The organism is Streptomyces sp. NBC_01497 (assembly GCF_036250695.1).
Classification (GTDB): Bacteria; Actinomycetota; Actinomycetes; order Streptomycetales; family Streptomycetaceae; genus Streptomyces.
In genome coordinates, this window is the sequence record NZ_CP109427.1 from 1723793 (window position 1) to 1839135 (window position 115343).

The window sequence follows — 115343 nt, forward strand, 5'->3', positions numbered from 1 at the left end:
TCCGGCGTGGGCAGTTGGAGCGACGGCGGTGCGGCGAGCGACGCACTGACGCCATCTCCGTCCCCGTTACCGTCCCCGAACCAGCCGACGACCCGCCCTGGATCCAACGCCACGACCAACAGCCCGACCGCGAGCAGGAGTCCGGCCACGTACCACGCCTTCACCCGTCTGCGCCGGGGCGGTTGGTGAGTCCGCCATCCGCCGGGAGGACCGGTCTCCTCCCGCAGCCGCCGGCCGGCCATCCGGGCCCGCGCCGACGGCTCCTGGGGCGCGCCCTGCGTCCCGGCCTCGGCCTCCCGCAGGAAACGCTCCCACTCCTCGTCCGGTATGGACGCCTCGTCCTTGCCCATGACGTTCTCCCACCCCTTGTGCGCGACCGGGTCTCCCCAGAACCGTTCGCGATCCTCATATCATCAGCCAGCCGATCAGCGCGAACCCACGCCCCCGTCGCCAGGCGCGCAGGGCACCACGCGGGCCACGACAGAGGCGAGCACCGACAGCCAGGCCTGTGGAATCCGGGGCGTCCCCCGGCACGCCGGGCGACCGCCGTCGGCTCCGTCGCCGTGACGGAGCGCCAGCGACTCGGAAGGGACACCTGATTCCGGCGATCCCCGATCCCCGATCCCTGGAGGCAGCGATCCCCGGGGGGCGTGTCGCACACGCGGGGAGAGCGGGGCGCGCCGCAGGGCTCGACGCCCGCCACGCCACCGAGGGGTGGGAGGACGTCCTGGACGACCGCGGGCCTACGGGTTCGCCGGCCGCCCCGAGCCGGCTCCGCCCCCGGGGCGCAGGACGCAGAACTCGTTGCCGTCGGGGTCGGTCATCACCACCCGGCCGGACCCGTCCCGGGCCGCGTCGGTCGAGGCGGTGCCGGTGCCGCCGGGGCCGGTCCGCGCCGCACCGAGGGAGACGAGACGGTCGATCTCCCTCTCCTGATCGGCGCCGGCCGCCGGGATGACCTCGAAACGCAGCCGGTCCCTCCCTGCCCTCGGCATCAGCGGCGGACCACCCCACGTGACCTTCGAACCGCCGTGCGGCGAGCGGATCGCGGTCTCCTGGTCCTGGTCCCAGACCAGCGGCCAGCCCAGGGCCTCACTCCAGAAGTACCCGACCTCCTGCGAGCCGTCGCACGCGAGCGCGCCGACGGATCCGCAGCCGGCAAGGAAGGCGTTGCCGGGCTCGATGACGCAGAACTCATTGCCTTCCGGGTCGGCGAGCACCACATGGCCGTCTTCCGGGCGTTGACCGACGTCGACGGAGCGGGCGCCGAGTCCGAGCGACCTTTCCACGGTCCCCCGCTGGTCGTCGAGGGACGTGCTCGTCAGGTCGAAGTGCATCCGGTTGCGGTCGGTCTTCCGCTCCCGCGTCGGGGTGAAGCGGATCCGCAATCCGGAGTGATCGCTCGGCAGGAGGACGACGCCGTCAAGCGGATCGTCGGCGTACTCCCAGCCCAGGACGCCGCCCCAGAAGCGCGCCAGGACAAGCGGGTCGTTCGCATCGAGCGAAAGCGCGAGGAGGTGGGAAGTCATGGCGTTCCAAGTCTCCGATCCGGCGGCCCACGACCGGGGCGGGGGCACACTCTTCGCGCCCGGAGGGAACGTACGACGCGGGGCGCGGCGCCGCAACGCCAATAAGGAGAGGGCGCGACGCCGGGAGTTCGGCACGGCCGCGCGTCGCGCGACCAGCGCCCGCCCGGTGCCGTACGCCGTGCACCGTGAACGCGCCGGGCCGACCCACCGGATGCTGTCACGCCCGGACAAGTACTCTCTCCTCGCGACGAGTTGACGTCTCGCGCCGATGGCCTGCTCCGTCGGGATGGACCCGGCCGTCCCGGCGACGAGGATCGGCAGTGTGAAGGACACACCGGACCCGACAGCCGGCAGGCGTACCACCGTGGCGACGAGCGCACCCGTGGAGTCACCGGCGAGCCGGGCCTGCGGCAGCGCACCGGCGGGCATGAGGCCGAGGTCCGCCGTCGCCGGCGCCCGCCCTCGCTCTCGCCCTCGCCCTCGCCCTCAGCCGAGTGCGGCCCGGATGATGTCCCGGGTCGGGGGATAAAGGTCCAGCTCCGCGCGGATCTCCGCGAGCGTCCGAGCGGCCAGGGCGTCACGCCATGCCTGCTCCGCACCGCGCATGGCCTTGTTGACCGGGCACATACCGGTAGGGGGCGGCGAGAGCTCCCCGATCGTGCCGCAGCAGCGGATCTCGGCGCACTGGAAGGTCTGCGTGTCGCCCTCGATGGCCTCGACCACGTCGAGGAGGGTGATGTCGGCGAGGGGCTTCGCCAGGCTGAATCCTCCCCGCGGGCCGGGCGTGGAGGTGAGGAGCCCTGCGCGGGAGAGCTGCTGCAACTGCTTGTTCAGATACGGGGCCGGCAGCCCGTGGGCCCGGGCGAGCTGACCGCTTCCCACGGGTCCGCCACCGACCATGTCCAGGTTGAGCAGTGTGTGGAGGGCCCACTCGACCCCCTTGGCCATTCGCATAATACGGACATTACATGTCCTGGAACCCGATGTGCGGAGCCGGCCGGAACCTTCCGCCGCCCCGGCGCCCGCGCCCCGCACCCACCGCCCGCCTGCCCTCTCCCTCGGACCTCCGCCGGGCCTTGGTCGGACCTCCGATGGGCCGCCGGTGCGACTCGGTGCGACTCGGATAAATCTTGACACTGGATATCCAGGATATGTAATGTCCAGAATCGCGGCCGCAGGAGTCCGACGCGTGACATTCCTGCCGCAGAGCGGAGAGCCGGGGCGCCGCGAGCATGCCTCGCCCCGGCCGCGACGGCCGCACGTACCGTCAACAGAGGGAGAAAAAATGAAGGACATCCTGGTTATCGGCGGCGGTTTCGCCGGCGTGTGGAGCGCCGCCGGAGCGGTGCGCGCGGCCCGCGCGGCCGGCCATGGCGGCGAGGAGCTGCGGGTGACCCTCGTCAGCGGCGGCGACGACCTGGTCATCCGTCCCCGTCTGTACGAGGACGACCCGGAGACCATGCGTGTGCCGTTGGACCGCGTCCTCGGCCCGATCGGTGTCCGCCGCCACACGGCTACCGTGACCGGCATCGACACCGAAGCCCGTACGGTCCGCGCCGTCGGCCGCGAAGGAGTGGAGCTGACCATCTCCTACGACAAGCTCGTACTGGCCGCGGGCAGCCGGCTGGTACGCCCCGTCTTCCCCGGCGCGGAGGACGTCTTCGACATCGACACACTGTCCGCGGCGGCCGCTCTCGACCACCACCTGCGGCGGCTGCCCCGGCGCGAGCCCACCGGCGGCAGGTACACGGCCGTCGTCGTGGGTGCCGGCTTCACCGGTCTGGAGATCGCCACCGTCATGGGGGAACGGCTGCGCGCGATCGCCGAGGCGGGGGGCGCCGCCGAGGACGTGCGGGTCGTCCTCGTCGACCGCGCCGACGTTCTCGGTCCTGAGCTCGGCCCTGGGCCCCGCGCGCAGATCGACAGCGCCGTCGACGAGCTCAAGATCGAACGGCGCCTGGGCCTCACGGTGGCATCCGCGAGCCCGGAGCAGGTCGTCCTCTCGGACGGCGAGATCATCCCGACGGCCACCGTCATCTGGACCGCCGGCATGGCCGCGAGTCCCCTCACCGCCCAGATCCCCGGGGAGCACGACCGGCTGGGGCGGCTGAACGTCGACGCGCACATGCGCGTGATCGGGGTCCCGGACGTGTACGCGGCCGGCGACACCGCGGTGGGACCGGCGGAAGAGGGGCACCGGACGATCCAGAGCTGCCAGCACGCGCAGCCGATGGGCAAGTGCGCCGGACACAACGTGGCGGCCGAACTCCTGGGCACCGCCCCCCTGGCGTTCGTCTCCGACCCCTACAGCAATGCCCTGGACCTCGGAACCGCCGGCGCCGTCCTCACCACCGGGTGGGAGCGCACCGTCGTGGCCACCGGAGCCGAGGCCAAGACCATGAAGCAGAACATCAACACGATGTGGATCTACCCCGCGGTCGACGACCCCGAGCAGATCCTCGCCCAGGCGGGCCGCCTCCTCAACAGCTGACCCCCGGGCCGTCAGCCTCCCCCTTCACCCGGGCTGCCGATACGCGTCGGCGCCCGGACCCCGGCCGCCGGCACCCTCACGATCCCCCGCCGTGGGCTGGGGTTGCCGGTGCCGGCGCCGGCTGCCGGCTGTCGTGGTCGGTCGGGGCGTTCGGCTCCCGGTTCGCTCCCGACCGTGCGGTGTGCGGCCTCGGAACACCGGCGGACATGTTGCCGGCCTCCCGGGACACATCAACCGGGGGGCCGCGATGGTGCCGCGTCCGATGACCCCGTCCACTCCCTCGGCAGGAGCGGGTCACCCGGTGCGCGTTTCTTATAAGTCAGCTGCTTGACTTGGGCGGGGCCCCCGCATTCACTGAACAGCGACCTCGGGGGCCGAAGGGAGAGCGCGATGCGCCGGAGCGACCACGTCGAGCCGATGGCCTGCCGGCCGCCGGGGGCCGGTGCGCCGGAGCGGCGCGCGCGCCGGGCCGGACTCTTCGAGGCGGATCGCGGGCCCGGGATCCGCCGTCACGTCAGCGTGGCCGTCGAACCCGAATCCAGACCCCGGGCCGTACGGCCCGGGCGGACGACGGTGGCGTGCGGCACGGCGCGACTGCGCGAAGTCCCGGTGCGGCGGTGAACGCGGCGGGCAGGGCTCCGACCGAGCGGGCCGGCGGGACGGCGGACGTGATCCTCACCGTGGCCGAGAGGCTCTTCGCGGAACACGGTGTGTTCGCCGTGTCGAACCGCCGGATCAGCGAAGCGGCTGGACAGGGCAACAACGCCGCGGTCGGCTACCACTTCGGTACGAAGACGGACCTGCTGCGGGCCATCGTCCGCAAGCACGGCGAACGGATCGACGCGCTGCGCGAGGACATGCTGGCGCGGACCGGCGGCTCCGACTCCGTACGGGACTGGGTGGCGTGCCTCGTGCGCCCGGGCGCCGAGCATCTGGCCGAGTTGGGCAGCCCCACCTGGTACGCGCGCTTCGGCGCCCAGTTGATGACCGACCCCGTCCTGCGCGAACTCATGATCGACGAGGCGTTCGGGCCGTCGATCCAGCGGACACTGGACGGGCTCAACCGGTGTCTGCCCGATCTGCCGCCGGCCGTGCGGATGGAGCGCGCCGACATGGCCCGGCATCTGATGGTGCACACGATCGCCGAACGCGAGCGGGCCCTGGCCGAGGGCACCCGCACCGCAAGGACCGGCTGGCACGCGTACGCGAGCGGACTCGTCGACGCGATCACCGGCCTCTGGCTCGCGCCCGTGACATCCGACGGGTGACCGGGCCGCCGTCCGGAGCCCCTCGTCCCGAAGAGCGGCACGCCCGGTTCCGCCGGCTCAGGAGGCGGGGCCCGGGGACCCCGGGACGGGCGTCGAGGCGTCCTCGTCGGCCCGTCCGTCGCGGTCGCTGCGGCGCAGCGCGGGGAGCATCAGCAGCCCGAGGAGCACGCTCGGCGCCCCGCCCACGACAAGGGACCAGCGGCTGCCGAACTCCTGCCCCACCCAGCCGACCAGCGGGCCGCCGATCACCGTCGTGCCGCCCCAGGCCATCGACCACAGCGCCATCACCCTGCCCCGCATCGACGGGAGGGAGGCCAGTTGCATGGCCGTCTTGGACAGCGAGTTGAAGGCGATGGCGCCGTAGCCGACGAAGGGCAGCACCGCGAGTTCCCAGGCCAGGGACGGGGCGAGGGCTGCGGCAAGGATGGCGACACCCCACCCGATGCCCGCCACGGCCAGCGCCCCGGAACGCTGCCGGTTGCCACGCCCCGCGATGGACAGGCCCCCGACGACCGCGCCCAGGGCCATCATCGCCGCCATGGCCCCGTACGTCCCGGCTCCGCCGTGCAGGGCGCCGCGCGCCACCAGCGGCAGTGTGACGGGGAACTCGTAGGCGAGCATGCCGGTGACGGTCAGCATCACCAGTGGCAGCAGCAGTGCGGGCGTCCGGCGCACGTAGCGCAGCCCGGCCCGGACCTGGCCCTTCTGCCGCGGCGGCCGGTCGACCGTGTTCATCTCGGCTGTCCGCATCATCGCCAGGCTGACGATCACCGCGACGAACGACACCGCGTTCAGGGCGAAGCAGGCCGTCAGCCCCACCGCGGCGACGAGGCCGCCGCCGACCGCGGAGCCCAGGACGCGCGCCATGTTCACGGACACGGAGTTGAGCGTCACGGCGTTGGTCATCCGCTCGCGCGGGACCAGCTCCGGGATGAGGCTCTGCCGCGCCGGGTTGTCGAAGACCGTCAGCATCCCGAGCGCCAGGGAGAGCACGATCACCAGGGGGACGTCGATGGCGTGCAGGGCGGTCAGGACGGCGAAGAGGACGGCGATCCCGGCCGAGGACGACTGGGTGAGGTACAGCAGCCGGCGCTTGTCGTAGCGGTCGGCGACGAGCCCCGCGAAGGGCCCCACCACCACGAACGGCAGGAACCGGGCCCCGGTGGCGATACCCAGGTCGCTGCCACTGCCGCTGAGCCGCAGCACCAGCAGGGCCAGCGCGAGGGTCTGCATCCAGGTCCCCACGACCGAGATGGAGTAACCCCAGAAGTACAGGCGGTAGTTGCGCACCGAGAGCGAGGACAGCATCCGGTCGAGCCGTCCGCCCTCCGGCGCCGTACGACCCGGTGTCGTCGGTGCCGTCATGAGATGCCCCGGACGGCGGGGCCCGCTTCCGCTTCGGTTGCCGCCGTCTCCGGTTCGCCTTCCGCCTCCGCCTCACGACCGGCGCCGACGGCCCGTTCGAAGTCGGCGACGCGCTCCATGAGCTCGCCGGCGGCGAACAGGAGGCGCCGTTCGTCCTCGTCGAGGAGCGTCTCCATCGCGCGGCCGAGCCAGGTGTCCCGCTCGCTGTGGACGTGGGCCACCACGGAGCGGCCGAGGTCGGTGACGAGCACCGACACCCGGCGGGCGTCGGTGGAGTCCTTGCGCCGCACGACGTATCCGGCCGCCTCCAGCTCGCGCAGCGCGGCGGCGACGTTCGAGCTGGTCATCTGGAGCTCGTCGGCGATCCGGCGGGGTCCCGTGGCTCCGCGCAGCCGGACGACGGCTGCGATGACCTGGGACGCCGTCCTGGACACGCCGTACACCGGGCGCGCTTCGCTGCGCAGTCGCCGCTGGAGGAGCTTCATCTGCGTGCGGAACCGGCGCACCTCGTGATCGTCCACATCAGCTATGTTACATAGCTATCCGGCATAGGAGAATGGCGGCAGCGGGTGAAAGGACGGCCGGGGGCGGCGGCCCCGACCGCCCGCGGTGCGTGGCACAGTGGCGGCGGCCCGCAGTCCCCCGCCCGCCGAGGAGCCGCCACCCATGAAGGACGAGCACGAGTTCTACGACGCGTCGACGCTCGACTGGTCCCCCGCCGAAGGCTCCCCCGGCGTCACCGAACGGATGCTGTCCGACGGGGAAAGCGGCGCGGAGCTGACCCGGCTCGCGCGCTGGGCGCCCGGACTCGACACCACGGCGGCAGGCGTCATCCGGCACGCGTACTACGAGGAGGTGTACCTGCTGGAGGGCGAGTTGGAGGACCTGACACTCGGACGGACCTTCGGCGCGGGTCACTTCGCCTCCCGGCCGCCCGGCATGCCGCACGGTCCTTACCGCACACGCACCGGCTGCGTCATGCTGGAGACCCGCTACCCGCCCCGCTGACGCCGGGGTTACTCCTCGCCACCCGGCTCCGAGGCGAGCAGCACCGCGCGCGTGGCCTCCAGATGCGCGTGGATCGCCTCGGCCACGGCGTCGGGCCGCCCCGCGTCGAGCGCGTCGGCGATCGCACGGTGCTCCTTCATGACCGACTCCTGCCGCCCGGAGGTCCGGAAGACGGCCGTGATGCCGCAGCGCACCTGACGGGCGCGCAGCCCCTCGTACGTCCTGGTCAGCATGGAGTCGCCGGCCGTGCGGACGAGGGCCATGCGGAAGTGGTGGTCCCGTTCGATGAAACGGGCGGCCTGGCCCGGGCCGCCGACCCGCGCCTGCTCCTCGACGAGCCGCCGCATCTCCGCGAGGGGCGCCCTGCCCTCCCCCAGGACCACGCGGGCCGCGTGCGACTCCAGCAGCGAGCGCAGATCCATCAGTTCGGAGACCTCGCGCCCCGACAGCGGGGCCACATAGGCCCCCTTCTTGGGGATGTGCTGGACGGGATCCTCGGCGGCGAGCAGGAGCAGGGCCTCCCTGATGGGCGTGCGGGAGACGCCGATACGGTCCGCGACCGCCTGCTCGTTGACGAGACGGCCGAGCATGGCGGGGTCGGCGACCACCGTGTCCCTGAGGTACGCGTACGCCTTCTCGCGGCGCGCGGCTGACCCGGAGCCGGCCCGGGCGGCCGCCGAGCCCGCCCGAACCCGCCCGCGGTCGGCCCGCGGCCGGCGGACCCGGCTCCCGGCCCCTGCCCCTGCCCCTGCCCCTGCCCCTGCCCAGGAGCCACCCCGCCCGTCAGGCCGTGGCGTCCAGCACGACGCGGAAGCGCGCCTTGCCCGACAGCATGCGCTCGTAGGCGGCCGGGGCCTCGGACAGCGGTACGACCTCGTTCATCGAGCGGACCCCGCGGCGCAGGCTGAAGCGCAGGTTGTCCTCGTTGTCGGCGGACGTACCGGTCAGCCGTCCCCTGACGGTACGGGCCCCGAAGATCAGGTCGGTGGCCTGGACGAGGACCGGGTCCTGGGCCGCCCCCAGCACCATGAGCGTGCCGTGCTGCTTGAGCCCCGGCACGAGCGGCGACATGGAGGCGCCGGTGGTCGCCGTGGCGATCACCCCCGCCGCGCCCCCCAGCGCGGCGAGCGCCCGGCCGGGGTCCTCACTCTCGCTGTCGATGTAGTGGTCGGCGCCGAGCTTGCGTGCCAGCTCCTCCTTCCCGGTGCCGCGCGCGATGGCCGCGACCTCGTAGCCGAGCCTGCTCGCGTACTGCAGCGCCAGGTGGCCGAGGCCTCCGATGCCCTGCACCGCGACCAGTTCGCCGGGCGCGGCCTTGATGCCGCTCAGGCCCATGAAGGTGGTGAGGCCCGCGCACAGCAGCGGAGCCGCCTCGACGGCGGAGATGCCGTCGGGGATCCGTACCAGGCCGGCGGCCTTGGCGATCATGGATTCGGCGTAACCGCCGTCGATGTCGCTGCCGGTCTGCGGCTGGTAGAGGCAGTTGACGAAGTCCCCGCGCCGGCAGCGCTCGCACTCCCCGCAGTGGCCGTACAGAAAACCGACCCCGACCCGCTCGCCGATCTCCCAGGCGTGCACGCCAGGGCCGACCGCGTCGATGACGCCGACGACCTCGTGGCCCGGCACGACCGGGGCCGACGGGTCGGCGCGCAGCCCCTCGACGCCCAGGACGTCGGTGTGGCACACACCGCACGCCTCGACCCTGATCCGTACGTGGCCGAAGCCCGGCTCCCGCAGTTCGCGCTCCACCAGCCGGAAGTTCCGCGCTCCGCTCACCTGGACCGCTCGGTAGCCGTCGGCCATGGGACGCCCCTCTCGTCTGTGCGCCCACGGGTCCGCGGACGCGCTCTGTGTGCGCCCGTCCGGTAGCAGCGCCGCGCTCATAATGACCGGTCGTCTTAAAAGCCGTCAAGCGCATCCGCTGTACGCCATGTCACTGGTCTCTTCGGATATCCTCGGCCGGAGCAGACGATTGGTCGTCTTGTTCACATCACCGTCAGGACCGGGAGGTCACCACATGGCCAGGCGAGGTCTGCGCGAGGAACTGGTGGTGGCCGCGGTCCAGCAGTTCCACACGTACGGGTACAACGGCGCGGGGGTGAAGGACATCACCGACGCCGCCGGGGCGCCCAAGGGATCGTTCTACAACCACTTCCCCTCAAAAGAGGCGCTCGCGGTCGTGGCACTGGAGCGCTACGGCACGGGCCGCGGCCTCGACGCCCTGACCGACGCGTCGGTGGACCCCCTGGTGCGACTGCGGGAGCACTTCGAGTTCCTGCGCGACGAACACCTCGACCTGGGGTTCTCCCGCGGCTGCCTGATCGGGACGTTCGCCACGGACATCGCCGACCACAGCGACACGATCAGGGAAGCCGTCCGTGTCAGTCTGGAACGCTGGTCCGAGGCGCTCACCACGGCCCTCGCGCAGGCGCGGGCCGCGGGCCTTCTCGACGTGGCGCTCGACCCGGCGACGACCGCGCGGTTCCTGCTGAACGCGTGGGAGGGGACGCTGATCTCGTCCCGTACGGAGCGCTCCGCCAAGGCCTTCAGGCCGTTCTTCGACCTGGTCTTCGGCGTCCTGCTGCGCTGACTGCGCCGGGAACTCCCGCCGGACTCCGCGCGGCACGGAGCCGGCGCGGTACGGAGGCGGCGCCGTACGGAAGCGGCGCCGTACGGAGACGGCGCGGTACGGAGCCGGCGCGGTACGAGATCACCACCGTTCGGAATCCGGGCGGTTCGGGATCAGGGGAGTACGGGCCACGGCGCATCGGGGTCAGGGCGGATCGGGTCAGGGCAGTACGGGATCAGGGCAGTACGGCGAAGCCGTCGAGCTCCACGAGCGCCTGCTCGTCCCAGAGCCTGACGACGCCGATCACCGCCATCGCCGGGTAGTCACGGCCCGCGAGCCGCCGCCAGACCCGGCCGAGCTCGGCCGACCTGACGCGGTAGTCCGCCACGTCGGTCGCGTACACGGTGACGCGTGCGAGGTCGGCAGGGGCACCGCCCGCTGCGGCCAGCGCGTCGAGGAGGTTGGTCAGGGCCGTCTCGAACTGCTCCGTCAGCGTCGCGCCGACGATCGCGCCGCCGGCGTCCAGGGCGGTCTGCCCCGCGAGGAAGACCAGCGTGCCGCCCTTCGCCGTCACGGCGTGCGAGAAGCCGGTGGCCGGGGAGAGGGCCTCGGGATTGATCCGCTCCAGGCTCATGCGTACAACTCCTTGGCGATGACGGTGCGCTGGACCTCGCTCGCACCCTCATAGATGCGGGGCGCGCGCACCTCACGGTAGAGGTGTTCGAGCAGATGCCCGCGCCGGAGCGCGCGGGCGCCGTGCAGTTGTACCGCCGCGTCGACGACGTACTGCGCGGTCTCGGTGGCGAACAGCTTCGCCATGGCCGAGGTCCGCGGCACGTGCGGCGAACCCGCGTCGTACGCGGACGCCGCCGCGTAGACCATCAGCCGGGCCGCCTCGGTGCGGGTGGCCATCTCGGCGACCTGGTGGGACACGGCCTGCAGATCCTTCAGGGGCCCGCCGAACGCGGTGCGCTTCGCGGTGTGGGCGAGCGTGGCGTCCAGCGCGGCGCTCGCCATGCCGACGGCGAAGGCGCCGACGCTCGGACGGAAGAGGTTGAGCGCGTTCATGGCGACGCGGAAGCCGCCGCCGACCTCGCCGAGCACATCGTCGCGGGTGACGGGGACACCCTCGAAGGCGAGCGCGCCGATGGGGTGGGGCGACAGCATCTCGATGTGTTCCCCGGTCAGTCCCGGCCGCCCCGCGGGGACGAGGAAGGCCGTGATGCCCCGTGCGCCGCGCTCCTGCCCGGTGCGGGCGAAGACCGTGTAGAAGTCCGCCTCCGGCGCGTTGGAGATCCACTGCTTCTCTCCGGTGAGGCGCCAGGCGCCGTGATCGCCCGGGTCGGAGTCCGCCGTGAGCGCGAGCGCGGCGGCATCGGAACCGGCGCCCGGCTCGCTCAGCGCGAAGGCCGCGACCGCGCGGCCCGCCGCGACCTCGGGCAGCCACCGCTCGCGCTGCCGCTCGGTGCCGGCCTGGGCGATCGCCGCCGCACCGAGCCCCTGCAGGGCGAGGGCGGTCTCCGCCTCCGTACAGGCGTACGCGAGCGATTCGCGCAGCAGGCACAGGTCGAGCGCGCTCGCGCCGAAGACCTGGCCCAGCAGGCCGAGCGCTCCGAGTTCGGCGACCAGCGGCCGGTTGACGTGGCCGGGAGTGCCGCGTTCGGCGAGAGGACCGAGCCGGTCGGCGGCCAGCGCGCGCACCTCCTCGCACCGCGCCCTCTGTACCGGATCGAGCGAGAATACGGACATCCGGACCCCACTTCCCGCGCATATATCGCGGACCGTTGACTGTCGTCATCTTCACGATACGCTCGGTGGGCTACCCCACGACCACGAGGGGTGAACCATGCCGCTGACTCCCTCCGCGCACACCGACACCTTCACCCGTGACGGGCTGCCGCCCGCCGACCAGTGGCCCGAACTGCTCCTCGCCGCGCCCGATGCGACGGCCCCGGACCGAGCCGCTCCGCCCGGGCCCGCGCGGCTCAACTGCGGAGCGGAACTGCTGGACCGGACAGCGCGGCGACTCGGCCCGGACCGGCCCGCGTTCCGCTCCGGGACCGGCGAGGTCTGGTCGTACGGACGGCTGCGCGAGCACGTCGACGCGCTCGCGCACACGCTGACCGACCGCCTCGGCGTCGTCCCCGGCAACCGGGTACTGCTGCGCGGCCCCACCAGCCCCGAACTCGCGGCCTGCTGGCTCGCCGTCATGAAGGCGGGCGCGGTGGCCGTGACCGTGCTCCCCCAGCACCGGGCCGGGGAGCTGGCGACGCTCTGCGGGATCGCACGCGTCTCGCACGCCCTGTGCGACGTCCGGTGCCTGGACGCGCTGGCCGAGGCCGCCGTGCCGGGGCTGCGGATCACCCCGTACGGCGGTGCCGGGCCCGAGGACCTGATGACGCTGGCCGCCGCCGCGCCGGCCGAGCCCTACGCGGCGGTGGACACGGCCGCCGACGATGTCGCGCTGATCGCCTTCACCTCCGGCACCACCGGCCACCCCAAGGGCTGCATGCACTTCCACCGGGACGTCCTCGCGATCGCCGACACCTTCTCGCGCCACGTGCTGCGCCCGGAGCCGGACGACGTCTTCGCGGGCAGTCCCCCGCTCGGCTTCACCTTCGGGCTGGGCGGCCTGGTGGTCTTCCCGCTGCGGGCGGGCGCGTCCTCCCTGCTGCTGGAGGAGGCGCATCCCCGCCAGTTGCTCGCCGCCGTCACACGGCACCGGGTGTCGGTGCTGTTCACCGCGCCGACCGCGTACCGGGCGATGCTCGACGAACTGGCGGCACACCCCGACGCGTACGACATCGGCTCGCTGCGCCGCTGCGTCTCGGCCGGCGAGAACCTGCCCGCCGCGACCTGGCACGCCTGGCACGAGAGGACCGGGCTGCGGATCGTCAACGGCATCGGCGCGACAGAACTGCTGCACATCTTCCTGTCGGCGGCCGACGACGCGGCACGTCCCGGCACCACGGGGCTGCCGGTGCCCGGCTGGCAGGCGCGCGTCGTGGACGCCGCCGGGGCGCAGGTGCCGGACGGCGAGCCGGGGCTGCTCGCGGTGCGCGGCCCGGTGGGCTGCCGCTACCTCGCGGATCCCCGGCAGCGGGAGTACGTACGCGGCGGCTGGAATCTCACCGGGGACACCTACGTGCGTGAGGCCGACGGCTACTTCCGGTACGTGGCACGCGCCGACGACATGATCATCTCGGCGGGTTACAACGTTCCGGGACCCGAGGTCGAGGACGCGCTGCTCGCCCACCCCGACGTCACCGAGGCCGCGGTGGTGGGCCGCGCCGACGAGCGGCGCGGCGAGATCGTCACCGCGTACGTCGTCCTGCGGGCGGGTGTCGCGCGGGACGAGGGGACAGCGGACGCGCTCCGCGCCTTCGTCCGGGCCCGGCTCGTGCCGTACAAGACGCCCCGGGCGGTCCTCTTCCTGGACGCCCTCCCCCGCACCCCCACCGGCAAACTCCAGCGCTTCCGGCTGCGCGAGGGGCAGTGAGCGCGGCTCAGCTCCGCGCGCGGGCGCCGCGGGGAACCGGTGGCGCGGGCCGCGCCCCGCCGGCGGCCCGCAGCGGACCGAGGCGCGGCCTCGGCTCGCTCTCCCGCCCGCCCGGTGGCCTGCGGCTGCCCGCCGCGTACGGCGCGGGCCAGGGTGCCCCGGGCCCCGCGTACCCCTGTTCGGCGGCGGCGTGCAGCGTCCAGTGCGGGTCGTACAGGTGGGGCCTGGCCAGTGCGCACAGGTCGGCCCGGCCCGCCAGCAGCAGGGAGTTGACGTCGTCCCAGGAGGAGATCGCACCGACGGTGATCACCGGGACGTCCAGGGTGTTACGGATCAGGTCGGCGTACGGGGTCTGGTACGAGCGGCCGAACTCCGGCTTCTCGTCGGCGACGACCTGGCCGGTGGACACGTCGATCGCGGCGGCGCCGTGTTCGGCGAAGGCCCCGGCGATCGCTACGGCGTCCTCGGCTCCCGTGCCGCCGGGTGCCCAGTCGGTCGCGGAGACGCGGACGGTCAGCGGGCGGTCGGCGGGCCAGGCGGCGCGCACGGCGTCGAAGACCTCCAGCGGATAGCACAGCCGGCCGTCGAGGCCACCGCCGTAGCGGTCGGTGCGCCGGTTGGTGAGCGGGGACAGGAAGCCCGACAGCAGGTAGCCGTGCGCGCAGTGGAGTTCGAGGACGTCGAACCCGGCGTCGGCCGCGCGGCGCGCGGCGTCCGCGAACCGGTCCCGGAGGGTGGCGAGCCCGTCCTCGTCCAGCTCGGCCGGGACCTGGCTGACACCGGGCCGGTAGGGGAGGGGGGAAGCGGCGGCCAGCGGCCAGTTGCCGGCCGGCAGCGGCTCGTCCATGCCCTCCCACATGAGCCGGGTCGAGCCCTTGCGGCCCGCGTGGCCGAGCTGGACGCCGAGTGCGGTGCCCGGCGACTCGGCGTGCACGAAGTCGGTGATCCGGCGCCAGGCCCCGGCCTGCTCGTCGGTGTAGAGGCCGGTGCAGCCGGGGGTGATACGGCCCTCGGGGCTCACGCACACCATCTCGGTCATCACGAGCCCGGCGCCGCCGAGTGCGCGGGCACCGAGGTGCACGAGGTGGAAGTCGCCGGGGACACCGTCCCGCGCGCGGTACATGTCCATGGCGGAGACCACGACGCGGTTGCGCAGTTCGATGCCGCCGAGCCGGAACGGGGTGAACATCGGCGGCGTGCCCGGCGGGCAGCCGAACTCGTCCTCGACGGTGTGCACGAATCCCGGATCGCGCAGCCGGAGGTTGTCGTGGGTGACGCGGCGGCTGCGGGTGAGCAGGCCGAACGCGAAGCGGCGCGGGGGCTGGGCGGTGTACGTGGCGAGCTGCTCGAACCAGCGCAGGCTGGCCGCCGCCGCACGCTGCGTCGAGGCGACGACGGGCCGGCGCTCCGCCTCGTAGGCGGCGAGCGCGGCGGGCAGGTCCCGCTGCTCCTCGACACAGGCGGCGAGGGCGAGCGCGTCCTCGACGGCGAGTTTCGTGCCGGAGCCGATGGAGAAGTGCGCGGTGTGGGCGGCGTCGCCCAGCAGGACGATCCGGCCGTTGCTCCAGCGCTCGTTGACGACCGTACGAAACGCGGTCCACGCGGACGCGTTGGAGCGCAGCGGCCGGCCGCCCAGGGCACCGGTGAACACCTTCGCGCACCGCTCGGCCGACTCCCGTTCGCCGAGGCGGTCGAACCCGGCGGCCCGCCAGACCTCCTCGCGCATCTCCACGATGACGGTGCTGGCCCCCGCCGGGCCGCCGGGGCCGGCGCTCTCCTCACGGGGGCGGGCGTACGGGTAGCCGTGCAGCTGCATCACGCCGTACTCGGTCTCGGCGATGTCGAACCGGAACGCGTCGAACGCGAAGTCGGCGGCGAGCCAGATGTAGCGGTTGCGGTGCGGGGTGACCTGCGGCCCGAACACGTCCGCGTGGGCGGCCCGGGTGGCGCTGCCCGCCCCGTCCGCCGCGATCACCAGGTCGTACTCCGAGGCCAGTTCGGCGGCGGGGGGCGCGGTCGTACGGAACCGGAGCCTCACCCCGAGATCCGCGCAGCGCTCCTGGAGGATCGCCAGCAGCCGGCGCCGGTCGAGGGCCGCGAAGCCGTGCCCGCCGGAGGTGAGGGTGGCGCCCCGGTGCGTGATGTCGATGTCGTCCCAGCGTACGAAGGCGTCGCTGAGCGCGGCGTACACGACGGGGTCCGCGTGCTCGATCCCGCCGAGCGTCTCGTCGGAGAGCACGACGCCGAAACCGAAGGTGGCGTCGGGCGCCCCCCGCTCCCAGACCGTGATCTCGCGGGTGGGGTCGAGGCGGGCGAGCAGGGCGGCGGCGTAGAGGCCGCCGGGGCCGCCGCCGATCACGGCGACGCGTCGGGCGGAGGCGGAACCGGGTCCCGGGCCCGAGTTGCCGTTGCCGGCCGGAACCGCCACGCGCGGACCTGAGCCGACGTCGGCTGCGTGGGGGGCCGCGGTTGCGGAGCCGGGGCCCGGGGCGACGGTCCCGGCGCCGGAGTCGGGAGCGGGGTCCGGGGCGACCGTTCCGGCCTCGGTCCCGGAGTGGCGGGCGCGAGGGGCGGTGGCCGTCATCGGGGCACCCCTCCCGGTGCCGTCAGCGTGCCCATGCCGTCACCGCCCCTGCCAGTCGGCGTCGCGGCGGCCGGTGAAGGCGGCGTGGAACTCCGCGTAGTCCGCGCTGTTCATCAGGAGTGCCTGGGTGCTCGCGTCCATTTCGACGGCCGCGGCGAGCGGCATGTCGAGTTCGGCGGTGAGCAGCGCCTTCGTCTGCGCGTAGGCGAGGGCCGGTCCCTCGGCGAGGTGGCGGGCGAGGGCGGCGGCGCGCTCGTCGGCGTACCCCTCGTCCGTCAGTTCGCTGATCAGCCCGATGCGTTCGGCCTCGGCGGCCCGTACCGGCTCCCCCAGCATCAGCAGCCGGGTGGCGTGGCCGAGGCCGACGACGCGCGGCAGCAGGTAGGCGGCACCCATGTCGCCGCCGGAGAGACCGACACGGGTGAAGAGGAAGGAGAAGCGGGCCGAGGGGTCCGCGATCCGGAAGTCGGCGGCGAGCGCGAGGACCGCGCCCGCGCCGGCGGCCACGCCGTGCACGGCGGCCACGACCGGGAAGGGGCATTCGCGCAGGGCCCGGACGACCTGTCCCGTCATCCGGTTGAAGTCGAGCAGCTCGGCGGTGTCGAGAGCGAGCGTCGCGCCGATGATCTCGTCGACGTCACCGCCCGAGCAGAAGCCCCGGCCCTCCCCCGCCAGCACCAGCGCGCGCACGGAACGCTCCCGGGACAGCTCGGCGAGCAGGTCGCGCAGGTCGGCGTAGGCGCCGAAGGTGAGGGCGTTGAGCTTCTCGGGCCGGGCGAGGGTGACGGTCGCGACGCCGTCCTGCCGGGTCAGCCGCAGATGGCGCCAGGTCTCGGTGCGGGGCGTGGAGCCGGTGAACGGGCTCATGGAGCCTCCTTCGGCGGATACCGTGCACGGTATCACCGGTTCGTGACCTCCGTCACGAGTACGCGATACGCGATCCGCGTTACGCGATCCGCGTTACGCGACAGCGACGGGGACGGGGACGCGCCGACGTGCCGTGGCGCGCGCAAGCACTTCCGGTGGCGGGACGCACACAGCTCCACTCCTCGGGGCGGTGGCGGCCACCGGACGAGTCGCGGCCGGGCCGCGAGCCCAAACTATGTTGATATCAAGTATCTTGACATCAAGACGAAAGGGCGACACCCTGGCTCCCCGCGGGCCGCCGGGGCGGCGGAGCGACAACCAGGGGGAGGTCGGTGCTGCGGTGAGAGACCGGAACAGCGGACTGCGAGCGCGATGGAGCGAGCCACCGGGCGGACGCGACGCGCGGATCATGCTGACAGCCATCGGTGCGGACCGAGCCGGTTCGGGACTGTGGACGTCGTCCTCGGTCCTCTACTTCACATTCGTGGCCCATCTCAGCACCCCGCAGGTCGGCCTCCTCCTGGGAGTCGGCGGCGTCGCGGGCATCGCCGGCTCGCCTCTCGCCGGCATGGCGGCCGCCCGGCTCCCCGTACGCTCCCTGCTGATCGGCTGCCACCTGCTCCGCCTGGCGACCCTCACGCTCGTGCTGCTGTGCACCGGTTTTGACGCGCTGCTCCCGGTGGTCGCCGTCACCTGCCTGGGCGACCGGTCCGCGAAGACGCTGGAGATGCTGTTCGCGACCCGGGCCGCCGGTGAACGGCGCTCCACCTACCAGGCCTTGGCCCGCAGCGCGGGCAACGCCGGGTTCGGGCTCGGCGCGGGTGTCGCGGCCGTCGGCCTCGCCGTGGGATCGCATGGCGCCTATCAGGCCCTGATCTGCGGCGACGCACTCTCGTTCGCCATCGCCGCCGCACTGGTGTCACGCACGCACAGACGGGGTGCGGCGGGCGTCGTGGCGAGCCGGTCCCGCCCGGAGACGGGCAGGCCGGCCTCCCCTCGCGAGAATCCGCCGGGCGTTCGGCACACGAGCCCGTGGCGGGACCGCGGCTACCTGCTGTTCGTGCTGCTCGACATCCCGATGAACCTGGACGACAGCGTCATCGGCGTGGGGCTGCCCTTGTGGCTCGTGAACCGGACGACGGCACCGCATGCTCTCGTTCCCGCGTTCCTGATCATGAACACCGCGATGGTCGTCCTCCTGCAGATGAACGTGTCCGCGAGATACGCGGGCCCGCGCGGAGCCACCCGAGCGGTACTGGCGTACGGATGCACGACGTTCGGATGCTGCGTCGTCGTGGCGGCGGCTCCCGGGGGCGGAAACCTGGTGGCCGGCGCGGCGCTGCTGGCCGCGGCGTTCCTTGCCACCGCCGCGGAACTGATGCGTTCGGTCAGCTCGTGGGAACTGGCGGTGCTGCTCGCCCCCGAGGACGCCCGCGCCGAGTACCTGGGGGTCGCGGGGATGTCCCAGTCCATTCAGAAGTCCGTCGGTCCGCCCCTGCTGACCAGCGTGGTGATGGTCGCGGGACCGGCCGGATGGGTCGCCATGGGAACGGCGGTCGCGGGACTCGCGCTCCTCCAGCGCACCGCCTGCGCACGCCGGCTGCGGACGCTCCGCCGGCCTCCGCACGACGACCGGCCGGGAGACGACGCCCTGCCGGCGTCCGGGCCGAGGCGCTTCGGCCGAACCGGCCGCGGCCTCGTCCCACCGCGTCCACCGGGGGGCCTGCGGGTGCGAAGCCATGACCGTGCCACGCGTGGGACCCACCGGACGGATGGGCGATAGGGGATGGGCGACAGGGGACAAGGGCGCGGCGCGAACAGCCGCGCCCGAGGAGAACGGCAAGCGCCGAAGGAGTGCGTCAGAGCGGGCGCGGCAGGCACCGGGTGCGCGCCGCCCCGACTCCCGACGTCGGATGCGTATGTGTACATCTGTTCTTACGGCTTGTACATTTGTACGCATGACGCGCATCGACCCGCAGGCGGACCCTCCTCCCGAAGGCGAAACGGCCGGGGAAACGGTCGGCACGGGGAGCCGGGCCTCCGCCGCGACGGACGGCGGGCCGCGCAGGACCCGTCGCCACGACCCCGGCCGCAAGACGCACATCCTGGACGCCACCCTCGATGTGATCGTGGAGCACGGGGTGGCCGGGACGACCCATCGGCACATCGCCGCCCGGGCCGGTGTCCCACTCGGGTCGATCACCTACCACTTCACCGGCCTGACCGATCTCCTGGCGCAGGCGTTCGCCCGGCACGTCGAGCTGCAGTCCGCGGCGTTCAAGGACCTGTTCCACGACGTGGGAACGCAGGAGCAGTTCGTCGAGACCCTGGTCGGCCTCGTCGACACGGGCCCCTCCCGGCACCGCGGTGCGGTCCTCGGCTTCGAGCTGCACCTGGCGGCGCTCCGCAGCCCCCGGCTGCGAGCCCTTACGCGGGCGTGGACGCAGGACAGCCGCGCCGTTCTGGCACGTTTCACCGGCCCGGACCGCGCCGCCGACCTGGATGCCCTGCTCGAAGGAATGATCATGCACGCCCTGCTCACGACCGTGCCGGAGTCGCGCGAGACGACGCGGGACACCCTCGTCCGGATGCTCGGGCCGACCGGCCGTCCTGGAACGTGAACGCGGCTCCCACCACCGTCAGATCGCGCCGCCACCCCACGAGGTGACGGCCGGATCAGTGCGAGCGCCGGGCCCGACGAGGCCCTCTTGTGCCGCCGACCGGGTGAGCGCCGCCACCTCGATCGGATACCGCGGCTTCGTCGGCGGACCGCCGCTCATCGGGTGCCTGGGCGAGAGGACCCCCATCGGGCACGCCCTCCGTGCCGTCGCGATCCTCATGGCCCGGTGCGCTGCGATCGCCGACGTCGACCGCCGCGCCCCCGGCCGACGCACGCACACCGGATCCGCGCCTCAGCACGCAGCCCCGCCATGCGAGAACCGAAGGCCTGGAGATTCCCATGACCCACCACACGCCCATGATCGCCGTCAGTGACGACGAGGTGAACGAGCTGCGCTCACGACTGCTCGCCACACGCTGGCCGACCCCCTGGCCAACCTCCGGACGAGAGGCCGGCACCGACCCGGGCGAGCTGCGGCGTCTCATCGCCTACTGGGCCTCGGGCTACGACTGGCGTGCACAGGAAGCGGGCATCAACGCCCTGCCCTCCTACCTCGCGGACATCGACGGAACCCCCGTCCACTACCTCCGCTTCGACGGCGAACACCCCGGCGCCCTGCCGATCGTCCTGACCAACGGGTGGCCCAGCTCCTTCCTCGAACTGACCACCCTCGCCCGCCGGCTCGCCACACCCTCGCGCTACGGGGGCGACGCCGCGGACGCGTTCACCGTCATCGTCCCCTCGCTGCCCGGATTCGCCTTCTCACCTCAGCGGCCCTCCCTCACGCGGCCACCGCAGACCCATGAGATCTGGCACCGCCTCATGCGCGACGAACTCGGCTTCGAGCGCTACGCCGCGCACGGGGGCGACCTGGGCGCCGGCATCACCTCCCGGCTCGCGGAGACCCATCCGGAGGCCGTGGTGGCCATCCACCTGATGGCCGTCGCGAGCCCGGTCGCCTACGACGAGGCCGGCGTCACCCCCGAGGAGCGGACGTACCTCGACTCCGTCGCTCGGTGGTCCGCGCAAGAGGGCGCGTACCTGCACCAGCAGAGCACCCGACCCCTGACACTGAGCTACGCCCTGGCCGACTCCCCCACCGGGCTGCTCGCCTGGATCGTCGAGAAGTACCGCGCGTGGAGCGACTGCGGGGGCGCGCTGTCCTCCCGGTTCAGCGACGACTTCCTCCTCACGCAGGCCTCGCTCTACTGGTTCACCGACACCATCTCGACCTCCTTCCGGCCCTACTACGAGTACGCCCAGGGACTGACGAGGAAGGTCGAGCGGGTCGATGTGCCCACCGCCCTGGCCCTGTTCCCCGCCGACCTCGCTCAGCCGCCCCGCAGCTGGGCCGAGCGCACGTACCACCTCACGAGGTACACCCGCATGCCCCGCGGCGGACACTTCGCGGCCCACGAGGAACCCGGACTCCTCGCACACGACCTCACCGAATTCTTCCGCGCACACCGGTGAACAGCGGCGGCCCCAGCAGGGCGTCCGGCGGCTTCAACCGGTGTGCCGCGGTCGTGACCTAGGCGTTGTCCGCCGTGCCGTGGCACAACCCGTCACACAGGATCGTGGCGACGCGTACCGCGTCGTCCTGCCAGCCCTGTGCGCGCATCCCGCAGATGCCACCGAGTGCGCGCAGGACGACGCGCCCACCGACGTCCCCGCGGACCACGCCGGCCGCGACACCCGCGGCCAGCAGTTCGTCCAGGGCGCGGGCCATCTCGTCGCGCGTGTCCTCGAAGACCGGCGAATCGGTCGCCGTGATGCTCTCCAGCGCCTCACCCATTCCCCTGCTCACGGCGGCGTGCTCCACGAGCAGCAGCAGGAAGGTGCGCAGGGCTTCGTCCGGGGCGTGCTCCGCGAGCAGGCGGCCGGGGGTCGCACAGAGCTCGGCGACCTCCTGGCGGTACACCTCAGCGACGAGCGCTTCGCGCGTCTCGAAGTGCCGGTACAGGGTGCCGACCGCGACGCCCGCTCGACGGGCGATCTCCTCCACGTGGGCGTCGTCGTCGGCGAGGAACGCTTCACGGGCCGCGACCAGGAGCGCTTCGCGGTTGCGGCGCGCGTCGGCGCGCAGCGGACGGGGTGACGGCACGGTACCTCCATAAGGTGAATCAGACTCCGCTTGTGTACAGTTTCCGGAGTCAGATTCACCTTACTGAAGGAGTACGACCGTGACGATCGAGGACGAGGGACTCGACGGCCTGCGAGTGCTGGTGACCGGTGGCAGCCGCGGGCTGGGAGAGGCGACGGCCCGTCGCTTCGCCGCAGCCGGCGCCACCGTGCTGACGGCCTCACGCACCGCGCCCCCGGAAGACCTGCCCGCCACGTTCGTTCCCGCCGACCTCCGTTCCGCGCGGGGAGCGGCGGAACTCGGGCGGCGCGTGCTGGACAGCGTGGGAGGCATCGACGTCCTGGTCAACAACGCCGGGGCCGCGACCGCACCGACGCCGACCCTGCAACGTTCCGACGCCTCCTGGCTCGCCGACCTGGAGATGAACCTGCTCAGCGCGGTCCGTCTCGACCGGGTCCTGGTTCCCGGGATGGTCGAGCGCGGCTCAGGCGTCGTGGTGCACGTCTCCTCCATAGCCAGCCGCCTCCCCCAGCCCGCCGAGGCGTCGTACGCGGCGGCGAAGGCGGCACTCAACACCTACAGCCGCGAACTGGCGACGGCGGTCGGCGAGCACGGCGTACGCGTGGTGTGCGTTCTGCCCGGCTTCGTCGTCACCGAGGGAGCCGTCGGCCATCTCCAGCAGATGGCCGACGGTCAGGGCGTCGGCCTCGACGAGATCAAGCGGCAGATCGTGGACCATCTGAAGGTGCCGATGGGGCGCCCCGGCGAACCCGAGGACGTCGCGGAGATGATCGCGTTCCTCGCCTCGGGCCGCGCCAAATGGCTCACCGGGGCTCAGTTCCGCGTCGACGGCGGCATCATTCCGGCGGTCTGAGCCGCACCGCCGCACGGTGAGGGGCGCGGGGCCGCCAGGGGCCGCATGGATACGCGATGCGAGCGGCCGTCCGTCTTGACCTCAAGCGCCCCTTGTGTGCCACACTGACCCACGCATACAAGACCAACCCATCGCGACTGCGGTGCACGGATCCGTGCGACGACCGGGCACCAGGATGCGACCAGAATTCGACCCAGTGGACGACAGCACGTACGCGCCCCTGCCCCGACCGGGCACATCCCTCGTCGGACGCCTTGCTCCCGCACGAAGGCGAAAGGGGCGGACCGCCCTGCCTCTGCTCTGTGGAGAAAAGCCGGTCCCGTACGTCTCACCGTCCTCGAACGGATTTCTCCCGTGCCCGACACTCCGCACCTCTCCCCCTGGCGCATCGCGCTGCCGCACACCGCGGCCGCGGTGCCCATGGCGCGCGCACTGGTACGGGCCGCGCTGGCGAACCTGGAGCGGGGAGCCGACGCCGACACGGCGGAACTGCTGACGGCCGAACTGGTGGCCAACGCGGTCGAGCACACCCGTGGAGACGAACCGATACGACTGGTCGTTGCTCTACTGCCGACAGGCTGCTGCCATGTCGAGGTGCACGACGCGGACCCGGCGCCGCCGCGTGCCCTGACCAGGCCCGGTCCCGCCACGATGCCCGATCCGTGGCAGGAGGACGGCAGGGGTCTGCTGCTGCTCCGCACACTGAGCGCGGAGTGCGGCCACCGTCCGACCGACGGCGGCGGCAAGGCGGTGTGGTTCACACTGCCGGAGCCGCACGCCCCGGTGCCGGGCCCCCGCCGCAGCCGCCCTGTCCCCGAGGCGGGCGAGGCGACGGGACACCCGGAACACGGAACCGCCGGGCGTGCCCACCCGCCGGAACGCGGGGAGAACGGGCTGCCAGGACCGACGGTGCCCCGGCAGGCATCGCGATGGCCGCGCGTCAAAGGCGCGTGAACGTGAACGACGTACGGCCGTGAACGACGTACGGCCGTGATCCCCGGGCCGCCTACGCGTCGGCCATGCTCGCGACGAGAATGGCCTTGATCGTGTGCAGGCGGTTCTCCGCCTCGTCGAAGACGACCGAGTGCTCCGACTCGAAGACCTCGTCCGTCACTTCCAGCTCCCGCAGGCCGTAGCGCTCGTGGATCTCCCTGCCGACCTCGGTTCCCAGGTCGTGGAAGGCGGGCAGGCAGTGCAGGAACCGGACGTCCGGATTGCCGGTGGCACGCAGCACGTCCATCGTCACCGTGTACGGCGCGAGGGCCGCGATCCGCACGTCCCAGACTTCCTTGGGCTCGCCCATCGACACCCAGACGTCGGTGACGACGAAGTCGACGCCCGCGACACCCTCCGCCACGTCCTCGGTCAGGTGCAGCCGCGCGCCACTGACCTCCGCGGCCTTGCGCGCGGCGGCCACGACCTCGTCGGAGGGCCAGAACGCGCGGGGGGCGACGATCCGGACGTCCATTCCGAGCAGCGCCGCCGTGACCAGGTAGGAGTTGCCCATGTTGAACCGTGCGTCACCGAGGTAGGCGAAGCTGATCCCGGTGAGCGGCTTGGCGCAGTGCTCGGTCATGGTGAGCACGTCGGCGAGCATCTGGGTGGGGTGCCAGTCGTCGGTGAGGCCGTTGAAGACGGGGACCCCGGCGTACGCGGCGAGTTCCTCGACCGTCGCCTGGGCCTCGCCGCGGTACTGGATGCCGTCGAACATCCGGCCGAGGACCCGGGCGGTGTCCTTCGCGGACTCCTTCGACCCGATGTGCGAACCCGAGGGATCGATGTAGGTGGTGGCCGCACCCTGGTCGGCGGCGGCCACCTCGAAGGAGCAGCGGGTGCGGGTGGAGGCCTTCTCGAAGATCAGCGCGATGTTCCGGCCGCGCAGCCGCTGCACCTCGGAGCCCGCCTTCTTGGCGGCCTTGAGCTCGGCGGCCAGGTCGACCAGGCCGCGGAACTCCTCGGCCGTGAAGTCGAGCTCCTTGAGGAAGTGGCGGCCGGGGAGATGTATCGCCATGGGGGCTGCTCCTGTAGGGATCGGCTGCGGGCGGACGGCGCACATCCCGTCACGACGGGACGATGTGCACCGTAACTGTATACGACAACCCGTATGGATATACAGGGTGCCCGGTAGCCTCCGACCGGCCCCGCGCCGAGCCGTCCCCGGCCGTCCGGCACCCACGGCTCACCTCCCTCGACATCAGTCGGCCGAACGTTCCACCGGGCAGCTCATGCAGCGCGGGCCGCCCCTGCCCCTGCCGAGCTCGCTGCCCCGGATCTCGATCACCTCGAAGCCCTGCTTGCGCAGATGGGCGTTGGTGGTGGAGTTGCGCTCGTACGCGACGACGACACCGGGTTCCACGGCCAGCACGTTGCACCCGTCGTCCCACTGCTCCCGCGCCGCCGAATGCACGTCCTGGGTGGGGGTGAGCACCCGGACGGAAGCCAGGCCGAGCGCCGCGGCGATCGCGCGGTGCATGTGCTCCGGCGGATGGTCGGTGACCTTCAGCTCGTTGCCGCCGTCGCCCGGCTCGATCGTGTACGAGCGGAGCATGCCGAGCCCCTCGTACTGGGTGAAGGTGTCCTCGTCGATCATCGTCATCACCGTGTCGAGGTGCATGAACGCCCGCCTCTTCGGCATGTCCAGCGCGACGATCGTGGTGGCCGAGCCGGCGGCGAACACGCCCCGCGCCAGCATCTCCACGGCCTGCGGCGTGGTGCGTTCACTCATGCCGATCAGCACCGCGCCCTTCCCGATGACCAGCACGTCCCCGCCCTCGATCGTGGACGGATGGTCGTCCTGGCCCTGGGACCAGTAACGGAAGGGGCCCGCACTGTCCGTGGCGAACAGCGGGTGGTGGCGGTAGATCGCCTCGAAGTGCACGGTCTCCCGGCGCCGGGCCGGCCGGCTCATCGCGTTGATGGAGACACCGTCGTAGATCCACGCGGACGTGTCACGGGTGAACAGGTGGTTGGGCAGCGGGTCGAGCAGGAAGTCGTCCTGCTCCATCACATGGAACCGGACCGACGTGGGCTCCGCGTGGTCCGCCAGGTACTCCCGCTTGGTCACCCCGCCGACCAGCGACTCGGCCAGATCGGCCGAACCCAGTTCGTCGAAGACGGCCCTGAGGTGGTCCGTGGCGAGCGGACCGTACTCCTTCTCGTCGAAGACCCGGTCCAGGACCAGGGCCCTGGCCTGCGGGACGTCCAGCACCTCCCGCAGCAGGTCACCGAAGAGATGCACCTCGACACCGCGCTCCCGCAGGACCTCGGCGAAGCCGTCGTGCTCCTCCTGCGCGCGCCGCACCCACAACACGTCGTCGAACAGCAGGGTGTCCGCGTTCTGCGGGGTCAGCCGCTTCAGTTCGAGTCCGGGGCGGTGCAGGATGACCCGGCGCAGCCGTCCGGTCTCCGAGTCGACGTGGAAGCTCATGCCTCCATCCTGACCGCGTGACCCGTCGTTCACCCCCCGGGAGCCCCGGCAATCCGCGCCGGTGGCCGCTTCCGCGCACGGTGGACGGGACGGGGTGGCCGGGGCAGGCGCCGGGGCCGGTCCCCGGGGCGCGGAACCGGGCGGACGAACCGCGCGGCCGGGCCGGGGGGAGGTGGCCGGGGCGGGCGAGGCGGGCGAGGCGGAGGAACCGGGCCAGGCGGCCGGGGCGGCGTCTTCTCGCCCCGGCCGCAGCCACCCGCGGCCGGCCGGCGGCTCGCACCCGGCCGCCCCTCGACCGGCGCTACAGCCTGGGGTCGACCGGCTCGGACTCCAGGGCGAGCACCGCGAAGACCGCCTCGTGCACGCGCCACAGCGGCTCCCCGTCGGCGAGCCGGTCCAGCGCCTCAAGGCCCAGCGCGTACTCGCGCAGCGCGAGGGAGCGCTTGTGCCCGAGATACCGGCCGCGCAGCCGCCGCAGGTTCTCCGGACGCGTGTACTCCGGGCCGTAGATGATCCGCAGGTACTCCCGGCCGCGCACCTTCAGGCCCGGCTGGAGCAGCCGGCCCTTCCCGTCCACCGCGAGGCCCGCGAGCGGCTTGACGACCATGCCCTCACCGCCACGCCCGGTCATCTCCAGCCACCAGTCGACCCCGGAGCGCACCGACTCCTCGTCCCCGGTGTCCACCACCAGGCGCCGGGTCGTCCGCAGCAGCCCGCTCGCGTCGTGCTCCACGAGCCGGTCCATCCAGGCGAGCTGCTGGTCGTGCGGTACGGCGGCGAGGTTGCGCCCCTCGACGGCCAGCAGCTGGAACGGCGCGAGCCGTACCCCCTCCAGGCCGTCCGTCGGCCAGCAGTAGCGGCGGTACGCCTCCGTGAACGCGGCCGCGTCCGCGGCGCGCTCGCGCTGCGTGTCCGCCAGCGCCCGCACGTCCACGCCCCGGGCGGCAGCGGCCTTGACGGCGGACGCCACCGCGGGGAAGGCCGCTCCCGCCGCGGCACCGACGGCCGCGTACTGCGAACGCAGCAAACCGGAGGCCTTCAGCGACCACGGCATCAACTCGGCGTCCAGCAGCAGCCAGCCCGTGCCGAACTCCTCCCACAGTCCGGCGGCGATGACCGCGTCCCGCAGCCGGCCGAGCACCTCCTCCGTCACGGCCGGGTCATCGAAGAACGGCCGTCCGGTCCTCGTGTACACCGCGCCCGTCGGCCCGTCCGCGCCGAACCGCTCCCGCACCGCGTCCGCGTCCCGGCCGACGAGCGCCACCGCGCGCGAACCCATGTGCTTCTCCTCGCACACCACCCGGGCCACACCCTCGTCGCGGTACTGCGCGAACGCCTCCACCGGGTGCTCCAGCCAGCCCTCGGCGCCCGACGTCGGGGCCGGCGCCATGGTCGGCGGCAGGTACATCAGCAGCTGCGGGTCGATCGCGAAGCGGCTCATCACTTCGAGCGCCGCCGCCGCGTTCTCCTCACGCACGGCGAGCCGCGCCATGCGGCGCGTCTCCACCACGCGCCGCCCGCTCACGTCGCCGAGGTCGAGCGGCCTGCCTTCCCGTCCGCCCGGTGCCTCGGTGGCCAGCGGCTTCACCGGCTCGTACCAGACACGCTCCGCCGGTACGTCGACGATCTCGCGCTCCGGCCAGCGCAGCGCGGTCAGCTTCCCGCCGAACACCGCGCCGGTGTCCAGGCAGAGGGTGTTGTTGATCCACGAGGTGTTCGGCACCGGGGTGTGCCCGTAGACCACGGCGGCACGGCCCCGGTAGTCCTCGGCCCACGGATAGCGCACGGGAAGGCCGAACTCGTCGGTCTCGCCGGTGGTGTCCCCGTACAGGGCGTGCGAGCGGACCCGGCCCGACGTACGGCCGTGGTACTTCTCCGGCAGCCCCGCGTGGCTGACGACCAGGTTGCCGCCGTCCAGGACGTAGTGACTGACGAGCCCCTGGAGGAAGGCGCGCACCTCGGCGCGGAACGCGTCGTCCTCCTTCTCCAGCTGTTCGATCGTCTCCGCGAGACCGTGGGTGTGCCGCACGTTGGCGCCCTTGAACCAGCGGCCCAGTTTGTTCTCGTGGTTGCCCGGCACACACAGCGCGGTACCGCCCGCCACCATGCCCATGACGCGGCGCAGCACTCCGGGTGTGTCGGGGCCCCGGTCCACGAGGTCGCCGACGAACACCGCGGTGCGGCCCGCGGGGTGCACACCGTCCTCGTAGCCGAGGATGGCGAGCAGCGACTCCAGCTCGGCGGAGCAGCCGTGCACGTCACCGATGATGTCGAACGGACCGCTCAGGTGGGTCAGGTCGTTGTACCTGCGCTCCACCACGATCTCGGCCGCGTCGATCTCCGCCGTACCGCGCAGGATGTGCACCTTGCGGAACCCCTCGCGCTCCAGCCCGCGCAGCGAGCGGTGCAGTTCGCGCCGGTGCCGCTGGATCACCCGGCGGGGCATACCGACCCGGTCGGGACGCTCCGCGTTGCGCCGCGCGCAGACCTCTTCCGGCACGTCGAGGACGATGGCGATGGGCAGGACGTCGTACTCCCGGGCGAGCGCGACAAGTTGTCTGCGCGCCTCGGGCTGCACACTCGTGGCGTCCACGACGGTGCGCCGGCCGGCGGCGAGCCGCTTGCCCGCGATGTAGTGCAGCACCTCGAAGGCGTCCTTCGTCGCCGACTGGTCGTTCTCGTCGTCCGCGACGAGCCCCCGGCAGAAGTCGGAGGCGATGACCTCGGTGGGCTTGAAGTGACGGCGTGCGAACGTCGACTTGCCCGACCCGCTGGCCCCGACGAGGACGACGAGGGACAGGTCGGTGACAGCGAGCCGCCGCCGGGCGCCGACGGCCGAAGCACTCTCCGGTGTGCTCTGCGTGCTCTGCGGGCCGTCCGTGCTCTGCGGGCCGTCCGTGCTCTCCGTGTTGCTCATGCCGTTTCCTTCGCGTCCTTCGCGTCCTTCGCGTCCTTCGCCGTCATGGTGAACACCGCCATCTGGGTCGGGGCCCCGACCTCGGGGTCCTCGGGCCCCACGGACGTGAACGCCACGTCGTACCCGTGCCGGAGCGCCACCCGCTCCGCCCACTCCCGGAACTCGCTCCTGCGCCACTCGAACCGGTGGTCCGCGTGGCGTACGTGTCCGGCCGGCAGGGTCTCCCACCGCACGTTGTACTCGGCGTTCGGAGTGGTCACGACGACCGTCCGGGGCCGGGCCGCACCGAACACCGCGTACTCCAGCGCCGGGAGCCGTGGCAGGTCGAGGTGCTCGATCACCTCGCTGAGCACCGCAGCGTCCCTGCCGGCGAGCCGCTTGTCGGTGTACGTCAGCGCGCCCTGCGTCAGCGTCACCCGTGCCGCCTGGCGCTCGCTCATGCGGTCGACTTTCAGCTTGCGGGCGGCGATGGCCAGAGCGCGCACCGACACATCGACGCCGGTGACGTGCGTGATGCCCGGAACCTTCAACAGGACTTGCACCAAGCGTCCTTCCCCGCATCCGAGGTCCAGTACGGTCGCCGCCCGCGCGCTCTCCAGCGCCCCGAGGATCGCGTCGCGCCGCTGCCGCGCCAACGAGGGCTCCCGTCCCCCGGCCTCTGCCTCTGCCTCTGCCGTACCGGGTGTCGCCGGCTCCCCGGGGGTCCCGGAAACCTTCACCCCGGCGGTGTCCAAGCCGCCGGCGCCCGGGCCTGTGTCCATATCTGTCGCCCTGTCCGGCTGCGCGTGCGCGTCCGTGCCGCTTTCCGTGTCGAGCCGGTCGGCCTCCGGCGTCTCCTCGACGGCGTTGTCCAGGGACTCCACCTCGATGTCGTCCGCGTCGGCCAGCCGCACGAGTTCGAGTCGCTCGGTGGCCTGCTGGGTGAGCCGCATGCGGCGCGACAGATAGCGCAGCGCGATCAGTCCCCGCTCGGGGTGGTCCGCGAGCCAGCCCTCGCCCGCGCGCAGCAGCTTGTCCACCTCGTCGGGTGCCACCCAGTAGTGCTTGGCGCCGTCCAGCACCGGAAGCAGTACGTACAACTGGCGCAGGGCGTCCGACAGGCGCACCTCGCCCTCCAGCGTGAGCTGGACGTACCGCGAGTCGCCCCACTCGGGGAACTGCTCGTCCAGTACGACGGGTTCGGCGGTCACCGCTGTCCAGCCGAGCGGCTCGAACAGCCGCTTCACCAGCTCCGCACCGCCACGCGCGGACACCGCGGGCACCTCGATCCGCAGCGGCAGCGGGCTCGCGGCCCGCTCCGGCATCGTCCGGCAGTCGCCGCGCAGCGCGGTCCTGAACACCGAGCTCAGAGCCACCGCGAGAAGTGAGGAGGCCGCGTAGGGGCGGTCGTTGACGTAGTGCGCGAGCGCCACGTCCGGCGAGGAGTCGCGGCCCTTGGCCCGCCCGCGCTTCAGGAGTGCGGCCGGATCCACCTGGAGCAGCAGCGCCGCGGTGCACCGCTCAGCGGTCGCCTCGGGGTAGAACACGTGGGCCGTGCCGTGGGTCGTGGAGAACGTCTGCGCGCGGTCGGGATGCTTGTGCAGCAGAAAGCTCAGGTCCGTCGCGGGACGCTCAGAAGTGCCGGTGGTCGAGATCGTCAGAAACACTTGATCGAGTGTGCCCTCCGTGTTCGCCCTTGCCCAGTTCTTTTCGTGGCGGTGTTTTCAGCGGTGAACCCCCTGACTCCGGCAGCGGATTCGGGGCTCCGGCGGGACGTTTCCCACGGTGCCCGTACCGACGCCGCCCGTACCGGGACCGCCGCACCACCCGGTCCGGAGTCGCCCGGTGCTGACCGGCTCCGGTCGAAACCGCTGCCGGCGACGGCAACGGCCGCCTCATCGCTCCGAGGTGCCCGGTGCCGCGCCGAGAGCGGCGATGGTGTCCGGCCCGACCCGGCAGCAGCCGCCCACCAGACGGGCCCCCGCCGCCCGCCACCCGCGGGCCCTGGGCGCGTCGAACGTGGCGGGCCCCCGGTACCCATCCGCCACCGCGTCCCACCTTTCGCCGCTGTTGGGATACACGACGACCGGCTTGCCGGTGACCTCGGCCGCCGTCACGACGGCGAGGTCCGCCTCATCGGGCTCACAGCAGTTCACGCCGACGGCGATCACCTGATCGTCCCCGGCAACCAGCGCGAACGCCTCGGCGAGTGACTGCCCGGCCCGTGTCCGGCCACCCGCCACGGTGTACGAGAGCCACACCGGCACCCCGGTGCCCCGCGCGGCGGCGAGCAGCGCCTCCGCCTCGTCGACATCCGCGACGGTCTCCAGCGCGAGGACGTCGGGCCGGGCCGCGACGAGCGCCTCGATCCTCGGCCGGTGGAACCGGGTCAGCTCCCCGACCGTCAGCCCGTACCGCCCCCGGTACTCGGCGCCGTCCGCGAGCATGGCGCCGTAGGGTCCGACGGAGGCCGCCACCCATACCTCGTCCCCCACGGTTTCGGCCGCCGCTCGCGCCAGCTCCACGCTGCGGCCCAGCAGTCGCGCCGTCCGCGCCCGCCCGAGGCCGCGCCGCGCGAACCCCTCGAAGGTGGCCTGGTAGCTGGCGGTGATCAGCACTCGTGCGCCCGCGCGCACATAGGCCGTGTGCGCCTCGGTGATCAGGCCGGGGTCGTCGGCGAGCAGTCGCGCGGACCACAACTCGCCTGACAGGTCCGCCCCTTGGGCAGCCAGCTGGTTCGACAGCCCGCCGTCCAGGACGACGGTGCCTTCGGCGAGGGCGGTGGACAGCGGTCGGACGGGCCGCACGGGATGCCTCCTTCGATCGGGCCGGACGGTGACCCCGGCCACCGGACGCTCCGCCCGGTCAAGGCCACCGGGAGGCGGTCCTGACCGGACACCGGCCGGGCCCGCGCGCGCCCACGGCCCCGTCCGACGCGCCCGTGCTCAGTCGAGCTGGGGCGCGACCTGCGACGCGATCAGTTCCAGATGGTCCAGGTCGGTCATGTCCATCGCCTGGAGGTAGAACCGGCTCGACCCGACGGCCGCGTACCGGCCGATCTTGTCGACGACCTCGGCGGGCGAGCCGGCGAGGCCGTTCTCCTTGAGCTCGGCCACCTCCCTGCCGAGGAACGCGGCCCGGCGGGCCACCTCCGCGTCGTCCCTGCCCACACAGATCACGAGTGCGTTGGAGTAGACAAGGTCGTCGGCGGCCCGGTCGGCCTTCCGGGCCGCCGCGCGTACCCGGCCGAACTGCTCCTCGGTCTGCTTGATCGAGGCGAACGGCATGTTGAACTCGTCCGCGTACCGGGCGGCGAGTCGCGGGGTGCGCTTCGCCCCGTGTCCGCCGATGATCACCGGCGGCTTGGGCTGGGTGGGCTTGGGCAGCGCGGGCGAGTCGGTCAGCCGGAAGTGCTCGCCCTCGTACGAGAACGTCTTGCCCGCCTCGGTGGCCCACAGCCCGGTCACCACGTCCAGTTGCTCCTCCAGCCGGGCGAACCGGTCGTCGGGGAACGGAATGCCGTACGCCGCGTGCTCCTCTTCGAACCAGCCCGCGCCGATTCCCAGTTCGACCCGGCCGCCGGACATCTGGTCGACCTGCGCGACCTGGATGGCGAGGACGCCCGGCAGCCGGAACGTCGCCGCCGTCACCAGCGTGCCGAGCCGGATCCGCCGGGTCTCCCGCGCGAGGCCGGCGAGGGTGATCCAGGCGTCCGTGGGCCCCGGGAGCCCGTCGACATCGCCCATGCGCAGGTAGTGGTCCGAGCGGAAGAAGGCGTCGAAGCCGAGGTCCTCGGTGGCCTTGGCGATACGCAGGACGGTGTCGTAGGTGGCGCCCTGCTGGGGTTCGGTGAAGATACGAAGATCCATGCTCTCCATCCTGCACCTTCCGGCGCCCCGCCCCGCCCGGCCCGCGCTCACGCACCGCCGCGCCGCCCGCACCAGGCCCCGACCGTCCGTGGTCAGCAGGCCCCCGGCGGCCGGCCCGGCGGACCCGGGCCGTCCCGCTCCCGGGTCCCGAGCAGCCGCAGCAGCTCCGCCGCCCGCTCGCCCGAGTCGGCGGCCGCGTCGATCGCCTCCATGCACTGCCAGTACACCCACGCGTCGTCCGCGACCGTGGCGAGCAGGACGAGCGCGGCACCGATCTCCTCCAGCAGCGTTCCGAGCACCGTCAGCGCGGCGCACGCGTCCATCGGGCCGGAAAGCGCGGCGGCCCTGATCCCGCCCGCGGCGCGCAGGGCGGGATGGTCGGCGGGGCCGCGCCCCCGCTCCCCCGCCTCCGCGAGCTGACGCGCCGCCGAGCACGCCGGACGCGGCAGACCGGTCGCCAGCCGGTCCCCGATCGCCTGTGCCAGTGCGTGTGCCTGCCACGCCTCAGCGACCACCTCGGCCGTGCTGCCGCTCACCGCGAGCGCGTCGCGGCCCGCCTCCGCGATCCGTACCGCGTCCATGTGCCCCGCCCCTCGTCGTACGCCCCCACCGGGCGCCGACCGCCCGCGTTCCCCGCATCACCCAGAGTGAGGGAATGCGGAGTTGGACACCAGGGGGAATCCGCGAATTGTGGACAGGATCCGCATTGTGGACAACTCCGCCACTCCGAAGAGTGACAGGCTGGGTCCGCTTCCACGTAACACCGGCCCCAAATCGCCCCAGCGCCCCACCGGACCGAGCCACCCGCCCCACCGCCCCACCGGACCGAGCCGACCCACCGGCCCGAGCTGACCGCTGGTGCGACTGCCGGGGACCTCAAGGGGAGCGCCCCGGGGACCGGACACCTCACAAGCCGGCGGGCGGCTCCGCACCCCTCACCTGTGCCCACGAGTGCCGGGGCAGCAGCAGGCGGCGCTCGGCACCGGCCGGATCAAGGCGCCGTGGGCGGGAACCGTGTCTCATTGCGCTCGATCTTCGCGGCGAGCGCCGCCAGCGGGTCGATCCCCAGCACCACACAGAACTGGAGCAGGTACGCGAGCACGTCGGCGACCTCGTCCTCCACGCTGTGTGCGGCCCGGGGGTCCGACATGATCGCGGCCGACTGTTCCGGCGTCAGCCACTGGAAGATCTCCAGCAGTTCGGATGCCTCCACGCTCAGCGCGGCGACGAGATTCTTCGGCGTGTGGTACTGCTCCCAGCCGCGCGCGGCGGCGAACTCCGTCAACCGGCGCTGCAGCTCCGGCACATCGAGGCCGTCCGGCCCCGTCCCCCGCGTCGTCCCCGTGCCCCCGTCCGTACTCCCGTCCATCACGTGCCGGGCACCGCCGCGGCGGGCGTCCCCTCGACCTCCGTGCCGACGGGCGCCAGCAGGAAGACGTTCCGGTCCACCCGGTGCATCCCGCAGCCCAGTCCGAACACGACGCCGCTGCTGAAGTCCAGGATCCGCTTCGCGACGTCCGTGTCGGCCGCCGTCAGGTCGAGGAGCACGGGGATCTGCGCCATCAGGTGCTCGGCGACCTCCCGCGCGTCCGCGAAGATCTGTACCCGCAGCACCACGAAGCGGCGGTGTTCCTCCGTCACTTCCTGGGATGCGGTGCGGTGGTCGACCCGCGAAGGCCACATGTCGCGGTTGCGCAGCGGTACGACCTGGGCCAGGCCCTGCCACTGCTCGTCGGTCACGTCGTACTCGTCGTACCTGTTCACGGAATCACCCCGCCCGTGTGCTGTGTATGCATCCGGCCATCTTCTCCCGCCTCACCCGTTCAGCCCATCAGCGACACGGTCTCGCCCGGTACGGAGATGGTCGGCTCCCGACCTGACCGCCCAGACGAAGACCGCGAGCGACAGCACGGCGACCGTCGCCGAGTCGTAGGGAGCGGGCAGCGCGTCCGTGCCACCGAAGGAACCGAGCCAGGAGAGCAGGGTCAGCGCGGCGAGGTGAAAGACCAGCCAGGCGCCGTGGCGCAGTTCGATCCTCCGGGGGAGGGCGTCGGGGGCCCGGCGCAGCAGCAGGAACATCGGCAGGCCCGCCAGGACGAGCGGCAGCGCGACGCGCAGGCTGTGCCACCCCGACCAGAAGACGAACTCGCTGGCGACCGCGAAACTGACGGGTGCGATCCAGCGCATCCCGCGCATCCGGCCGGGCGCGGGCCCGGCGCCGCGCTCCCGGTCGTGCGCGCGGAAGGCGGCGACCGCGACGGCCGAGGCCGCGTAGATCAGCAGGTACATGTCGCCCATCACGCTCACGATGCTCTGCCAGCCGCCGAACGGCAGCAGGAAGACGACAATCACCCCGAGGTTCAGCACCAGGGCCCTGCGTGCCGAACCTGAGCGCGGGTTGATCCGCATGAAGAAGCGGGGCAGCAGGCCGTTCTTCGCCAGTGCGTACGTGTGCCGGGCGTCGATGGCCACGCCGACGTACGCGGAGCCGCCGGGCGAGATCACGGCGTCCGCGTACAGCAGCGTCGCCAGCCATTGCAGGTTCAGCAGCAGGGCGAGCTGCCCGAACGGCGAGTCGAAGCTGACGCCGCGCCAGCCGTGCGCGAGGGTCGCGTCGGGCACGGTGAAGAGGAACGCGAGCTGCAGCAGGAGGTAGACCACGACGGCCAGGCCGATGCCGGTCAGCACGGCGGCCGGCACCGTACGGCGTGGCTTGCGCGCCTCGCCGGAGAAGTCCAGCGGGGCCTGGAAACCGTTGACGGAGTAGACGATGCCGCCGCCGGCGAGGGCGGTGAGGCAGGCCGCGTACCCGTACGGGGCGAAGCCGCCGTGGGCCCCGTCGGTGAGGCGGCCCGCGTGCGTGCCGGACAGGAACAGCGCGACCACCGTGACGAGCGGGATGATGACCTTGAGCAGCGACACCAGGTTGTTGAGGCGGGCGAACATCCGCACCGCGAACCAGTTCAGGGCGGTGAGCAGCATGCTCAGTCCGGTCGCCAGCGCGAGTCCGGGCCAGGTCAGTGAGCCGCTGCGGAAGATCCCCGGCACGTAGTGCGCCGCGTACTGCATGATCGCGCTGATCTCCGCCGCAGTGCCGCCCACCGACAGCAGCACCGACCAGCCGATCATCGTGCCGACGAGCCGTCCGCTCGCGTACAGCGGCCAGCGCACGGTGCCGCCGCCCTCGGGGCGCGTCGCCCCGAGTTCGACCATCACGAGCGCGACGAGCGCGCTCAGCGCTCCGGCCGCGATCCAGGACAGGAGCGACGCGGGTCCGGCGGTCTGGGCCGCGAACATGGCGGCGAACAGCCAGCCGGAGCCGAGGATGTTGGAGAAACCGATCGCCGTCAGGCCCCAGAACCCGAGGTCGCGCTTGAGCCGGCGCTCCTGGGACAACGCGAGCGGTACGCCGGACGCGTCCGGCCCCTGCCCGGGGGGGTTCGCAGGTGGCGATGGCGGTGGCTTCCGCGGCACGTGCCGGTCCCCTCGTACGGTGGTCCGTCCCGGCGCGGGCGCTCGGGGCGGTGGCTGACGGGTGCTTCAGGAACAGAGCGTGCCCAGCCTGGCACGGTCGACGCGTACGGCCGGCGGGAGACGCGTCACCCACGGCGGCCGATGGGTACGCCGGGCCCGATATCGCCCCGTACACGGGATGGCATGCGCGCTCCGACGTCGCCGCACACGGGCAGGATCGAGGCGGCCTCGGCCTCGGGAACCCGTCACGTCCGTGTGTATTTCCGCCGCCGCCGTCAACGCACGGCGCGATGCGGTCCGCCGGGTGTGGAGGGGATGGTTCCCGTTCGCGTGCGGCGGGCTGATCTCCCGGCCGCGCGAGCCGCGTTCACCGATGGCTCCTCGCGCGTCGGCGGTCGGCGGGCGTCCGCGCGGACGGTCGACGTCGGCTGATCCCCTCAGGGCCTCGGCTGATCCCTCAGTGTCTCGGCTGATCCCCCTCAAGGGCCTCGGACGTGGAGCGGGGGCGGTCGTCGGCGCCCCGCGGGGTGAAGGACCGGGCTCACCGGTCGTTCCGGGTCCCGCCCCCACCGCGGGATCACCCGGGGTCGGCGGCGCTGTCGTACGTGGTCTGGTGGCGGCGGATCTCCGCCTGCCGGTCCGCTGACCAGGCCGCCAGTTCCAGCACGGTGGACAGCAGCGAGGTGCCGAGTGCGGTCAGGGAGTACTCGACGCGCGGCGGCACCTCCGCGTACGCGGTGCGGTCGACCAGCCCGCTGCGGCGGAGCTGCTTCAGGGTGAGGGTCAACATCCGCTGGGAGATCCCGGGAATGGCGTACGCGAGGTCGGAGTAGCGCACGGGACCGTCGGAGAGGGTGCCGATGATCAGCACACTCCACTTGTCGCCGACCAGGTCGAGGATCTCGCGGATGAAGTCGGCGTCGCTGTCGGCCCAGCGCGCGCACGGCCCGGGGGTCCGCCGCACGTTCCCCCGTACGTTCGTGCGCCCCTGTCGGAGCTCGGTGTCGGCGCTCACGTCTCCTGCCCTTCTCGCATGATCCACGCACATGAATGTGCCTTTTGTAGCGCTTGCCACTCTAATGCACAGTGTGGCTACGAACAGATAGTGAGTTTCGTACGTCGCACCGGAAAGAGAGCCACACCCATGTCGTACCTGCTGCGCATCGACTCCTCCGCCTCCGGCGGGTCCTCCTTCTCCCGCCTGGTCGCCGACTCCTTCACCGACGCGTGGAGGGGCGACATCGTCCGCCGCGACCTCGCACTGGACCCCGTCGGTCACCTGGACGCTGCCGCCATCACCGCCCGCACCACCGCCCCCGACGAGCACACCCCCGAACAGAAGGCCTCCGCCCGGCTGCAGGACGAGCTGGTCGAGGAGTTCCTCGGCGCCGACGCCTATCTCTTCGCCGTGCCGCTGTACAACTACTCGATCCCCTCGGTCTTCAAGGCGTGGCTGGATCACGTCATGGTCATCGGCAGGACCATCGGCCTGGGCGGTGCCGTGCCCAGCGCCGGCCGCCCCGCCGTCATCGTCTCGGCCCGTGGCGGCGGATACGGCCCGGGCACACCCCAGCACGGCAAGGACTTCCTGGTCCCCGCCCTGGAAACCATCTTCAGCGATCCGAACCTCATGGCCCTCGACGTCCGGACGATCACGCCCGAGCTGACCTTCGCACCGGTCATGGAGCCTCTGCGGCACCTGCTGCCGCAGCACCGGTCCTCCCTGCGGGAGTCGCACGCCGAGGCGCGCCGGCAGGCCGAGGACGTCGCCCGCGTCACGGCAGCCCGGGCGACGGCCTGATACTCCGATTCCCCGGTGTCCGCATTCCGGGGATCGCCTGGTCCGCCACCACCGCGCCGCCGCGGTGGTGGCGGACCCCGTTCCGTGAGACGTTCCCAGCACCTCGACGTTGTCCGTTTGGGGGTGTTTGGGCGCGCTCCGCGCGGGCAGTCGGACGCCGTCCTTCCCCGTCTTCTCCCCCGTCCCCCGTGTTCCCCCCGCACGCCCCTCATCACCCGTTCCAGGAGGCATGGTGACCGCTGACGCGACGACTCCCGCTCGCCCCGCGCCGCAGCAGGACGACGACCGGGACACCCGCGCCCCGGCCGCGCTCCGGCGGACGGTGGCGGACCGCTTCGTCGCGCTGACCGCGGCGCGCGGCCCGGCCGCCGCGGACGGCCGGCTGCTCGCCGATGTACCGCTGCCCGGCTCCGGCCGCACCGCCGAGCGATTCCTCGCCCTGCACGCGCTGGGCCGCGAGGATTTGTGCGTGGCCCGGCTGGTGGAAGGCCATCTGGACGCCGTGGCCATCCTCGACGAGATCGCCGGTATCCGCGTCGAGCCCGGTGAACGGTGGGGGGTGTGGGCCGCGCAACCCCCGGGCCCCGCACTCTGCGCCCGTCGCACCGGCGGCCGGTGGGTGCTGGACGGCCCGAAACCGTACTGCTCGGGTGCGCACAGCGTCACGCACGCGCTGGTCACCGCCGACACCGAGGACGGCCGGCGGCTGTTCGCCGTGCGGGTCGCGCAGGCCGGCGTGCGGCCGGTACCCGGCAGCTGGCAGGCCATCGGGATGGCCGGCAGCGACACCCCTGACGTGGAATTCACCGAGGTCGAGGGCACACCGGTCGGCGAAGTCGACGCATATCTCGACCGACCCGGTTTCCAGCACGGCGGGATCGGGGTGGCGGCCTGCTGGCTGGGCGGTGCGCGGGCGGTGGCCGAGACGCTCTACGCCTCGGCGCGCCGGCGTACGCACGACGCCATCGCCGCCGCGCACCTGGGGGCCGTGGACATGCTCCTCTCGTCCGCCGCGACGGTGCTGGAACGCGCGGCCGACGACATCGACGCGGACCCGCTCGACGTCCTGGGCGGTGCGCGCATGCGCAGCCTGCGGGTGCGGGCCCTGGCGGACCTGGTCTGCACCCAGGTCCTCGACCACGTGGGACGCGCCACCGGCGCCGGGCCGCTGTGCCACGACCCGCGGCACGCGCGGGCCGCCGCCGATCTGAGCGTGTACGTGCGCCAGCACCACGCGGAACGCGATCTGGCGGAGTTGGGGCGTGTGTTCGGCGTACGCGACGAGGACGGCAGGGAGACCGACCGATGACCGGCACAGCACCGAACGCGGCACCCGACCCGCTACCGGGGACCGCACCCGACTCCCCGTCCCCCGCGGTACCGGGGACCGCGCCCGGCCTCCTGAGCGGCCCGGTGCCGGACCGGGCGGCACGGCCCGCCCCGGTTGCGCGCCCCGGGCCCCCGCCCCGGAGCGCGCCGGAGGTGCGGGAGACGGCGAGCCTGGAGGCGGGCGCCGCGGGCACCGCGTGCCGGCGGGCCGCGGCCTACGCGATCGACGCGGACGGCACGCCCGAGTCCCACTGGGCCGCCTGGGACGGGCTCGGCGCCCTGCCGGTGGCGCTGCTTCCGCCGGGCCCCGTGCTCGTGGTGGCGGCGCACCCCGACGACGAGGTGCTCGGCTTCGGCGGGACGATGGCGGCACTGGCGGCCGCCGAGACGCCCGTACACCTGCTGTCGGTGACCGACGGGGAGGCGTCGCATCCCCGCTCCACCCGTCCGGCCGCCCGCCGGCTGGCGCAACTCCGCCGGGCCGAGCTGGACGCGGCCCTCGGGGAGCTGGGCCTCGCACGGGTCCGCACGACGCGGCTCGCGGTCCCGGACACCGCCGTCGACCGGCATGAGGACCGGGTACGCGACGCCGTCGCCGAGCTGCTGCGGGAGACCGGCGCCCGGTTGTGCGTGGCGCCGTGGACCGGCGATCTGCACAGCGACCACGAGGCGGCGGGCCGGGCGACCGCCACGGCATGTGCCGCGGCGGGGGTACCGCTGTGGTGCTACCCGGTGTGGCTGTGGCACTGGTCCTTCCCCGGTGACCCGCGGGTGCCGTGGGGAAGTGCCGCACGGCTGCCGCTGGACGAGGGGTCCGCCGCGGCGAAACGGCGTGCCGTGCGGCGGTTCGTCACCCAGACCGAGCCGATCGGCGCGGGCCCGGAGGATGGCGCGATCCTGCCGCCCGCCGAACTGGCCCATCACACCAGGGGGTTCGAGGTGGTCTTCCGATGAGCACCCCCGCCGGCTATTTCGACGCCATGTACGCGTCGGACAGGGACCCGTGGGATCTGGCGGGCCGCTGGTACGAGCGCCGGAAGTACGCGCTGACGATGGCGTCCCTGCCGCGTGCGCGCTACCGCAGCGCGTTCGAGCCCGGCTGCTCCGTCGGTGTGCTCACCGCGCTGCTGGCCGAGCGGTGCGACCGGCTGCTCGCGGCCGACCGCGTGGAGTCGGCGGTCGCCACGACCGCGGACCGGATGGGCGGCGTGCCCCACGTCACGGTGGCCAGGATGACGGTGCCCGGCGAGTGGCCCGACGGCACGTTCGACCTGATCGTGCTCTCCGAGCTGCTGTACTACTTCGACGACGCGACCCGTGAGGCGCTGCTCGCACGGGCGGTCCGGAGTCTGGAGCCGGACGGCACACTCGTCACGGTCCACTGGGACCACCCCGTCCCCGAGCACCACCGCACCGGTTCCCAGCTGGCGCGGCCAGTCGCCGCGACGCCCGGCCTGGCCCCGCTGACGGACGTACGGGACGCCGACTTCCGGCTGCAGGTCTTCACCCGCACCGGCGGCGCGACCGGTGCGCGCTCCCCCGCACAGGCGGAGGGGCTGGTGTGAACGCCGCCCCGTCGGCCTGCGCGGTGATCGTGCCGGCCCATGACGAGGCCGCCTCGCTGTCCGCGACTCTGCACTCGGTACGGGCCGCGGCCCGCCATCCCGAGGTCGCGGGGGTGCCGGTCGTGGTCGTGGTGGTCGCCGACGCCTGTACGGACGGCACGGTGGCGGTGGCCGAGGCAGAGGGCGCGCTGGTGGTGCGCGCGTCGTTCCGCAATGTCGGCCGGGCGCGGGCCGCCGGCGCGGATGCCGCGCTGCGCCTGCTCGCCTCGTACGGGGACGGGCTCTGGCTCGCCACCACCGACGCGGACACGGTGGTCCCGCCGCGCTGGCTGGCTCACCAGCTGCGTCACGCCCGGCAGGGCTGGGAGTGCGTGGTGGGCACGGTACGGCTGGCACCGCACCCTCTGCTCAGTGCCACCACCGCCGCCCGCCACGACGCGCACTACTTCGCCCAGCGCCCGCCGGGGCCCGGCGCGTGGCAGCATCCGCACGTGCACGGCGCCAACCTCGGTGTGGCGGCAGGCCCTTACCTGGCAGCCGGCGGGTTCCCCCCGCTGGCGCACAGCGAGGACAGGTCGCTGGTGGCCGCCCTGGAGCGGGCGGGCCGGCGGATCCTGCGGACGGACGTGTGCCCTGTCCTGACGTCGGGGCGCGTCGACTCGCGGGCCCCGCACGGATTCGGCGCGTTCCTCACCTCGCTCGCGAACACCTGACGGGCCCCGGTCCCCCTCTCCGGCCTGTCCGGAGCCGGAGCCGGACTCGGCACGGGCCAGGCCCCCGCATGCCCGGCTCGCCCGGCCACCCCGCATGCCCCTCACAACCGCACGTCCCGCATCCACACCGCGCGTACCGGCACGGCCCGCACGCCCGCGACCCCGCCGGCCCGTGCGACCGCCCCTCAGGGCAGACGTACGGACCGACGGGGCCGTGGTTCCTCACCGTGTCGCGCGGGCCGTCCTGGCCGGCCCGCCCCGCTCAACTCGCCGTGGCCGTACCGGCGAGCGGCGCCCTGCCGCTGCCTTCGGTGGCCGTGTCCGCCAGGATGGCGACGGCGGTCTCCTCGTCGGGCGAGACGAACACCGGGTCGCCGTGGGAGAGTCCGACCTTCTCCTTGTAGATGCGGGCACGCAGCAGGGTGTCGCCGACCCGCACGTGGTAGTCCCAGCAGTCGCCGTGGAAGATGCTGAACTCCACGGTGCCCTTCCAGCCGCGCCCGGTCGTGTCCTTGCGGGACAGCGACAGGCTCTCGGGCCGGATGAACACGTTGACCTGGTGTCCTTCCGCCAGTTCGCCCGCCGCGACGCACCGCAGCGTGCCGTGCGGCAGGTCGATGTCCACCAGGTCCTCGCTGCACGCGGTGACCGTGCCCGGCAGGCTGTTGGAGATGCCCATGAAGCGGGCGGTGAACTCGCTGCGCGGGCGGGCGTAGATCTGCTGGGCCGGACCGCGCTCCACGATCTGCCCGAACTCCATGAGGATGACCTCGTCGGAGACGGCCAGTGCCTCGTCCTGGTCGTGGGTGACGAACACGGTGGTGATGCCGAGTCGTTGCTGCACCGCGCGGATCTCGTCCCGGACGCGGTCGCGCAGCCCCTTGTCGAGGTTGGACAGCGGCTCGTCGAGCAGCAGCACCTCGGGCTCCCTGGTCAGCGCGCGGGCGAGCGAGATGCGCTGCTGCTGGCCGCCGGAGAGCGCGGGCGCCGGGCGATCGGCCAGGTCGGCGAGGCCCACCAGGTCGAGGGCCTCCATGGCCTTGCGGCGCGCCTCGGGCACGGGGAGTTTCTTCTGCCCGGAGCGCAGCGGGAACATCACGTTCTGGATGGCGGTCATGTGCGGCCACACCGCGTACGACTGGAACACCACGCCGATGGGGCGCTGGTGCACACTCACGTACACGTTGTCGTCGGACGAGTAGACGACCTTCCCGCCGATGCGGATCTCTCCCGCGTCGGGCCGTTCAAGACCCGCGATGAGGCGCAGGGTGGTGGTCTTGCCGCAGCCACTGGGGCCGAGCAGGGTGACCAGTTTCCCTTCCGGCACCATCAGGTCGATGTTGTCGACGGCGTTGCGGGTGACCGCCTTGCCTTCGAATCGCTTGATCAGTCCGCGTATTTCGATCACGAGACTCTCCTTCGAGCGCTCAGTGGCGGTTCCGGTTCAGCCCGGTCTTCCTGGTGACGAGGCTGACAAGGCCGACGATGACGGCCAGGAAGACGACGATGAAGACTCCGAGTGCGGCCACGATGGGGTAACTGCCGTTCGCCCACTCGGTGTAGATGGTCACCGACACCACCTGGGTGTTCTCGGTGTAGAGGAAGATGGCGGCCGAGATCTCACGGAACGCGACGATGACCGTGTAGAGGAACGCGGCCAGCAGCGAGGGCGCGAGCAGGGGCACGTAGATGCGCCGGAAGGTGCGTATCCAGGAGGCGCCGCTGACGGCGGCCGCCTCCTCCAGTTCGTCCTTGATCTGGGCGATGCCCGGCACGATGTAGCGCAGGCCGTACGGCAGGCCGATGGTGACGAACGCGATGACGAGGATGGCGAGGGTGCCGTACAGGTGGAACGGCAGGGGCGCCGTCAGGTACCAGTACAGGATGCCGACGCCCATCACGACGCTGGGCACCGCGATCGGCACGGTCGCGAGGCCGTCGAGGAGGCCCCGGCCGCGCGCCTTGGTCTTGACGGTGATGTAGGCGACCAGCGAGCTGAGCACGGTGACGATGGCGCCCGCGAGCACCGCCGTGATCAGGCTGTTGGTCACGGACTTGGTCAGCGCGGGGGTGTGCAGGACCGCGCTGTAGTTGGAGAGGGTGAGCCGGTGCAGGGCCGACAGCGACGGGGGTTCGTACCCCGGCAGCAGCGACGACCAGACCAGCATCAGCAGGGGCAGTGCCACGGCCACGACGAAGAACACCACGAACGCCGCGAGGCCGAGCCACTTCCAGCGGCCGAGGTCGATGGAGGTGGGCCGGAAGCCCTTGCCGGTGATGGTCTGCGCCTCCACGCCCGAGCCGCCGAGCTTGCGGGAGAAGTACAGGCCGACGCTCGCCACGACGAGGATGAAGATGCCGATGACACCGACCGTGCCGTAGTCGGTGGGGAACTGCTGGAGCGCGTTGTAGATGCGGCTGACGAAGACGAAGGTGTGTCCGGGGACGCCGATGAGCTGCGGCACCTCGAAGGTGGAGATCGTCTGGACGAACATCAGCAGGGCCGCCGACATCACGGCGGGCCGGATCAGCCGGGCCGTGATGGTGCGGAAGACCCGCCACGGTGGCGCGCCCGAGCTGAGGGCCGCCTCCTCCAGCGAGGAGTCCATGTTGCCGAAGGCCGCGGTCCCCATCAGGAAGGCGACCGGGGTGACGTGCATGGACTGGACGAGGACCATGCCGGCGAGTGAGTAGATGTCGAAGGCCGGCAGGTGCACGTCGCGCAGCAGCACGTTGAGCGCACCGGTGCGCGGAGCGAACAGCAGTGCCCACGCGACGGTGTTGAGGATGCCGGGAATGATCAGTGGCACCAGCGCGGCGATCTGCGCGAAGAACTTCGCCGGTGTGTTGGTGCGGGAGACGAGGTAGGCCAGTCCGAACCCGATGACCGTGCACACGACGGCGGTCGCGGCGGCGTAGGCGAAGGAGTTGCCGACCAGGACCCAGAAGTCGGAACTGCCGAGCGTCTCGCTGTAGTGCCGCAGCGTCCAGGTGGTCTTGTCCGCGGAGAGGAAGGAGCCCTGGAGGCTGGCGATGACCATCGTGCCCGCCGGGACGACGGCCAGGTAGGCGACGACGAGGGCGACGACGGCGAGCAGGATGTTCCGCGGGTTGCGGAACCAGGCCAGGATGCGGGACGTGGCTGTGCCTGCGGGGCGGAATGCTCCGCGGTTCTCAGGTGGCGCGGGGCGCGACCGACTGATGAGGCTCATTGCTTGGCCGTCCTCGGGGTGGGAGGGGCGGTGGCCTGTGCGGTCACGCCCTGGGGTGAGGTCAGGGGCACACGGTCGGGGGTCGTGGGCACGTGAACAAGAAGACGCGGGAGCAGGTGAAGCGGTGAGCGGTGGCTCCGGGGCCGAAGACCGGTACCGCGGGGCCCGGGGTCCGGTGCGGATCACGGGTCGGCGGGGGAAAGCGGGTTCGGTGGGGAGCACGGGTTCAACGGATCACGGATTCGAAGGGGTACGGAAGGGTTCGGTACGTGGAAATGAGCGGTATGCGAGGGGTACTGGGGGTGTGTGAGGAGTACGGAGCGGGCGGCGCACACCGCCTGGCGGAGCCGGTGCCGTCCGCGTCGGCCGCGTACCCGCCACCGGGACCCCCCTGAGCTGCGCGGGGGTCAGATGGCGTGCAGGGCCTTCTGGTATTCCTGCAGCAGGATGTCGTACTTGTCGGGCTCGATCACCGGTGTGGACCACGCCGGCTTCCACTTCTTCTCGTTCCACACCGAGGGGTCGTCGTGTGCCAGGTCGCTCAGCGAGACGTGGTTCGTGATGGAGACGACCTGCTTCTGCCCCTCCTTCGACATGATCCAGTCGATGAAGAGCTTCGCGGCGGCCGGGTGGGGCGCCTTCTTGGCCAGTTCCTCCAGCACGGCGGCGGAGGGCAGTGGGTCCGGGTTGGAGAAGGCGAGGCGCGTCGGTGTCTTCTTCTTCAGTGCGGCCGCCTTGTAGCCGTACGCGTTGGCGACGGCGGCCGGCTCTCCGCCCTGCACCTCGGTGAGCGACTGGGTGTGGCTCTCCACCAGGCGGGGCTGGTTGGCGCCGAGCTTCTTGACGAGGGCGAGCGCCTTGTCGTGGCCCATGGCCGAGATGAGCCCCTCGTACCAGTTGATGGCCTTGGGGTCGATGGAGAACTTGCCCTTCCAGGCGGGCTTGGTGAGGTCCTCCAGCTGCGTCGGCACCGGCAGGTGCTGCGACTTGACCGCTTGCGGGTTGTAGGCGATGGCACTGGTGTTGATGTACACGACATTGCGGTAGCCGTCCGGGAGGTTCTGCAACTCCTTGGGCAGCGCGGGAATTTCAGGAACACGGTACGGGGCGAGCGTGCCGACCTTGATCAGCTGGTACACGGGTTCGGAGTCTGCCGAGATGACGTCGGCGTTGAACTTGCCGCCGCGTTGCTCGGTGACGAGCCGGGAGGGCAGTTTGTCGGCGCTCAGCCGCAGCGCCTCCACCTTCACTCCGGGGTACGTCTTCTGGAATGCCGAGATCATGTCGTCGACATCGTCGTCCGCGAATGTCGTGTACCAGAGCAGCTTTCCCTCTTTCTTCGCCTGGGCGAGGAGTTGGCCCGGCTGCTGGGCGGGGGCGACCTTGGTGACGGCGCCGCCGCCGGTGGTTCCTCCGCAGGCGGTCAGGGCGCCGGCGAGCAGGAGTGCGCCCGACATCCGCACAGGGGAACGCAGTGTTGTCATCACGGCTCGTGGTGCGTGCGGTGCGCGTCGTCCGCGCATTTCCGCCACCTCCAGTCGAGGGCCCCGTGGAACCCGACCGGTGGGTGTCTTTCGTGGGGCCTCGCCGAAAAACAAGTGACATTCTGGGCTGACGGTATGACCATTGCAATAGTCGCGCAGGCTTTTCTTGCGAGATGCGCAACCGTGTCCGTCGCGTGACGACAACGCCCCGCTCACCCGGAACGCGCGCTTCAGTAGGCCTGCGACAGAACCGAGTTGGACCATGGGAGACTTGACCCGTCCGACCGTGAAAGAATCGTCGGCCACGACCGCGGGCGGTCCCCCGGACCGCACGGCCCACGAGCGTGACCGACGGGACCCGCTCGACGCGGGCCACCGGCACGGCGACCGAGGAGAGCGACCGGAGCGGGCCCGCGTCACCGCGTCAGGGGTTACGGTGGGCTGTTCGGGCCACAGGGATCATTGGTCATACCCTATTCCGGTAGACTAGGACGGTCAATGCATGACGAAAGGACTCTCCATGCCGGCGCGCCGAGCGAGTGCGAAGGACGACGGCCGGCAGGCCGGGCTTCTCACTCCCGTGAACGACCGCCGCATCTCCGCGTTGATCGTGGACCAGGTGCGGACCCTCATCCACGAGGGCAAGCTCACCGCCGGGGACCGGCTGCCCCCCGAGAGGGAGATGTGCGAGCGGTTCGGCGTCAGCCGCGTCACCGTACGCGAGGCCCTGCGGGTGCTGGAGGCCAGCGGCCTCGTGGAGATCCGGGTGGGCGCGCACGGCGGCGCCTTCGTCACCAAGCCGACCAGTGACCGGGTGGGCGCGAGCATCGTCGACCTGCTGACCCTGTCGTCGGTGACGGCCACCGAGGTCACCGCGGTCCGCATGGTGCTGGAGGTCGGCATCATCCCGCTGCTGTCCGAGAGCGTGGACGACGAGGACATCGCCGAGCTGAACGCCATCTGCGACCGGCAGGAAGAAGCGCTCGACACCGGCGACTACCACGTGGAGCTGTCCGCCGAATTCCACACCCGCCTGGCGGCCGCGACGCACAACACCGCGTTCGAGATGCTGATCCAGTCCTTCCACGGCCCGCTGCTGATGTCGCTGGCCAAGGCCAAGAGCACGGCGCCGGAGATGGGCCGCCGCGGCCTGGACGAGCACCGCGCCATCGTCGAGGCGGTACGGACCGGCGACGTGGCGACGGGCGAGCGGATCATGCGCGAGCACCTGACGCGCACCGCCGACCGGCTCTGCCTGGACGAGGAACCCGCCAAGAACGCGTGAGCGAGCCGCGGGCCGGATACTCCCGGCCCCGCGGCCCCGCCCCGCGCTCCCCGGCGGGGTGGGCGGCAGACCCCGCCGGCCCCCGCGGGGACCGTGCTCAGTAGCCCTGAGGCCGTAGCACGAGACAGCACCCGAGCGAGATCAGCACGGCGACGAACAGCACTCCGAAACCGGCCGTGTACGAACCCGTCGCGGTGAGCAGGGTGCCCATGAGCGCGGGCAGTACGGCGCCGACCAGGTTCGTCAGCGACGAGAACACACTGCTGGAGTACTCGGTCTGCCGTGTCGGCATCAGACTGTGCAGCAGCGACCAGTTGGTCACCACGCACCACGCGTTGCCCGCGAGGCCCAGGAAGATGAAGAAACTGTCCACGCCCGCGTTGGTGAACAGGGCGGTGCCGGCGATCCCGACGCCCTCCACGGCGAAGCCCCAGGCCGCCCAGCCCGCGCGTTTGACCTTGCGGTCGGAGGCCCGGCCCACCAGCACCATGACCACGATGGACAGCACGTTGGCGACCGTCAGCACGATGCCGATGTTGCCGAGGGTGACGTGGCGGGCCTGCTGGAGGTAGAGCGGCACCCAGGTGACCAGCCCGTAGAACGGGGCGTTGGTGCCGATGTACATCAGCATGGTCAGCCAGTAGCGGTAGTTGCGAAACGGCGACTCCGGCCCGAGCTTGGGCACCGTGGTCGTGTTCTCGAAGCGGTCCGCCTCGATGTGCTGGACCTCTTCCTCGCTCATCCCGTCCGCGTTCTCGGGCCGGTCCTGGAGGAAGATCAGCACGATCAGGAAGGCGAACACGGCCGCGACGACGGCCTGGGTGAGGAAGGTGACCCGCCATCCCGTACCGCTGATCATCACCGTCGTCAGCGAGCTGCCGATCGCGGATCCGACGAAGATCCCGGAGAGCCAGGACGCGTTGGCGCGCCCCCGTTCCTGCATCGGGAACCAGCGTGCGGTCAGGGTGTGCGCGACGGGGTAGAAGCACGCCTCACCGATGGCGAGCAGGATGCGCGTCCCGTACAGCTCGTTCAGGCTGTTCACGAACGGTGGCAGTGCCAGGGCGAGCACCCAGATCGCGGTGCCGATGAGCATCGACTTGCGTGGTCCGAGCCGTTTCAGCACGAACCCCCAGCCGAACAGCGCGATGCCGTAGGCGTAGAGGAAGAGGCTGGTCAGCCACCCCACGGAGCCGGGGTGCTTGTCCAGACCGAACTGGTGGCTGAAGGCGTGGTCGGTGACGATGACGCCGATGGAGGACTTGCTCAACTGCGCCACTGAGAAGGCGATCAGCAGCGGCAGACTGACGTGGAGCCATCTCTGTGCGTGCCGGCCGCGCAGGGCGGTCCGGCGGCGGGGTGGGGATTCGGCCCTCAGTTCTGTCTCGGGTGTCACGTGCTTGCGTCCTTGCATGTACGTACGAGTGAGCACGCGGCCCTGCGGTGCCGGGCGCGCGTGCTCAAGGGGTGCGCGGCAGTGCGCGGTGTCTTTTCTTGACGGTGTGCGGGCCCTGGCGGGCCGCCCGACGGTTCTCCCGCCCGACGGCGTTCGGGCCCGGTGGTCTCCCGGGGTGTGCCGGGTGTCCTTCGGTGCCCGGCCCGCGCGTCGCGCAGCGCACAGGATGCGCGACGCAGGGCCGGGGCGGTGGATCAGGCCGGTGGGCGGCGGCCCACGAACAGGCAGGTGTAGAACGCCTTCCAGGCGACGTCCACCTCGCTCAGACCCGCGGCACGATACCCGTCGAGGTGGTCGTCCACCGCGGTGAGCGGGTAGTGGTGATGGTGTGCCGGTGCGGGCTTGCGCGGGGCCCAGTACTTCTTGCGCACCGACCGGTAGCGCCGGTCCCACACGTCCTCGGGACCGATGTGGTCCAGATTGACCAGCCAGCCGTCCGGGGCCAGCAGCCCCGCCGCCTCCTGGTAGAAGGCGTGCAGTTCCGCCCGGTCGAGGTGGTGGCTGGCCCGCGAGCTCGCGATGACGTCCGCGCCCTCGGGGATCCCCGCCGCGCGCAGCGCCTGCATGTCGCCGACCTGGAAGGTGACCCGGTCGCCGAAGCCGGCCAGGTCCTTCCTCGCCTGCTGGAGCATGGTCTCGGAGACGTCCGACCAGACGCCCCTGGCCTTCGGGAACGCGGTGAGCAGGACGGAGAGGAACTTCCCCGCGCCACTCGCGATGTCCACGATGAGCGTGGGCTCCGGTTTGTCCTCCGCCACCATTTGCGCCGCGATCGTGCGGGGCAGTTCGAGCAGGTCCCGCGTGCCGTTCGGGTCGCCGCCCAGCCACGCCGTGGCGAAGGCCGGGTCGGACCACACCTGGGCCGCGGTCGGGCCCTCTTGTCGCATCTCGTCTCCTCGTCGGCTCCGCGCGGGACGGGAGCGCCCCACGTCATCGCGAAAACGGACCGGACCGCGTCAGGAGCGGGCTCCCGCGGGACCGTCGTACTCCGGGGCGTTCTCCAGGAACACGGTGTTCTGGTACCCGAGCTCCTTGAACTGGCGGTTCTGCGCGGAGATCAGCTTCAGGGGCGACCCGTCGGCGGCGAAGTGCTGGGCGACGGTGTTGTGCGGTACGTAGACCGTGTCGCCCTCCTTGAAGTCGTGGCGCGTGGGCTCGTTGGCGATGCGGGCGTAGTACTTCTCCGCGATCTCGGCCTCGACCTCCCAGTGAAGGCTGTAGCCGGATCCCTCACGCACGTACAGGACCTCGTCGGCCATCGTCCAGCGCTTGCCGGAACGGCTGCCCGCCGGGACCTCCAGGACGTACGTGTCCACACTGAAGGTGCGGACGTCGTCGCCGGGCTGCGACATGGTGCGGACCTTGCCCAGCGGCGTGGACTCCCAGGGGGTGTCGGCCGACTTGACGACCTTGCGCATCTTCTCGACGTTCGGCGTCCACAGCTGCGACCAGTCGACGCGCTCGCCGAACTTGTCGGGGCTGTCGATGGGGCCGCTGCGGCCCTGCTGGATGAGGCCGAGGTACATCCACAGCGACTTGGCCTTGAAGATGAGGCACTTCGCCGTCTGGTCGTACGGGTTGAAGTGCCGGTGCACCGAGTCGGTGTGGACGATCACGAGGTCGTCCTTCTCCCACTCGTAACGCTGGTCGTCGTGGATCTCGTAGCCCGCGCCCTCCAGGATGTAGAAGGCGGCCTCGTTCTGGTGGCCGTGGCCGTGGTTCGAGGACTGCGGGGGCAGTTCGACGAAGTGGACCTGGAGGCTCTGGGTGAGGAACGGGTCGTCGCCGGGGCCGATCCGCCACCAGGTACGGGACTTCTCCGAGTCGCCGCTGTGGCCGACCTTCGCGTCGTCGACGACGATCGAGTCGTCGCGGACACGGGGGGCGTCCAGCTGGCTGCGGCGGAACTCCTTGAGGCCGTAGGTCTCCGACGTGATCCCCCGCAGGAAGACCCGCCCCTTCTTCTCGCTCATAGACTTCTCCTCGTGATGTCGGACCGGGGCGCGGCGGCGTCCACCGGTCCGTGCGGCGGTCTTGTCCCCGGCGCCCGCCGGGGAGAGACAGATTCAGATACGCGGCCATGCAGGCCACAACGAACGGGCACTGCTGGGGAGTTATGAGTCCGTCCGGCCTCAGACCACTGACTCGGCCGTGATTGATTCGGGCATTCAGCCTGACTTCATTGGCCTAACCTTTATATCAACGGGCCGGAGAGCGAGTCAACGATTCGGGCACGTGACCGCACAGTCACAGGCGCCGCACCGGTACGGCTTCCGCCCGATGGTTCAATGGTATTACATTAAGAACATCGAGCATCGACTGAGAGGGGTTCCCGATGCCACGCAAGGACGGCGAAGGCCGCGCGACGAGTGACGGCACACTGATCGTCGGCGCCAGCCAGGCCGGGCTCCAACTGGCCGTCTCGCTGCGGCAGCTGGGCGACACCCGGCCGATCACCCTGGTCGGCGAGGAGCCCCACGCGCCCTACCAGCGGCCACCCCTGTCGAAGGAGTTCCTGGCGGGCACGGCGGAGCTCGACTCGCTGGCCTTCCGGACGCCGTCCTTCTACCCGGACCACGACATCGACCTGGTGTGCGGCGAGCGGATCACCAGCCTGCGGCCCGGCCGCGCGCTGACCGCGTCCGGCCGTGAACTGCCCTACGCGCGGCTCGCCCTGACCACCGGGGCGGGCCCCAGGCGGCTGTCCGTGCCCGGCGCTGAGCTGGCCGGAGTGTGTTACCTCCGCGATCACGACGATGCGGCCGGCCTGCGCCGCGCACTCGCCTCCGCCTCGCGCGCGGTGGTGGTGGGCGGCGGCTTCATCGGCCTGGAAGCCGCGTCCGCCGCGCGCGCGGCAGGGTTGTCGGTGACCGTCGTCGAGGCGGCGGGACGGCTGCTGGGCCGGGCCGTGGCACCGGTCGTCTCCGACTTCTACGCGCGGGCGCACCGGCGCAGGGGCGTTCAGGTGCTGCTCTCGACCGGGGTGACGGCCTTCGAGCCGGACGCCGACGGCCGCCGGGTGTCCGGCGTGGTCCTCGCGGACGGCACGGTCCTCCCCACCGACCTGGTCCTGGTCGGCGTCGGAGCGGTACCGAGGACGGAACTTGCCGAGCAGCTCGGCCTGGTGTGCGAGGGCGGCATCGTGGTCGACGCGTCCGCCAGGACGAGCGACCCGTCCGTGGTCGCGGCGGGCGACTGCACGGTGCAGCCGCACCCGCTGACCGGCGAGGGCCGAGTGCGGATCGAGTCGGTGCAGAACGCCGTGGCGCAGGCGCAGATCGCGGCCGCCACACTGCTCGGGCGCACCGCACCGGCGAAGGCCGTGCCGTGGTTCTGGTCGTACCAGGGGGACCTGCGCCTGCAGATCGCGGGACTGTCGCTCGGGCACGACACGACCGTGGTGCGCGGCACGGTCGACGACGAGCACTTCTCGGTCCTCTACTACCGCGACGGCCGGCTCCTCGCGGTGGACGCCGTCAACCGCCCGGCGGACTACATGGCGGTCCGCAAGGCGCTGACCCAGGGGGCGACCATCCCGGCGGGCGCCGCGGCCGATGCCGAGGCCCCGCTGAAGTCGCTGATCACCGGGGTGGAGAGCGCGGCGCCCGCCGCGTGAGAGCCGCCGGTAGGGGCGTACGGAAGGTCAGGAGGGGCGGACCGCCACGGCGGTCCGCCCCTCCTGTCACCGGCCCCCGGGATCCCGCGCGCCACGACGGCGCACCGAGTGGCGAGGGGCCGCGCGGCCGGCACGGGCCGCGCGGCCCCGGGGTCAGGCCCCGGCGCGCGGGTCCTCACTGAAGATCAGGGACTTGATGGTCACGGGGACCGTGTGGGACGGGAAGCGCTGCCGGCCGATGTCGATGTAGTCGAAGTCCCGCAGGCTGACCCCGTCGATCACGAGGATCTCCCCCGGCACCTCCAACTCGTCCCGCAGCAGCCGCCCCAGGGTCATCGCGACATCGCCGTCCAGCATCACGTACACCGGTCGTCCCAGCGCGGTGCGCTCGGCGAGTCCGTCGCGGATGCCGGTGGCCAGCGCCACCACCCGTTCGTAGCTCGGCAGACCCTGCCAGCCCATCGCGAGGGCCACGTCCGCGTCCGGCACCACGTCGAGCGCGACCAGCTGGCGGCGGACCGCCGCGGCGATCTCCGTCGCGTCCACGCTCTCAGCCAACTCGTAGGCAGGTTTGGCCACTTGCAGGTTGCGGCGGGGCAGCAGTGCCTCCGGGGAGGTGATGAAACCGGTGTTGCCGCTGAGCTGGACGCTGTACTCGCTCGCGCCGAGCGCGGTCGCCCGGATGCACTCCCCCGCCGGCAGCAGCGGGTAGGGCAGCGCACCGGTGTCGAGCCGGCGGCGCAGGGCGTGGCCGAGGGGCATGCCGAGGTCGCCGAAGCGTCGCGTCTCCCGTTCGTAGACGTATTCGGCGACTCCGCCGGAGACCATCAGGCCGTCGATCCGGCCGAGCGCGCCGAGCGGCTCCGTGAGGTACAGATCGGCCACGTCGGCGGGCGGCACCTCCGCCGTGAGGGCGGTGATCAGGGTGTCGGCCATCGTCTCCGCGACCTTCCCGATCTCCTCGGGCGTCGCCGCGTCACCCCGCTCCCAGGCGTATCCGGCACGGGCCGCGTGGGTCCGGCCCGCCGGGTCGAGCCGCACGATGCTGCCCGCCTCGTCGGTGACCTGGAGCCGGCCGCCGATGTGGACGGCGGCGGTGCGCAGCACCCGGCCGTCCTCGACGAGGGCGAGCTTCGTGGTGCCGCCGCCGATGTCGACGTTGAGGATGCGCTGCCGCCGCTCGTACGAGGCCTGCGCGGCGCCCGACCCGTAGGCGGCGAGCATGGCCTCCATGTGGTGCCCGGCGGTCGCCGTCACGAGTTCGCCCCCGCGCTCGGCGAGCACACCCGCGATGGCCGCCGCGTTCTGCCGCCGCAGCGCCTCACCGGTGAGGATGACGACGCCCGTGTCCACCTGGTCCGGGTGCACACGGGCCGCGTTGTAGGCGCGGTCGATGATCGAGCCGAGCGCCTGCGCGTCGATGCTCTCGGCGCTCGCGTACGGGGTGAGTTCGACCGGCGAGCGGTAGGTGGTCGCGCGGCGCACGACGATGTACCGGCTGGTCATCTCCTCGCTGATGCGGCGCAGCCGCAGTTCGGAGAAGACCACCTGGGTGCCCGACGAGCCGATGTCCATGCCGACGCTGCGCAGGGTGACGTTGTCCTGCTGCCAGATCGGGTTGTCCTGCAGCGGGCCGAGCGGCTCGTCGTCGTGGTCGTGGTCGCCGCCCGGGGCGTACGCGGCGGAGTACACGGCGGCTGCTTCCGCCGTGCCGTCGTCGTGCCGGTGGTGGTGGCCGTGGTGGTGGTGCTCGTCGTGCTGCACGTTCGTACTCCTCACGCACCGTGCGGCCCGCCGGGTCATCAGGCGGGCCGCACGGAGTCCGGGCGGTGGTGGCGGCGCGCCGCCCATGATCGGGCGGCCCCGCAGCTGCGGGGCCGCGTGACCAGCGGCGCGCCGCTCACGCCCCGCGGCTCACGGCTTGGGCGGCAGGCCCGGGATCTCGGCCTCGTAGACCTCGTCCATCTGCGGCTTCGCGCCGGTCTTCGCCAGTTCGTCGCGGAACATGTCGCGCACGACGGGCGACTCGTCCGCGTAGTCGATCTGGTCGCCGCCGATGCGCATGCTGATCCACGCCTTCGGCACACCCTGCGCGTTGCGGACCGACACCACCTCGTGCTTGAAGGCGAGGTAACGGCCGGGCTCCTCACCGGTGTTGAAGTGCTGGTGGAACCACATGTTGGGCGGCACGATCAGCGAGCCGGGACCCCACTCGTAGCGGCGGGGCTCCTCGCCCTCCGGCCACATCAGGCTGTAGCCGGTGCCGGACAGGATGATCACGTGCGCGCCGGGGCCGTGCCGGTGGCCCTTCTTGTACGTACCGACGGGGAACTGCGAGATGTGACTGTTCATCGACCCGCGGGCCATGTTGAAGCGGATGTGGCCGCCGCCCGCGCCGCGCTCCTTGGCCTCGACCAGCGGCAGGTTGACCGCGTCCGCGACGAAGTTGGTGTCGAGGAGGAGGCCCTTCTGCTCGCCCTTGGGCGAGAAGTAGTCGGGCTCGCCGTTGAAGCGGTTCGGGAAGTCCTTCTCCGTGCCGAAGACGAAGTCGACGTCGTCGTAGAGGTTGATGATGGGCGGCATGTTCGTCGAGGAGACGAACCGCGCCGCCTTCTTGCCCGAGCCGTTGAAGTGCTGGTGGTGGGCGTTGAGCGGGATGGCGAAGAGGGATCCCGGGCCCCACTCGAAGGTGACCTCGCCGCCCTGGTCGTTCCACACCTTCGTGGAGCCCTGGCCCTCCAGGACCAGGATCATCTCCTCGAACAGCTGGCGCTGCGGGGCCAGCTTGCCGCCCGCGGGGATCTCGCACACGTAGCAGTCGTTGGACGTACGGGTGGCCTCGTGGTTGATGAACACACCCCGGCCGCCCCTGCGCTCCCAGTCCTTGAGCTCCACGGTGCGCAGGTCGGGAACGTAGTGCGCGGCGATGATGTCCAGGCCCTCGTCCGCCACCCAGCGGGTGTAGGGGGAGTCCTTCTCGGTGGCGAACTTCGCCGCCAGGCTGTCGTTGACGATCGCGTCCTTGGCCATACGGGGCCCTCCCTGTCGTCGTACCCGGCCCCCGCGCGAGGGGCCGGCGCGCCGGGGGACGGTCTCGTCCGGACCTCTCCTCCGCACCTCCCCGGACCTTTTACCGGACGGGGAGTGCCACGGCGGCGCATTGGTAGGACCCTAAGGCCAGGGATTTCGGCATGTCAACGGCTCGCGGGGAGCTGCCGCACCCCCGCCCGCACACCCTGGGGGCACCCGCCGACAGGCGCTTGTGCGGCCGACGGAGGGTCTGGTCTAATGGACATACCAACGGCCCCGCAGGACGGGAGCCGCGCGTCCCGCCACTTCGGGGACGTCCGAGTGAGAGGACACGAGGGATCTTGTCCAAAGTGACCTATACCGACAGCTCCGGCCGCGCTTACACGGTCGACGCATCGATCGGTGAATCCGTCATGGCAGCGGCGGTCAAGAACGGAGTCCCCGGGATCGTCGCGGAATGCGGTGGCAACTGCTCCTGCGCGACCTGCCATGTCTACGTGGGCGCCGACTTCGCCCAACGGGTCGGGGGCCCTGGGGACATGGAGGAGGACCTGCTCGACATGGCCGTGTCCGAACGGCGTGACACGAGCCGCCTCTCCTGCCAGATCCGTGTCACGGAGGAACTCGACGGACTGACCGTCGAGATCCCCCCGGAGCAGCCCTGACCGCTGCGCCGTGCGTCAACGCAGGGTTGCCGTCACCCCGGTGACGGGCCACCACGTGAAAGGGAAACGGCCGTGCTTAGAAAAGACATCAACGAGCTCCTCACGCAGACCGGCCCGGGAACGGCGATGGGCGAGCTGTTCCGGCAGTACTGGATGCCGGCGATGCTCGCTGAGGAACTGCCGGAGAACGACTGTCCGCCGGTGCGCGTGAAGCTCCTGTCCGAGCGCATGGTCGCCTTCCGTGACAGCGAGGGCCGCTACGGCCTGATGGACGAGTTCTGCGCGCACCGCGGCGCCTCGCTGTGGTTCGGCCGCAACGAGGGCTCCGGGCTGCGCTGCCCGTACCACGGCTGGAAGTACGACGTCACCGGGCAGTGCATCGAGGTGCCGTCGGAGGCCGACAACAGCAGCTTCTGCGAGAACGTCAAGCTCACCTCGTACCCGCTGGTCAAGATCGGCGACCTGCTGTGGACCTACATGGGCGACCCGGCCAAGAAGCCGCCGCTGCCCGAGTTCGAGTTCGCGCACGTGCCGGCCGAGCAGACGTACACCTCGAAGCGCGTACAGCAGTGCAACTGGCTGCAGGCCTTCGAGGGCGGCATCGACTCCAGCCACGTCACGTTCCTGCACTCGGGCGGCCTGAAGACCGACCCGCTGTTCAAGGGCGCCAAGGGCAACGAGTACAACATGAAGGACACGAAGCCCTTCTTCGAGGTCGCCGACACCGAGGGCGGCCTGTTCGTGGGGGCCCGCCGCAACGCCGAGGACGGCACGTACTACTGGCGGATCACGCCGTGGGTGATGCCGAACTTCACCATGGTGCCGCCGCGCGGCGACCACCCGGTGCACGGTCACTTCTGGGTGCCGATCGACGACGAGAACTGCTGGGCCTACTCCTTCGACTACCACCCGGTGCGGGCGCTGACCGAGGCGGAACGCCAGGCGATGATCGACGGCCACGGCGTGCACAGCAAGAACATCCCGGGCACCTACCGCACCGCCGCCAACATGGACAACGACTACCTGATCGACCGCGAGGCACAAAAGCGCGGCGAGACGTACTCCGGCGTCGCGGGCATCGCGATGCAGGACGCGTCGCTCCAGGAGTCGATGGGCCCGATCGTCGACCGGACGAAGGAACGCCTCGTCCCCGCGGACAGCGGCATCATCAAGGCGCGTCAGAAGCTGCGGAAGGCCGTGGTGGCGCTGCGCGACGAGGGTGTCACGCCTCCCGGGGTCAACCCCGAGCACCACAAGGTCCGTTCGGCGGCGATCGTGCTGCCGCAGGCGGAGTCGTTCCTCGACGCCTGCCGGGACGCGGTCACGGTCCAGCCCGGCGTCCGCCAGACCACGGTGTGACCGTGGCGCAGGCAACGGAGCGGGAGACGGCCGCATCGGCGGCGGCGGCACCGGGGGCCGCGCTCAGCGAGTGCGCGCGGGCGACCTCCGCCTACGAGTCGCGGTTCCGTATCGACCGGCCGATCGTGCCGGCCCGCGCCGCACGGGTCATCGCGCTGGACGAACGCGCGGTCGCGGTCGCCCGCCATGTCGCGGGACGGCAGTGGGCGCACGCCCGGTTCTACGCGTGCGAGGGCGGCGATCCGCTGGATCCGGTGCTGCGCAGGCTGGACGGTGTGCCCGCACCGCTGCGGCAGGTGCTGACCGGCACCGACGTGGTCGTCGTACTCGCCACCGAGGACACGGGCCGGGCGTACGCGGAGGCGATCGGCAGGACGTGCAGGGAGCGCGGCATCACGACGGCGGGCCTGGTGCTCGGCATCGACTACGAGGCACAGGACGCGGTCGCCGCGCTGCGGCCGTACGCCCGGGTGCTGCTGCCGTCGGCGGACGAGAACGACGTGCTCGAACTGCTCACGGCCCTGCGGGTGTGAGCGCATGCGTGAGGGGCCGTACGGGCCGGGCGCGTCCGTACGGCCCCTCACGCATGCGGGAACGGGCAGCCGCGCGATGTCCCTCCGTCCGCCGTCCGGATGGGCGCAGGGACGTACGGACGGACGGGGCCGGCCCGGCCGGGCGGGCCGAAGCGGCCCGCCCGGTCGCAAGAGGCCGACGGAACGGGCCGGCAACCGCTGCCGGCGACGAGAGCGAAAGGCGGTGCGGCACCATGGCCGAAAAGGTCACGACAGGCACGCTCCAGCGGATGAAGGACGAGGGCCGCAAGATCGTCGGCGTCGTCGCCTGGGACTACCAGATCGCCCGGATCGTGGACCGGGCCGGCGTGGAGATCGTGTCGGTGGGCGACACCGTCGGAGTCAATCTGTGGGGGCAGGCCAACCCCTTCGAGATCACCATGGACCAGATGGTGACCGTCGCCCAGGCGGTCCGCCGGGGTGTCAGCCGCGCGCTGGTCAGTGTGGACTTCCCGTTCGGCCCGCTCCAGGAGGGCACGGACAGCGCGGTGCGCGCCGCGATCCGCTTCGTGAAGGAGGCGGGCGTCGACATGGTGAAGGTCGACGCCGCGTCGGACTTCCCCGAGGCGGTCACGGAGATCACCCGGGCCGGCATCCCGGTCTTCGCGCAGTTCGGCATCACCCCCCAGACCGCGCTGCGTTACGGCGTCGAGTACAAGGCGATCCCCTCCGCGGACGACGCCGTGCCGGTGGAGATGCGGGACGCCATGGTGGCGGAGGCCAAGCTTCTTGAGGACGCGGGCGCGGTACTGCTGAACTTCACCAACTCCGGCCCCGTGGTGGGCGCGGCCGTCGCCGGGGCGGTGTCCGTGCCGGTGGTCGGCGGGTTCGGCGGCGGCCCCTGGCTGGACGGCCGGATGCGGATGGCGCACGCGGCGATCGGCTACGCGGCGTCGGCGATCGACGACCCGCCGGACACGTACGCGAACGTCGCGCGGACCACGCTCGACGCGATCAGCGCGTACGCGGCCGACGTGCGGGCGGCACGGCAGGTGGCGGGCGGCATCCCCGTCCCGCCCGCCGGGAACTGAGAGGAACGGGCCCATGCCCACGACACGAACCAAGGACACGGAGACCGAGGACGCCGGCGCCACGCGCACGGTCGAGATCGGCGGCCTGCGCACGCGCTACCAGGTGACGGGCCAGGGGCCCGCGCTGCTGATGTTCTCTCCGGGCGGCTTCGACTCGACGCTGGAGAGCTGGCGCACGACCGGCGTCTACAAGCGGCTGGACCTGCTGGAGCACCTCTCCCGCTCGTACACCTGCGTCACCTTCGACCGTCGCGAGTCGGGGCACTCGGGCGGCCGGATCGAGCGGATCTCATGGGCGCACTACGTGGCGCAGGGGGTGGGCCTGCTCGACCACCTCGGCATCGAACGGGCGCACCTGATGGGCGGCTGCGTGGGGTGCTCGACGGTGGCGGCCTTCGGTGTCGCGCACCCCGAGCGGGTGCTCAGCATGGTGCTGTACTCGCCCGCGGGCGGGGTCAGGTACCGGATGAAGCAGCACGCGCGCTTCCAGGAGCACCTGGCCTACGCGCGGGACGAGGGCCTCGCCGGGGTCGTGGCACTGGCGCGCGGCTCGGCGTCCGGGTTCACCGCCGACCCGCGGGTCGGCCCGTGGGTGTCGGTGCTGCGCACGGACGAGGCGTTCGCCGAGCGCTACGCGGCGATCGATCCGCAGCGGTACGCGACGACGGTCACGGGCCTCGTGCGCCACCTCTTCGACCGGGACACCGTGCCGGGCCCCGAGCCGGAGGACCTGCTGACGCTGGACGTCCCCGCGCTGATCGTCCCCGGCCAGGACGCCTCGCACGCGCCGTCCGCGGCGCGCTACCTCCAGGAGTGCCTGCCTGCCGCCGAGTACTGGGACGTGCCGGTGGCGGAGCAGACGCGGGAGACGGCCCCGGCGCGGATCCTGCGCTTCCTCGCGCAACGGCGGGAGGGCTGAACGAGCGCCCGGCCTGGCCGGGGCGAGTGCCCACCGCAAAGGGGACCGGTGTGCCGTGAGACGGCGGGCGACGAGCGGCTCAGCAGCGCCGTCCACCTGCGGGTAAAACTGGTATATGGCGCGACATCGGCACGTGCGTTCCCCGAAGCCGGCCCGCCCCGTGGACGGCGGGGGGCGACAGGCCCCGGTCGGCATCAGGTCGCTGGCGAGCCTGCGCAGCATCGTGGGCCAGATGTTCCTGCTCCAGCTCGTGGTGGTGCTCCTGATCGCGGTCGGCGCGGGCCTCCTGCTGGTGTACACGATTCAGCACGAGAAGTCCGAGAACGCCTCGCAGCGGGCGCTCGCGGTGGCCGAGGGCTTCGCCAACGCTCCGGGGGTGGCCACGGCGATGACCTCGCCCGGCGCGTCGGAGGTGCTCCAGCCGCAGGCCCGCGCCGCGATGCAGGGCGCCGACGTCGATTTCGTGACGGTCGTGGACCGGCAGGGAATACGCCTCACGTCCGCCATTCCCAGTCTGATCGGCCGCCGCAGCAACCAGGACATGGCGCCGCTGCTGGCCGGCCGGACGGTCCAGAGCCGCACCACCGGCACCCTCAGCTCCCAGTTCCGGGCGTTCGTCCCCGTGGAGAACGATGACGGGAAAGTGGTCGGCGCCGTCGGCGCCGCGGTGAGGATGAGCAGCGTCAGCGACTCCGTGAACCGGCAGCTCCCGCTGCTGCTGGGGGGCGCCGCCGCCGCCGTCGCCGTCATCACCGGGGGCGCCGCGCTGATCAGCAGGCGATTGCTGCGGCAGACCCACGGCCTGGGGCCCACGGAGATCACCCGCATGTACGAGCACCACGACGCGGTGTTGCACGCCGCGCGGGAGGGCGTGCTCATCGTGGACGGCGACGGCATCCTGCTGCTCGCGAACGACGAGGCCCACCGGCTGCTCGAACTGCCCGCCGACGCCCGGGGCCGTCCCGTGGCGGAGCTGGGCCTACCGCCTCCGATGGCGGAACTGCTGGTGTCGAACCGTACGGCCACCGACGAGGTGCACCTCGTCGGTGGCCGGGTGCTGGCCGTCAACCAGCGCCGTACAGGGACGGACGGTGGCCCGCCGGGCAGCGTGGCGACGCTGCGCGACTCCACGGAGCTGCGCGCACTGTCGGGCCGGGCCGAGGCGGCGAGCAGCCGGCTCGAACTTCTGTACGACGCCGGGATAGGCATCGGCACCACGCTCGACGTGCGCAGGACCGCCGAGGAGCTGGCCGAGGTGGCCGTCCCCCAGTTCTCCGACTTCGCCACCGTGGACCTGGTCGACCCGGTACTGCGCGGCGACGAGCCCCCGGGGGGGACCCAGTACACGTTCCGCCGCGTCGCCCTCGTCGGGGTCGTGGACACCGATCCACTGTTCCGCCCAGGGGCGCGGCTGCGGCTGGCCAAGGACTCGCCCCAGGTACGGGGACTGCTCTCCGGGCATGCCGTACTGGAGCCCGACCTGCGCAAGGCGACCAGCTGGCAGGCGCAGGACCCGCAGCGCGCGGCGCGGGTCGTGTCCTACGGCATCAGGTCACTGATCTCGGTGCCGCTGAACACGCGGGACGCCGTGCTCGGGGTGGCGAACTTCTGGCGGTCCACGGACTCGGGCGCCTTCGAGGACGAGGACCTGGCCCTGGCGGAGGAGCTGGCGGCACGGGCCGCCGTGTCCATCGACAACGCCCGCCGCTACACGCGGGAGCACGACATGGCCGTGGCCCTGCAGCGCAGCCTGCTGCCGAGCGCCCTTCCCGAGCAGAGCGCGCTGGACGTGGCGTACCGCTACCTGCCCGCGCAGAAGAGTGTCGGCGGCGACTGGTTCGACGTCATTCCGCTGCCCGGCGCGCGGGTGGCCCTCGTGGTGGGCGACGTCGTCGGTCAGGGCGTGGCGGCGGCGGTGACCATGGGCCGGCTGCGCACGGCCGTGCACGTCTTCTCGGCGCTCGACCTGCCGCCCGACGAACTGCTGGCGCGCATGGACGAGCTCGCCGACCGCATCGACCGGGAGAACTCCGCGGAGTCCGACCGCGGGATCATGGGCGCGACCTGCCTGTACGCGATCTACGACCCTGTCGACCGCCGCTGCACCATGGCGCGGGCCGGGCATCTGCCGCCGGCCCTGGTGGACCCGGACGGCGCGGTGCGGTTCCTGGACCTGCCGGCGGGCCCGCCGCTGGGCGTGGGCGGCCTGCCCTTCGAGTCGGCGGAGGTGGTGGTCCCCGAGGGCAGCGAGCTGGTCCTGTACACGGACGGCCTGGTGGAGGAGCGCGGCCGGGACATCGACGAGGGGATGGCGGACCTGGCCGCGGTGCTGTCCCGCGCTCGGGGCGAGCCGGAGGAGGTGTGCACCGAGGTGCTCGACGCACTGCTGGGCGGCCGGGCGGCGGACGACACCGCGCTGCTCGTGGCGCGGACCCGCGTGCTGCCGCGCGAGCGGGTGGCGCGCTGGGAGGTGCCGGGCGATCCGGCCGCGGTCGCGGATGTGCGGACCGTCGCGGCGGCGAAGCTCGCCGAGTGGGGTCTCGCGGAGTCGGGGTTCACCACCGAGCTGATCCTGAGCGAGCTCGTCACCAACGCGATCCGGTACGCGGCGGGGCCCATCACCGTGCGGCTGCTGCTCGACCAGCGACTGATCTGCGAGGTGACCGACGGCAGCGGCACCTCCCCCCACCTGGGCCACGCCGCGGACACCGACGAGGGCGGTCGCGGACTGTTCCTGGTGGCGCAGCTCGCGGAGCGGTGGGGCACCCGGTATGCGGAGGGCGGCAAGATCATCTGGGCCGAGCAGCAGCTCCCCGCGGGGTACGCGCCACCGCGCGGCGCGCTCACGAACCCCGCGTGAGCGGGCGCTCACGATCCGCGCGTGGCTGAGCGGGCTCGCGTGAACCCCGCGTCACCGGGGGGCACTCACGAACCCGCGCCACCGGGGGCGCGGGCCGCCCGAGCGGCCCCGGCCCGGGGTCGCCGCGCTCCCACGTACGCGCCTGGCGCACGGACCCGTCACACGGACCCGTCACGCGCGGGTGCCGGGTGTCAGGACAGCGTCTCGCCGCGCTCCAGGGCGGCGATCTGAGCCACCCTGCGGGCGTGCACACCGCCCTTGAACGGGGTCGTCAGCCAGCGGTCGGCCACCTTGCGCGCCTCCAGCGCGGGCAGCGTCTTCGCGGCGAGCACCAGGACGTTCGCGTCGTTGTTGCCGCGCGAGATGCCGGCGCTCCACTCGTCGTGGCACAGCCCGGCCCTGATGCCGCGGATCTTGTTGCAGGCGACGGTCTCGCCGAGGCCGCTGCCGCCGAGGACGATGCCCCGGTCCGCGCGGCCGGCGACCACCTCGCCGCAGACGTCGGCACACAGCGCCGGGTAGTCGACGACGGTCGCGGGGTCGGGGGCGCCACCGCGGTCGTCCACCGCGTACCCCTCGGCGGTGAGCCACCGGACGAGGTCGTCGCGCAGGGCGGTGCCGTTGTGGTCGGCCGTGATCGCGACCCGCATCAGCCCGTCACCTCCAGCGTGCTCGTGGCGAAGACGTCCTCCAGCGCCGGTGCCCGGCGCAGGATGCGCTGGTCGACCGCGTGGCGCAGCAGTGTGTCGAGCACCGCGCGGTTCGGCGCGATGCCGTACGGGAGGGGGTCCTCGCCGGTGGTCTCCAGGACGCGCGCGTACATCCGGTCCGTGGCCGTCGGGTTCTCGATCGTCCCGGCGCGCAGCCGCTCGACGTACAGCTGCTTCGCCCGTGCGAACGCGTCGAAGACCTCGGCGCCCAGTCGCGGCCGCTCCCGCAGGAGTTCGTCCTTCACCACCACCAGGTGGTTGATGGGGTAGAACCCGCGGGTCTGCAGCGCCGCGTAACCGGCGCCCTCCGCGTCGGGGATCAGTGCCGTGACACCGGGCACGTCCGCCCCCGCGCCGATGCAGGCCGCCAACTCGCCGTCGGCCAGCATCTGTTCGAGGGTGGTGCCGGCCGGCATCCGGACGACGTTGGACGGCGGCTCGTACGCCTCGACGTGCTCGTCGCCGGAGAGCACCCAGGTGATGGTCGACAGGTCGACGCCGTACTCCTCCTGGAGGACGGCACGGGCCCACACGCCGGTGGTGACGGTGTAGCCGCGGCTGACCCCGACGCGGTGGCCCTCCAGGTCCTTGGGGCTCCGGATCCCCGGCCACCGGGACGGGTTGTAGTGGATCGCGCCGTGGTGGAAACCGCGCACGAGGAAGGCGGGGACGGCGGTGAAGCGGGCGCCGTGCTCCTTGGCGACCAGGTACGTGGTGAGGGCCATCTCGCTGACGTCGAACTCCAGGCCGCGCACCATCCGGCGGAAGGCGTGCACGAGGACGGGGACCTCCTCGAACGCGAAGGACCAGCCGGCCGGCTTCACCTCTCCCGTCTTGAGCGCCTCGTTGTCACCCTGCGTGCGGGTCACCGCGAGGAGAGTGCGGTCGCCGGTGCGAGTCGTCTCTGCCATGTCTGCTGCTCGATTCTCTCGCGCACGGACCTCTCGACGGTCGAAAGGTACCATGGTCAGTCCATCAGCCCATAGAGTAGTGTCCCCCACGCAAACCATCGCGGAACAGCCCGGCGAACGTTCCCCACGGGTGAGGAGAAGTCATGGCAGAGCAGGTGTTGGCGGCGGTCAGGACAGGTCCCGGCACGACAGAGCTGCGCGAGTTCCCGATGCCGGACATTCCGGCCGACGGCGCCCTGTTGAAGGTCGAGGTCGCCGGTATCTGCGGCACGGACGTCAAGATGTACGGGAAACCGCCGTTCGCCGATCCGGTGATCATGGGCCACGAGAACGTCGGCGTGATCGCCAAGGCCGGACGGGAGTTCACCGAGCGCAAGGGCCTCGTCGAGGGCGACCGCATCTTCGTGGAGCACTACGTCGGCTGCATGCGCTGCGCCTGGTGCCACGCGGGCGAGTACCGCCACTGCGAGGGCACCGACTGGCGCACCAACCCCGACGCGCGCCGCTACGGCTACACGTCGGCGAACAACCCGTACCACCTGTGGGGCGGTTTCGCGCAGTACCTCTACCTCCCGTGGAACTCGGTGACGCACCGCGTGCCGGACGGAGTCTCCGCCGAACTGGCCGGACTCGTCACGCCGTTGTCGAACGGCATCGAGTGGGCGCTGGTGACCGCCGGCGTCGGCTACGCCAGCACCGTCCTCATCCAGGGCCCCGGCCAGCAGGGCCTGTCGCAGGTCGTCGCCTGCAAGCAGGCCGGCGCCTCACTGATCATCATGACGGGTACGACGAAGGACGCGGCGCGCCTCGCGATGGCGAAGGAACTCGGCGCGGACGCCGTCATCGACGTCCGGAAGGAGGACGCGCTGGCGCGGGTCCTCGAACTCACCGGCGGCCGCGGTGTGGACGTCGTGCTCGACTGCACGGCGGGAGCGGGCACCGCGCCCGTCCTGCTCGGCATCGACGCGCTCAAGCGCCGCGAGGGCACCATGGTCGTGCAGGGCGAGGTCGCGGCCTTCCCCGACTTCCCGCTGAAGAAGCTCACCGAGAAGTCCATCGCCATGAAGAGCGCACGCGGACACAGCTACCGTGCCTGCGAACTCGCCCTGGAACAGCTCGCGTCGGGCCGCTTCCCGCTGGAGCGGCTGGCCACCCACACCTTCCCGCTCGCCGACACCGACCGCGCCATCCGCACCGTCGGCGGCGAGAACGGCGAGGACGCGGTGCACGTCTCCCTGCTGCCCTGGGCGGACGCGGCATGAGCGGCGTCGTCGTACGGAACACACCGCGCGCGGACGAGGCCGCGGTCTCGGCCCTCGCCGGTTTCGGTGTGGCCACGGTCCACGAGGCGCAGGGCCGGACGGGCCTGCTCTCCCCCGCCCTGCGGCCCGTCTTCCCTGGCGCGCACATCGCCGGCAGCGCGGTGACGGTCAGCGTGCCGCCCGCCGACAACTGGATGCTGCACGTCGCCGTCGAGCAGTGCCGGCCGGGCGACATCCTGGTGGTCTCCCCCACCTCCCCTTCCGACGCCGGGTACTTCGGCGAGCTGCTCGCCACCTCGCTCGCGGCGCGCGGGGTGCGCGGCCTCGTCATCGACGCCGGCTGCCGGGACATCGCGGAGCTGACGGCGATGGGGTTCCCGGTGTGGTCACGGCATGTCTGCGCGTTCGGCACGGTGAAGGAGACCCTCGGCGACATCGGGCTGCCGCTGGCGTGCGCGGGCCAGATCATCCACTCCGGTGACGTGATCGTCGCGGACGACGACGGTGCCGTGGTGGTGCCGCGTCTGACGGCGGCGGAGGTGGCGCGGGCCTCCCGGTCCCGCGAGGACAAGGAGGCGCGCTCGCGGGACCGGTACGCGAAGGGCGAACTCGGCCTGGACGTCAACGCGATGCGTGAGCGCCTCGCGGCGAAGGGCCTGACGTACACCGACTACGAGGGCACGGAGTGAGGCCGCGGTGATCATCGACATCCACGGCCACTACACCACCGCCCCGCCGCAGCTCCAGGCCTTCAGGGACGCCCAGCTGGCGCGCCTGGACGACCCGTCGCTGCCGCTCCCCTCGCTCGCACCGATCGGTGACGACGCGATCCGGGAGTCCGTCGAGAACCACCAGCTGAAGGTGTTGCGCGAGCGCGGCGGCGACCTGATGCTGTTCTCGCCGAAGGCGTCCGGCATGGAGCACCACGTCGGCGACCCGGCGACCGCGCGCGCCTGGGCCGAGGTGAGCAACGACCTGGTGCACCGGGTGGCCGGCCTCTTCCCCGAGCACTTCGCGGCCGTCTGCCAGCTCCCCCAGACCGCGAACGGCCCACTGAACGGCGTGATAGCCGAACTGCGGCGCTGCGTTCAGCAGTTGGGCTTCGTGGGCTGCAACCTCAACCCCGACCCCTCGGGTGGCCACTGGACGTCGCCGCCCCTGACCGACCCGTACTGGTTCCCGCTGTACGAGGTGCTGGTGGAGCTCGACGTACCGGCCATGGTGCATGTGTCGACGTCCTGCAACCCGGCGTTCCACACCCTCGGCGCGCACTACCTCAACGCCGACACGTCCGTGTTCATGCAGTTCGTGGGGAGCGACCTGTTCGACAGGTTCCCCGGCCTGCGGTTCGTCATCCCGCACGGCGGCGGCGCCGTCCCGTACCACTGGGGCCGCTACCGGGGCCTCGCGATGCGGTCGGGCCTGCCCGACCCGTCGGTCCACCTCATGGACAACGTCTTCTTCGACACCTGTGTCTACCACCAGCCCGGAGTCGACCTGCTGACGAGCGTCGTCCCGGCGGGCAACGTGCTGTTCGCCTCGGAGATGCTCGGCGCCGTGCGCGGTGTCGACCCGGACACCGGCATCGCGTGGGACGACACCAAACACTACGTGGACGCGACCGGACTCCCGGCCGAGCGGCTCCGCGGGATCTACGAGGACAACGCCCGGCGCGTCTATCCCCGGCTCGACGCACGGCTCACAGCGGAAGGCAGGTAGAGCGGACCCATGCCCCGACTCAGGCTCACCATGGCGTGCGGCGACTACGACCGCACGCGCGCGCTGTACGAGGACACCATCAGGCCCGACGGCATCGACCTGACGTATCTGCGGCTGCCGGTGGAGGAGACCTTCTTCCGGATGATGCGCCACCAGGAGTTCGAGGTCGCCGAACTCTCGCTCTCCTCCTACGTGGTGTCGCTGCGGCAGGACCCCTCACCGTTCGTGGCCCTGCCGGTGTACACCTCGCGGATGTTCCGGCACAGCTCCTGGTACGCGAACGCGGACGCGGGCATCGAGTCGCCCGAGGACCTGCGCGGCAAGGTCGTCGGCACGCCCGAGTTCCAGCTCACGGCGTGCGTGTGGATGCGCGGCATCGTCGGCGACCGGCACGGCGTGCCGTTCGACGCGTACGAGCACCGCACCGGCGGCCAGGAGACCCCCGGCCGGATCGAGAAGGCGAAGGTCGACCTGGGGGACTCGGTGAAGATCCGGGCCGTCCCCCGTGACCGCACGCTCTCGCAGATGCTGGCGGAGGGCGAGATCGACGCGCTCGTCACCCCGCGCGTCCCCTCGCCGTTCGCCCAGGGCGACCCCCGGGTCAAGCGGATCTTCCCCGATGTCATCGGCGCGGAGAAGGCCTACTACGCGGACACCGGCATCTTCCCCATCATGCATGTACTGGTGGTCCGCAGGGACGTCTACGAGCGCCACCCGTGGGTCGCCCAGTCGCTGTACAAGGCGATGCTGGAGGCCAAGCAGCAGGCGTACACCAGCATGTACGACACGTCCGCGCTGCGCTTCACCCTGCCCTGGCTCACCCCGCAACTGGAGGAGGCCCGCGCCCTGCTGGGCGAGGACTTCTGGTCGTACGGGCTCGGCGAGGACAACCACCGGACCCTGTCGACGTTCCTGCGCTACCACCACGAGCAGGGCCTGTCCGACCGGCTCCGCACCCCCGAGGAACTGTTCGCGCCCGAGGCGCTGGAGTCCGCGGTGATCTGAGGGCAGGCCGACATCACGCCCCGAGGGCGCCGTTCCGGAGCACGCCGGGGCGGCGCCCGCACCGCTGTCCCGGGTGCCGGATACGCGCCGGCTCAGCGCGCCCCGCGCCGCCGGGCGAGGGCCAGTGCCCCCGCGTACAGCGCGAGGACCCCGGCGAGCAGGGGATAGAAGGACAGGGGCGGCGCCGTCATGCCGAGGGCCGCGCCCGCCGGCAGGAGGGGCAGCGCCAGCCCGAACGCCGCGAGGAACGCGGCGGCGACCCGGATCGGCACCGGCACCCTGCCCGGCCCGCGCCCCGCACCCCGCGGGCGCATCATCAGCATGACGAGCGCCTGCGTCAGCAGGTTCTCGGTGAACCAGCCCGCGTGGAAGGCCGACTGGCCGTCGATGTGCCGGGACGCCGGCATGGCGAGCGCCAGGACGGCGAACGTCGCGAGGTCGGCGCACGCGTTGATCAGCCCGTACCCGGCGATCACGCGCGGCAGTCCGCGCGGGTGCAGCGTCGCGGGCCGGTCGGCGGCGGACTCGGGCGGCCGGTCGAGCGCGAGGGTCAGCTGGGCGGCGTCGAAGCACAGGTTCTGCAGCAGCACCTGGGCGGGCAGCATCGGCAGGAACGGCATCACCAGGCCCGCGCCGAGCATCGCGATCACGTTGCCGACATTGGACGACAGCGTGATCCGCAGGTACGTGAGGATGTTCGCGGTCGCCCTGCGCCCGTAGGCGACGGCGTGGGACAGCGCGGTCAGGTCCTTGGTGGCGAGGACGACACCGGCCGCCTCACGCGCGACCTGCGCCGCCTCCTTCGTACAGATGCCGAGATCCGCGGCGCGCAGTGCGGGCAGGTCGTTGACGCCGTCGCCCAGATATCCCGTGGTGTGGCCGGCGGAGCGCAGCGCCCGCACCACGCGGGCCTTGTGCTCGGGCGTGCAGCGCGCGAAGACGGTCGTACGGGCGGCGAGAGCCGCCAGTTCGCCGTCGTCGAGCGCGTCGAGACGGTCCCCGGTGACGACGTCGCCGGGGCCGGTGGCAAGGCCGAGATCGCGGCAGGCGCGGGCCGCGGTGCCCGGGTGGTCGCCGGTCAGGACGGTGACGGACACGCCGCGACGGGCGAGGGAGGCGAGGGCGTCGGCGGCCGTGGGGGCGAGGGCGTCGCGCAGGCCGACGAACCCGACGAGTGTGAGGTCGCGCTCGTCGGCGACCGTCAGCGGGCGGGGGCGCAGCGGCAGGTGCGCGTGGGCGACCGCGAGGACCCGCAGCCCGGCTCCGGCGGCCCGGGTGACCAGCGCGTCGAGCCGGGCCCGCGCGGCCGCGTCGAGGGCCGCCGTCGCACCGCCCTCTCCGGTACGCATCCGGGTGCAGCGGTCGAGCACGTCCTCGGGTGCGCCCTTGACGGCGAGCACATGGCCGCGGCCGTCCCGTACCAGCGCTCCCGACCTGCGGCGCACCGGGTCGAGCGGCAGGGCCGCGAGACCCTCGTACCGTTCGGCGGCGCCGGGCGGGGCGGCGGCGAGGATCGCCTCGTCGAGCGCGTCGGGCAGTGGGACCTCCGCCAGTTGCAGGGTGACGAGGCTGTTGACGGCCGCCCACTCCAGAGCCGCCGGGTCCTCGCGGCCGTCCGGTGCCACACTGCGGTCCAGGACCGGCAGGTCCTGGGTGAGGGTTCCGGTCTTGTCCGTGCACAGCACGTCGACGGCTCCGAGGTCGTGCAGGGCGGGCAGCCGCTTGACGATCACGCCGTACCGCCCGCCGAGCCGCCCCGCACCGCGCGCCAGCACCGTGTTGACGACGACGGGCAGCATCTCGGGCGTGAGCCCGACCGCGACGGCCACCGCGAACGCGGGCGACTCCGGGCTGCTGCGGTGCAGCACCGCGCCGGCCGCGAGGACCAGCGGCGGGGTGAGCGCCATCAGCCGGACGAGCAGCCAGGACACGCCCTTGACCGACCGGTCGAACGGCCGCTCCCGGCGCCCGGCGTCCGATCCCCGCTCGCCCCCGCCGTGCTCCGCCGCGAACCGCGTCCCCGGCCCGGTGGCCGTCACCACGGCGGTCGCGCTGCCCGCCGCGACACTGCTGCCCTGGAAGCACAGGTGCGGCCGGTCGAAGGCACCCTCACCGTCGCAGCGGGGCGCCGGTTCGTCCACGGGATGCTTGGCCACCGGCACCGACTCGCCGGTCAGCGCGGCCTGATGGACGCTCAGCCCGGTGGCGCGCAGCAGCCGTACGTCGGCGGGCACCAGGTCGCCGGGGGCGAGCCGGACGATGTCGCCCGGCACCAGGTCACAGGTGGGCACCTCGCGCTCGCACGTCTCGGTGTACGAGGGCCCGGCGCGGCGCCGCACGGTCGCGGTGGCGGCGATCGCGCCGTGCAGCGCGGCGGCCGACCGGTCGGCCCGCTGGTCCGCGCGGGTGCGCAGCGCGCAGCTGACCGCGACGAGCACGGTGAGGACGCACGCCGCCCCCCAGGAGGAGACGGCCGCGGAGATGATCGCGAGGCAGAGCAGGACACCGGTGAAGGGGTCGCGCACACCACTGGGGAAACGGCGCAGCCAGTGCGCGGGGCGTGCGGCGGGCAGGCTGTTCTCGCCGTGCCGGGTGAGGCGTTCCTCGGCGTCGGCCTCGGTGAGGCCGCGCGGTCCCGTGTCGAGTCCGCGGAGCACCGCGAGGGTGGTGTCGCCGTCCCCGGCGCCGGGGCCGTCCGGCGCGGCAGGGCCGGTGCCCGGTGGCCGGCGCGTACCGGGGACCGTGGGCTCGCTGGTCTTCATGGCGCCACCGGGGACCTGTCAGGCCACCGGGCCGACCGGGCCGCCCGCGGCGGCGGGCCGGCCGGGCGCCCCGTCCGCGCGGCTCGTGAGCTGGCCGACCATCAACTGGACCACGGTCACCAGCGCCGGATCGTCGACCAGGTAGACCTGCCGGCGTCCCTCGCGCCGCGCCCGGACGAGGCCGGCGAGCTTCAGCTTGGCGAGGTGCTGGCTGACGGCGGGCAGCGAACCGCCGACCCGTTCCGCGAGACCCGTGACATCGCTCTCGCCCTGGGCGAGTATCCATACGATGTGCAACCGGACGGCGGACGAGAGAAGACCGAAGGCGGCGGCGGCGTCCTGGAGCACGTCGTCTCTCGGGTCGGCCGGCCTCGCGGGCGACCTCGTCACGTGAACCTCCACAGATTGACGTGCCAGGGTAGGGACGACCGCCGGGCGCGTCCCCGGTCGGACCGGTGCGACAGCCTACGCGAGCGGGCGAAGAGCGCGGGTGCCGACCGGGTCCGGGCCGGGCCGCTCAGTTGCTCGGTTGCGTAATGTGGCAACCTTATGGCGCCGGTGGCGATCGCCGCCCGTGCCCGTCGTACCCGGAGGTGGCATCGCATGCTCAGAAACGGCCTGGAGCCCTGGCACGTGATCCTTGTCGTGGTCGTCGTAGCCTTGCTGTTCGGATCGAAGAAGCTCCCGGACGCCGCCCGCGGTCTCGGCAGGTCCATGCGCATCTTCAAGAGCGAGGTCAAGGCCATGAAGTCCATGGAGGACGACGACACGCGGACGGCTCCCGTCACGGCGGACGCCGCGCCGTTCAGCACGGCCCCCACGGCCCCCGTGACCACCGCGCCGAAGGCCGCCACCGAGGCGACCGAGCGGAAGTCCGCCACGGCTCACTGAGCCGCCACGTCGGCCGTTTGTACGTCCAACGACCACTGACGCACAGGGAGTTCGCAGATGACGGACCCGAGGGCCGGCGATCGCGCCCGCCAGGCGACACGCCACCGACCCTCGGGGCCGCCACGGCAGCGCTCACCCCAGGACGCGCCCGCCCCCGGCTCCACGGGCGGGGCTCCCCCGAGCGGCAGGGCCGCCGCCCGCAAGGCGGCCCGCGGCAAGGACCGGGGCCATCAGCGTCGTCGCGCGAAGCCGCTGCCGCGCCGCAAACGCGTCGTACGGACGCTGCTGACGGTGGTCTCCGCGCTGGTGCTGATCGTCGCGGGCGGCGGCGCCTGGCTGTACGAGCACCTCAGCGGCAACATCCACAGCGTGGCCATAGACGGCGGCGGTTCGAAGGAGCAGGCCGACTCGTTCGGCAGGACGCCGATCAACATACTGGCGATCGGGTCCGACGGCCGGAACTCCAAGAGCGACTGCAAGCTCGGCGGCGGCTGCGGCTCCAGTGACTCGACGGCCGGGCACAACGCGGACGTCGACATGGTGCTGCATATCTCCGCGGACCGGTCCAACGCGACCGTGATGAGCATCCCGCGCGACACGATGACCCAGATCCCGGCCTGCAAGGGCACCGACGGCGGCCCGTCGACCCCCGGCTACCAGGGACAGATCAACAGCGCGCTCCAGTACGGCCCCGCCTGCCAGGTCTCCGCCGTGCACCAGCTCACCGGGATCCCCATCGACCACTTCGTGATGCTGGACTTCTCCGGTGTGGTGCAGATGTCGGACGCGGTGGGCGGTGTGTCGGTGTGTGTGAGTGACAACGTCTACGACACGTACTCGCACCTGAAGCTCGCCAAGGGGACGCACACACTCAAGGGCGACGCGGCACTGGAGTTCGTCCGCACGCGGCACGGGCTGGGCGACGGCAGCGACCTGGGCCGTACGTACGCGCAGCACATCTTCCTCAGCGCGATGATCCGCAAGCTCAAGAGCGCGGGCACCCTGTCCAACCCGACCAAGGTCTACTCGCTGGCCAACAGCGCCACCAAGGCCATGACGGTGGACACCGGCCTGAACAGCATCGCCAAGCTGATCGGGCTGGCCGACGACCTGAACAAGGTCCCCACGAAGCGGCTGACCTTCACGACGATGCAGACAGGACAGTCGCCGACGGACGCCAACCGGGTCGTGCCGGCCGCGGGCGCCGACGCGTTGTTCGCTGCCATCGCCGACGACAAGTCGCTGACGGCCTCCGACGGCAAGAAGACGACAGGGACGAAGCCCTCCTCCGGCGCGAAGACGGACGCGAAGCCGTCCCCGTCGGCGACCGTCCCGCCCGCCGACGTCTCGGTGCAGGTGGAGAACGGCACCGGCACGTCGGGGCGCGCCGCCGCGATCGCGACGGCGCTGACCGGGAAGGGGTTCACCATCGGCTCCTCGGGCAACGCGGGCGCGCCGCAGTCGAAGACCACGCTGACCTACGGGCCAGGGCAGCAGGCGGCGGCGCAGACGGCGGCGAACGCGCTCGGCCTGCCCCCCTCCCACCTGACCTCGTCGAACGCGAACGGGGTCGTGCTCACGATCGGTGCGGACTGGCCGACGGGCACGGCGTTCCCCGGCGGTTCCGGGACGGGAGGGGCGGGAGGCTCGACGGCCGACGCCAAGGCGGCGGTCTCCGGGGCCCACGCGGACACCGCGGACGACTCCAAGGCCTGCGCCAAGGTCAGCCAGTACAAGACCGTCGAGATCAACGGCGTACCCATGACGCCTTCTCAGGCATATGGCGAATCTACCAACAAAAAGGACTCCGCGTCCTGACCCCGGCCACTGGTGGCGGGCCCGCACGGGCTCGCCGCCACCGCTTTCGCCATCGCGTTCCAGGATCCGACATCCTCCCCCTCGCGCACGCATGGCCGCCCCCTCGCACCCGCCCCGCGCGGCTGCCGTCATCCGGGCCGCGCCTCCGCTCCTCCGGGACGACGGGTGGGGAGCGCCTCGCGTCCGTGCGACCCGGGCTGTCCTGGGCGCGTCGGTGTGACATCCGGAGCCTGATCGTGTCGGTGTGACGCGCACGAAGCCGTGGACACGTCGGTGTGATACGCCGGGAAACCCACCCATCCCACTGGTCGATTTGCCCGTATATGACCCATAAATCACACTCATATACGGGCGCACACCAGGGTCGTGGAGGGCTGAGGCGACACCGGGAGCAGACCAGGGGTGCCAGGCCGGAGGGGGTCGGTGGGCGGGGGCACCGGATAGAGGGCGGTGCGGCGGCACGACGGGTGGGACGGCGGCGGCGCGGGCCTTACCCGCGCGACCCTCACCCGCGGCGCCCGTACCCGCGGCCCCCTACCCGCGCGGCCCGGCCTCCGCGCGGCCCGTCCCGCCACGAGCCTCGGGCCGCGCTCGTCGAGGGCCACCAGGGCGGACCCGGCAGCCGGTGGGATCCGGCCACCGCGGCCCGCCCGCCGTGGGCGGACACGCCACAGGCCCGCCAGGCGGTGCCTGGCGGGCCTGTGGGTTGCCCGGCGGGCCCGGTGTGTCCGAGGGGCCCGTCAGTGGTGGGGCGTCTGTCAGTACGGGCCGTTGACGTTGTCGATCGAGCCGTACGTCGCGGCGGCGTAGTTGCACGCGGCCGTGATGTTCGCGACCGGGTCGTACGGGTCCATCGAGGTGCCGGCCACGTGGTACGTCTGGAACGTGGGGTCGATCACCTGGAGCAGGCCCTTGGACGGGGTGCCCTTGGCCGCGTTGGAGTCCCAGTTGTTGATCGCCAGCGGGTTGCCGGACGACTCACGCATCACGTTGCGGTAGATGCCGTCGTAGCTGCCGGGGATGCCGTGCTGGCCCATGATGCTCAGCGACTGGCGTATCCAGCCGTCCAGGTTGTTCGCGTATACCGGGGCGGCCGCCTTGGCCGGGGCCGCCGTCTTGACGGCGGTGGCGTCGGCGGTGGTCTGCGCCTTGATGACGGTCTTGTGGGCGGAGCCGTTGGCGGAGCTGCGCGCCTCACCCGTGGTGCGGGCGGCGGGGGCGGCCTTGCCGTTCAGCGTGAGCTTGAGACCGGGGTGGATCAGCGACGGGTTGCCGCCGACCGCCTCACGGTTGTCCTGGTAGAGCTTCTTCCAGCCGCCGGAGAGCGAGTGGTCGCGGGCGATCTTCGAGAGCGAGTCGCCCCGGACCACGGTGTACGCGGAGTGGGCGGCCTTCTTCGCCGCCGCGCTGACCTGCGCGGGGGCCTTCGGAGCCTGGTGGACCGCGGCCTCGTGGGCCACGGACTGGGCGGCCGGCGCGGCGTTGGCGGCGGCGGCGGTCAGCAGAGGTACGGCGATCACTGCACCGCCCACGCCTGCGACCATGAGGCCGCGGGTCAGCGTTCGGGGCATGGGACGACGGTGGCTGGCCTTTTTGGGCATGCTGAGTTCCTCTCCGTCGCCTGCGAGGTGAGCTGTCGGGTTCGGGCTGGAGATGCCCGGCCGCATGGGATGCGACTTGACCCCTAGCCGGTCCGCTTTCGCGGCTCGGCGACTTACCTGGGTCCCCCGCTCCTGCCGTATGGATGCGGTTGTTGGTTGAGGTATCCGGACAGCGGCAGGATTCGGCGGTCTGTCCGGAATGACGAGAACGTAAGCGAAGACCTCGCGGCGAAACAAGTTGTGAATTCACTGAGCTATGCGCCAAACGCTGACAGCGAGGATCCGGCCGGTCGCTCGACGGCCTTATGAAAACCCAACACGCCCTGTGCGCGCACGAAATGGGCGAGGCCTCGGGGGCGTGGAATCCGCCCCCAGGTGACGTATATCACTCGTAGGGCGACCAACCACCCCGCACAACACCCGCCAGAGGCCATCAAGTTACCCGAACACCCCAGAACAGATCTTAGGGATTTAGAGCACTAAATCGCCCATAAGGTCACTCCGGATCAAGGACCCGGACGGCGCGGAGATTGATGCCGGATCAGAGCTGCCCATTCACCGCGAGAGGCGCAGAACGACCCCTGGTCCCCTTTTTTCGATCATGCCGGCCAAGGGCGATCGGAAAAGCACGCAGGGCCGAATCCGGGATGCCGTATTCCTTTCGCGTCCCGTCTCCCGGCAAATCCCTCCGAATTCCTGACACGCGGTCAGGGAGATTGCGGGAACGAGTCGATGGGCGGAAAGCTCACTCGTGTTCCGTGCCGCCCCGGGCCGCCTCGCCGGTGAAATGGGCGGCGGGGAAAGGGAAATGGTCTCGGCGGGGCGCCCCCGAGAACCAGCCCAGCGCCAGCAGCAACTCCGCGCGGACCGCGGCGTCGGAGAGGTCGACGCCGAGCAGCAGTTCCACGCGCCGGATCCGGTGCCGGACGCTGTTGCGATGCAGACCGGTGAGCTGAGCCGTACGGTCCCAGCCCCCGTGGCAGCCGAGCCAGGTGCGCAGCACCTCGACCAGCGCCGAGCCGTCCGGCTCGGCCCGCTCGTCGAGCAGCGGCGCGAGCGTCCGCCGCGCCCAGTCGCCGGCGCGGTCCGGGTCCACCGCCGCGCCGATGCCGAGCCCGCGGTCCTCCGCGACGACGGGGATACCGCGGGCCCCGGCCTGCCGCAGCAGCAGGTGGGCCTCGCGATCGGCGGCAGGCAGCAGGCCCGGCGGCACGGGCCTGCTCAGCGCGGCGAGCCAGCCGCCACGCTCCCGCAGCCGCTCCAGGTCGGCCCGTCCCGCACCGGCGGGCAGGACACCGCGCAACGTTCCCCCGCCGGCCGCCTCCCCCGCGCGGTCGTCGATGTCATCGGTGAGCGGGCCCGGCACGTACGGCCCAGCCGGGGCGCCGCCCGTGCCCGTGCCCGCGCCCGGCGGACGCCGTGCCCGGAGCGCCCTGACCAGAGGCGGGCCCCCGGACGGTTCGCCGTCCTTAACCGGCCCGCCGCCGAGCAACGAGGTCAGCAGGTCGCGGGCGCGGCCTGGCTCGGCCGGGTCCTCGCCCAGCAGCAACAGCGCGGCGAGTGCGCCCTGTTGGGTTCCCGCGCGTGCGGTGCGGGCCAGCAGTCCCAGCAGTCCCGCGGCCATGGTCCCCGCGCCACGCCCCGCTGCGGTCGGCGGCCGGTCGCCGCCGAGCAGCAGGATCCGCACACCGCTCCCGGACGCGGTCCCCGCCCCCGCACTCCCTGAGGAGCCCGGCGCCGCCCGGCCGGTGCCCTCCACCGGGTGGAGCGCGACATGTCCGTGTGCGCCGTGGTCGACGGCGCTGCGGGGACCGTCGGCCCGGCCCAGCCGTACGGCGAGCCGCCTGAGGTCCGCGCCCGGTTCCGGCGCCCCGGCGGTCGCGGCGAGCGGCCGGCCTTCGGCGTCGAGCAGGACGGCCCAGCCGCCGGCCGCCCGGGCGGTCGCCTCCAGGACGGCGGACACCGGCGTGGTGCGGTGCAGGGCCGCCCCGGCGATCGCGGCCTGGGCCTCGGCCATACCGAGGAGTTGGTCGGCGTGGCGACGGTGCAGGGCGGCGGCGACGGTGCGCGCGATCGCGTGGAACGCGGTTGCCTCGGGCACCGCGAGCAGCGGCAGGCCCTGTTCCTCGCACGCGGCGGCCAGCTCCGGCGGGACCGTGCGGTGGACCGGCGCGAGCCCGAACCCGAGGGCGGCGACACCGGCGCGCACCAGACCCTCGACGTACGTGCCGTACGCGCGGGCCCGCGCCCCCTCGCCCGGCCCGGAGACCTCCGGCAGCCCGATACCGGCCGTGAGCAGCAGTTCGCCGCCGATCAGGTACGGGGCGGGGTCCGGCAGTTCACTGACGTGGGCCCAGCCGATCCGCCGGTCCAGCAGCGCGTCGCGGGTCATGGGGACCAGTCCGAGCGCGGGGTCCCCGGTCAGCTCGCGCAGTGCGAGGGACGGAAGGACGTCGGACGGCTCGGGGTCCTGCGGGGCGGTGGTGCGCATGGGCCGGCTCCGGCAAAGAGGAGGGCCGGCCGGGGACGGCGGCCGGGTCGGATCATCCTAGGAGTCCCGCCGCGCGGGACGTATCGTCCCGTGACCCGGCCGGACGCGCGGCCTAAGCTGCTCGCCGTTCGGTGGTGCACCGGCCGGGGCCGCGGTTCGCGCCTCCGGCCCGTCCGCCTTCCTCTCGTCCCTCCCCGGCCCCGGCCCCCGTACGGAAGAAGACCTCCCGTGACATCGCAGCAACCGCAGCCGGAGTCCGCGGCGCCCGCCGGGCCGGTCGGCCCCGTGGACAGTTCGATCGTCCCCCGATACGCGGGCATCGCCACCTTCGCCCGGCTGCCCCGTCTGGAGGAGGTCGGCCGCGCCGACGTCGCGGTGGTCGGCATCCCCTTCGACAGCGGGGTCTCCTACCGTCCCGGGGCGCGCTTCGCCCCGGCGGCGGTGCGCGAGGCGAGCCGCCTCCTGCGGCCGTACCACCCGGCGCTCGACGTGTCCCCGTTCGCCGCCGTGCAGGTCGCGGACGCTGGGGACATCGCGGTCAACCCGTTCGACATCGGCCAGGCGGTGGCCACCGTCGAGGAGCAGGTGGGCGAACTGGCCGCCACCGGCGCGTCCGTGCTGACGGTCGGCGGCGACCACACTCTCTCGCTCCCCCTGCTGCGCGCCGCCGCCCGGGTGCACGGGCCGCTGGCACTGCTGCACTTCGACGCCCATCTCGACACCTGGGACACCTACTTCGGGGAGCCGTACACGCACGGCACACCGTTTCGGCGCGCGGTGGAGGAAGGCCTGCTCGATACGGAGGCACTCGGCCACATCGGCACCCGCGGCCCGCTCTACGGCAAGAGCGACCTCGCCGAGGACAAGCGGCTCGGTTTCGGCATCGTGACGGCCGCCGATGTCATGCGACGGGGGGTGGACGACACGGTCGCGGCAGTGCGGGAACGGATCGGGGACCGGCCGCTCTATGTCTCGGTGGACATCGACGTCCTCGACCCGGCCCACGCGCCGGGCACCGGAACCCCGGAGGCGGGCGGCCTGACCTCGCGGGAACTGCTGGAGATCCTGCGCGGCCTGGACGGTACGCGGATCGTCGGCGGGGACGTGGTGGAGGTGGCACCCGCCTACGACCACGCGGACATCACCTCGGTGGCCGCCTCGCACGTCGCGTACGACCTGGTGAGCCTGCTGGCCCTGCGTCGCGCGGCAGACGCCGGCGCCGCCTGATGCCCCCGCGTCGCACGCGACCGGCGCGGCCCGCCACGGGGCAGGGGGACGGTGAGGGCGGCGACAGCGGTGATCCGGCCGGACCCGCGGCCACGACAGCGGTGAACGCCGGTGATCCGGCCGGGCCCGCGATCAGTGACAGCGGTGACGGCGGTGTTCCGGTGACGCCTACGGTGGCGGACTCACGTGCTCGCACACCGACGCGGCGGTCCTGACCCGGCGCCACCCGGCGCCGGGACGCGCCGTCAGGGCGCCGTCCGGCGGGGCGGCCCGGATCGGGGGCCGCCCTGCCGCTCGTCCCGGCCGGCCGTGGCGGCAGCCGCCTCGACGGTGGACGCGAACTCGAAGAACGTACGGGTGCCCGTCACGTCGAACAGCCGCCCCACCGTCTCGTGCAGCGGTCCGGCGATCACCAGACGCGTGCCCCGGCGGCGCCGGCGGCGCTGTGTCTCCAGCAGGACATGCAAAAGGGTGGAGTCCGCGAACTCCAGCGCCGACAGGTCCGCCACGAGCAGCCGTACCCCGTCCTCCCCCGCGCGCCGTATCTCCGCTTCGAGCACCGGCGCGTTCTCGTAGTCGACGCCGCCGCTCATCCGGACGACCGCCACGCCACGTCCGGCCGTGCTCACCGTCAACGCCGCGGATCCCTCTGCCATGGGCCCAGGCTTCCACGCCCGGAGGGCCATCCCCCAAACTCCGTTTCCAAACCCACTCGTTCTCGGGAACATACGGGCAGGCCGTGAAGATGATCACGCAGTCCGGCCGCTTCGCCCGGCTCACGCCCGTACGACGAACGGCTCCCCTGGCCAGGCGTCGCGCACGGCGTCCTCGATCTTCGAGGCGTCGCCCACGACCACCAGGGACAGGCCGTCGAAGGGCAGATGCGTGCCGAGGGCCGCGGAGGCGGACTCCGGGGTGACGGCGCGCACCGCGTCCTGCCACTGGTTGAAGTAGCCGGGCTCCAGGTTCTCCGAGACGACGTCCGCCACCTGAGCGGCCACGGCGTCGCTGGTCTGGAAGGCGATCGGGCCGACCCGCAGGAAGCAGTCGGCGGCGATGTCCCGTTCGGCGGCGTCGATCCCGCCCGCGACCGTGGAGCGCACGACTTCGGCGAGGTCAGCGAGCGCGGGTCCCGTCACGTCGGTCTCGACGGCGCAGGCGATGCTCGCGACACTGCCGTGCCGCAGCGAGGAGTTGCCGGCGAAGATTCCGTACGTGTAGCCCTTCTCCTCCCGCAGGACCTTGCTCAGCCGCGATCCGATGTGTCCTCCGAGGGCGTACGTACCGATCCCCAGCGAAGCCCAGTCGGGGCTGCGCCGGTCGATCGACGGCAGTCCGGCGCGGATCGCGCTCTGCACCGCGCCCGGCCGGTCCACGAGCAGTACCCGCGGCCCCTGAGCCCTCGCCTCCTGCCCGGCGGCGGGCGCGGCCGTGCCCGTCCACGGCCCGAACGCCACGTCGACGAGCGCGTCGACGTCGGTGCCCCGGAAGTCGCCCACGAGCACGAGCGTCGCCGCGGAGGGCGCCACGAACCGCTCGTGATAGGCGCGTACGGCCGCCACGTCGAGCGCGGCGAGGTCCTGCGCGGTGCCTGAGAGTGGGCGGCTCATGCGGCTGTCGGCGGTGAACAGCGCACCGTACAGTTCGAGGTAGGCGCGGTACTCGGCCTGCGCGCGGCGGACCTCGATCGCGTCCCTCTCCTCCTTCACGACCCGCGCGAACTCCCGTTCCGCGTAGGCGGGCCGCATCACGCTGGCGGCCAGCAACCCCAGCGACTCCCCCAGCCGCGCGGTCGGCGCGGTCAGCGCCGCCACCGGACCGTCGTGTCCCGCCGCCGCCCAGTACGAGGCGCCGATGGACTCGATCCGACGCGCGAAGGCGGCCACGTCGAGCTCCTCGGTCCCCTCGGTCCACAGATCGGTGGCGAGGGACGCGGTGCCGTCCCGGCCCTCGGCCGCGAGCGGCGCGTCGAAGACGAGGCGGACGGCGGCCAGTTCACGGCCCGGAAGGTCGTACACGAGGACAGACAGCCCGTTGTCGAGGCGGCGCCGGCGCGGGTCGGGGAAGAACCAGGGCGCGGGCGCGGAAACCGTGGGACGGGGAACGGTGCTGGTCATACGTGCGCACTCCGATCGGTGTGGTAGACGACCCGGGCGCACTGCTCGGGCAGCAGTCCTGCGGCGGCCCGCCGCACCTGCTCGGGCGTGACCGCGCGCAGTCGCGCGACGACGCCGTCGGCGAGCGCCGCGTCCCCGTGCAGGCAGGCGAACCGCGAGTACTGGTCGGCACGCCCGCCGAAGTCGGCGGTCCCGTCGAGCCATTCCCTCTCCGCCGACGCGAGGGCGCGGGCCAGTTCCTCCTCGGTCGGCCCCTCCGCGGCGAACGTCCACAGTTCCTCGTCGAGGTGCTGCTCCAGTACGGCCGGGTCGATGCCGATGCGGCCCTCGACGATGAGCGCGGCGGACGAGTCGCCCCGGGCCTGGCGCAGGAAGAACGGCGAGACGCCGCGCGCCAGTTCGTCGCCGTGGACGAGACGCAGTCCGAGGCGGGCCGCGGTGCCGCCCGCGAGGATCTGGAGCGCCAGGTCCACCGCGTCGGCCTCCGGCGTGCCGTCGCGTGCCACCCGCCACAGCGCGTACACGGCGGGCGCGGGCACGTCCTCGTGGAGATCGAGGCGCAGCGGCGCGGTCAGGGGGCCGAGGTGTTCGGGCTCCGGCTGCGGCGGGGCGGGATCCGCCCCGAGGTGGCCGAAGTACCGTTCCACGGAGGCGAGGGCGTCCGCTGTCGAGACGTCGCCGACCAGGGTCAGGACCGCGTTCGACGGCCGGTAGTGACGCCGGTAGAAGTCGGCGCACTCGGCCAGGCTCGCGGCGTCGAGGTGCTCCATCGAGCCGATGGTGTCGTGGTGGTACGGGCTGTCCGCGGGGAAGGCCAGCTGATGCAGGCGCTCCCACACGGTGCCGTAGGGCTGGTTGTCGTAGCGCTCCCGGCGTTCGTTCTTCACGACGTCGCGCTGGTTGTCCAGGTTCTGCTGGGTGAGCCCGGCGAGCAGGCCGGTCATCCGGTCCGCCTCCAGCCACAGGGCCAGATCGAGCGCGCCGGTGGGCAGCGTCTCGAAGTAGTTGGTGCGCTCGAACCAGGTGGTCGCGTTCAGGTCGGCACCGCTCGCGTCGAGGAGTCCGAAGTGCTCGCCGGAGGCGACGTTCTGCGAACCCTCGAACATCAGGTGCTCGAAGAGGTGCGCGAGTCCGGTCCTGCCGAGGTCCTCGTGCCGCGAACCGACGTCGTACCAGATGTTGAGGGCGACGGCGGGCGCGGAGCGGTCGGTGCGGACCACGACGCGCAGGCCGTTGTCGAGGGTGCGGGTGGTGAGCCCGCTCGTGGGCGGCGAACTGGTCACGGAATCTCCTGTTCGGTCGGGGCCGGTCGGGGACGGTCGGGCAGGGCGGGGGCTGCGGTACGTGGGCAGCGGTGGTGTGCTGCGCGCGGTGGGGACATCCGTTGTCCAGGGGCGGCGGTCGGTCCGGGCAGATGCGTGGTGTGGGTGTCGGCGGCCGGTGCCTGCCGGTGGCCGGTCGGGCACCCCTCTCAGACGACGTGTCCCGGGCGCCCGTCTCCCTGGATCCGGCCGGCGGCCGGGTCGCCCGGCGGACCTGTCCCCTCCCCCCTGTCCGCGCTCTCATCGTAGGAGGCGTGCGACGGAAGGTGCCGTGCGCCGGCCGCCCGACGGCGCACGCGAGGCGGAATGGACGGCGGCGCTCGGGGTCTTGTGCGTAGTCTCGTCGTCCATCGGTCGTGGGGGGAAGGGAACAGACTGTGCGGGACGCCGTTGTGACACCCGAGGGTGACCGGATTCGCTGGGTCGAGGCGCCGGGGCAGGACCCGCCACGTGTCTACGTGCACGGGCTGGGAGCCACATCGCCCGCGTACTTCACCGAGTCCGCGGTCCACCCCCTGCTGGCAGGCCGCCGCTCGCTGCTGATCGACCTGCTGGGACACGGCATGAGCGACCGGCCGACGGGCTTCTCCTACACGCTGGAAGGACATGCCGACGCGCTGGCCGAGGCCCTGACCCGCGCCGGGGTGACGGGTGCCGAGCTGGTCGCGCACAGTATGGGCGGCTCGGTGGCCATCGTCCTGGCCGTCCGGCACCCCTCCCTCGTCTCCCGGCTGGTCCTGGTCGACGCGAACCTCGACCCGATCCCGCCCGGGACCGTCTCCGGAGGAAGCAGCGACATCGCGTCGTACTCCGAGGAGGCGTTCCTGGCGGGCGGGTGGGAAGAGGTCCGCGACCGGGCCGGCTCCCACTGGTGGGCCACGATGCGCCTGGCCGGCCGTGAGGCCGTGTACCGCAGCGCGGTCCACCTCACTCGCGGCACGGTCCCCACCCTGCGTGACCTGCTGCACGACCTGGAGATACCCCGCACCTACCTGCTGCCCGAGGCCGACGGGCCGCTCCCTGGGGCGGACGCCCTCACTGCGGCCGGGGTGCGCGTGGTCGCGATCCCGCACTGCGGACACAACATCATGCTGGACAATCCGGAAGCCTTCGCGAGTGCGACCGCGGCGGCGCTCGCGGACCGGACAACGCCGCCTGCCGGCCGTCCATGACGGGAACACCGGGCTCCACGCGATACGTGCCCTGAGGCCGAGGAGGACACTGCCGCTGAGCGCGACCCTCGGACGGACTCCGCCTGCTGTCCGCCCGCGGCGGACGGTGGTGCGAGGACGGTGGTGCCTGGGGGCCACCACCGAGTCGCTGGAGAGGCCCCTGCGGCAGGCGTTCACCTGGCCCTCCCTGGACTACCGGAAGTCCGGCATCCACGACATGACCGTTCGTCAATGCGAAGTCGGAGTCGCTCCGCGGGTGGGGTGCGGGTGCGGGTGGGGTGCGGGTGGGGTGCGGGTGACACCACCTGAGGGCCGCCGGTCGCGTGTGGTGTCCTCGCGGCCTCCCCGGGAGCGGCGGGCGGTGTCGCCGGCCGCTCCCGAAGCGGCGGCGGGGCTGACCGCGACCGCCGCACCCGGGGCTCATGGCCGACGGCCGGCGCGCACCTCCGCGTACAGTTCCGCCAGTTCGAAGGCCACGTCGAGGGCCTGGCCCCGGTTGAGTCGAGGGTCGCAGGCGGTCTCGTAGCGGTCGGGCACCTGGGCGGGCAGGACCTCGTAGGTGCCGCCCACACACTCGGTGACGTGCTCCCCCGACAGCTCCAGGTGCACACCGCCGGGGTGCGTGCCGAGGGCGCGGTGCACCTCGAAGAAGCCCCTGACCTCGTCCAGGATGTCGATCAGCCAGCGCGTCTTGTGGCCACTGGGCGCGCTGACGGTGTTGCCGTGCATCGGGTCGCACACCCACACCACCCGCGCGCCGGACGCTGTCACCTTCGCGACCAGGTCGGGCAGGACCTCCCGTACGGACCGTGCACCCATTCTCGCGATGAAGGTCAGCCGGCCCGGCTCCCGGTCGGGGTCCAGCAGGTCGATCAGGGCGAGCGCGTCGTCGGGGGTGCTGGTGGGTCCGAGCTTCACCGCCACCGGGTTGCGGATGCGGGAGACGAAGTCGAGGTGCGCGCCGTCCAGTTGGCGGGTCCGCTCACCGATCCACACCAGATGCGCGGACAGGTCGTACGTACCGGACGGCGCCTGACGGGTGAGTGCCCGCTCGTACTCCAGCACGAGCGCCTCGTGGGCGGTGAAGAACTCGCCGCCGCGCTGCGCCGTCAGGCCCCGCAGGATCTCCAGGGTCCCGGCGGCCCGGTCGTAGCCCCTGCGCAGCCGCTGGGGCGCGGGGGTGCGGGATTCGAGAGTGAACGCCTCTCCGTTGACGAGGTCTCCCCGGTAGGCGGGGAGTGTCACACCGTCGCGGGTCTCGTCCGGGCGCGAGCGCGGCTTGGCGTACTGCCCTGCCATCCGTCCGAGTTGCACCACGGGCAGGCCCGCCGCCTCCGAGACGACGGCCGACATCTGCCGGATGGTGCGGTAGGCCGCCCCGATCCGCTCGGGCCCGCCGCCGTCGAAGGTCTCGGCGCAGTCGCCGCCCTGGAGGGTGAGCGCGGCGCCGCACGCCACCTCGGCGAGCCGGGCGCGCAGCCGGTCGCACTCGGCGGCGGTCACCAGCGCGGGGCGCGCGGCCAGATCGTCGGCGACGGCCCGCAACGCCGCGGGGTCGGGCCAGTCCGGCTGCTGCGCGGCGGGCGGATCGGCCGCGAGAGAGGACATCGGGGTGCCTGTCATGCCAGGTCCGCCTTCCGGTCCCGGAGGGCGCGGTCGACCAGTGGCCCGGCCACGCCGAGATAGCCCATGGGGTCGAGGAGTCCCGCGAGTTCGTCGGGGTCCAGGACACCGTCGAGTTCCGGCAGGCTCGCGAGGACCGTCCGGAGCGGCAGCCGGTCCCGGTCCGAGAGCACGGAGGCGCGCGTCAGCAGCGCTTTCGCCGCGGCCTTGCCCAGGCGCGGCGTGAGGACCGCGGAGATGCGCTCCGAAATGATCTGACCATTCGTCAGATCCAGGTTGGCGCGCATCCGTTCGGGATGCACGGTCAGTCCTTCGGCCAGTTCGGCCGCGGTCCTGGCGGCGCCGCCGACCAGGCGCAGGATCTCGCGCAGCAGCAGCCATTCGGCGTGCCACGCCCCGGCGGAGCGTTCGTCCTCGGTGGTGAGGCACTGGGTCAGGCCCGCGGCCAGCACCGGAACCTGGAGGGCGGCGGAGCGGATCATCGTGGCGAGCACGGGGTTGCGCTTGTGGGGCATCGCGGACGAGGCGCCCCGGCCCGCGGGCGCGGGCTCCGCCACCTCGCCGACCTCGGTGCGCACCATCACCTGCACGTCGGCGGCGAACTTGCCGAGGCCGGCCGCGGTGTGCCCGAGAGCGCCCGCGAGGTCCGCGAGCGGGGTGCGCAGCGCGTGCCAGGGCAGCACGGGACGGGCCAGCCCGGTCTCCCGCGCGTACGCGTCGACCAGCCGGTCCAGGTACTCGCCGGGGCCCTGCGCGCCGACGGCGCCGTCGAGACGCGCGTACTCCAGGTACCCGGCGAGGGTGCCTGCCGCGCCGCCGAGCGACACCGGCAGACCCGAGTCCCGTACGCGGTCGAGCCGTTCGACGGAGTCCAGTACGAGACTGCGCCATCCGGCGGCCTTCAGGCCGAAGGTGACCGGGACGGCGTGCAGCGCGAGGGTGCGTCCGGCCATCGGGGTGTCGCGGTGGTCGGCGGCGAGTGACGCGAGGGCCGCGGCGGCCCGGTTCAGGTCCGCGAGGGTCGGTTCCAGGGCGCGGGACGCCACCAGCATCGCGCCCGTGTCCAGGATGTCCTGACTGGTGGAGCCCCGGTGCACGAACTCCGCGGCGGCCGGGTCGGCCTCGGCCACGAGGGCCGCGAGCGCCTGTACCAGGCCGACCACCGGATTGGCGGTCTCGCGGCCGGCCAGCGCCAGCGCGCGCAGGTCCATCCGGCCGGCCCTGGCGTGTTCGGAGATCACCCGTGCGGCCCCCTCCGGCACCGCGCCGAGCCGTGCCTGGGCCCGGGCGAGGGCCGCCTCGGCGTCGAGCATGGCCTGGAGCCAGGCACGGTCGCCCGTCGCCTCCTCCACCGCGGTTCCGACCCGTACCGGCGACAGGAGGCCCTGGTCCAGGTCCTCGTGCGCGGTCATGCGATCACCTCCGCCTCTTCCCGCGCCGCGTCCGTACGCCCGGACGAGGCCGACGGGAGCCCACGTGCGAGGGACAGTACCGCTCCGGCGATCGCGTCCGAGTCCTCCAGCGTCACCGAGCCGACGCCGGGCCGGATGCCCGCCGCCGTCACCCAGTGCACGCTCTCCGTGGGCACGCCGTACGCGAACCGGCGGGGGTGCGCCCACCCGTCGGCGTCCAGCAGCCGATAAGGCCGTTCCGTCACCGCGACGCCGCCGCTCTCGTAGGGGCCGTCGGCGCCGGGGATCCGGTACGGGCCGCACTGCCCGGTACTCAGCAGGTGGCGCAGTAGCGGATCAGCGGTGCGGCGCAGGTCCGGTTCCGGCAGCCGCGCCTCGATCAGTGTGCTCGCGCGCCGCCGGCTGCCGGGGACGGACGGGGACTCCACGACGAACGCGGGACCCTCGCCGTCGTCCGCCACGGGTGTCACGCGCGCGCCGGGCCCGGTGACCTCCACGACGCCGGCCTCGATCAGCGCGATCAGCTCCGCGATGCGCGAGGCGGGCGGGCCGATGGACAGGAAGGCGTTGAGCGGCGTGTACCAGGCGGCGAGCTCGTCGCGGTAGGAACCGCCGTCGAGTCCGCCGTGGTCGACCGCGAGCCGCACCTCGTTGCGCAGGTCGCGCAGGACGTCGAGGGCCGCCTTGAGCGGGCCCGACACATTGCCGGCGCGGGCCTCGCGAACGTCGCGCCGCAGGTGTCCGAGGAGCCAGGCACGGAAGTCACCCGTATGTGTGAACTCTCGTCCGCCGTACGGACGCTGGACGGCGTCCCAGTCCCACCGCTCGCCCGGGGCGATGTCCGCGGCGGCGACCAGTGCGGCCCGCTCCGCGTCGGTCCCGGCGGCCAGGTAGCGGGCGCTGAACGTCTCCCCGTCCACCCCGCGTGCCAGCAGCAGCGTCGCGTAGTAGACGCTCTCCACTTCGCGGGCGATGAGCGGCCACAGGTCCGCGGTGAAGCCGAGCGTGCCGTCGCGGCTCTCCCGCAGCCGGGCCACCCGTGCGGCCGTCAGCGACCGGGGTTCGTGGCGGCCGTGCGCGCCCTTCTCGTTGTCGCCGCGCGCGTGGTACGGCACACCGCGCCGGGAACCCGCGTAGATCCTCGGTTCGCGGCCGGACGGGCGGTAGACGAGGCCGCCTTGACCCGCCCGGTCGAAGGAGCCGCCGCGGCCGATGGTGAACTGCGCCATCCAGTCGAAGAAGTTCAGGCCGAGGCCGCGCAGGACGATCTCCTCGCCCGGCGCGACCTCGCAGGGGTCGAGGTCGGCCGGGTTGGCCGGCGGCAGGTAGCGCAGCCCGTGGCCGGCCGCGAACTCCGCCAGGGCGCTCTCGGCCGGCGTGGGCAGTGCGGGCAGGTGGCCCAGGGCGAGGACGACGGCGTCCAGGCCGGTGAGCTGGGTGCCGTCGTCGAGCAGGAGTGCCTGCGGGCCGGCCTGCTCGCCGCGCTCGTCGTCGAGTTCCACGGCGCGCGCCCGGTGGACCTGGATGCGCAGGTGGTCCGGCGCGGTGGCGATCAGCCGGTCGAAGACCCAGGTCAGGTACTGGCCGTAGAAGGCGCGGGTGGGGTAGGTGTCGGGGCCGAGGTCGCGCGCCTCGGCGAGCGTGGCGTCGTCGGGTGCGGGCCCCTGGGCCGGCCCCCTGCCTTCGCGCAGCAGCTCCTTGGCCCAGGCGTACAGGCTGGGGCCCTCCTCGATGGGGCCGTCGATGTGGACGCTGGCGTCGGTGAAGACGCTCACCTGTGAGGCGACGGTGTTCATCAGGAGGTGGCGGGACTGGGTGGTGCGCCAGACGGCGCCCGGGCCCGGGACGTGGGAATCGACGATATGGACGGTGAGCCGTTCGCAGGAGGGCGACTTGCGCTCCTGGGCACAGAGCCGTTCGAGTACGGACACTCCGCGGGGGCCGGCCCCGACGACGCAGATGTCCGAGTGTCTGCTGTTCACGTGTCGTTCTCCGCTCAGCGTGGGGTCAGGAGGACAGCCCTCGGTCCGTGCGGGTCGGCTCGGCCGCGCGGGAGGGAAAGGCGAGCCGGCTCGACACTTCGAGCCCGTCGCCGATCGACAGGGCAAAGGAAAGGTAATGTCCGGAGGCGCGCACGCGGTGGAGGTAGTCGCCGGGCAGCGCGCGCTGCCCGGCCGCCACGACCTGCGCACCGGGGCGCATCAGCGGTTCCAGCAGTTCAAGGGCGGCCAGCCAGCACTCCTGGCGACCGCGCAGGACGAGCAGGTCCACCGGGCCCGAGACCTCGGCGGGCAGGGCGTCGCGGTGTTCCACGACGCGGGCGTACGGGGTCAGGCCGGCCCGGGCGAGCCAGGTGCGGGCTCGGAGGGCGGAGCGCCTGCCGGGCGTCCAGCACACCGTCTCGCCGACACCGTTGTCGCGTACGGCCGTCGCCAGCGGGATCGAGGTGTCGGGCCAGAAGCTCCCGTGGTCGACGACGACGTGCGGACGCCTGGCCCGGACCAGGGAGTACAGCAGCAGGCCGGTGTCGGGCCGCAGGGCGTCAGCACCGGCCCGGGCGCGCAGGGCGCCCAGCAGCGCGCACACCTCCGGGTCGTCGAGGCTGCCGCCGCCCAGGACGACGTCCTGACGAGGCCCGGCGCCGGGTGGTCCTTCATGTCCCTGCCCGGCGGGGGCGAGCACGAGTCGTGGCAGGCCGGGCCGGGCGGCTCCGGACACGGGACGGGGTTCGGGAAGAAACCCCCGGCCGGACGCGGCGTCAGGCGGGGGGCCCTGGTCGGCGGCGCCTCGGCCCGGATCGCCGGGGCCGGTGGCGGAGCACCGTACGGGGTCGGTGTGGGTCGCACCGCCGGCGTGCGGGCCGGCGGACCCGGAAGCCGGGGAGGCGGTGCACACCGACGCGGGGACGGTGTGCCGGGCGACGCGAGGCACGCGGCCCGCACCGTTCGGTGCGGGCGGCGGCCCTGCGGAGGGACGGCGGGCCGGGTCCCGGTCGGCACCCGGCCGGTCCGTGGCCCCGGGAACGCTGCCCGGGACCGATGCTTTTCGGCCTAACGGCCCTGATGCATAAGGGTTTTGGACGTGGACGCCGGTTCCGGGGAGTTTGAGCGGGGCGGGCCCGTTCTCCTGCGCCCTGCCCACCACCGCGGGTGGCGACGCGTGGTACCGGTCACCGGCGGGCTCGGCCCACAGCACCCGGGCCGACGGTGTGCCGGGTCCTGGGGCTCCGTCAGCCCCGGTGTACACAGGTACCGGCCCGGCCCGCCCGTCCCGCCCGTCATCGGTTCGGAGCCTGTCCGCCCGGAGCATCCCGTCTCCCCCCACAGATGTACGGATAACGCCTGGTCCGCGCCGGGTTCGGAATGTCTCGGACACGACGGGGGACGGCCGGGACCGCACCCGGCGCCGACGCGCGGCGCGGGGTCGCGGTCCGCGCCCCGGCCGGGCGGCGCGGACCGGTCCGCACGATCAGCCGGGGACGTTCCAGCCGACGTCGTTCGCGCGCACGGTTCCGTCGGGGCGGTCGCGGTCGCGGTGCGCGAGGGCGCGTCCGCATGCCTCGGAGGTTGGCGCGATTGCGCCTCTCGCTGTTGTGGCCTGCCTGGAAGTGAGCATTCCCCCGAGCATGACATTTCCTTTACAGTAAGATTTCGGCTGTTTGCACAATGACGCCCAGCGGTTTGCGTGCACGTCGACAGACCGGCGCAAACCGGGGTTTTTCTTTTGGCAGACGTAACTCTGCCACCCCTGGACGACCTAGAGGAGTTCGGACATGCTTCGGGTCGGCGCACTGCAATGAAACGAGGGATGCAAATGCCGACGGGCCCGCACGAAACGGACATCGAAGACGAGAGAAGCGCTTCCGGGGCCGGAGAAAGTACGGCAGCCGTCAAAAGTCATGGGCAGGAGTGGACTCCCGTCGCCCAGTCGGAGAAGCGTGAAACGTTACTTCGGGTGGCGCAGGCGCTCAGCGAGATCTCCGGCATGATCGCGGTTCAGGCGGAACAGCCGGACGAGTGCGCGCACAAGGGCGCGGCGGACGAATACCGACAGGACCACGGGGACGGAAGAAACCAGAATCCCGGATTCCGTTATCTGGACGGCGCCAGGGACATCAATCGCGTGATCCAGGAGGTGCTGGACACCGCGCGGACGGAGATCCTCACGGCCCAGCCCGACGGGCCCCGCCCTGGCCCCGTCCTGGACGACGCCCTGAGCGCGGTGCGCAACCGGATCGCGGCCGGCATCTGCATGCGGACGCTCTACCAGCACAGCACCCGCTTCGACGAGCCGACGAAGGAATACGTGCAGTCAGTGACGCAGTACGGCGTCGAGGTGCGCACGCTGGCGGAGTTCTTCGACCGGATAATACTGGTGGACCGGGCCGCCGCCTTCATACCGGCGAATGCCGAGCGGACCCGTGCGGTCCTGGTCACGGAGCCGGCCGTGGTCCATTTTCTCGCCGACGTCTTCGACCGCGCATGGGACCGGGCCGCTCCGTTCCCGTTCCTTCCGGTACGTGCGGCGGACGCCGCTCCCGAGGTCATCCCGGCGATCCGCGAGTCGATCAGGAAACTCCTGGTCGAGGGGCGTTCCGACAAGGAGATCGCGCGGCGCCTCGGGCTGAGTCTGCGCTCCCTGCAGGCGCATGTCGCATGGCTCAAGAAGGAGTACGGCGCGCAGCACCGGCTCCAGCTCGGATACTTGATGGGACTGCGGGGTCACGGCGCGGGGCTGTTGCCGGCCGACCGGCCCTCCCCCGGCGACCTTGCGACGGCACAGGCGGCCTCATAGGGTGAGGCGTCGCGCCACCCGCGGCGACTTCCGCGGTGGGCGCCCGCCAATGGCTCCATTTTGGATCCATTTCTTTTTCCCTTTTCTTTGTTGCCGCGACGCCGGTGCTCCCGCGTGTCAGCACACCCGCGTCGCGCCGTTTTCGCGCCGGAAAGGTGCCCATGACGCCCTACGGACTGTCCGCCAACGAGAATCCCTATGCTCCGCTGCCGTCGGTGCGCCAGGTCGTCGCCGACACCGCCGCGCAGATGAACCGCTATCCCGACCGGCTCGGCACGGCTGTGACCGAGGCGGTCGCCGCCCGGTTCGCGGTGCCCGCGAGCCATCTCGCGTTCGGCGCGGGATCGGTCGGTGTGCTGCTCCACCTGCTGCACTCCGCACTCGCCGGCGGCGGCAACGCGGTATACGCGTGGCCGTCGTTCGAGGCGTATCCGCATCTGACGCAGGTGTGCGGCGGCGCATCGGTGCGGGTGCCACTGCGCGAGGACACACACGACCTCGACGCGATGGCCGACGCGGTCACCGACGACACGAGGGTCGTCGTGGTGTGCAATCCCAACAACCCCACCGGCACCGTCGTGCGCCGGGCCGCGCTGGAGCGCTTCCTCGACCGGGTGCCCGAACGGGTGCTCGTCGTCCTGGACGAGGCATACCGGGAGTTCGTGCGGGACATCGACGTCCCGGACGGCATCGACCTGTACCGGGAGCGGCCCAACGTCGTGGTGCTGCGGACCTTCTCCAAGGCGTACGGCCTGGCGGGGCTGCGTATCGGTTTCGCGGTGGCCCGGGCACCGGTCGCCGAGGCGATCAGGGCCCGTGCCGTGCCGTTCGGGATCGGTTCCGCGGCGCAGGCCGCGGCGGTCGCCTCACTCGACGCCGAGGACGAACTGCTGGAGCGTGTAGCGGCGTTGGTCAAGGAACGGGACCGCGTCGAGAACGGACTGCGGGACGCGGGCCTGCGGGTGCCCCCGTCCCAGGCGAACTTCGTGTGGCTGCCGTTCGGCGCGGGCACCGAGGCGTTCGCCGACGAGTGCGCCGAACAGGGCGTGGCGGTAAGGGCGTTCCCCGGCGAGGGCGCCAGGGTGACGATCGGTGAGGTCGCCGCGAACGACATCGTGCTGCGGATCGCCGCCGCGCACGGAGGCCGCGCGGGATGAGTGCGGCCGGTCCGGGCCCCTGGCAGGGGTCCGGACCGGCGGCGGCGCTCCGGTCGGTGGGGGCCGGGCGCCGGTCCTGAGTCGTACGCCCTGCGCCCGTGCCCGGCGCCCCTCAGGCCTGCTCGACGCTCACCCGCAGCGTCTCCCGCACGAACTTGAGTGTGTCCTCCCGCTCGGACGGCGACTCGGCGGCTATCAGTACGTGCCCCATGCGCTGCGACGACGACGTCAGCGGACGCACCGTGTCGCCCGGCCCCTTGCGCAGCCGGACCCGTACGACGCCGGGGTGGGCCTCGCTCTCCTCGACACCGGTGATCCCCGTGATGGTGCCGGGCCGCACCGTCGGGAACCAGGTCGCAGCCCAAGCGACCGGCTCCGCGGGCGGGAGCCCGTCGAGCGGCAGGCCCAGGTGGAGCCTGACCACCGCTTCGTACAGGTCGAACCCGAAGGTCAGGCCGATGGCGTCGGGGAGGTAGTCGCCCGGGGTGCGCACGGCCGTCTCCATGAGGACCGGGCCGCGTTCGTCGACCTTGAACTCCAGGTGGACCAGGCCCGTACGCATCCCGATGGCCTCGATCACACCGCGCGTCAGTGCCGCGACGCGGGCCGTGGTGAGCGGGTCGTCGAAGCGGTGGCCGCAGCGGTGGGAGAGCTCGACGAAGTACGGCGGCTGGGTGGTCTCCTTGGCCGTGATGTTCTCGAACAGCACCTCGCCGTCGCGGATCAGCGCCTCCCAGCTGAACTCCGGCCCCATCACGGCCTCTTCGACCAGGACGGTGCCCTCGCCCGCGCGGCGTGCGATGACGTCCTCGACCCCGGCCGCGTCGGCCACGAGTTCCACGCCCTCGCTGCCCGCGAGCGTGAGCGGCTTGACGACGACCGGCAGCCGCTGAAGCATCCAGGCACGGGCGTCGGCGACGCTCGCGGCGAGCCGGAACTCCGGCTGCGGCACCCCGTGGTCGGCGAACGTGGTCCGCTGAAGTGCCTTGTTGCGGGAGATCACGGCGGCGTGCAGGGACGGCCCCGGCAGAGAGAGCCTCTCCTGCGCGAGCGCGCCGGCGAGTACATGCGGTTCAGCGAAGGACACCAGGCCGTCCGGCGCCCGCTCGGTGACCGCGCGGGTCACCGCCAGGTTCCACAGCTCCTCGGGTCCCACCGCCGCGCGGTAGAACGTCTCCGCGAGATCCCGGGGCCGGCCCTCCCAGGTGGCCGCCGACTCGACGGCGCGCACCCGCAGTCCAAGACGCGCCGCCGCCTGGAGGTAGGGCCGGCCCATCGTGCCGACTCCCACCACGAGGAGGTCCTTGCTGTCCTTCACGAGGTGACACCTTCCGCTGATGTGGCGGCCGCTTGCGCCCCGGGCGGTACCGCGTCCGCGGGCGGCCGGTCGCCGTCGGATCCGGTCGCCGCGACCGGGCGTTGCAGCCGGGTGACGGGGGTGACGAGCACGGCGGCGACGGCGAACACCGCCGCCAGGCAGATCCAGCCCGCCGGACCGGCCGCGATCACCACCGAGGTCACGAGGGCGGGCCCGACGATGCGCTGTCCGGTGCCGCCGAGGCTGAAGACCGAGAGATAGGTGCTCTTGCGGTCCTCGGGCGCGAACTCGTAGCTGAGGTCCCAGCCGCCGACCGCCTGCCACATCTCACCGAAGGTGAGGAGCACGCAGGCGCCGAAGAGGACCGCCGCGGCGATGACGGCCGACGCCGGTCCTGCCGCCAGCGCCATCGCCAGACAGCACGCGGTCAGCGCGAGGCCGCCGAGCCGCAGGGCGCGCACCGAACCACCGGGCCCCTCGGCCGACTTGGACACCGGAACCTGGAGCGCCACCGACAGCACCGTGTTGGTCAGCACCACGATCGGCAGCACCCCGGTGGGCACGTGGGTGGCGGTCAGGGCCCACAGCGGGATCCCCACCGACAGGATGGTGGTGTGCAGGTTCAGCACACCGTTGAGGCCGGTCAGCAGCAGGTAGCGCCAGTCCCGGAACCCCTTGATCGCGGTGAACGGGCCGGTCCTGCGCTGGACGGCGGCCGTGGCCACGGCCCGCAGCCGGGTGAGCAGCAGCGCCGAGACCACGAAGGCCGCGGCCGTGCCGAGCACGATGCCCCGGTACGCCCAGACGCTGTGCGAGGCCAGCAGCGGCGCCGCGAGGAGCGCGCCGAGCGAGAAGCCCATGTTGCGGACCGTGCGGATGATCGCCATCGTCCGGGTACGGTCGGTGGCCTCCGTCGCCGCGGACGCCACGGCCTGGGTCATGGGCTGGGTCGCGGCTTCCGCCGCGGCCAGGCACGAGGAGACCAGGGTGAAGCCCACCACCCCGTGCACGAAGGTGAGCGCGACGAACCAGCCCGCGCGCCACAGCTGCAGCACGATCAGGGTGTGCCGGGCGCCGAAGCGCTCGGCGAGCGCGCCGATCGGCACCGTGGTCAGGAAGCCGACGATGCCGGAGATCGCGAGGCCGAAGCCGACCTCGGCGGTGGTCAGTCCCACCGAGCGGACGAAGAACACCGCCGAACCGGCCAGGTAGAGACCGGTTCCGACCGCGTTGATCAGCGAGGTGACGGCGAAGGTGCGTCCGGCGGGGGTGCTGGGCAGGTACTCGCGCGGGGATATCCGTCTCATCTGCCACCGTCCACGCCGGTGCCCAGGGTGGCCGCGTCGGTGCCCACCGTGATCAGCGAGAGGGCGTGCTCCGCCGTGCGGGCGGCTTCCGGAGAGGCCGGTGCCGTGGCGACGACGAACCCGGCGCGCTCCCAGGAGCTGGTGGTGGCCCGCACGGTGTCACCGGCGGCGACGGACAGGTGCACCTCCTCGACGCCGGGCACGGCGCGCGCGTCGTCCGCGCCCCTCACCGCCGTGACGGTGCCCGGCGCGGCGGTGAGGAAGCGCACGGCGGCTCCCCTCCGCGCGGGGATCGGCGCGACGGGACCGGTGCCCCGCAGGACCCGCAGCAGGTCGTGCAGGATGTCGGTGTCGTAGGCGAGGTCGACGAGGACGGTGATCGCACCGCCCGGCAGCCGGCCCGCGCACTCCACGAGGTGCGGGCGTCCGTCGACGAGGATCCACTCGGAGTGCAGGATGCCGGAGCCGAACCCGGTGGCCTCCGCGAGCCGGGCGACGGCCTCGCGCAGTGCCACCGCGACGGACTCGGGCAGCTCGGCGGGAAGGGTGTGACCGGTCTCGACGGGGTGGGAGGAGTCCAGTACGGACTTGGCGGTGATGTTGGTGAAGCCGACCGCCCCCTCGTGGACGAGGGCCTCGACGCTCACCTCCGGCCCGTGCAGGCGCTGTTCGGCCAGGTAGTGCGCGGTGCCGGGGTAGGTGGCGTGCAGGGCCGGTTCGTCGGCTCCCGTGGTGTGCGCCCAGGCCGCGGCGATGTCGTCGTCCGGGCCGAGGAGCCGCACACCGAGGCTGGCCTGGCGTCCGGCGGGTTTGAGGACGCACTCGCCACCGTGCACGGCTCGGAACCTCGCGACGTCGTCCGGGCCTTCGACGCCGGCCCACTCGGGCTGGGCGATGCCGCTGCCCGCGGCGGTGGCCCGCAGCAGTGCCTTGTCGCGCAGCACCCGGGCCGCCTTGAGCCCGGCGCCCGGCAGGCCCCACGCCTCGGCGAGGGCGGCCGCGACCACGACCCCGTACTCCACGACGGGGACGACGGCCACCACACCGGCCGGGCGCGGCAGTGTGTCGGCGATGCGGTGCGGGTGCCGCTCGTCCTGGCTGGCGGCGGGCAGCAACGCCCCGACGCAGGCGTGCCGTTCGCCGAGGTCCTCGATCCCGCGCGCGGCGATCACCGCCGGCTCCTCCAGTACCAGTACGGAACCGGCGGGCAATGACTCGTCGAGTTTGCCGAGCATCACGGGGCTGTAGCCGACGAGGACGTGGGTGACGTCCTCGGGCACGGTACGGATGGTGACGGCCCGCCTGACCTCGTCCTCCAGGGCGTCGAGTTCCGCGAGAGTGGGGGCGTCGATGAAGAAGGACACCGCACGGTCCTCGGAACTGGTCAGCGGGACCAGACGGGCACCGCGGTCCTTGTGCACGAGCACGGCCCGCAGCGTGGGCGCGTCACCCGCGGCGGCCGGGCCGATGCGCGGCCACAGCCCGCCGTCGCCGACCCAGGCCGGTTCGGTGTCGAAGCCCTCCACGCTCACATCGGCGAGCACACCGGGCACGTGTTCGAGATAGACCTGCCGGGCGTGCCGGGCCGGCCTCGGATAGGAGGCGGGCTCACCGAGGGCGATGCGGACGATCTCGGGCTCCAGCGGGGCGCCCGTGGCCAGTTCGTACAGGACGCACAGGCCGTCGCCCGGGGTCCTGGCGGCGACCTCCATCAGCACCGGCCGGCCGCCGGCGCCCACCCGCCACTCGGCGTGCGCGATGCCGTCCCGGAAGTCGAGGCCATCCTCCAGCAGCCGCCGGTTGGCCTCCAGCAGGGCGGCCTCGGTGTCCGGGTGGTCGCTCGGGACGGTGTGCGAGAGCTCCACGAACGTCCGCGCGTGGGAGTCGGTGGTGTCCTTGCGGGTGGCGGAGGCGAACAGGAGCCGGCCGTCCTGCACGAGGCTCTCCACGGAGTACTCCTGGCCGGTGATCTTCTCCTCGACCAGGACCGTCTCGTGGGCCGGAAAGGCGTCCAGCGCGGCCCGCAGGGCGGCGGCGTCGGCCACTGACTCCACGCCCGAACTGGAGTGCCGGCCGGTGGGCTTGACCACGGCGGGGTAGCGGACCGGGTCCAGGTCGGCCGTGGCCCGCTCCTCCGGCGCGACGACCACGCACGCAGGACTGAACTCGGGCAGGTACCAGCGCTGGAGGTACTTGTTACGGCACACCCGGGTGGCGCGCAGGCCCGGGGTGGCGAGGCCGAGCGCGTCCGCGAGGAGCCCGGTCGGCTCCACCTGGGTCTCGCCGACGGCGTACGCACCGGTGATCCGGTATGCCTCGCGCCAGCGCCGGGCGGCCGAGATCACACCGGGGAGATACGAGTTGTCGCGGCTGACATCCCCGTCGACGAAGGCGAATTCATGGATGGCGGAGGCCGGATGGCCGGGATCGGCGGCTGCCCGCAGCGCCTCCTGGCGCCAGGCTGCGGGGGTGATGAGGAGGATCTTCATCCCCCTGCGGGTGAGTTCCTCCAAATACAGGGGCGCGCGACAGACCACCAGGAACGATCCGGTGAGAATGAAGGCGTCCGGCCGTGGTGCGGGGGTTCGCCCCGCTGAAGTCTGTGGCTCGTCCATGTGTTGAGTCCTCGTGAGGACGTGGACCGCCCCGGCCGGGGCGGTCCACGCGGTGTGTGTCGCTCAGTCGAAGTTGAGCTTTCCGGTGCGGGTCCGCTTCAGTTCGAAGAAGTCCGGGTAGTTGGCGAGCGCGCGTGCTCCGTCGAAAATGCGCGCCGCCTCCTCACCGCGGGGGATGGAATTGAGGACCGGCCCGAAGAAGGCCACTCCGTCGATGTGGATGGTGGGCGTGCCCACGTCCTCACCGACCGGGTCCATGCCGCGGTGGTGGCTCTCGCGCAGCGCCTCGTCGTACGCCTCGCTGTCGGCCGCCTCGATCAGCTCGGCCGGCAGGCCCCTCTCGGCGAGCGCCTCCGCGGCGACGGCACGGAAGTCCTTGTTGCCGCCGTTGTGGATACGGGTGCCGAGCGCCGTGTAGAGGCCGGGCAGAACGCTCTCGCCGTGCTGCTGCTCCGCGGCGATGCAGATACGCGTCAGGGCGAGCGAGTTGTTCACCAACTCACGATACCAATCCGGGAGTTCCCGGTTCTCATTGAGAACGTAAAGACTCATCACCCGGAATCTCAGATTCAGCTCGCGGCGCTGCTGGACTTCGAGGATCCACCGGGAGGTGATCCACGCGAAGGGACAGGCGGGGTCGAAGTAGAAGTCGACCTCGGCGGGGGTGTCGGTGTCAGTGCTGTCGACGGTCTGGGTCATGCGGATTCCTCGAAGATGTCAGAGGCGACGGAAGTGGTGTCGGCCCGCTCCACGTAATCGCGCAAAACAGCGTAGGTCTCGCGGAGTTGGCGCTTCAATACCTTACCGGTGACACCCACGGGGAAACTGTCCGACGTGCGGGCTATCTCCAGGACACCTATGCGGGGGTGGCCGGCCGCGGCGAGCGCCTCATTGGCACGGTCGAGCAGCTTGCGCGGCTCGGCGTCCGCTCCCTCGGCCACCGTCACCACGGCGACCGGCACGACCTTCCCGCCGTCGCGGCCCGCGACCACGGCGACGTCGTCGACCTCGGGCACGTCGTTGAGGACGACCTCCTCCATGAACACCGAGTAGCCGGTGCCGGATTCGGTGTGCAGGGCGTCCACCGCGCGGTCCACCAGGAAGAAGTCACCCGCGGCGTCCTGGTAGGCCATGTCACCGGGCAGCCAGTGGCCGGCCAGCTTGTAGCGGTAGGTGGTGTCCGAGTCGGCCCAGTAACCCGGCGTGATCGCGGGGCCCTTGGCCGCCAGGTGGCCGACTTCGCCGATGTCCGCGTGGCTGCCGTCCTCCCGCAGGATGGCGACCTCCGCGACGCCCACCGGCTTGCCCGCGCAGCGGTCGTTGCGCTCGGTGGCCAGGGTGCGGACCTTCAGCAGCACGCCCCAGCCGAGTTCGGTGGTGCCGAGCCGGTCGAAGAACGCGGAGGGCGGCAGCTCCGGGCTGCGCAGCGAGAGGATCTTGGTGATGTGGGCCTGGTGCACGGCGTCGCCGATGGAGGTCCACACCCCGACCGAGTCGACGGATCCGACGGCCAGGTCCGCCGCGGCGAGCTCAGCGTACCCGTGTGCGAAGGACATCACCGCGGTCGGGCGGTGCTGGTCGACGGCGGCGGCCAACTCCGCGCCGTCCCGGTCGCTCAGCGCGACGAACGGGGTGCCGCCGAGCACCGCGTAGACCGTGTAGGCGATGCAGCCCAGGTGCGACTGCGGCAGCGCCGTCATCATCAGCGCGCCGGGCGTCTCGGTGTGGTCCACGAGCCGGAACTTGGGGCCCGACACGATGGAACGGTGCGTGTGGATGGTCGGCTTGGGACGCCCGGTGGTCCCGGAGGAGTGCAGGATGACGACCGGGTCGTCGTCGTGGTGCGCCCAGTACTGCTCCTCGGGCAGCGTGGCGGCGGGCGGGGCGGGCAGTTCCTCCTCGGTCCGCGTCCACGCGAGGCCCAGCCCGTCGACGGCGGAACCGAGCCGGCCCAGCCGGTCGCGGTCGGTGTAGAGGCCGACCGGGGCGGTCTGCTCCAGCAGGGACAGCGCGATCACCTGAGGCGCCTTGCTGTTGACGAGGACCGCGATCGCGCCGATCTGCGCGAGGGCGTAGAAGTGCAGGGAGTACGCGAAGGAGTCCTCGATCCACACCGCGACCCGGTCCCGCTGCCGCACCCCCTGGGCCCGGTACCAGGCGGACCAGCTCTGCGCGAGCGCGTCCACCTCGACGAGGCTGAAGTCGTGCTGCCGCTCACCTGAGGTGGTGGTGATGGCGCGGTACGAGTGTATGTACCGCTGGTCGGGCGCGACACTGGCGGCCAGGGCGGAGCGGAGCAGGTTGCCACCGCCCACCAGCGGGTCGGCGGCCAGGGCCGCGCGCTGGTCCGGCGTCAGAACGGTCGGGGCGAACTCGGGCATGGTGTGCACCTTCCAGATCGGGAGCCGCTGCGGACGGATGTCGCCGGACTCCGCCGCGGTGGCGGCGGGAGGTCCGGATCGGGCTCGTGTCTCGGGTCGTTCCGGTGGTTCCGTGGTGCGGGTCGTTCCGGTGGTTCGGTGGTGCGAGTCGCGGATCGGTGCGTGGTGCGCCGGCGCGGGCTGCTCGGTGCTGCGTCGGTCGTGCCGTTCCGGTGTCCCGCCCCGTCAGAGGGTCCTGAAGAGGCGGGCGCAGGTGTCGCCGAGGTCGTCGAGGTCCGGGCCGAGGTAGTCGCGCACCTCCGTCAGGAGGCCCGCGAACTCCTCCTCGAAACCGCCGCCGACGGTGTCGCCGAGCCGCGCCAGGGAGTCCGCGAGCACCTTGCGGACCGCGGGCGCCTCGGGGTTGGCCGCCTGGACGTCCCAGTACACCTCCGGCGTTCCCCCCGCGATCCTGGCCAGCAGCGCCAGCAGGGTGCGGTGCGGCGGCGGCGCGATCCGCCGGAGCTCGGCCACGTCCACGTCGAGCCTGGCGAGCGTCAGTCCGAACGCGAGCACCGCGGCGTGCGTGAGCGCCTGGGTGGCGCCGGCCAGCCGGTCGTGCTCGCGGTCGCCGACGCGTACGACCTCGGCCCCCCAGCCGGCCACCAGGTCGAGCAGTTCGCCCACCCGGGGCCCGTCGCCCACGACGACCGCGGCGACCGGGCGGCCCGCGAAGCCGAGGGACGGCGCGAACATCGGGTTGAGGCCCACCGCCTGGACGTGCGGCGCGTGGTGGCGCACCGCGTCGGCGAAGCGCTGCTTGACCGAGAGGGTGTCGACGAGCAGGGCGTCGGGCCGCAGCGCCGCCGTCACCCCGGGCACGGCGGCCAGCGCCACCTGCTCGGGGACCGCGAGCACCACCAGATCGGCGTGGCCGAGTTCGGCCGCCAGCCGGTCCCCCACGGCGGTGATGTCGCCGCGCACCCAGCGGGTGTCCCGCGGCGCGCCGCCGGCGGGGGGCTCGCTGGGGTCGACGACGCTGACGAGCGCGCCGGTCGCCCGGATGTGGCCGGCGAACAGGCCGCCGACCGCGCCGGAGCCGCCGACGACGACGCAGCGCCGGATCACCGGGCGCCCCCGGCGGGCTGCGCGGCGGTGTCCAGGACCGCGGTCACCATGGCGCGGGACTTGACGACCGTCTCCTCGAACTCCTCGTCGGGGTCGGAGAGCGCGACGATCGCGCCGCCCACGCCGAAGCTCACCTTGTCGCCGGTGGCGACGAGGGTCCGGATGACGATGCTGAGGTCGGTCGCCCCGCTGAGGGAGAACCAGCCGAGCGACCCGGAGTAGACGCCGCGCGGCCCCTCTTCGAGCCGGTCGATGATCTCCATCGTGCGCAGTTTGGGCGCACCGGTCATGGAGCCGCCGGGGAAGGCGGCCCGGACGCAGGACACCGCCGTCTCGCCCGCACGCAGTGTGCCGCGGATGGTGGAGACCAACTGGTGCACCGGCGCGTACGTCTCGACGTCGAAGAGCTTGGGCACGTGGACGGAACCGATCTCGCTGACGACGTTGAGGTCGTTGCGGATCAGGTCCACGATCATCAGGTTCTCCGCGCGGTCCTTCTCCCGGCCCGCGAGGTCCGCCCGCAGCGCCTCGTCCTCGGCGGGTGTCGCGCCGCGCGGCCGGGTGCCCTTGATCGGCTTGGACTCGGCGATCCCGTCCGTCCCGACGCTCAGGAACCGCTCGGGCGACGCGCTCAGCACGGCCACGCCCGGGAAGTCCAGCAGCGCGCCGTACGGCACGGGGCTGATGCCCCGCAGCCGCTCGTACGTCCGCAGCGGGTCGATGGCGGCCCGCAAGCCGACCGCGTTGGTCAGGCACACCTCGTACGTCTCGCCCTGGCGGATCTGCTCCAGGCTCTCCCGTATGCGCTCCAGGTAGCCGTGCTCGTCGTGGCGCAGGTCGACGGTGCCCTCGGCGGCCGGGTCGGTCATGCCGACGCCCGAGAAGGCCACGGGGGGCCGGGGGGTGTGCGGCGGCAGCGCCGCGAGCCGGGCCGCCGTCGACTCCAGCCAGGCCGTGGCGTCCGCGAGGTCGTCGTCGAGGGAGAGCGCGAGCAGGTAGCTCACGCCCTCGGCGTGGTCGACGGCGAGCATCCGGTCCGCGAACAGCAGGGCGGCGTCCGGGGTTTCGGCCTTGTACGTCTCGTCGCCGCCGGTCTCCGCCTTCAGCTCGTAGCCGAGGAAGCCGACGTAACCGAGGTTGAAGTCGAACGGCAGGCCCTGCGGGGTGGGCACGGCGCGCCGGGCGAGCTGCTCCTGGAGGTAGTCGAAGAAGCGCTGCTCGACGATCTCCTCGGTGCCGCCGGGCCGGGCGGGGCCGCCGCTCACGCTCACGGCCCCGTCGACGACGCGGTAGGTGAGGTATTCGGCGAGCGGGCCGCTGCCGTCCCCGAGGAAGGAGAACCGGGACAGGCCCTCGATCACGGCGCCGCTGTCCAGCCAGAAGCCGTGCTCGCGCCCGTGGAACAGCTCCCGGTAGGCGGCCTCGGTGTCCGGCTCGCAGGGCACCCTGCGCACGTCGACGCGGTACCGGGGCGGGCGCCGCCGGGCCGCGTCGGCGAGCGCGAGGTCGCGGAAGTTCGCGAGCAGTTCGCGGCCGTACTCGCTGCTGATGGACTCCGGGTGGAACTGCACGCCCCAGATCGGCCTGGTCCGGTGGCGTACGCCCATCACGACGCCGTCCTCGGTCCAGGCGGTCCGCTCCAGTTCGTCCGGGAGCGAGGTCGCCGCGAGGGAGTGGTAGCGGACCACGTCGTACGGGGACGGCAGCCCGGCGAAGAGGCCGGTGCCGTCGTGGTGGACGGGTGAGACGCGGCCGTGCATCGGCTGCGGGGCGAGACCGATCTCGCCGCCGAACAGATGGCAGATGCCCTGGTGGCCGAGGCACACGCCGAGCACGGGCAGTCCGCTGTCGAGGATCGCGCGGGCGCTGATGCCGAAGTCCCGCTCGCGCTCGGGCCGGCCGGGCCCCGGGGAGACGACGATCGCGTCGAAGTCCTCCATGCGCAGCGCTGACCAGTCGGCGCCGTTGCGGACGACGACCGGCGCGACGCCGTTCACCTCGCCGAGCAGTTGGTAGAGGTTGTAGGTGAAGGAGTCGTAGTTGTCGATCAGCAGGGTCCTCATGCCGGGCCTCCTATGACGAGGTCCTCGACGCGGCACGTCTCCGCGATCACGAGGTCGTACAACGCGCGCAGGAAATTCTGATCGATTCCGTTTTCGGAACCGAATCGGGCGGCACGTTCCTGCACGATGCCTATGCGGTGCGGCTGCATCATCGGAATGTCGTGCTCACGCTTGTGGTGCGCGATCTGCACACAGATGTCGATGCGCTCGCGCAGCCGGTCAAGGAATTGCTCGTCGACGCGGTCAAGACGCGCCCGGAGTTCTTCGATCCCTACGGCGGGAGCCGGTGCTTCCGGCATTTCTTCCCCCTGTGCTCTCCTGAAGATCACACGGCGCCGTGCCTCCACCCCCGGTACGACCTGGCGGTGGGAGGCGCCCCCTGTCACAGCACTGGACTCTGCCGTTCCCGGCATCCACCCGCCACGGACGCGATGGTTCGGGTCTGCGCAGTGCACACACCGGCGGGATGCACATCCGGACACATGCCCCATAGCACCCACCTCCATCGCCTTGTCCTCCTTGCGGAAATGCACGGGACGAACTCATAGTTTGTTCGGAGCCGAATTCAGGGGCGCACAGGGGGAGGCGAACTCGGTGGGAAATCCGGGAGCACCGGGATCAGTGCCGCTGGAGCGGCGATTATTCATCGCGGCGACGACTCGGGAAACACCCGCACAAGGCCCGGTGAAAAGGCGGACAGGAACGGCGTCCGGCACCGCCGGGAGGCCCGCGGCCGGCGGGATCGCCCGGCCCTTCGCGGGCCGGGACACCGGAGCGGGTCACGGGGCGTCGTCCAGGGAGACGAGGAGGGCGCGCAGGATGCGGTCGAGCTCCTGACAGTCCTCCTTGTCGATGCCGGACAGCAGACGGCGCTGGTTGCGGACGTGGCCCTCGACGACGCGGTCCACGAGCTCGCGGCCGGCGTCGGTGAGGGCGATGTGCAGGCTGCGCCGGTCGCCCGGGACGGCCTCGCGGCTCACCAGGCCGCGTGCGACGAGGCGGTCCACGCGGTTGGTCAGCGCGGCGGAACCGATCATGACGCTCGCGGCGAGGGCGCTGGGCGTCAGGGGGCCGGCACTGCGGCGGAGGGTGGCCAGGACGTCGAACTCCCACGTCTCCATGCCGTACTCGCCGAAGTACTCCTTGAGCCCGGCACTCAGGAGCCGTGACAGGCGCAGCGTGCGCCCGACGGTTCCCATCGCGGCCAGGTCCAGGTCGCTGCGCTGGGCGGCCCACTGGTCCAGAAAGCCGTCGACGCGGTCACGCATGGGGGCACCTCTTCCTCGTTGCTTCGACAAGCTTCGACACCGAGGTTACTTCGACATCGAGACGTTTGACGCAAGCGTAGTCCAGGACTTACTTTCTTGGTACTGGACAGTTCGACATCGAAAGGTTCGATCATGCCCCCACGCGGGACGAGCGAGACCGTCGCCCAGGTCATCCGCTCACGGCGCGCCATCCGTCACTACCGTCCCGACCCCGTTCCCGCACCGCTGCTGCGGGAGTTGATCGGCCTCGCCCTGGAGGCGCCGTCCAGCTACAACCTCCAGGCCCGCTCCGTCGTGGCGGTCACCGGTGCGACGGGGCTGCGGGCGCTCACCGAGGCCACCGGCGGCCAGCCGCACCCGCAGGAAGCACCGGTGATGCTGGTGTTCGTCGCGGAGTCCGCCGCCTGGACCGAGGGGCGGGACGACGTGTGGGAGACCGCCCGCGGGCGCGGGGCCTGGACCGAGGCCTTCGCAGACGGGACCCCGGGGAGCGTGCGCGCCTTCTACGAGGACCTGCGCGCACGCGGCCTGGAACGCGAGTACGCGGTCAAGGACGCCATGCTCGCCGCCGCGTTCCTGATGATCGCGGCGGAGGCGGCGGGCCTCGGCACCAGCCCGATGAACGGCTGGGACGAGGCGGCGGTCAAGCGCGCCATCGGCATCACCGACCGCCCCGACCTGCACATCGCCCTGCTCGTACCGCTCGGTTATCCGGCCGAGGTGCGACTCCACCCGGGGCGCCGCGCACCGGAACTGACCAGCTTTCACAACACCTACGGACGCCAGGCCCCGGGCCCGGCAACCGGCAGTACGCGCCTGCGGCACCTCCAGGGCCGCTGAGGCGGAGCGCGCCCCGGAGCGCACCACCACCGACCGGGCAGGGCGGCACGCTCGCCCAGCCCCGCCCGCCCGGCACCACCCGGCAGTTCCGAACGGCGGCACAACGACACAACGGCACGGCAGCACGGCAGCACGGCAGCACGGCTCAACGGTGTTCCGCCACCCGCGGTTCACCCGGGGCGGCCCGCACCGCGGCCACCCCCCGCAGCGGGTCCTGCCCCGGCAGGCCCTCAACAGCCGAGGAGATCACTTCCATGGTCACCGTGAACAAGCTCGTCCAGGTCGCCGGCATCATCGACGCCGAAGAAGCCGACATGATCATCAACGAGGGCGCGGACTGGATCGGCTTCGCCCTTCGCCTGCCGTCCGGCAAGGACGACATCCCCGAGCAGGACGCCGCCGCCATCATCAAGGGCCTTGAGGCCCCGCACGCCGGCGTCCTGATCAGCTACCTCACAAACGCTGACGAGATCAGCGAGTTCTGTGGCGAACTCGGCGTCGTCGCGGTCCAGTTGCACGGCGACGTGGAGGTCGCCCAGCTCAGGCGCCTCAAGGACATACGCCCCGACCTGTTCGTCCTGAAGTCCCTCGTGGTCAAGGAGGGCAACACCGAGGAGCTGCTGGAGCTGGTCGACGCCACCCACCCGTACGTCGACATGTACATCACCGACACCTTCGACCCGAAGACCGGGGCCAAGGGCGCCACGGGCCTGACCCACGACTGGAGCATCTCCGCCGCGCTCGTGCGCCGCTCCCCCAAGCCGCTGATGATGGCGGGCGGTCTCAGGCCGGAGAACGTCGGCGACGCCATCCGCGCCGTACGGCCCGCCGCCGTCGACGCCCACTCCGGTCTGGAGGGCCCCGACGGGCGCAAGGACCGCGCGAAGGTCGCCACGTTCCTGGCCGAGGCGCGCCGCGCCTTCGACGACATCGGCTGACCCGGGCCTCCCGGCCGGGTCCGGCGGACGCCGGGCCCGGCACGCACGGCCCGCCCTACGCCACCCGAGGCGGGCACGCGCGCCGGGTCCCCGCGCCCCGCGCCCGCCCAGCCCTGCCCGTACCACCCCGTCCGTACGACCCCGTACGGCCCCCCGCTCCTCCTCGTACGACCCCCCGTTCCCCCGCACCCTCCTTCGTACGACCCCCCGTTCCCCCGCACCCTCCCTCGCACGACCCCCGGTCCCCGCACCCCCGCCGTGCAGGCCCCCGGCCCCAGCGCGTCCGTACGTTCCCCCTCCCGTTCAACCGACCACCGGAGAGGCACCCGTCGTGACCACCGCACCCCGTGTCCATGTGCTCCCCCAGACCGACCAGCTCCGCGCGCTGCACACCGTCATCCGTGACCGCGACTGCGGCCAGCAGGACTTCGTGACGCACTCGCGGCGTGTCTTCCGCATCCTGCTGGAGGCGGCACTCGATCTGCTGCCCTTCGCCAAGAAGGAGGTCAGTACCCCCATCGGCGCCGTGTACGAGGGACTGGAGCCGGCCCGCGAACCGTATGCCGTGAGCGTCGTGCGCGCCGGTGAGGCGATGGAGGTGGAACTGCGGGACATGCTGCCCGGCATCCGCGTCGGCAAGATCCTGATCCAGCGCGACAAGCAGACCAAGCTCCCGCACCTGTACTACAAGCACCTGCCCGACGACATCGCGGACCACCCCGTGCTGCTGCTCGAACCGATGCTGGCGACCGGGGGCTCGGCGCTCGCCGCCGTGGACGTCCTGGTGGAGGCGGGGGTGGCGGAGGAACGCATCGTGCTGGTCGACCTCCTGGCCTCACCGCAGGGCCTGAGCCGCGTGTCCGCGGAGCGGCCGCACCTGCAGATCATCACCAGCTCGATCGAGGAACGTCTGACCGAACACGCCTTCATGCTCCCGGGCATCGGCGACTTCGGCGACCGGTTCTTCGGCACCACCGACTCCGGAGCCCGCACATGAGCAACCAGCGCCTCGCGGCCACCAGCGCGGTGACCGCGCTCGCCCCCGCCGTATGGGGATCGACGTATCTGATCACCACCGAGTTCCTGCCGCCGGACCGGCCGTTGCTGGCCTCCACCCTGCGCGCCCTGCCCGCCGGTCTGATCCTGCTGGCCGCGACCCGGGTACTGCCGCGCGGCATCTGGTGGTGGCGGGCGCTGGTCCTCGGTGTGCTGAACATCGGCGCGTTCTTCTACTTCCTCTTCCTCGCCGCCTACCACCTGCCCGGCGGGGTGGCCGCCCTGGTGATGTCGATCCAGCCGATGATCGTGCTGCTGCTGGGGTCGGCGGTGCTGCGGGACAAGGTCCGGCCGGTGCAGATCGCCGCCTGCCTGCTCGGTGCGGCGGGCGTGGCGCTGCTGGTGCTGGAACCCCATGCGGGCCTGGACACCGTCGGTGTGCTGGCGGGCGTGCTCGGCGCCGCCTGCATGGCCTCGGGCATCGTGCTGACCAAGCGGTGGGGCCGCCCCGAAGGCGTCACCCTGCTCGCCTTCACCGGCTGGCAGCTCACCGTGGGCGGCCTGGTGCTGGTCCCGATCACCCTGGCGACCGAACCGCTGCCGACCCATCTGACCTGGGGCAACATCGGCGGTTTCGCGTATCTCAGCCTGATCGGCGCCATGGTCGCGTACGTCCTGTGGTTCCGGGGGCTCTCGCGCCTGCCCGCGCTGGCCGCCTCGTTCCTCTCGTTCGCCTCGCCGCTGTGCGCGACCGTCCTCGGCTATCTGTTCCTCGACCAGTCGCTCGGCCTGCTCCAGATCCTGGGCGCCGCCGCCGTCGTGGGATCGGTCGTCCTGGCACAGCGCCGCGGCACGCCGGCGCCGGAGCCGGCTCCGGCCGAGCCCGAACCGGCAGCAAGCCGGGCGTGAGCACCGCTCCGCTCGCCTTTTCTCATCAGTTGGGGGACACCTTTCCATGGCCATCGAGACGCCGACCTCCGGCGTATCCCTCAAGGGGGTCTCGCTCCGCTCCCTGCTCAGTCATCAGGCCCGTATACGGCCCTACGCCGTCGCCGTGACCGACGGGCGCCAGGACCTGACCTTCGCGGAACTGGACCTGGCCGCACACCGGTTGGGGGCGCTGCTGGTCTCGCTCGGCGCTGCCCCCGACAGCTGCGTGGGCCTGTGCACCGAACCGTCCGCCGAGCTGGTGAGCGGTGCGTGGGGCATCCTCACCGCGGGCGCCGCCTATCTGCCGCTGTCCCCGGACTACCCGGACGACCGGCTCCGATACATGATCGAGAGTTCGGGGACCCGGCTCATCGTGGCCCAGGACCACCTGCGCGAGCGGGTCCGGCGCCTGGCCCCCGAGGGCACCGTGGTGATCTCCGCGGCGGACGCCCCAGAGGCGCCACCGCTGCCGCTGCCCGGCGCGCGCGGGGACCAGCTCGCGTATGTCATCTACACGTCGGGCAGCACCGGCAGGCCCAAGGGCGTGATGATCGAGCAGCACAGCATCGTCTCGCAGATGCAGTGGCTCGCCAACTGCGGGCACCTCGGGCCGCGGGTGTCCATCCTGCAGAAGACGCCGATGAGTTTCGACGCGGCGCAGTGGGAGATCCTGGCGGCGGCCGTGGGCGCGCGCGTGGTCATGGGCGCCCCGGGGATCTTCCGGGACCCCGAGGGCATCCTCGACATGATCCGCACACACCGGGTGACCGCCCTCCAGGCGGTTCCGACGCTGCTGCGGGCGCTGCTGGACACCGAGCGGTTCGGCACCTGCGTGTCCCTGTCCCGGGTGTTCTCCGGCGGCGAGGCGCTGACCCGGGGGCTGGCCAAGGACCTGTTCACGGAGCTGCCCGGCGTCTCGCTCGTCAACCTGTACGGGCCGACCGAGACGACCATCAACGCCACGTCGCACTGGGTCGACCCGGACGCCCTCGGCGACAACCCCTCGGGGATGCTGCCGGTCGGGGTGCCGGCGGACCGGGTGACCTGCTACATCCTCGACGACGGCAACCGTCCCGTGGACATCGGCGAGAGCGGTGAGTTGTTCGTCGGCGGCCGGCAGGTGGCGCGCGGCTACATCGGCCTGACCGAGCAGAGCGCGCACCGCTTCATCACCTCCCCCTTCAACCCCACCGAGCGGCTGTACCGCACCGGCGACCTGTGCCAGTGGAACGAGGACGGCACGATCCAGTTCGTGGGCCGCACCGACAACCAGGTCAAGCTGCGGGGGTACCGGGTCGAGTTGGAGGAAGTGGCGGCGCGGATCGAGGAGCACACCTGGGTACGCAGGGCCGCGGCGCTCGTCGCCGACGACCCGCGCACCGGCGGCCGGACCCTGGTGGCGGCAGTCGAACTGAACGAGCGCACCGCCGCCGTGATGGACCAGGGCCGCGAGGACGCGGCCCACCACCGGTCCAAGGCGTCCAAACTCCAGGTCAAGGCCCAGCTCTCCAACCCGGGGCTGCGCGAGCCCGCGGAACTCGGCGGCCGGCCGGTCGTAGCCCTGCCGGGGGCCGAACCCGGCGAGCGGCAGCGCCGCGAGGCGTACGCCCGGAAGACCTACCGCTTCTACGACGGCGGGCCGGTCGGCGTGGACGACGTCCTCGGCCTGCTGGCCCCGGCGGCCGGCACCGCCCTCTCCCGCGCGCCGGAGCTGCTGTCGCTGCCGGAGCTGGGGGAGATCCTGCGCTGGCTCGGGCCGTTCCGCAGCGACGAGCGGCTGCTGCCGAAGTACAGCTACGCCTCGCCCGGTGCCCTCTACGCCACCCAGCTGTACCTGGAGACCCGGGGGCTGCCGGGGCTGCCCGCCGGCCTCTACTACCACCACCCGGTGGAACACACTCTGGTACGGGTCGCCGAACCGGCCGACGACGGCGGGCCCCTGCTGCGGGTCCACTTCCTCGGCAAGCGCCGCGCGATCGAACCCGTCTACAAGAACAACATCGCCGAAGTACTGGAGCTGGAGACCGGGCACATCGTCGGTGTGCTGGAGGAGGTCCTGCCCGACTACGGCCTGGGCGTCGAACCCGCCGGGTTCGACCCGCGCGTCAAGGCCCGCATGGACGTCGCCGGCGAGGACCTCTACCTGGGCAGCTTCGACGTCACCGCGAACCGCTCACGTCCACGCCATGACCAGGTGGAGCTGCTCGTCCAGGCGCACGGCGAGCAGGTGGCGGGACTCGCGGCCGGGCTCTACCGCTACCGGGACGGACGGCTGGAGCCACTCGGCACCGAAGTGGTCGACAAGCGCCACGTCATCGCCATCAACCAGGGGGTCTACGAGCGGGCCGCGTTCGGCGTCAGCGCCGTGTCCCGGGCCGGCACCGAGCCGTGGCTGCGCTACATCGTGCTCGGCACCGCGCTCCACCGCCTGCAGCGCATACCCGGGTTCGGGCTCATGTCCGCCGGCTACTCGTCCAAGACCGGCAACCCGCTGCCCGCCGCCCTGCGGCTCGACGACCTCCTCGCCGCGGCCGGCGCGGAACCGGCCGCCGCCTCGTACTTCTTCGTCGGCGGCCGGATCAGCGACGAACAGGCCGCGCACCAGGGCATGGACGAGGACGCCGTGCACACCAAGGGCCCGGCCGAGATGATCCGCGAGGAGCTCACCCGGTTCCTGCCGGACTACATGATCCCCGCCCGGGTGCTGGTGGTGCACGAACTGCCGCTGACCGCCAACGGGAAGATCGACGCCAAGGCGGCCGCCGCACTGCCCGAGCTGGCGGCGGCCTGGCGGCCCGCACCGTACGTGGCGCCCGCCACGGCGACCGAGGAATGGCTCGCCACCGAATGGGGCCACGCCCTCGGCTACGAGGACGTCTCCACCGAGGACGAGTTCTTCGCCTCGGGCGGCAACTCGCTGCACGCCGTGGCCCTGGTCAACAAGGTCAACCGGGAGTTCGGCACTGCCCTGCCGCTCCAGGTCGTCTTCGAGTCGCCGAGGCTCGTCGACCTCGCCGCCCGGATCGACAGCGGCACCCCGCAGCGCGTCTCCCGTCTCGTGCCGCTGCACCGCGGTGGCACGGGACGCCCGGTGTTCTGCTGGCCCGGCCTCGGCGGCTACCCGATGAACCTGCGGACACTGGGCCGCGAGGCCCGCACGGACGGGCCGTTCTACGGGATCCAGGCGCACGGCATCAACGCCGGCGAGGCGCCGTACCCGACCATCCGGGAGACGGCGCTCGCGGACATCGAGGAGATCCGCGCGGTCCAGCGCTCGGGCCCGTACCGGCTGTGGGGCTACTCCTTCGGCGCACGGGTGGCGTTCGAGACCGCGTTCCAGCTCGAAGCGGCCGGTGAGAGCGTCGAGCACCTGCTGCTGATCTGCCCCGGCAACCCGACACTGCGGCACGAGGACGCACGGCGCTGGGGTCGTGAGTCCTCCTTCGCGAACCCGGCCTACGTGACCATCCTCTTCTCGGTCTTCGCGGGCTCCATCGAGGGCGCGGCGCTCGACGAGTGCCTGGAGCGGGTGAGCGACGAGGAGTCCTTCGTGCGCTTCGTCCACGACCTGCTGCCCGCACTCGACAAGGAGACGATCCTGCGCATCACCCGCATCGTCGGGCAGACGTACGAGTTCGACTACAGCTTCCACGAGTTGCGGCAGCGCCGCCTGAGGACCCCGGTCACCGTCTTCAAGGCCCGTGGCGACGACTACTCGTTCATCGAGGACAGCGACGGCTACAGCGCGGCCCCGCCCACCGTGATCGACCTGGCTGGCGACCACTACGGCGTGCTGAAGGACGGCGGCGTCGCCGAACTCGTGGCCGGCATCAGGTCGGTGACCGGCGGCTGAAGCCGCGAGGCGGCCCGCCATCCGGGTGGGTGCCCGCACAAGGACAGCAGACACCGCGTACCGCACGGCACACGAACCCCGTACACAGCACACAGCACGCACGTGACCGACGAACGTCGGACCCACCGTTTCGGACACACCGCCGGCGCCCGCAATCGCGCCCGTCGGTGTGTCCGCCGCCGAGAGGAGTACCCGCATGCCGCACATCTCCATCAGGCACTGGCCGCGCACCTTCACCGACGCCGAACGCGAGGACCTGGTCACCGAGCTGACCAGGACGGTGACCAGAGCCTTCGGCGTCGACGAGGGCTCGGTGTCGATCGCCGTCGAGTCCGTCGAGCCGTCACGCTGGACGGACGAGGTGCACACGCCCGAGATCGCGGGCCGGGCACACCTGTTGTGGAAGGAACCCCACTACTCCGCCCCGATCCCCGCGGAGGACCCCCGATGAGCGCCGCCATCCCCCTGGTCTACGGCGAAGAGGTCCGGGAGGCGCTGCACGAGCGCCGTCCGGTCGTCGCCCTGGAGTCGAACGTCATCACCCACGGCCTGGCGTACCCGCACAACGCCGAGACGGCGCACCGGGTCGAGGCCGCGGTGCGCAAGAGCGGGTCCGTCCCCGCGACGATCTGCGTCGAGGACGGCGCGCTGCGTGTGGGCATGACGGACCGGGACATCGAGCGCTTCGCGTCCGGCTCCGGTATCCCGAAGGTCTCCAGCCGCGACCTGCCCGTCGTCCTCGCGCGCGGCGGCATGGGCGCGACGACGGTCGCGTCCTCCCTCGTCGCCGCCGAGTTGGCGGGCATCCCGTTCTTCTCCTCGGCGGGCCTCGGCGGGGTGCACCGGGGCGCGGAGAGCACCATGGACGTCTCCTCGGACCTGATCCAGCTCACCCGCTCCAAGGTCGCCGTGGTCTGCGCGGGGGCGAAGATGATCCTCGACCTGAAGCTGACCATGGAGTATCTGGAGACACACTGCGTGCCGGTGATCTCCTACGGCTCGGACGACTTCCCCGCCTTCTACTGCACCTCCAGCGGCGTACGGTCACCGCACCGCATCGACGACGAGGACCTGATCGCCAAGGTGGTCGCCGCCTACTGGGCCACACCGGCGCCCGGTTCCGTCGTCATCACCACACCGCCGCGGGACGAGGACGCGGTGGACTCCGCCGAGGCCGAGGCCGCGATCACCGGCGCCCTGGAGCAGGCGCACCGGGACGGTGTCACCGGCCAGGGACTGACCAAGTACCTGATGCGCGCGGTGGACAGGGCCACGGGCGGGCAGACCGCCGAGGCCAACATGGCGGTCCTCGTCTCCACCGCCGAGGTCGGCGGCCGGATGGCCGCCGCCTACGCCCGCCACCTCGCCGGCGCCGACTGACCCACCGCGGCGGCCGGCCGCACCGGTCCCGCCCACACGTCACCCGCACACGTCGCACCCCGCGACACCGCCCCCCACAGCCCCGTACCACCGGAGAGGGAAACACCATGTCCTCGTTGTTCGACTCCGTCACCTTCGGCAAGATCCAGCTGGCCAACCGGCTGGTCATGGCGCCGATGACGCGCGACCGGGCCACGCCGGGCGGCGAGGCCACCGAGCTGATGGCCGAGTACTACGCCCAGCGCGCCTCGGCCGGACTGATCATCACCGAGGGCACCCAGCCGTCCGCGGTCGGGCAGGGCTTCCTCAACACTCCCGGCCTGTACACACCGGAGCACGCACGGGCCTGGAGCACCGTGACCGACGCCGTGCACGCGCGCGGCGGCAGGATCGTCGTCCAGCTGATGCACGCGGGACGCATCGGGCACCCCTCGCTGTACGCGGACGCCCACCGGTCCGTCGCGCCGTCGGCGGTCACCGCGGCGGGACAGTGCTTCACCCCCGGTGGGCCGACGGACTACGAGGAGCCGCACGAGCTGACGCTCGCCGAAATCGCCGCGACCGTCGAGGACTTCGCCCACTCGGCCCGCTACGCGATCGAGGCGGGCTTCGACGGCGTGGAGATCCACGCGGGCAACGGCTTCCTGCTCCACCAGTTCCTCGCCGAGAACACCAACCGTCGCACCGACGCCTACGGTGGGACGATCGCGGGCCGCATCCGTTTCGCGGTCGAGGTGGTGGAAGCCGTCGCCGGCACCATCGGCAACGAGCGCACCGCCCTGCGCATCTCGCCCGCGAACCAGTTCAACGACATCGCCGAGGGCGAGACCGAGGAGCTCTACACGGCGCTCGTCCCGGCCCTGCCGAACCTGGCGTTCCTGGAGATGTGCGAGATCGTGGCCCGCCCTGTCACCACCCTGGTCCGGCGGCTGTGGAACGGGAACCTGATCGTCAACCCGCACGCCGCGCCGGACTCGTTCCCCTCCTCGGCAGCCACCGCCCAGGAGGTCCTGGACGCGGGCCTGGCCGACGC

The 115343-nt window shown here is 72.3% G+C and carries 93 protein-coding genes, 2 pseudogenes and 1 riboswitch (2 of these 96 running past the window's edge); of the genes and pseudogenes, 41 read left to right on the forward strand and 54 right to left on the reverse strand.

Annotated elements, in window-relative coordinates; genetic code table 11:
* The 3 genes from OG310_RS07350 to OG310_RS07360 all read right to left on the reverse strand — a co-directional run.
* Positions 1 to 350 carry the 5' portion of a hypothetical protein gene (locus OG310_RS07350; protein ID WP_329455063.1) on the reverse strand. It extends 727 nt beyond the left edge of the window, so the window shows 350 of its 1077 coding nt (coding positions 1–350); it begins with the start codon at positions 348 to 350; the stop codon falls past the left edge of the window.
* Positions 351 to 743: 393 nt separating this feature from the next.
* The gene (locus tag OG310_RS07355; protein ID WP_329455064.1) at positions 744 to 1529 is read right to left on the reverse strand and encodes a VOC family protein; all 786 of its coding nucleotides are present in this window, start codon (positions 1527 to 1529) and stop codon (positions 744 to 746) included.
* 486 nt (positions 1530 to 2015) lie between these two features.
* Positions 2016 to 2483, reverse strand: a complete 468-nt coding sequence (locus OG310_RS07360) for an RrF2 family transcriptional regulator (RefSeq protein WP_329455065.1) — start codon at positions 2481 to 2483, stop codon at positions 2016 to 2018.
* A 331-nt stretch (positions 2484 to 2814) separates the two neighbouring features.
* Between OG310_RS07360 and OG310_RS07365 the strand changes: the two genes are divergently transcribed.
* Both OG310_RS07365 and OG310_RS07370 read left to right on the forward strand, forming a co-directional pair.
* On the forward strand, positions 2815 to 4020 hold the full coding sequence (locus tag OG310_RS07365; RefSeq protein WP_329455066.1) for an NAD(P)/FAD-dependent oxidoreductase: 1206 nt from the start codon (positions 2815 to 2817) through the stop codon (positions 4018 to 4020).
* A 671-nt stretch (positions 4021 to 4691) separates the two neighbouring features.
* On the forward strand, positions 4692 to 5288 hold the full coding sequence (locus tag OG310_RS07370) for a TetR/AcrR family transcriptional regulator (RefSeq protein WP_443078829.1): 597 nt from the start codon (positions 4692 to 4694) through the stop codon (positions 5286 to 5288).
* Between the two features lie 57 nt (positions 5289 to 5345).
* Here the strand turns inward: OG310_RS07370 and OG310_RS07375 are convergent, their stop codons facing one another.
* Both OG310_RS07375 and OG310_RS07380 read right to left on the reverse strand, forming a co-directional pair.
* Positions 5346 to 6653 carry an MFS transporter gene (locus OG310_RS07375; protein WP_329455068.1) on the reverse strand — a complete coding sequence of 436 codons (1308 nt, stop codon included), beginning with the start codon at positions 6651 to 6653 and terminating at the stop codon, positions 5346 to 5348.
* A complete protein-coding gene (locus OG310_RS07380; RefSeq protein ID WP_329455069.1) occupies positions 6650 to 7174 on the reverse strand; it encodes a MarR family winged helix-turn-helix transcriptional regulator in 525 nt (174 codons plus the stop codon). Before OG310_RS07380 ends, OG310_RS07375 begins: the two co-directional genes overlap by 4 nt.
* A 145-nt stretch (positions 7175 to 7319) precedes the next feature.
* Here OG310_RS07380 and OG310_RS07385 point away from each other — a divergent pair, with 145 nt between their 5' ends.
* Positions 7320 to 7661: a cupin domain-containing protein gene (locus tag OG310_RS07385; RefSeq protein ID WP_329455070.1), complete on the forward strand. Its 342-nt coding sequence runs from the start codon at positions 7320 to 7322 to the stop codon at positions 7659 to 7661.
* Positions 7662 to 7669: 8 nt separating this feature from the next.
* Here OG310_RS07385 and OG310_RS07390 read toward each other — a convergent pair whose 3' ends face one another.
* From OG310_RS07390 to OG310_RS07400, 3 genes and pseudogenes are all read right to left on the reverse strand, one after another.
* Positions 7670 to 8083, reverse strand: coding sequence for an FCD domain-containing protein (locus OG310_RS07390; RefSeq protein WP_329460066.1), 414 nt, complete (start codon positions 8081 to 8083; stop codon positions 7670 to 7672).
* 45 nt (positions 8084 to 8128) lie between these two features.
* Positions 8129 to 8287, reverse strand: a pseudogene (locus tag OG310_RS07395) (GntR family transcriptional regulator); the annotation flags it as partial.
* Between the two features lie 157 nt (positions 8288 to 8444).
* On the reverse strand, positions 8445 to 9464 hold the full coding sequence (locus OG310_RS07400; RefSeq protein WP_329455071.1) for an alcohol dehydrogenase catalytic domain-containing protein: 1020 nt from the start codon (positions 9462 to 9464) through the stop codon (positions 8445 to 8447).
* Positions 9465 to 9678: 214 nt separating this feature from the next.
* Between OG310_RS07400 and OG310_RS07405 the strand changes: the two genes are divergently transcribed.
* Positions 9679 to 10251 carry a TetR/AcrR family transcriptional regulator gene (locus OG310_RS07405; protein ID WP_329455072.1) on the forward strand — a complete coding sequence of 191 codons (573 nt, stop codon included), beginning with the start codon at positions 9679 to 9681 and terminating at the stop codon, positions 10249 to 10251.
* Between the two features lie 214 nt (positions 10252 to 10465).
* Here the strand turns inward: OG310_RS07405 and OG310_RS07410 are convergent, their stop codons facing one another.
* On the reverse strand, positions 10466 to 10864 hold the full coding sequence (locus tag OG310_RS07410) for a RidA family protein (protein ID WP_329455073.1): 399 nt from the start codon (positions 10862 to 10864) through the stop codon (positions 10466 to 10468).
* Positions 10861 to 11979: an acyl-CoA dehydrogenase family protein gene (locus OG310_RS07415; RefSeq protein ID WP_329455074.1), complete on the reverse strand. Its 1119-nt coding sequence runs from the start codon at positions 11977 to 11979 to the stop codon at positions 10861 to 10863. The genes OG310_RS07410 and OG310_RS07415 overlap by 4 nt, the downstream gene beginning before the upstream one ends.
* 97 nt (positions 11980 to 12076) lie before the next feature.
* Between OG310_RS07415 and OG310_RS07420 the strand changes: the two genes are divergently transcribed.
* Complete coding sequence (locus OG310_RS07420) at positions 12077 to 13729, forward strand: AMP-binding protein (RefSeq protein WP_329455075.1); 1653 nt, start codon at positions 12077 to 12079, stop codon at positions 13727 to 13729.
* Positions 13730 to 13736: 7 nt separating this feature from the next.
* Here the strand turns inward: OG310_RS07420 and OG310_RS07425 are convergent, their stop codons facing one another.
* Both OG310_RS07425 and OG310_RS07430 read right to left on the reverse strand, forming a co-directional pair.
* Positions 13737 to 16313, reverse strand: coding sequence for a bifunctional salicylyl-CoA 5-hydroxylase/oxidoreductase (locus tag OG310_RS07425; RefSeq protein WP_443078571.1), 2577 nt, complete (start codon positions 16311 to 16313; stop codon positions 13737 to 13739).
* A 39-nt stretch (positions 16314 to 16352) separates the two neighbouring features.
* Positions 16353 to 17180 (reverse strand): enoyl-CoA hydratase family protein, encoded by an 828-nt coding sequence (locus tag OG310_RS07430; protein ID WP_329455077.1) that lies wholly within the window; start codon positions 17178 to 17180, stop codon positions 16353 to 16355.
* Positions 17181 to 17589: 409 nt separating this feature from the next.
* Between OG310_RS07430 and OG310_RS07435 the strand changes: the two genes are divergently transcribed.
* The 3 genes from OG310_RS07435 (at position 17590) to OG310_RS07445 (ending at position 21273) form a co-directional block, all read left to right on the forward strand.
* On the forward strand, positions 17590 to 18963 hold the full coding sequence (locus tag OG310_RS07435) for an MFS transporter (RefSeq protein WP_329455078.1): 1374 nt from the start codon (positions 17590 to 17592) through the stop codon (positions 18961 to 18963).
* A 175-nt stretch (positions 18964 to 19138) separates the two neighbouring features.
* Positions 19139 to 19801 (forward strand): TetR/AcrR family transcriptional regulator, encoded by a 663-nt coding sequence (locus OG310_RS07440; protein WP_329455079.1) that lies wholly within the window; start codon positions 19139 to 19141, stop codon positions 19799 to 19801.
* 338 nt (positions 19802 to 20139) lie between these two features.
* Positions 20140 to 21273 carry an epoxide hydrolase family protein gene (locus OG310_RS07445; RefSeq protein ID WP_329455080.1) on the forward strand — a complete coding sequence of 378 codons (1134 nt, stop codon included), beginning with the start codon at positions 20140 to 20142 and terminating at the stop codon, positions 21271 to 21273.
* Positions 21274 to 21331: 58 nt separating this feature from the next.
* Here the strand turns inward: OG310_RS07445 and OG310_RS07450 are convergent, their stop codons facing one another.
* Positions 21332 to 21904 (reverse strand): TetR/AcrR family transcriptional regulator, encoded by a 573-nt coding sequence (locus tag OG310_RS07450; RefSeq protein WP_329455081.1) that lies wholly within the window; start codon positions 21902 to 21904, stop codon positions 21332 to 21334.
* A 79-nt stretch (positions 21905 to 21983) separates the two neighbouring features.
* Here OG310_RS07450 and OG310_RS07455 point away from each other — a divergent pair, with 79 nt between their 5' ends.
* Both OG310_RS07455 and OG310_RS07460 read left to right on the forward strand, forming a co-directional pair.
* The gene (locus OG310_RS07455) at positions 21984 to 22757 is read left to right on the forward strand and encodes an oxidoreductase (protein WP_329455082.1); all 774 of its coding nucleotides are present in this window, start codon (positions 21984 to 21986) and stop codon (positions 22755 to 22757) included.
* Positions 22758 to 23102: 345 nt separating this feature from the next.
* A pseudogene (locus OG310_RS07460) lies at positions 23103 to 23549 on the forward strand (ATP-binding protein); the annotation flags it as partial.
* Positions 23550 to 23763: 214 nt separating this feature from the next.
* Here the strand turns inward: OG310_RS07460 and argF are convergent.
* The 11 genes from argF to OG310_RS07515 all read right to left on the reverse strand — a co-directional run bounded on the left by argF (position 23764) and on the right by OG310_RS07515 (position 37438).
* Positions 23764 to 24768 (reverse strand): ornithine carbamoyltransferase, encoded by a 1005-nt coding sequence (gene argF, locus OG310_RS07465; RefSeq protein WP_329455083.1) that lies wholly within the window; start codon positions 24766 to 24768, stop codon positions 23764 to 23766.
* A 183-nt stretch (positions 24769 to 24951) separates the two neighbouring features.
* On the reverse strand, positions 24952 to 26184 hold the full coding sequence (locus tag OG310_RS07470) for an arginine deiminase (RefSeq protein WP_329455084.1): 1233 nt from the start codon (positions 26182 to 26184) through the stop codon (positions 24952 to 24954).
* A gap of 301 nt (positions 26185 to 26485) precedes the next feature.
* Complete coding sequence (locus OG310_RS07475) at positions 26486 to 29101, reverse strand: polynucleotide kinase-phosphatase (protein ID WP_329455085.1); 2616 nt, start codon at positions 29099 to 29101, stop codon at positions 26486 to 26488.
* Entirely contained in the window at positions 29098 to 30747 is a 1650-nt protein-coding gene (locus OG310_RS07480; protein WP_329455086.1) for a 3' terminal RNA ribose 2'-O-methyltransferase Hen1, read from the reverse strand. Before OG310_RS07480 ends, OG310_RS07475 begins: the two co-directional genes overlap by 4 nt.
* Positions 30748 to 30975: 228 nt before the next feature.
* Positions 30976 to 31887: a homocysteine S-methyltransferase gene (gene mmuM / locus OG310_RS07485; protein WP_329455087.1), complete on the reverse strand. Its 912-nt coding sequence runs from the start codon at positions 31885 to 31887 to the stop codon at positions 30976 to 30978.
* 138 nt (positions 31888 to 32025) lie between these two features.
* On the reverse strand, positions 32026 to 32949 hold the full coding sequence (locus OG310_RS07490; protein WP_329455088.1) for an LLM class F420-dependent oxidoreductase: 924 nt from the start codon (positions 32947 to 32949) through the stop codon (positions 32026 to 32028).
* Between the two features lie 92 nt (positions 32950 to 33041).
* The gene (locus OG310_RS07495) at positions 33042 to 33530 is read right to left on the reverse strand and encodes a DUF6099 family protein (RefSeq protein ID WP_329455089.1); all 489 of its coding nucleotides are present in this window, start codon (positions 33528 to 33530) and stop codon (positions 33042 to 33044) included.
* Positions 33531 to 33940: 410 nt separating this feature from the next.
* A complete protein-coding gene (locus OG310_RS07500; RefSeq protein ID WP_329455090.1) occupies positions 33941 to 34318 on the reverse strand; it encodes a nucleotide pyrophosphohydrolase in 378 nt (125 codons plus the stop codon).
* The gene (locus OG310_RS07505; protein WP_329455091.1) at positions 34318 to 34713 is read right to left on the reverse strand and encodes a cell division protein SepF; all 396 of its coding nucleotides are present in this window, start codon (positions 34711 to 34713) and stop codon (positions 34318 to 34320) included. The genes OG310_RS07500 and OG310_RS07505 overlap by 1 nt, the downstream gene beginning before the upstream one ends.
* A 51-nt stretch (positions 34714 to 34764) precedes the next feature.
* Positions 34765 to 36345, reverse strand: coding sequence for an APC family permease (locus tag OG310_RS07510; RefSeq protein WP_329455092.1), 1581 nt, complete (start codon positions 36343 to 36345; stop codon positions 34765 to 34767).
* Positions 36346 to 37000: 655 nt separating this feature from the next.
* A complete protein-coding gene (locus tag OG310_RS07515) occupies positions 37001 to 37438 on the reverse strand; it encodes a winged helix-turn-helix transcriptional regulator (protein WP_443078572.1) in 438 nt (145 codons plus the stop codon).
* 90 nt (positions 37439 to 37528) lie between these two features.
* Between OG310_RS07515 and OG310_RS07520 the strand changes: the two genes are divergently transcribed.
* From OG310_RS07520 to OG310_RS07540, 5 genes are all read left to right on the forward strand, one after another.
* Positions 37529 to 38224 carry an FMN-dependent NADH-azoreductase gene (locus OG310_RS07520; protein ID WP_329455093.1) on the forward strand — a complete coding sequence of 232 codons (696 nt, stop codon included), beginning with the start codon at positions 37529 to 37531 and terminating at the stop codon, positions 38222 to 38224.
* A 229-nt stretch (positions 38225 to 38453) separates the two neighbouring features.
* Positions 38454 to 39533 carry an acyl-CoA dehydrogenase gene (locus OG310_RS07525; protein ID WP_329455094.1) on the forward strand — a complete coding sequence of 360 codons (1080 nt, stop codon included), beginning with the start codon at positions 38454 to 38456 and terminating at the stop codon, positions 39531 to 39533.
* Positions 39530 to 40507, forward strand: coding sequence for a PIG-L family deacetylase (locus OG310_RS07530; RefSeq protein WP_329455095.1), 978 nt, complete (start codon positions 39530 to 39532; stop codon positions 40505 to 40507). The genes OG310_RS07525 and OG310_RS07530 overlap by 4 nt, the downstream gene beginning before the upstream one ends.
* Positions 40504 to 41118: an SAM-dependent methyltransferase gene (locus tag OG310_RS07535; RefSeq protein ID WP_329455096.1), complete on the forward strand. Its 615-nt coding sequence runs from the start codon at positions 40504 to 40506 to the stop codon at positions 41116 to 41118. The genes OG310_RS07530 and OG310_RS07535 overlap by 4 nt, the downstream gene beginning before the upstream one ends.
* A complete protein-coding gene (locus tag OG310_RS07540; protein ID WP_329455097.1) occupies positions 41115 to 41831 on the forward strand; it encodes a glycosyltransferase in 717 nt (238 codons plus the stop codon). The genes OG310_RS07535 and OG310_RS07540 overlap by 4 nt, the downstream gene beginning before the upstream one ends.
* Before the next feature lie 262 nt (positions 41832 to 42093).
* Here the strand turns inward: OG310_RS07540 and OG310_RS07545 are convergent, their stop codons facing one another.
* The 3 genes from OG310_RS07545 to OG310_RS07555 all read right to left on the reverse strand — a co-directional run bounded on the left by OG310_RS07545 (position 42094) and on the right by OG310_RS07555 (position 46500).
* Positions 42094 to 43239 carry an ABC transporter ATP-binding protein gene (locus OG310_RS07545; protein WP_329455098.1) on the reverse strand — a complete coding sequence of 382 codons (1146 nt, stop codon included), beginning with the start codon at positions 43237 to 43239 and terminating at the stop codon, positions 42094 to 42096.
* A gap of 19 nt (positions 43240 to 43258) precedes the next feature.
* Positions 43259 to 45043, reverse strand: coding sequence for an ABC transporter permease (locus OG310_RS07550; protein WP_329455099.1), 1785 nt, complete (start codon positions 45041 to 45043; stop codon positions 43259 to 43261).
* 407 nt (positions 45044 to 45450) lie between these two features.
* The gene (locus OG310_RS07555; protein WP_329455100.1) at positions 45451 to 46500 is read right to left on the reverse strand and encodes an ABC transporter substrate-binding protein; all 1050 of its coding nucleotides are present in this window, start codon (positions 46498 to 46500) and stop codon (positions 45451 to 45453) included.
* Between the two features lie 529 nt (positions 46501 to 47029).
* Here OG310_RS07555 and OG310_RS07560 point away from each other — a divergent pair.
* Positions 47030 to 47812 (forward strand): FadR/GntR family transcriptional regulator, encoded by a 783-nt coding sequence (locus OG310_RS07560; protein ID WP_329455101.1) that lies wholly within the window; start codon positions 47030 to 47032, stop codon positions 47810 to 47812.
* Between the two features lie 97 nt (positions 47813 to 47909).
* Here OG310_RS07560 and OG310_RS07565 read toward each other — a convergent pair whose 3' ends face one another.
* The 3 genes from OG310_RS07565 to OG310_RS07575 form a co-directional block, all read right to left on the reverse strand.
* On the reverse strand, positions 47910 to 49208 hold the full coding sequence (locus OG310_RS07565) for an MFS transporter (RefSeq protein ID WP_329455102.1): 1299 nt from the start codon (positions 49206 to 49208) through the stop codon (positions 47910 to 47912).
* A gap of 254 nt (positions 49209 to 49462) precedes the next feature.
* Positions 49463 to 50155, reverse strand: coding sequence for a class I SAM-dependent methyltransferase (locus OG310_RS07570; protein ID WP_329455103.1), 693 nt, complete (start codon positions 50153 to 50155; stop codon positions 49463 to 49465).
* Positions 50156 to 50224: 69 nt separating this feature from the next.
* Positions 50225 to 51241, reverse strand: a complete 1017-nt coding sequence (locus tag OG310_RS07575) for a cupin domain-containing protein (protein ID WP_329455104.1) — start codon at positions 51239 to 51241, stop codon at positions 50225 to 50227.
* Positions 51242 to 51603: 362 nt separating this feature from the next.
* On the opposite strand from OG310_RS07575, the gene OG310_RS07580 reads away from it, so the two are divergent.
* Complete coding sequence (locus OG310_RS07580; RefSeq protein ID WP_329455105.1) at positions 51604 to 52884, forward strand: NAD(P)/FAD-dependent oxidoreductase; 1281 nt, start codon at positions 51604 to 51606, stop codon at positions 52882 to 52884.
* A gap of 153 nt (positions 52885 to 53037) precedes the next feature.
* Here the strand turns inward: OG310_RS07580 and OG310_RS07585 are convergent, their stop codons facing one another.
* Both OG310_RS07585 and OG310_RS07590 read right to left on the reverse strand, forming a co-directional pair.
* Positions 53038 to 54648: an ethanolamine ammonia-lyase reactivating factor EutA gene (locus OG310_RS07585; protein ID WP_329455106.1), complete on the reverse strand. Its 1611-nt coding sequence runs from the start codon at positions 54646 to 54648 to the stop codon at positions 53038 to 53040.
* A gap of 150 nt (positions 54649 to 54798) precedes the next feature.
* Positions 54799 to 55914, reverse strand: a complete 1116-nt coding sequence (locus tag OG310_RS07590; RefSeq protein WP_329455107.1) for an ethanolamine ammonia lyase-activating protein — start codon at positions 55912 to 55914, stop codon at positions 54799 to 54801.
* Between the two features lie 350 nt (positions 55915 to 56264).
* Here OG310_RS07590 and OG310_RS07595 point away from each other — a divergent pair, with 350 nt between their 5' ends.
* The 6 genes from OG310_RS07595 to OG310_RS07620 all read left to right on the forward strand — a co-directional run bounded on the left by OG310_RS07595 (position 56265) and on the right by OG310_RS07620 (position 63320).
* Entirely contained in the window at positions 56265 to 56579 is a 315-nt protein-coding gene (locus OG310_RS07595; RefSeq protein WP_329455108.1) for a 2Fe-2S iron-sulfur cluster-binding protein, read from the forward strand.
* Positions 56580 to 56651: 72 nt separating this feature from the next.
* Positions 56652 to 57938 (forward strand): aromatic ring-hydroxylating dioxygenase subunit alpha, encoded by a 1287-nt coding sequence (locus tag OG310_RS07600; protein ID WP_329455109.1) that lies wholly within the window; start codon positions 56652 to 56654, stop codon positions 57936 to 57938.
* 2 nt (positions 57939 to 57940) lie between these two features.
* The gene (locus OG310_RS07605) at positions 57941 to 58471 is read left to right on the forward strand and encodes a 3-methyl-2-oxobutanoate hydroxymethyltransferase (protein ID WP_329455110.1); all 531 of its coding nucleotides are present in this window, start codon (positions 57941 to 57943) and stop codon (positions 58469 to 58471) included.
* A 233-nt stretch (positions 58472 to 58704) separates the two neighbouring features.
* Entirely contained in the window at positions 58705 to 59541 is an 837-nt protein-coding gene (locus OG310_RS07610) for a 3-methyl-2-oxobutanoate hydroxymethyltransferase (RefSeq protein WP_329455111.1), read from the forward strand.
* A gap of 13 nt (positions 59542 to 59554) precedes the next feature.
* Complete coding sequence (locus tag OG310_RS07615; protein ID WP_329455112.1) at positions 59555 to 60460, forward strand: alpha/beta fold hydrolase; 906 nt, start codon at positions 59555 to 59557, stop codon at positions 60458 to 60460.
* A 232-nt stretch (positions 60461 to 60692) separates the two neighbouring features.
* Positions 60693 to 63320: a SpoIIE family protein phosphatase gene (locus tag OG310_RS07620; protein WP_329460068.1), complete on the forward strand. Its 2628-nt coding sequence runs from the start codon at positions 60693 to 60695 to the stop codon at positions 63318 to 63320.
* A gap of 191 nt (positions 63321 to 63511) precedes the next feature.
* Here OG310_RS07620 and OG310_RS07625 read toward each other — a convergent pair whose 3' ends face one another.
* Both OG310_RS07625 and OG310_RS07630 read right to left on the reverse strand, forming a co-directional pair.
* A complete protein-coding gene (locus tag OG310_RS07625) occupies positions 63512 to 63970 on the reverse strand; it encodes an RpiB/LacA/LacB family sugar-phosphate isomerase (RefSeq protein WP_329455113.1) in 459 nt (152 codons plus the stop codon).
* Positions 63970 to 64941: an ABC transporter substrate-binding protein gene (locus tag OG310_RS07630; protein ID WP_329455114.1), complete on the reverse strand. Its 972-nt coding sequence runs from the start codon at positions 64939 to 64941 to the stop codon at positions 63970 to 63972. Before OG310_RS07630 ends, OG310_RS07625 begins: the two co-directional genes overlap by 1 nt.
* Positions 64942 to 65084: 143 nt before the next feature.
* Here OG310_RS07630 and OG310_RS07635 point away from each other — a divergent pair, with 143 nt between their 5' ends.
* Genes OG310_RS07635 through OG310_RS07650 form a run of 4 tightly spaced genes read left to right on the forward strand, consistent with a single transcriptional unit; the run spans position 65085 to position 68927 of the window.
* Positions 65085 to 66203: a zinc-dependent alcohol dehydrogenase gene (locus OG310_RS07635; RefSeq protein ID WP_329455115.1), complete on the forward strand. Its 1119-nt coding sequence runs from the start codon at positions 65085 to 65087 to the stop codon at positions 66201 to 66203.
* On the forward strand, positions 66200 to 66892 hold the full coding sequence (locus OG310_RS07640; protein WP_329455116.1) for a 4-carboxy-4-hydroxy-2-oxoadipate aldolase/oxaloacetate decarboxylase: 693 nt from the start codon (positions 66200 to 66202) through the stop codon (positions 66890 to 66892). The genes OG310_RS07635 and OG310_RS07640 overlap by 4 nt, the downstream gene beginning before the upstream one ends.
* A gap of 7 nt (positions 66893 to 66899) precedes the next feature.
* Positions 66900 to 67922 carry an amidohydrolase family protein gene (locus tag OG310_RS07645; RefSeq protein WP_329455117.1) on the forward strand — a complete coding sequence of 341 codons (1023 nt, stop codon included), beginning with the start codon at positions 66900 to 66902 and terminating at the stop codon, positions 67920 to 67922.
* Positions 67923 to 67931: 9 nt separating this feature from the next.
* The gene (locus OG310_RS07650) at positions 67932 to 68927 is read left to right on the forward strand and encodes an ABC transporter substrate-binding protein (RefSeq protein WP_329455118.1); all 996 of its coding nucleotides are present in this window, start codon (positions 67932 to 67934) and stop codon (positions 68925 to 68927) included.
* Positions 68928 to 69019: 92 nt separating this feature from the next.
* Here the strand turns inward: OG310_RS07650 and mgtA are convergent, their stop codons facing one another.
* Together mgtA and OG310_RS07660 are read right to left on the reverse strand one after the other, a co-directional pair.
* On the reverse strand, positions 69020 to 71689 hold the full coding sequence (gene mgtA, locus OG310_RS07655) for a magnesium-translocating P-type ATPase (RefSeq protein ID WP_329455119.1): 2670 nt from the start codon (positions 71687 to 71689) through the stop codon (positions 69020 to 69022).
* Positions 71690 to 71707: 18 nt separating this feature from the next.
* Complete coding sequence (locus tag OG310_RS07660) at positions 71708 to 72079, reverse strand: ArsR/SmtB family transcription factor (RefSeq protein ID WP_329455120.1); 372 nt, start codon at positions 72077 to 72079, stop codon at positions 71708 to 71710.
* A 213-nt stretch (positions 72080 to 72292) separates the two neighbouring features.
* Here OG310_RS07660 and tatA point away from each other — a divergent pair, with 213 nt between their 5' ends.
* Positions 72293 to 72580, forward strand: a complete 288-nt coding sequence (gene tatA / locus OG310_RS07665) for a Sec-independent protein translocase subunit TatA (protein WP_329455121.1) — start codon at positions 72293 to 72295, stop codon at positions 72578 to 72580.
* 57 nt (positions 72581 to 72637) lie between these two features.
* On the forward strand, positions 72638 to 74398 hold the full coding sequence (locus OG310_RS07670; protein ID WP_329455122.1) for an LCP family protein: 1761 nt from the start codon (positions 72638 to 72640) through the stop codon (positions 74396 to 74398).
* Positions 74399 to 75156: 758 nt separating this feature from the next.
* Here the strand turns inward: OG310_RS07670 and OG310_RS07675 are convergent.
* A complete protein-coding gene (locus tag OG310_RS07675; protein ID WP_329455123.1) occupies positions 75157 to 75999 on the reverse strand; it encodes a LysM peptidoglycan-binding domain-containing protein in 843 nt (280 codons plus the stop codon).
* Positions 76000 to 76001: 2 nt separating this feature from the next.
* Positions 76002 to 76160: riboswitch (cyclic di-AMP (ydaO/yuaA leader) on the reverse strand.
* 584 nt (positions 76161 to 76744) lie between these two features.
* Positions 76745 to 78490 carry a PucR family transcriptional regulator gene (locus tag OG310_RS07680; RefSeq protein WP_329455124.1) on the reverse strand — a complete coding sequence of 582 codons (1746 nt, stop codon included), beginning with the start codon at positions 78488 to 78490 and terminating at the stop codon, positions 76745 to 76747.
* Between the two features lie 228 nt (positions 78491 to 78718).
* On the opposite strand from OG310_RS07680, the gene speB reads away from it, so the two are divergent.
* Positions 78719 to 79717, forward strand: a complete 999-nt coding sequence (speB, locus tag OG310_RS07685) for an agmatinase (RefSeq protein ID WP_329455125.1) — start codon at positions 78719 to 78721, stop codon at positions 79715 to 79717.
* Between the two features lie 245 nt (positions 79718 to 79962).
* On the opposite strand, the gene OG310_RS07690 is transcribed toward speB, so the two are convergent.
* From OG310_RS07690 to OG310_RS07700, 3 genes are all read right to left on the reverse strand, one after another.
* Complete coding sequence (locus OG310_RS07690) at positions 79963 to 80373, reverse strand: STAS domain-containing protein (protein WP_329455126.1); 411 nt, start codon at positions 80371 to 80373, stop codon at positions 79963 to 79965.
* A gap of 120 nt (positions 80374 to 80493) precedes the next feature.
* On the reverse strand, positions 80494 to 81834 hold the full coding sequence (locus OG310_RS07695) for a M16 family metallopeptidase (RefSeq protein WP_329455127.1): 1341 nt from the start codon (positions 81832 to 81834) through the stop codon (positions 80494 to 80496).
* On the reverse strand, positions 81831 to 83117 hold the full coding sequence (locus OG310_RS07700; RefSeq protein ID WP_329455128.1) for a M16 family metallopeptidase: 1287 nt from the start codon (positions 83115 to 83117) through the stop codon (positions 81831 to 81833). Before OG310_RS07700 ends, OG310_RS07695 begins: the two co-directional genes overlap by 4 nt.
* 416 nt (positions 83118 to 83533) lie before the next feature.
* Here OG310_RS07700 and OG310_RS07705 point away from each other — a divergent pair, with 416 nt between their 5' ends.
* A complete protein-coding gene (locus tag OG310_RS07705; RefSeq protein WP_329455129.1) occupies positions 83534 to 84328 on the forward strand; it encodes an alpha/beta fold hydrolase in 795 nt (264 codons plus the stop codon).
* A gap of 420 nt (positions 84329 to 84748) precedes the next feature.
* Here OG310_RS07705 and OG310_RS07710 read toward each other — a convergent pair whose 3' ends face one another.
* Genes OG310_RS07710 through OG310_RS07725 form a run of 4 tightly spaced genes read right to left on the reverse strand, consistent with a single transcriptional unit; the run spans position 84749 to position 90081 of the window.
* The gene (locus tag OG310_RS07710) at positions 84749 to 85951 is read right to left on the reverse strand and encodes a 3-deoxy-7-phosphoheptulonate synthase class II (RefSeq protein WP_329455130.1); all 1203 of its coding nucleotides are present in this window, start codon (positions 85949 to 85951) and stop codon (positions 84749 to 84751) included.
* Complete coding sequence (locus OG310_RS07715) at positions 85948 to 87363, reverse strand: class-II fumarase/aspartase family protein (RefSeq protein WP_329455131.1); 1416 nt, start codon at positions 87361 to 87363, stop codon at positions 85948 to 85950. The genes OG310_RS07710 and OG310_RS07715 overlap by 4 nt, the downstream gene beginning before the upstream one ends.
* On the reverse strand, positions 87360 to 89345 hold the full coding sequence (locus OG310_RS07720; protein WP_329455132.1) for an FAD/NAD(P)-binding protein: 1986 nt from the start codon (positions 89343 to 89345) through the stop codon (positions 87360 to 87362). Before OG310_RS07720 ends, OG310_RS07715 begins: the two co-directional genes overlap by 4 nt.
* Positions 89346 to 89370: 25 nt before the next feature.
* Positions 89371 to 90081: a hypothetical protein gene (locus tag OG310_RS07725; RefSeq protein ID WP_329455133.1), complete on the reverse strand. Its 711-nt coding sequence runs from the start codon at positions 90079 to 90081 to the stop codon at positions 89371 to 89373.
* 1236 nt (positions 90082 to 91317) lie between these two features.
* On the opposite strand from OG310_RS07725, the gene OG310_RS07730 reads away from it, so the two are divergent.
* Together OG310_RS07730 and OG310_RS07735 are read left to right on the forward strand one after the other, a co-directional pair.
* Positions 91318 to 92157: a hypothetical protein gene (locus OG310_RS07730; RefSeq protein ID WP_329455134.1), complete on the forward strand. Its 840-nt coding sequence runs from the start codon at positions 91318 to 91320 to the stop codon at positions 92155 to 92157.
* Between the two features lie 68 nt (positions 92158 to 92225).
* On the forward strand, positions 92226 to 93314 hold the full coding sequence (locus OG310_RS07735; RefSeq protein WP_443078830.1) for a histidinol-phosphate transaminase: 1089 nt from the start codon (positions 92226 to 92228) through the stop codon (positions 93312 to 93314).
* A gap of 112 nt (positions 93315 to 93426) precedes the next feature.
* Here the strand turns inward: OG310_RS07735 and OG310_RS07740 are convergent, their stop codons facing one another.
* From OG310_RS07740 to OG310_RS07780, 9 genes are all read right to left on the reverse strand, one after another.
* Entirely contained in the window at positions 93427 to 94632 is a 1206-nt protein-coding gene (locus tag OG310_RS07740; RefSeq protein ID WP_329455136.1) for an ATP-grasp domain-containing protein, read from the reverse strand.
* Positions 94629 to 95939 (reverse strand): MFS transporter, encoded by a 1311-nt coding sequence (locus tag OG310_RS07745; RefSeq protein WP_329455137.1) that lies wholly within the window; start codon positions 95937 to 95939, stop codon positions 94629 to 94631. Before OG310_RS07745 ends, OG310_RS07740 begins: the two co-directional genes overlap by 4 nt.
* Positions 95936 to 98554, reverse strand: a complete 2619-nt coding sequence (locus OG310_RS07750) for an ATP-grasp domain-containing protein (protein WP_329455138.1) — start codon at positions 98552 to 98554, stop codon at positions 95936 to 95938. The genes OG310_RS07745 and OG310_RS07750 overlap by 4 nt, the downstream gene beginning before the upstream one ends.
* Positions 98555 to 98617: 63 nt before the next feature.
* Positions 98618 to 99253, reverse strand: coding sequence for a mycothiol-dependent nitroreductase Rv2466c family protein (locus tag OG310_RS07755; RefSeq protein ID WP_329455139.1), 636 nt, complete (start codon positions 99251 to 99253; stop codon positions 98618 to 98620).
* Positions 99250 to 100935, reverse strand: a complete 1686-nt coding sequence (locus OG310_RS07760) for a class I adenylate-forming enzyme family protein (protein ID WP_329455140.1) — start codon at positions 100933 to 100935, stop codon at positions 99250 to 99252. Before OG310_RS07760 ends, OG310_RS07755 begins: the two co-directional genes overlap by 4 nt.
* Positions 100936 to 101160: 225 nt before the next feature.
* A complete protein-coding gene (locus OG310_RS07765) occupies positions 101161 to 102042 on the reverse strand; it encodes a prephenate dehydrogenase/arogenate dehydrogenase family protein (protein WP_329455141.1) in 882 nt (293 codons plus the stop codon).
* Positions 102039 to 104105 (reverse strand): aminodeoxychorismate synthase component I, encoded by a 2067-nt coding sequence (gene pabB / locus OG310_RS07770; RefSeq protein WP_329455142.1) that lies wholly within the window; start codon positions 104103 to 104105, stop codon positions 102039 to 102041. Before pabB ends, OG310_RS07765 begins: the two co-directional genes overlap by 4 nt.
* The gene (locus OG310_RS07775) at positions 104102 to 104404 is read right to left on the reverse strand and encodes a chorismate mutase family protein (RefSeq protein ID WP_329455143.1); all 303 of its coding nucleotides are present in this window, start codon (positions 104402 to 104404) and stop codon (positions 104102 to 104104) included. Before OG310_RS07775 ends, pabB begins: the two co-directional genes overlap by 4 nt.
* Before the next feature lie 480 nt (positions 104405 to 104884).
* On the reverse strand, positions 104885 to 105373 hold the full coding sequence (locus OG310_RS07780) for a MarR family winged helix-turn-helix transcriptional regulator (RefSeq protein WP_329455144.1): 489 nt from the start codon (positions 105371 to 105373) through the stop codon (positions 104885 to 104887).
* Between the two features lie 132 nt (positions 105374 to 105505).
* Between OG310_RS07780 and OG310_RS07785 the strand changes: the two genes are divergently transcribed.
* From OG310_RS07785 to OG310_RS07820, 8 genes are all read left to right on the forward strand, one after another.
* Complete coding sequence (locus OG310_RS07785; protein WP_329455145.1) at positions 105506 to 106213, forward strand: nitroreductase family protein; 708 nt, start codon at positions 105506 to 105508, stop codon at positions 106211 to 106213.
* 254 nt (positions 106214 to 106467) lie between these two features.
* Positions 106468 to 107151, forward strand: coding sequence for a phosphoribosylanthranilate isomerase (locus OG310_RS07790; protein ID WP_329455146.1), 684 nt, complete (start codon positions 106468 to 106470; stop codon positions 107149 to 107151).
* Positions 107152 to 107482: 331 nt separating this feature from the next.
* Entirely contained in the window at positions 107483 to 108148 is a 666-nt protein-coding gene (gene upp, locus OG310_RS07795) for a uracil phosphoribosyltransferase (RefSeq protein ID WP_329455147.1), read from the forward strand.
* Entirely contained in the window at positions 108145 to 109056 is a 912-nt protein-coding gene (locus OG310_RS07800) for an EamA family transporter (RefSeq protein WP_329455148.1), read from the forward strand. Before upp ends, OG310_RS07800 begins: the two co-directional genes overlap by 4 nt.
* 46 nt (positions 109057 to 109102) lie before the next feature.
* Positions 109103 to 112930, forward strand: coding sequence for a non-ribosomal peptide synthetase family protein (locus OG310_RS07805; protein ID WP_329455149.1), 3828 nt, complete (start codon positions 109103 to 109105; stop codon positions 112928 to 112930).
* A 196-nt stretch (positions 112931 to 113126) separates the two neighbouring features.
* Positions 113127 to 113381 carry a tautomerase family protein gene (locus OG310_RS07810; protein ID WP_329455150.1) on the forward strand — a complete coding sequence of 85 codons (255 nt, stop codon included), beginning with the start codon at positions 113127 to 113129 and terminating at the stop codon, positions 113379 to 113381.
* Positions 113378 to 114310, forward strand: coding sequence for a pseudouridine-5'-phosphate glycosidase (locus OG310_RS07815; protein ID WP_329455151.1), 933 nt, complete (start codon positions 113378 to 113380; stop codon positions 114308 to 114310). The genes OG310_RS07810 and OG310_RS07815 overlap by 4 nt, the downstream gene beginning before the upstream one ends.
* Before the next feature lie 107 nt (positions 114311 to 114417).
* A protein-coding gene (locus OG310_RS07820; RefSeq protein ID WP_329455152.1) for an alkene reductase crosses the window boundary here: on the forward strand, positions 114418 to 115343 show its 5' portion. It continues 145 nt past the right edge of the window; only the first 926 of its 1071 coding nucleotides appear in the window; its start codon is at positions 114418 to 114420; the stop codon falls past the right edge of the window.

Bases quoted from the DNA above. Each gene is read 5' to 3' on its own strand.
- OG310_RS07355 (WP_329455064.1), bottom strand. From the start codon at position 1,529: ATGACTTCCCACCTCCTCGCGCTTTCGCTCGATGCGAACGACCCGCTT.
- OG310_RS07360 (WP_329455065.1), bottom strand. From the start codon at position 2,483: ATGCGAATGGCCAAGGGGGTCGAGTGGGCCCTCCACACACTGCTCAAC.
- OG310_RS07365 (WP_329455066.1), top strand. From the start codon at position 2,815: ATGAAGGACATCCTGGTTATCGGCGGCGGTTTCGCCGGCGTGTGGAGC.
- OG310_RS07375 (WP_329455068.1), bottom strand. From the start codon at position 6,653: ATGACGGCACCGACGACACCGGGTCGTACGGCGCCGGAGGGCGGACGG.
- OG310_RS07385 (WP_329455070.1), top strand. From the start codon at position 7,320: ATGAAGGACGAGCACGAGTTCTACGACGCGTCGACGCTCGACTGGTCC.
- OG310_RS07390 (WP_329460066.1), bottom strand. From the start codon at position 8,083: ATGGATCTGCGCTCGCTGCTGGAGTCGCACGCGGCCCGCGTGGTCCTG.
- OG310_RS07400 (WP_329455071.1), bottom strand. From the start codon at position 9,464: ATGGCCGACGGCTACCGAGCGGTCCAGGTGAGCGGAGCGCGGAACTTC.
- OG310_RS07405 (WP_329455072.1), top strand. From the start codon at position 9,679: ATGGCCAGGCGAGGTCTGCGCGAGGAACTGGTGGTGGCCGCGGTCCAG.
- OG310_RS07410 (WP_329455073.1), bottom strand. From the start codon at position 10,864: ATGAGCCTGGAGCGGATCAATCCCGAGGCCCTCTCCCCGGCCACCGGC.
- OG310_RS07415 (WP_329455074.1), bottom strand. From the start codon at position 11,979: ATGTCCGTATTCTCGCTCGATCCGGTACAGAGGGCGCGGTGCGAGGAG.
- OG310_RS07420 (WP_329455075.1), top strand. From the start codon at position 12,077: ATGCCGCTGACTCCCTCCGCGCACACCGACACCTTCACCCGTGACGGG.
- OG310_RS07425 (WP_443078571.1), bottom strand. From the start codon at position 16,313: ATGACGGCCACCGCCCCTCGCGCCCGCCACTCCGGGACCGAGGCCGGA.
- OG310_RS07430 (WP_329455077.1), bottom strand. From the start codon at position 17,180: ATGAGCCCGTTCACCGGCTCCACGCCCCGCACCGAGACCTGGCGCCAT.
- OG310_RS07435 (WP_329455078.1), top strand. From the start codon at position 17,590: ATGCTGACAGCCATCGGTGCGGACCGAGCCGGTTCGGGACTGTGGACG.
- OG310_RS07440 (WP_329455079.1), top strand. From the start codon at position 19,139: ATGACGCGCATCGACCCGCAGGCGGACCCTCCTCCCGAAGGCGAAACG.
- OG310_RS07445 (WP_329455080.1), top strand. From the start codon at position 20,140: ATGACCCACCACACGCCCATGATCGCCGTCAGTGACGACGAGGTGAAC.
- argF (WP_329455083.1), bottom strand. From the start codon at position 24,768: ATGGCGATACATCTCCCCGGCCGCCACTTCCTCAAGGAGCTCGACTTC.
- OG310_RS07470 (WP_329455084.1), bottom strand. From the start codon at position 26,184: ATGAGCTTCCACGTCGACTCGGAGACCGGACGGCTGCGCCGGGTCATC.
- OG310_RS07475 (WP_329455085.1), bottom strand. From the start codon at position 29,101: ATGAGCAACACGGAGAGCACGGACGGCCCGCAGAGCACGGACGGCCCG.
- OG310_RS07490 (WP_329455088.1), bottom strand. From the start codon at position 32,949: ATGGATCTTCGTATCTTCACCGAACCCCAGCAGGGCGCCACCTACGAC.
- OG310_RS07495 (WP_329455089.1), bottom strand. From the start codon at position 33,530: ATGGACGCGGTACGGATCGCGGAGGCGGGCCGCGACGCGCTCGCGGTG.
- OG310_RS07500 (WP_329455090.1), bottom strand. From the start codon at position 34,318: ATGGACGGGAGTACGGACGGGGGCACGGGGACGACGCGGGGGACGGGG.
- OG310_RS07525 (WP_329455094.1), top strand. From the start codon at position 38,454: ATGGTGACCGCTGACGCGACGACTCCCGCTCGCCCCGCGCCGCAGCAG.
- OG310_RS07530 (WP_329455095.1), top strand. From the start codon at position 39,530: ATGACCGGCACAGCACCGAACGCGGCACCCGACCCGCTACCGGGGACC.
- OG310_RS07535 (WP_329455096.1), top strand. From the start codon at position 40,504: ATGAGCACCCCCGCCGGCTATTTCGACGCCATGTACGCGTCGGACAGG.
- OG310_RS07550 (WP_329455099.1), bottom strand. From the start codon at position 45,043: ATGAGCCTCATCAGTCGGTCGCGCCCCGCGCCACCTGAGAACCGCGGA.
- OG310_RS07555 (WP_329455100.1), bottom strand. From the start codon at position 46,500: ATGTCGGGCGCACTCCTGCTCGCCGGCGCCCTGACCGCCTGCGGAGGA.
- OG310_RS07560 (WP_329455101.1), top strand. From the start codon at position 47,030: ATGACGAAAGGACTCTCCATGCCGGCGCGCCGAGCGAGTGCGAAGGAC.
- OG310_RS07570 (WP_329455103.1), bottom strand. From the start codon at position 50,155: ATGCGACAAGAGGGCCCGACCGCGGCCCAGGTGTGGTCCGACCCGGCC.
- OG310_RS07575 (WP_329455104.1), bottom strand. From the start codon at position 51,241: ATGAGCGAGAAGAAGGGGCGGGTCTTCCTGCGGGGGATCACGTCGGAG.
- OG310_RS07580 (WP_329455105.1), top strand. From the start codon at position 51,604: ATGCCACGCAAGGACGGCGAAGGCCGCGCGACGAGTGACGGCACACTG.
- OG310_RS07590 (WP_329455107.1), bottom strand. From the start codon at position 55,914: ATGGCCAAGGACGCGATCGTCAACGACAGCCTGGCGGCGAAGTTCGCC.
- OG310_RS07610 (WP_329455111.1), top strand. From the start codon at position 58,705: ATGGCCGAAAAGGTCACGACAGGCACGCTCCAGCGGATGAAGGACGAG.
- OG310_RS07615 (WP_329455112.1), top strand. From the start codon at position 59,555: ATGCCCACGACACGAACCAAGGACACGGAGACCGAGGACGCCGGCGCC.
- OG310_RS07620 (WP_329460068.1), top strand. From the start codon at position 60,693: ATGTTCCTGCTCCAGCTCGTGGTGGTGCTCCTGATCGCGGTCGGCGCG.
- OG310_RS07625 (WP_329455113.1), bottom strand. From the start codon at position 63,970: ATGCGGGTCGCGATCACGGCCGACCACAACGGCACCGCCCTGCGCGAC.
- OG310_RS07630 (WP_329455114.1), bottom strand. From the start codon at position 64,941: ATGGCAGAGACGACTCGCACCGGCGACCGCACTCTCCTCGCGGTGACC.
- OG310_RS07635 (WP_329455115.1), top strand. From the start codon at position 65,085: ATGGCAGAGCAGGTGTTGGCGGCGGTCAGGACAGGTCCCGGCACGACA.
- OG310_RS07640 (WP_329455116.1), top strand. From the start codon at position 66,200: ATGAGCGGCGTCGTCGTACGGAACACACCGCGCGCGGACGAGGCCGCG.
- OG310_RS07650 (WP_329455118.1), top strand. From the start codon at position 67,932: ATGCCCCGACTCAGGCTCACCATGGCGTGCGGCGACTACGACCGCACG.
- mgtA (WP_329455119.1), bottom strand. From the start codon at position 71,689: ATGAAGACCAGCGAGCCCACGGTCCCCGGTACGCGCCGGCCACCGGGC.
- tatA (WP_329455121.1), top strand. From the start codon at position 72,293: ATGCTCAGAAACGGCCTGGAGCCCTGGCACGTGATCCTTGTCGTGGTC.
- OG310_RS07670 (WP_329455122.1), top strand. From the start codon at position 72,638: ATGACGGACCCGAGGGCCGGCGATCGCGCCCGCCAGGCGACACGCCAC.
- OG310_RS07675 (WP_329455123.1), bottom strand. From the start codon at position 75,999: ATGCCCAAAAAGGCCAGCCACCGTCGTCCCATGCCCCGAACGCTGACC.
- OG310_RS07680 (WP_329455124.1), bottom strand. From the start codon at position 78,490: ATGCGCACCACCGCCCCGCAGGACCCCGAGCCGTCCGACGTCCTTCCG.
- OG310_RS07690 (WP_329455126.1), bottom strand. From the start codon at position 80,373: ATGGCAGAGGGATCCGCGGCGTTGACGGTGAGCACGGCCGGACGTGGC.
- OG310_RS07695 (WP_329455127.1), bottom strand. From the start codon at position 81,834: ATGACCAGCACCGTTCCCCGTCCCACGGTTTCCGCGCCCGCGCCCTGG.
- OG310_RS07710 (WP_329455130.1), bottom strand. From the start codon at position 85,951: ATGACAGGCACCCCGATGTCCTCTCTCGCGGCCGATCCGCCCGCCGCG.
- OG310_RS07715 (WP_329455131.1), bottom strand. From the start codon at position 87,363: ATGACCGCGCACGAGGACCTGGACCAGGGCCTCCTGTCGCCGGTACGG.
- OG310_RS07745 (WP_329455137.1), bottom strand. From the start codon at position 95,939: ATGAGACGGATATCCCCGCGCGAGTACCTGCCCAGCACCCCCGCCGGA.
- OG310_RS07750 (WP_329455138.1), bottom strand. From the start codon at position 98,554: ATGGACGAGCCACAGACTTCAGCGGGGCGAACCCCCGCACCACGGCCG.
- OG310_RS07755 (WP_329455139.1), bottom strand. From the start codon at position 99,253: ATGACCCAGACCGTCGACAGCACTGACACCGACACCCCCGCCGAGGTC.
- OG310_RS07760 (WP_329455140.1), bottom strand. From the start codon at position 100,935: ATGCCCGAGTTCGCCCCGACCGTTCTGACGCCGGACCAGCGCGCGGCC.
- pabB (WP_329455142.1), bottom strand. From the start codon at position 104,105: ATGAGGACCCTGCTGATCGACAACTACGACTCCTTCACCTACAACCTC.
- OG310_RS07775 (WP_329455143.1), bottom strand. From the start codon at position 104,404: ATGCCGGAAGCACCGGCTCCCGCCGTAGGGATCGAAGAACTCCGGGCG.
- OG310_RS07780 (WP_329455144.1), bottom strand. From the start codon at position 105,373: ATGCGTGACCGCGTCGACGGCTTTCTGGACCAGTGGGCCGCCCAGCGC.
- OG310_RS07785 (WP_329455145.1), top strand. From the start codon at position 105,506: ATGCCCCCACGCGGGACGAGCGAGACCGTCGCCCAGGTCATCCGCTCA.
- OG310_RS07790 (WP_329455146.1), top strand. From the start codon at position 106,468: ATGGTCACCGTGAACAAGCTCGTCCAGGTCGCCGGCATCATCGACGCC.
- OG310_RS07800 (WP_329455148.1), top strand. From the start codon at position 108,145: ATGAGCAACCAGCGCCTCGCGGCCACCAGCGCGGTGACCGCGCTCGCC.
- OG310_RS07805 (WP_329455149.1), top strand. From the start codon at position 109,103: ATGGCCATCGAGACGCCGACCTCCGGCGTATCCCTCAAGGGGGTCTCG.
- OG310_RS07810 (WP_329455150.1), top strand. From the start codon at position 113,127: ATGCCGCACATCTCCATCAGGCACTGGCCGCGCACCTTCACCGACGCC.
- OG310_RS07815 (WP_329455151.1), top strand. From the start codon at position 113,378: ATGAGCGCCGCCATCCCCCTGGTCTACGGCGAAGAGGTCCGGGAGGCG.